This is a genomic window from Sphingomonas sp. BGYR3 (assembly GCF_025153455.1).
Lineage (GTDB): Bacteria > Pseudomonadota > Alphaproteobacteria > Sphingomonadales > Sphingomonadaceae > Sphingomonas.
The window spans coordinates 858,092-973,434 of the sequence record NZ_JANZNT010000001.1 but is presented as its reverse complement, the minus strand read 5'-3'; the positions used below and the strand labels follow the sequence as shown (position 1 = coordinate 973,434).

83 protein-coding genes, 2 tRNA genes and 6 pseudogenes (2 of these 91 running past the window's edge) are annotated in these 115,343 nt (G+C 63.7%); 54 read left to right on the top strand and 37 right to left on the bottom strand.

The window, feature by feature from the left end; all coding sequences use genetic code 11:
• Positions 1 to 517 carry the 5' portion of an aminodeoxychorismate/anthranilate synthase component II gene (locus NYR55_RS04420; RefSeq protein WP_260020008.1) on the bottom strand. Its footprint begins 68 nt before the window's first position, so the window shows 517 of its 585 coding nt (coding positions 1–517); it begins with the start codon at positions 515 to 517; its stop codon lies beyond the left edge, outside the window.
• Between the two features lie 110 nt (positions 518 to 627).
• Here NYR55_RS04420 and NYR55_RS04415 point away from each other — a divergent pair, with 110 nt between their 5' ends.
• The gene (locus NYR55_RS04415; RefSeq protein ID WP_260020007.1) at positions 628 to 1,041 is read left to right on the top strand and encodes a hypothetical protein; all 414 of its coding nucleotides are present in this window, start codon (positions 628 to 630) and stop codon (positions 1,039 to 1,041) included.
• A 15-nt stretch (positions 1,042 to 1,056) separates the two neighbouring features.
• On the opposite strand, the gene NYR55_RS04410 is transcribed toward NYR55_RS04415, so the two are convergent.
• Both NYR55_RS04410 and NYR55_RS04405 read right to left on the bottom strand, forming a co-directional pair.
• Complete coding sequence (locus NYR55_RS04410; RefSeq protein ID WP_260020006.1) at positions 1,057 to 2,565, bottom strand: chorismate-binding protein; 1,509 nt, start codon at positions 2,563 to 2,565, stop codon at positions 1,057 to 1,059.
• On the bottom strand, positions 2,562 to 4,529 hold the full coding sequence (locus NYR55_RS04405; protein WP_260020005.1) for a peptidylprolyl isomerase: 1,968 nt from the start codon (positions 4,527 to 4,529) through the stop codon (positions 2,562 to 2,564). Before NYR55_RS04405 ends, NYR55_RS04410 begins: the two co-directional genes overlap by 4 nt.
• 133 nt (positions 4,530 to 4,662) lie before the next feature.
• Here NYR55_RS04405 and tpiA point away from each other — a divergent pair, with 133 nt between their 5' ends.
• Entirely contained in the window at positions 4,663 to 5,409 is a 747-nt protein-coding gene (gene tpiA, locus NYR55_RS04400) for a triose-phosphate isomerase (RefSeq protein ID WP_260021552.1), read from the top strand.
• A gap of 24 nt (positions 5,410 to 5,433) precedes the next feature.
• Here the strand turns inward: tpiA and NYR55_RS04395 are convergent, their stop codons facing one another.
• The 4 genes from NYR55_RS04395 to rimO form a co-directional block, all read right to left on the bottom strand.
• Positions 5,434 to 6,819 (bottom strand): leucyl aminopeptidase family protein, encoded by a 1,386-nt coding sequence (locus NYR55_RS04395; RefSeq protein WP_260020004.1) that lies wholly within the window; start codon positions 6,817 to 6,819, stop codon positions 5,434 to 5,436.
• Between the two features lie 38 nt (positions 6,820 to 6,857).
• Positions 6,858 to 7,178, bottom strand: coding sequence for an MliC family protein (locus NYR55_RS04390; RefSeq protein ID WP_260020003.1), 321 nt, complete (start codon positions 7,176 to 7,178; stop codon positions 6,858 to 6,860).
• A 30-nt stretch (positions 7,179 to 7,208) separates the two neighbouring features.
• On the bottom strand, positions 7,209 to 7,790 hold the full coding sequence (locus NYR55_RS04385; RefSeq protein ID WP_260020002.1) for a beta/gamma crystallin family protein: 582 nt from the start codon (positions 7,788 to 7,790) through the stop codon (positions 7,209 to 7,211).
• A 104-nt stretch (positions 7,791 to 7,894) separates the two neighbouring features.
• Positions 7,895 to 9,223: a 30S ribosomal protein S12 methylthiotransferase RimO gene (gene rimO / locus NYR55_RS04380; protein ID WP_260020001.1), complete on the bottom strand. Its 1,329-nt coding sequence runs from the start codon at positions 9,221 to 9,223 to the stop codon at positions 7,895 to 7,897.
• A 223-nt stretch (positions 9,224 to 9,446) separates the two neighbouring features.
• Here rimO and katG point away from each other — a divergent pair, with 223 nt between their 5' ends.
• Positions 9,447 to 11,654: a catalase/peroxidase HPI gene (katG, locus tag NYR55_RS04375; protein ID WP_260020000.1), complete on the top strand. Its 2,208-nt coding sequence runs from the start codon at positions 9,447 to 9,449 to the stop codon at positions 11,652 to 11,654.
• Between the two features lie 122 nt (positions 11,655 to 11,776).
• On the opposite strand, the gene NYR55_RS04370 is transcribed toward katG, so the two are convergent.
• From NYR55_RS04370 to yaaA, 4 genes are all read right to left on the bottom strand, one after another.
• Positions 11,777 to 12,073 (bottom strand): DUF952 domain-containing protein, encoded by a 297-nt coding sequence (locus tag NYR55_RS04370; RefSeq protein WP_260021550.1) that lies wholly within the window; start codon positions 12,071 to 12,073, stop codon positions 11,777 to 11,779.
• Positions 12,074 to 12,114: 41 nt separating this feature from the next.
• Positions 12,115 to 14,886, bottom strand: coding sequence for a DNA gyrase subunit A (gyrA, locus tag NYR55_RS04365; RefSeq protein ID WP_260019999.1), 2,772 nt, complete (start codon positions 14,884 to 14,886; stop codon positions 12,115 to 12,117).
• Between the two features lie 142 nt (positions 14,887 to 15,028).
• Positions 15,029 to 15,724 (bottom strand): SDR family NAD(P)-dependent oxidoreductase, encoded by a 696-nt coding sequence (locus NYR55_RS04360; protein ID WP_260019998.1) that lies wholly within the window; start codon positions 15,722 to 15,724, stop codon positions 15,029 to 15,031.
• Positions 15,721 to 16,497, bottom strand: a complete 777-nt coding sequence (gene yaaA / locus NYR55_RS04355; RefSeq protein ID WP_260019997.1) for a peroxide stress protein YaaA — start codon at positions 16,495 to 16,497, stop codon at positions 15,721 to 15,723. Before yaaA ends, NYR55_RS04360 begins: the two co-directional genes overlap by 4 nt.
• A gap of 214 nt (positions 16,498 to 16,711) precedes the next feature.
• On the opposite strand from yaaA, the gene NYR55_RS04350 reads away from it, so the two are divergent.
• The gene (locus tag NYR55_RS04350) at positions 16,712 to 17,992 is read left to right on the top strand and encodes a hypothetical protein (RefSeq protein ID WP_260019996.1); all 1,281 of its coding nucleotides are present in this window, start codon (positions 16,712 to 16,714) and stop codon (positions 17,990 to 17,992) included.
• A gap of 118 nt (positions 17,993 to 18,110) precedes the next feature.
• Here NYR55_RS04350 and NYR55_RS04345 read toward each other — a convergent pair whose 3' ends face one another.
• Positions 18,111 to 18,569: an Lrp/AsnC family transcriptional regulator gene (locus NYR55_RS04345; RefSeq protein WP_260019995.1), complete on the bottom strand. Its 459-nt coding sequence runs from the start codon at positions 18,567 to 18,569 to the stop codon at positions 18,111 to 18,113.
• A gap of 184 nt (positions 18,570 to 18,753) precedes the next feature.
• Between NYR55_RS04345 and NYR55_RS04340 the strand changes: the two genes are divergently transcribed.
• The 5 genes from NYR55_RS04340 to NYR55_RS04320 all read left to right on the top strand — a co-directional run bounded on the left by NYR55_RS04340 (position 18,754) and on the right by NYR55_RS04320 (position 22,206).
• On the top strand, positions 18,754 to 20,625 hold the full coding sequence (locus tag NYR55_RS04340) for a histidine kinase dimerization/phospho-acceptor domain-containing protein (RefSeq protein WP_260019994.1): 1,872 nt from the start codon (positions 18,754 to 18,756) through the stop codon (positions 20,623 to 20,625).
• Between the two features lie 2 nt (positions 20,626 to 20,627).
• The gene (locus tag NYR55_RS04335; RefSeq protein ID WP_260019993.1) at positions 20,628 to 21,659 is read left to right on the top strand and encodes a polysaccharide deacetylase family protein; all 1,032 of its coding nucleotides are present in this window, start codon (positions 20,628 to 20,630) and stop codon (positions 21,657 to 21,659) included.
• Positions 21,660 to 21,713: 54 nt separating this feature from the next.
• Positions 21,714 to 21,789: transfer RNA gene (locus NYR55_RS04330), tRNA-Ile, on the top strand.
• Positions 21,790 to 21,843: 54 nt separating this feature from the next.
• Positions 21,844 to 21,920, top strand: a tRNA-Pro gene (locus tag NYR55_RS04325).
• A gap of 163 nt (positions 21,921 to 22,083) precedes the next feature.
• Positions 22,084 to 22,206, top strand: a complete 123-nt coding sequence (locus tag NYR55_RS04320) for a hypothetical protein (protein WP_260019992.1) — start codon at positions 22,084 to 22,086, stop codon at positions 22,204 to 22,206.
• Between the two features lie 86 nt (positions 22,207 to 22,292).
• On the opposite strand, the gene NYR55_RS04315 is transcribed toward NYR55_RS04320, so the two are convergent.
• The gene (locus NYR55_RS04315; RefSeq protein ID WP_260019991.1) at positions 22,293 to 23,132 is read right to left on the bottom strand and encodes a DUF3883 domain-containing protein; all 840 of its coding nucleotides are present in this window, start codon (positions 23,130 to 23,132) and stop codon (positions 22,293 to 22,295) included.
• 548 nt (positions 23,133 to 23,680) lie between these two features.
• On the opposite strand from NYR55_RS04315, the gene NYR55_RS04310 reads away from it, so the two are divergent.
• The 7 genes from NYR55_RS04310 (at position 23,681) to NYR55_RS04280 (ending at position 38,896) form a co-directional block, all read left to right on the top strand.
• Positions 23,681 to 26,587, top strand: a complete 2,907-nt coding sequence (locus NYR55_RS04310; protein WP_260019990.1) for a DEAD/DEAH box helicase family protein — start codon at positions 23,681 to 23,683, stop codon at positions 26,585 to 26,587.
• Positions 26,581 to 27,597, top strand: a complete 1,017-nt coding sequence (locus tag NYR55_RS04305) for a hypothetical protein (RefSeq protein WP_260019989.1) — start codon at positions 26,581 to 26,583, stop codon at positions 27,595 to 27,597. Before NYR55_RS04310 ends, NYR55_RS04305 begins: the two co-directional genes overlap by 7 nt.
• 176 nt (positions 27,598 to 27,773) lie before the next feature.
• The gene (locus tag NYR55_RS04300) at positions 27,774 to 30,410 is read left to right on the top strand and encodes a site-specific DNA-methyltransferase (protein WP_260019988.1); all 2,637 of its coding nucleotides are present in this window, start codon (positions 27,774 to 27,776) and stop codon (positions 30,408 to 30,410) included.
• Complete coding sequence (locus NYR55_RS04295) at positions 30,410 to 30,937, top strand: hypothetical protein (protein ID WP_260019987.1); 528 nt, start codon at positions 30,410 to 30,412, stop codon at positions 30,935 to 30,937. Before NYR55_RS04300 ends, NYR55_RS04295 begins: the two co-directional genes overlap by 1 nt.
• Positions 30,934 to 33,003, top strand: a complete 2,070-nt coding sequence (locus NYR55_RS04290) for a 3'-5' exonuclease (RefSeq protein WP_260019986.1) — start codon at positions 30,934 to 30,936, stop codon at positions 33,001 to 33,003. Before NYR55_RS04295 ends, NYR55_RS04290 begins: the two co-directional genes overlap by 4 nt.
• 98 nt (positions 33,004 to 33,101) lie before the next feature.
• Complete coding sequence (locus NYR55_RS04285) at positions 33,102 to 37,802, top strand: DUF3320 domain-containing protein (protein WP_260019985.1); 4,701 nt, start codon at positions 33,102 to 33,104, stop codon at positions 37,800 to 37,802.
• 107 nt (positions 37,803 to 37,909) lie between these two features.
• Entirely contained in the window at positions 37,910 to 38,896 is a 987-nt protein-coding gene (locus NYR55_RS04280) for a hypothetical protein (protein ID WP_260019984.1), read from the top strand.
• A 231-nt stretch (positions 38,897 to 39,127) separates the two neighbouring features.
• Here NYR55_RS04280 and NYR55_RS04275 read toward each other — a convergent pair whose 3' ends face one another.
• Positions 39,128 to 39,427: a hypothetical protein gene (locus NYR55_RS04275; RefSeq protein ID WP_260019983.1), complete on the bottom strand. Its 300-nt coding sequence runs from the start codon at positions 39,425 to 39,427 to the stop codon at positions 39,128 to 39,130.
• 1 nt (position 39,428) lies between these two features.
• Positions 39,429 to 39,701, bottom strand: coding sequence for a hypothetical protein (locus NYR55_RS04270; RefSeq protein WP_260019982.1), 273 nt, complete (start codon positions 39,699 to 39,701; stop codon positions 39,429 to 39,431).
• A gap of 89 nt (positions 39,702 to 39,790) precedes the next feature.
• Between NYR55_RS04270 and NYR55_RS04265 the strand changes: the two are divergent.
• The 3 genes and pseudogenes from NYR55_RS04265 to NYR55_RS04255 form a co-directional block, all read left to right on the top strand.
• Positions 39,791 to 39,916: pseudogene (locus tag NYR55_RS04265) on the top strand (IS3 family transposase); the annotation flags it as partial.
• 103 nt (positions 39,917 to 40,019) lie between these two features.
• Positions 40,020 to 40,277 carry a hypothetical protein gene (locus tag NYR55_RS04260; protein ID WP_260019981.1) on the top strand — a complete coding sequence of 86 codons (258 nt, stop codon included), beginning with the start codon at positions 40,020 to 40,022 and terminating at the stop codon, positions 40,275 to 40,277.
• Between the two features lie 59 nt (positions 40,278 to 40,336).
• Positions 40,337 to 40,564: pseudogene (locus tag NYR55_RS04255) on the top strand (transposase); the annotation flags it as partial.
• 959 nt (positions 40,565 to 41,523) lie between these two features.
• Here NYR55_RS04255 and NYR55_RS04250 read toward each other — a convergent pair.
• Positions 41,524 to 43,302, bottom strand: coding sequence for a DUF6538 domain-containing protein (locus tag NYR55_RS04250; RefSeq protein ID WP_260019980.1), 1,779 nt, complete (start codon positions 43,300 to 43,302; stop codon positions 41,524 to 41,526).
• Between the two features lie 453 nt (positions 43,303 to 43,755).
• On the opposite strand from NYR55_RS04250, the gene NYR55_RS04245 reads away from it, so the two are divergent.
• From NYR55_RS04245 to NYR55_RS04235, 3 genes are read left to right on the top strand one after another with little or no spacing between them, the layout of a single operon-like run.
• Positions 43,756 to 45,123, top strand: coding sequence for a B12-binding domain-containing radical SAM protein (locus NYR55_RS04245; RefSeq protein ID WP_260019979.1), 1,368 nt, complete (start codon positions 43,756 to 43,758; stop codon positions 45,121 to 45,123).
• A complete protein-coding gene (locus tag NYR55_RS04240) occupies positions 45,120 to 46,400 on the top strand; it encodes a nitric oxide synthase oxygenase (RefSeq protein ID WP_260019978.1) in 1,281 nt (426 codons plus the stop codon). The genes NYR55_RS04245 and NYR55_RS04240 overlap by 4 nt, the downstream gene beginning before the upstream one ends.
• Positions 46,397 to 47,320, top strand: coding sequence for a glycosyltransferase family 2 protein (locus NYR55_RS04235; RefSeq protein ID WP_260019977.1), 924 nt, complete (start codon positions 46,397 to 46,399; stop codon positions 47,318 to 47,320). The genes NYR55_RS04240 and NYR55_RS04235 overlap by 4 nt, the downstream gene beginning before the upstream one ends.
• Positions 47,321 to 47,447: 127 nt before the next feature.
• Here the strand turns inward: NYR55_RS04235 and NYR55_RS04230 are convergent, their stop codons facing one another.
• From NYR55_RS04230 to NYR55_RS04220, 3 genes are all read right to left on the bottom strand, one after another.
• Positions 47,448 to 49,907 (bottom strand): zinc-dependent metalloprotease, encoded by a 2,460-nt coding sequence (locus NYR55_RS04230; protein ID WP_260019976.1) that lies wholly within the window; start codon positions 49,905 to 49,907, stop codon positions 47,448 to 47,450.
• Between the two features lie 90 nt (positions 49,908 to 49,997).
• A complete protein-coding gene (locus NYR55_RS04225) occupies positions 49,998 to 50,747 on the bottom strand; it encodes a GntR family transcriptional regulator (RefSeq protein WP_260019975.1) in 750 nt (249 codons plus the stop codon).
• Between the two features lie 70 nt (positions 50,748 to 50,817).
• On the bottom strand, positions 50,818 to 53,679 hold the full coding sequence (locus NYR55_RS04220; RefSeq protein WP_260019974.1) for a TonB-dependent receptor: 2,862 nt from the start codon (positions 53,677 to 53,679) through the stop codon (positions 50,818 to 50,820).
• A 207-nt stretch (positions 53,680 to 53,886) separates the two neighbouring features.
• Here NYR55_RS04220 and NYR55_RS04215 point away from each other — a divergent pair, with 207 nt between their 5' ends.
• The gene (locus NYR55_RS04215; RefSeq protein WP_260019973.1) at positions 53,887 to 55,383 is read left to right on the top strand and encodes a serine hydrolase domain-containing protein; all 1,497 of its coding nucleotides are present in this window, start codon (positions 53,887 to 53,889) and stop codon (positions 55,381 to 55,383) included.
• Between the two features lie 148 nt (positions 55,384 to 55,531).
• Here the strand turns inward: NYR55_RS04215 and NYR55_RS04210 are convergent, their stop codons facing one another.
• Both NYR55_RS04210 and NYR55_RS04205 read right to left on the bottom strand, forming a co-directional pair.
• On the bottom strand, positions 55,532 to 56,266 hold the full coding sequence (locus tag NYR55_RS04210; RefSeq protein WP_260019972.1) for a Crp/Fnr family transcriptional regulator: 735 nt from the start codon (positions 56,264 to 56,266) through the stop codon (positions 55,532 to 55,534).
• 123 nt (positions 56,267 to 56,389) lie between these two features.
• A complete protein-coding gene (locus tag NYR55_RS04205; protein WP_260019971.1) occupies positions 56,390 to 56,515 on the bottom strand; it encodes a hypothetical protein in 126 nt (41 codons plus the stop codon).
• On the opposite strand from NYR55_RS04205, the gene NYR55_RS04200 reads away from it, so the two are divergent.
• The 10 genes from NYR55_RS04200 (at position 56,499) to NYR55_RS04155 (ending at position 67,566) form a co-directional block, all read left to right on the top strand.
• Complete coding sequence (locus NYR55_RS04200; RefSeq protein ID WP_260019970.1) at positions 56,499 to 57,623, top strand: glycosyltransferase family 4 protein; 1,125 nt, start codon at positions 56,499 to 56,501, stop codon at positions 57,621 to 57,623. The genes NYR55_RS04205 and NYR55_RS04200 overlap by 17 nt on opposite strands.
• Positions 57,620 to 58,531: a glycosyltransferase family A protein gene (locus tag NYR55_RS04195; protein ID WP_260019969.1), complete on the top strand. Its 912-nt coding sequence runs from the start codon at positions 57,620 to 57,622 to the stop codon at positions 58,529 to 58,531. Before NYR55_RS04200 ends, NYR55_RS04195 begins: the two co-directional genes overlap by 4 nt.
• Positions 58,528 to 59,565, top strand: a complete 1,038-nt coding sequence (locus NYR55_RS04190; protein ID WP_260019968.1) for a glycosyltransferase — start codon at positions 58,528 to 58,530, stop codon at positions 59,563 to 59,565. The genes NYR55_RS04195 and NYR55_RS04190 overlap by 4 nt, the downstream gene beginning before the upstream one ends.
• Positions 59,562 to 60,698, top strand: a complete 1,137-nt coding sequence (locus NYR55_RS04185; protein WP_260019967.1) for an acyl-CoA dehydrogenase family protein — start codon at positions 59,562 to 59,564, stop codon at positions 60,696 to 60,698. Before NYR55_RS04190 ends, NYR55_RS04185 begins: the two co-directional genes overlap by 4 nt.
• Entirely contained in the window at positions 60,695 to 61,378 is a 684-nt protein-coding gene (locus NYR55_RS04180; RefSeq protein ID WP_260019966.1) for a PIG-L family deacetylase, read from the top strand. Before NYR55_RS04185 ends, NYR55_RS04180 begins: the two co-directional genes overlap by 4 nt.
• Positions 61,375 to 61,953, top strand: coding sequence for a nodulation S family protein (locus tag NYR55_RS04175; protein ID WP_260019965.1), 579 nt, complete (start codon positions 61,375 to 61,377; stop codon positions 61,951 to 61,953). The genes NYR55_RS04180 and NYR55_RS04175 overlap by 4 nt, the downstream gene beginning before the upstream one ends.
• Positions 61,950 to 62,801, top strand: coding sequence for a glycosyltransferase (locus tag NYR55_RS04170; RefSeq protein ID WP_260019964.1), 852 nt, complete (start codon positions 61,950 to 61,952; stop codon positions 62,799 to 62,801). The genes NYR55_RS04175 and NYR55_RS04170 overlap by 4 nt, the downstream gene beginning before the upstream one ends.
• A 309-nt stretch (positions 62,802 to 63,110) precedes the next feature.
• Positions 63,111 to 63,299 (top strand): hypothetical protein, encoded by a 189-nt coding sequence (locus NYR55_RS04165; protein ID WP_260019963.1) that lies wholly within the window; start codon positions 63,111 to 63,113, stop codon positions 63,297 to 63,299.
• A gap of 118 nt (positions 63,300 to 63,417) precedes the next feature.
• Positions 63,418 to 64,386 carry a hypothetical protein gene (locus NYR55_RS04160; protein ID WP_260019962.1) on the top strand — a complete coding sequence of 323 codons (969 nt, stop codon included), beginning with the start codon at positions 63,418 to 63,420 and terminating at the stop codon, positions 64,384 to 64,386.
• Positions 64,387 to 64,617: 231 nt separating this feature from the next.
• A complete protein-coding gene (locus NYR55_RS04155) occupies positions 64,618 to 67,566 on the top strand; it encodes a TonB-dependent receptor plug domain-containing protein (protein ID WP_260019961.1) in 2,949 nt (982 codons plus the stop codon).
• 147 nt (positions 67,567 to 67,713) lie between these two features.
• Here the strand turns inward: NYR55_RS04155 and NYR55_RS04150 are convergent, their stop codons facing one another.
• Entirely contained in the window at positions 67,714 to 69,795 is a 2,082-nt protein-coding gene (locus NYR55_RS04150) for a catalase (RefSeq protein ID WP_260019960.1), read from the bottom strand.
• 293 nt (positions 69,796 to 70,088) lie between these two features.
• On the opposite strand from NYR55_RS04150, the gene NYR55_RS04145 reads away from it, so the two are divergent.
• Entirely contained in the window at positions 70,089 to 71,441 is a 1,353-nt protein-coding gene (locus tag NYR55_RS04145; protein ID WP_260019959.1) for an FAD/NAD(P)-binding protein, read from the top strand.
• Positions 71,442 to 71,466: 25 nt separating this feature from the next.
• On the opposite strand, the gene NYR55_RS04140 is transcribed toward NYR55_RS04145, so the two are convergent.
• Complete coding sequence (locus tag NYR55_RS04140) at positions 71,467 to 71,841, bottom strand: redoxin domain-containing protein (RefSeq protein WP_260019958.1); 375 nt, start codon at positions 71,839 to 71,841, stop codon at positions 71,467 to 71,469.
• Between the two features lie 83 nt (positions 71,842 to 71,924).
• On the opposite strand from NYR55_RS04140, the pseudogene NYR55_RS04135 reads away from it, so the two are divergent.
• The 4 genes and pseudogenes from NYR55_RS04135 to NYR55_RS04120 form a co-directional block, all read left to right on the top strand.
• Positions 71,925 to 72,044, top strand: a pseudogene (locus NYR55_RS04135) (transposase); the annotation flags it as partial.
• Between the two features lie 39 nt (positions 72,045 to 72,083).
• Entirely contained in the window at positions 72,084 to 72,380 is a 297-nt protein-coding gene (locus NYR55_RS04130; RefSeq protein WP_260021549.1) for a transposase, read from the top strand.
• 810 nt (positions 72,381 to 73,190) lie between these two features.
• Positions 73,191 to 73,988, top strand: a complete 798-nt coding sequence (locus tag NYR55_RS04125) for a DUF6683 family protein (protein WP_260019957.1) — start codon at positions 73,191 to 73,193, stop codon at positions 73,986 to 73,988.
• Between the two features lie 312 nt (positions 73,989 to 74,300).
• A pseudogene (locus NYR55_RS04120) lies at positions 74,301 to 75,465 on the top strand (IS3 family transposase).
• Positions 75,466 to 75,514: 49 nt separating this feature from the next.
• Here NYR55_RS04120 and NYR55_RS04115 read toward each other — a convergent pair.
• On the bottom strand, positions 75,515 to 76,603 hold the full coding sequence (locus tag NYR55_RS04115) for a LacI family DNA-binding transcriptional regulator (RefSeq protein WP_260019956.1): 1,089 nt from the start codon (positions 76,601 to 76,603) through the stop codon (positions 75,515 to 75,517).
• A gap of 465 nt (positions 76,604 to 77,068) precedes the next feature.
• Between NYR55_RS04115 and NYR55_RS04110 the strand changes: the two genes are divergently transcribed.
• Positions 77,069 to 80,095 (top strand): TonB-dependent receptor, encoded by a 3,027-nt coding sequence (locus NYR55_RS04110; protein WP_260019955.1) that lies wholly within the window; start codon positions 77,069 to 77,071, stop codon positions 80,093 to 80,095.
• 87 nt (positions 80,096 to 80,182) lie between these two features.
• A complete protein-coding gene (locus tag NYR55_RS04105; RefSeq protein ID WP_260019954.1) occupies positions 80,183 to 81,760 on the top strand; it encodes a glycoside hydrolase family 28 protein in 1,578 nt (525 codons plus the stop codon).
• Between the two features lie 175 nt (positions 81,761 to 81,935).
• On the opposite strand, the gene NYR55_RS04100 is transcribed toward NYR55_RS04105, so the two are convergent.
• Positions 81,936 to 84,200 carry a hypothetical protein gene (locus NYR55_RS04100; RefSeq protein ID WP_260019953.1) on the bottom strand — a complete coding sequence of 755 codons (2,265 nt, stop codon included), beginning with the start codon at positions 84,198 to 84,200 and terminating at the stop codon, positions 81,936 to 81,938.
• Entirely contained in the window at positions 84,197 to 85,690 is a 1,494-nt protein-coding gene (locus NYR55_RS04095; RefSeq protein ID WP_260019952.1) for an altronate dehydratase family protein, read from the bottom strand. The genes NYR55_RS04100 and NYR55_RS04095 overlap by 4 nt, the downstream gene beginning before the upstream one ends.
• Before the next feature lie 526 nt (positions 85,691 to 86,216).
• Between NYR55_RS04095 and rhaT the strand changes: the two genes are divergently transcribed.
• From rhaT to NYR55_RS04080, 3 genes and pseudogenes are all read left to right on the top strand, one after another.
• Complete coding sequence (gene rhaT, locus NYR55_RS04090) at positions 86,217 to 87,308, top strand: L-rhamnose/proton symporter RhaT (protein ID WP_260019951.1); 1,092 nt, start codon at positions 86,217 to 86,219, stop codon at positions 87,306 to 87,308.
• Positions 87,305 to 88,903 carry a glycoside hydrolase 43 family protein gene (locus tag NYR55_RS04085; protein WP_260019950.1) on the top strand — a complete coding sequence of 533 codons (1,599 nt, stop codon included), beginning with the start codon at positions 87,305 to 87,307 and terminating at the stop codon, positions 88,901 to 88,903. The genes rhaT and NYR55_RS04085 overlap by 4 nt, the downstream gene beginning before the upstream one ends.
• 121 nt (positions 88,904 to 89,024) lie before the next feature.
• Positions 89,025 to 90,194, top strand: a pseudogene (locus NYR55_RS04080) (IS3 family transposase).
• A gap of 10 nt (positions 90,195 to 90,204) precedes the next feature.
• Here NYR55_RS04080 and NYR55_RS04075 read toward each other — a convergent pair.
• From NYR55_RS04075 to NYR55_RS04060, 4 genes are all read right to left on the bottom strand, one after another.
• Positions 90,205 to 90,438, bottom strand: coding sequence for a hypothetical protein (locus tag NYR55_RS04075; protein WP_260019949.1), 234 nt, complete (start codon positions 90,436 to 90,438; stop codon positions 90,205 to 90,207).
• A gap of 27 nt (positions 90,439 to 90,465) precedes the next feature.
• Positions 90,466 to 91,605 (bottom strand): arabinogalactan endo-1,4-beta-galactosidase, encoded by a 1,140-nt coding sequence (locus tag NYR55_RS04070; protein ID WP_260019948.1) that lies wholly within the window; start codon positions 91,603 to 91,605, stop codon positions 90,466 to 90,468.
• Entirely contained in the window at positions 91,605 to 94,334 is a 2,730-nt protein-coding gene (locus NYR55_RS04065) for a TonB-dependent receptor (RefSeq protein ID WP_260019947.1), read from the bottom strand. Before NYR55_RS04065 ends, NYR55_RS04070 begins: the two co-directional genes overlap by 1 nt.
• Positions 94,335 to 94,481: 147 nt before the next feature.
• Positions 94,482 to 95,564, bottom strand: coding sequence for a LysR family transcriptional regulator (locus tag NYR55_RS04060; protein WP_260019946.1), 1,083 nt, complete (start codon positions 95,562 to 95,564; stop codon positions 94,482 to 94,484).
• Here NYR55_RS04060 and NYR55_RS04055 point away from each other — a divergent pair.
• The 10 genes from NYR55_RS04055 to NYR55_RS04010 all read left to right on the top strand — a co-directional run bounded on the left by NYR55_RS04055 (position 95,563) and on the right by NYR55_RS04010 (position 108,258).
• Complete coding sequence (locus NYR55_RS04055) at positions 95,563 to 96,438, top strand: transporter (RefSeq protein ID WP_260019945.1); 876 nt, start codon at positions 95,563 to 95,565, stop codon at positions 96,436 to 96,438. The genes NYR55_RS04060 and NYR55_RS04055 overlap by 2 nt on opposite strands.
• A gap of 36 nt (positions 96,439 to 96,474) precedes the next feature.
• Complete coding sequence (locus NYR55_RS04050; RefSeq protein ID WP_260019944.1) at positions 96,475 to 98,184, top strand: GMC family oxidoreductase N-terminal domain-containing protein; 1,710 nt, start codon at positions 96,475 to 96,477, stop codon at positions 98,182 to 98,184.
• Between the two features lie 27 nt (positions 98,185 to 98,211).
• Entirely contained in the window at positions 98,212 to 99,660 is a 1,449-nt protein-coding gene (locus tag NYR55_RS04045; protein ID WP_260019943.1) for an aldehyde dehydrogenase family protein, read from the top strand.
• Positions 99,661 to 99,691: 31 nt separating this feature from the next.
• Positions 99,692 to 100,438, top strand: a complete 747-nt coding sequence (locus NYR55_RS04040; RefSeq protein WP_260019942.1) for an SDR family oxidoreductase — start codon at positions 99,692 to 99,694, stop codon at positions 100,436 to 100,438.
• 33 nt (positions 100,439 to 100,471) lie between these two features.
• Positions 100,472 to 101,944, top strand: coding sequence for an aldehyde dehydrogenase family protein (locus NYR55_RS04035; RefSeq protein WP_260019941.1), 1,473 nt, complete (start codon positions 100,472 to 100,474; stop codon positions 101,942 to 101,944).
• A 64-nt stretch (positions 101,945 to 102,008) separates the two neighbouring features.
• Positions 102,009 to 103,151, top strand: coding sequence for a CaiB/BaiF CoA-transferase family protein (locus NYR55_RS04030; protein ID WP_260019940.1), 1,143 nt, complete (start codon positions 102,009 to 102,011; stop codon positions 103,149 to 103,151).
• Positions 103,148 to 103,954 (top strand): CoA ester lyase, encoded by an 807-nt coding sequence (locus tag NYR55_RS04025; RefSeq protein ID WP_260019939.1) that lies wholly within the window; start codon positions 103,148 to 103,150, stop codon positions 103,952 to 103,954. The genes NYR55_RS04030 and NYR55_RS04025 overlap by 4 nt, the downstream gene beginning before the upstream one ends.
• Positions 103,955 to 104,222: 268 nt before the next feature.
• The gene (locus NYR55_RS04020) at positions 104,223 to 106,358 is read left to right on the top strand and encodes a TonB-dependent siderophore receptor (RefSeq protein ID WP_260019938.1); all 2,136 of its coding nucleotides are present in this window, start codon (positions 104,223 to 104,225) and stop codon (positions 106,356 to 106,358) included.
• Positions 106,358 to 106,933 (top strand): hypothetical protein, encoded by a 576-nt coding sequence (locus tag NYR55_RS04015; RefSeq protein ID WP_260019937.1) that lies wholly within the window; start codon positions 106,358 to 106,360, stop codon positions 106,931 to 106,933. Before NYR55_RS04020 ends, NYR55_RS04015 begins: the two co-directional genes overlap by 1 nt.
• A complete protein-coding gene (locus NYR55_RS04010) occupies positions 106,933 to 108,258 on the top strand; it encodes a PepSY-associated TM helix domain-containing protein (protein ID WP_260021548.1) in 1,326 nt (441 codons plus the stop codon). Before NYR55_RS04015 ends, NYR55_RS04010 begins: the two co-directional genes overlap by 1 nt.
• A 56-nt stretch (positions 108,259 to 108,314) precedes the next feature.
• Here the strand turns inward: NYR55_RS04010 and NYR55_RS04005 are convergent.
• Positions 108,315 to 108,464, bottom strand: a pseudogene (locus NYR55_RS04005) (IS5/IS1182 family transposase); the annotation flags it as partial.
• Positions 108,465 to 108,721: 257 nt separating this feature from the next.
• Positions 108,722 to 109,792 carry an aromatic ring-hydroxylating dioxygenase subunit alpha gene (locus NYR55_RS04000; RefSeq protein WP_260019936.1) on the bottom strand — a complete coding sequence of 357 codons (1,071 nt, stop codon included), beginning with the start codon at positions 109,790 to 109,792 and terminating at the stop codon, positions 108,722 to 108,724.
• 102 nt (positions 109,793 to 109,894) lie between these two features.
• On the opposite strand from NYR55_RS04000, the gene NYR55_RS03995 reads away from it, so the two are divergent.
• The gene (locus NYR55_RS03995) at positions 109,895 to 110,479 is read left to right on the top strand and encodes a TetR/AcrR family transcriptional regulator (RefSeq protein ID WP_260019935.1); all 585 of its coding nucleotides are present in this window, start codon (positions 109,895 to 109,897) and stop codon (positions 110,477 to 110,479) included.
• A 41-nt stretch (positions 110,480 to 110,520) separates the two neighbouring features.
• Here the strand turns inward: NYR55_RS03995 and NYR55_RS03990 are convergent, their stop codons facing one another.
• The 5 genes from NYR55_RS03990 to NYR55_RS03970 all read right to left on the bottom strand — a co-directional run.
• Entirely contained in the window at positions 110,521 to 110,910 is a 390-nt protein-coding gene (locus NYR55_RS03990; RefSeq protein WP_260019934.1) for an ester cyclase, read from the bottom strand.
• Between the two features lie 100 nt (positions 110,911 to 111,010).
• Positions 111,011 to 111,790 carry a helix-turn-helix transcriptional regulator gene (locus NYR55_RS03985; RefSeq protein WP_260019933.1) on the bottom strand — a complete coding sequence of 260 codons (780 nt, stop codon included), beginning with the start codon at positions 111,788 to 111,790 and terminating at the stop codon, positions 111,011 to 111,013.
• A 228-nt stretch (positions 111,791 to 112,018) separates the two neighbouring features.
• Positions 112,019 to 112,777: an SDR family oxidoreductase gene (locus NYR55_RS03980; RefSeq protein ID WP_260019932.1), complete on the bottom strand. Its 759-nt coding sequence runs from the start codon at positions 112,775 to 112,777 to the stop codon at positions 112,019 to 112,021.
• A gap of 271 nt (positions 112,778 to 113,048) precedes the next feature.
• On the bottom strand, positions 113,049 to 114,545 hold the full coding sequence (locus NYR55_RS03975) for an aldehyde dehydrogenase family protein (RefSeq protein WP_260019931.1): 1,497 nt from the start codon (positions 114,543 to 114,545) through the stop codon (positions 113,049 to 113,051).
• A gap of 31 nt (positions 114,546 to 114,576) precedes the next feature.
• Positions 114,577 to 115,343, bottom strand: the 3' portion of a protein-coding gene (locus NYR55_RS03970) for a thiolase family protein (protein ID WP_260019930.1). It continues 379 nt past the right edge of the window; only the last 767 of its 1,146 coding nucleotides appear in the window; the start codon falls outside the window, past its right edge — the gene reads right to left on this strand; it ends in the stop codon at positions 114,577 to 114,579.

Genomic DNA, 115,343 nt, shown 5'->3' with positions numbered 1-115,343 from the left:
CGGTCGCGATGCTTTCCGGGTGGAACTGAACGCCGTGGATCGGCAGCGATGCGTGGCGAAAGCCCATCACGGTGCCATCGGTGGCGGTAGCGTTGACGACCAGATCGTCCGGAATATCCTGAACGATCAGCGAGTGATAGCGCGTGGCGGTAAAGGGCGAGGGCAGGCCAGTGAACAGGCCGGTGCCGTCATGCACCACCGGGCTGGTCTTGCCGTGCATCAGTCCGCCGCGCACCACCTGTCCGCCGAAATGCTGGCCAATCGCCTGATGGCCCAGGCACACGCCCAGCAGCGGCTTTCCGGCCGAGGCGCAGGCGGCGACAAGATCCAGGCTGATCCCCGCCTCGTTCGGGGTGCACGGACCGGGCGAGATCAGAAAGGCGCTGGCATTGCTGGCAAGCGCGTCGGCGGCGCTCATCGCGTCGTTGCGCACCACCTGCACCGGGGCGCCAAGTTCCATCAGATAATGGACCAGGTTCCAGGTGAAGCTGTCATAATTGTCGATGACGAGGATCATGGTTCTGCCATAGCGCCGCCATCGTTGCTTGCAATCGTCCCGATGCTGTCCGTTCATCCGGTGGACAGGTGTGGCACCGCAAACCGATGCCGGGCGTGGAGGCGTGTGCGATGATCCTGAGCATGATGGCAATGGTGCTGGCGATGGCGCAGGACGCGCCCCAGCCGGCCGCCGCCGATGGCGAGCCGCCGCGCCGCGTGCGCAGCGTCCTGGTCTATGGCGACGATCCCTGCCCCAAGGCGGAGGCGGACGAGATTGTGGTGTGTCCTCGCATGGACGAAAGCGAACGATACCGCATTCCAAAGGCGTTCCGCGATCCGCCCGACGAAAGCAGCAGCGCCAGCTGGTCCCGCCGGGTCGATCTGGTGAACGAGGTGAACCGGGTGGGGATGCCGGGCAGCTGTTCCGCCGTCGGCACGGGCGGGCAAACGGGATGCAACAGCAGCTTCATCCGCCTGTGGCGCGACGATCAGGAAGCACAGCGCCGTGCGGCGGAACAGGCGGGCGAAAAGCTGGAGGATTGAGGCGCAGGCCGCGGCCTATTGTCCGAACCCGGCCTCTTGCGCGCGGGCGATGGCGTCGCGGGCAGCGGCGAACAGCGCGCCGGATTTCGCCTCGCACTCCCGCTGTTCATAGGCGGGATCGCTGTCCGCCACGATGCCTGCGCCGGCCTGAACGTGCATCACGCCATCCTTGACCAGGGCAGTGCGCAGCACGATGCAGCTGTCCATCGATCCGTCCGGGCTGAAATAGCCGACGCCGCCGGCATAGGGCCCGCGCGTTTCCGGTTCGAGTTCGGCGATGATCTCGCACGCCCGCACCTTTGGCGCACCGGACACGGTGCCCGCCGGAAATCCGGCGAACAGCGCGTCGATCGCGTCATGGTCCGGCGACAGCCGGCCGGTGACGTTGGACACGATGTGCATCACATGGCTGTAGAATTCGACCATGTAGCTGTCGGTAACCTTGACCGTCCCCGCCGCCGCCACCCGGCCGACATCGTTGCGACCAAGGTCCAGCAGCATCAGATGTTCGGCGCGTTCCTTTGGATCGTCGAGCAGGCTCTTGCGATTGGCGGCATCCTCTGCCCCTGTCGCGCCGCGCGGCCGCGTTCCCGCGATGGGCCGGATCGTGACTTCGCCATCGCGCACCCGCACCAGGATCTCGGGGCTGGACCCGATCAGCGCAAAGCCGGGCAGGTCGAGGTGATAGAGAAACGGCGAGGGGTTGATCCGCCGAAGCGACCGATAGAGTTCGATGGGCGGCAGCGGAAAGGGCGCGGTGAACCGCTGCGCCAGCACCACCTGAAAGATGTCGCCCGCGACGATATAGTCCTTCGCCCGCGCCACCATCGCCCGATAGGCGCCATCGGGCAGGACCGGTTGCTGAATCACCGCGTCCAGTTCGGCAGCACGCGGCTCCGGCGCCGGCGGTGCGCTGGCCAGCCGGGCGGCGGTCGCGTCGATCCGTTCCACCGCACGTTCGATGGTCCGGGCCGGATCGGTGTCGCTGTCCGGCCAGACGGGTGCGACCAGGAACAGGCTGTCGGCCAGCCGGTCGAAGATCAGGATGACGGTGGGGCGGACAAAGATCATGTCCGGCACGCCGACCGGGTTGGGCGCGGGCCGGGGCAGTTTTTCCACCAGACCCACCGTTTCATAGGCGAAATAGCCGACAAGGCACGCCAGAGCGCGCGGCAGGGCAGCGGGCACGTCCATCCGGCAAGCGGCGACGAGATCGCGCAGCGCATCGAGCGTGGGCAACGGATGGGGCCGGAATGCCGCGCGGTCGGTGGTCCAATGGGGGTTCACCTCTGCCGCGTTGCCGGACGCGCGGAACACCAGATCGGGGGCCAGCCCGATCAGGCTGTGCCGCCCGCGCACGGCCCCGCCCTCAACCGATTCCAGCAGGAAATCGCCGCGCCCCGGCTCGATCAGCTTGAGCGCCGCGCCAACCGGCGTTTCGGTGTCGGCCACCGCCGTCCGCCACAACAGGGCGGGGCGGCCGGCCGCCAGCGCCGCGCGTGCTTCCGCCTGCCCGTGGATCACTGGGCAGCGGCTCCGGCCGAACCGCCCGAACGCAGCGCATTGGTGACGCGGTCGATCGTCGCCTGATTGCGGGTGACGCCGGCCTTTGCCTGGGCCGCGCGGGCAAATTGCTGAACCAGTTCGCCGCCCGATGTCTGCGCCAGCTCTGCCCGGCGACGTTCGATCAGCTGCTGGTTGCCAGTGGCATCGCCGCGCTGGATCGCGTCCAGATAGACGACGTAATAACCGCGCTTTGCCTCTTCCTGGGTCAGTTTGGCCTTTTTGGGGGCCATGGAGAACATCAGCGACAGGGGCGCAGGCACGCGGCCCTGATTCTGCTGCTGGATGGCGAGCAGCTGCAGGCGCGATGCACTGACCGGTTCCGGCTTGGGCAGGGTGACGCCGGCCGAGGCAAAGGCGTCGGCCAGGGTCGCGCCGCCTTCGACCTTGCGGACGATGGCCGCCGCCGTCTGGCGCGCGCGGGTCAGCGCACGGTCGACGATGAAGTCGCGTCGCACAGCCTCTTGAATCCGGGCCAGCGGCGGGGGCGCGGCTTCCACCACCCGGTCCAGCACGATCAGCGCGAACGACCCGTCCTGACCCAGCGGCACGATCTGCGGCGCATCGCCCTGATTGACCGCAAAAGCGGCCTTGGCGAGTTCCGCCGACAGGGGATCGGGCGCCTCACCCGATTTTTCGGGATCGACGCCATTGCCCAGCAGCGGCGCGGTGCGCTCTGCGGTCAGCTTGGCATCGGCGACGATTTCGTCGAACGTGCCATTGGCGGTGATGCCGTCATTCACCTTGTCCTGAATCTGGTTCAGCCGGTCGGCCAGCCGCTGGTCGGTCAGTTCCTTGACCAGTGCCTCGCGTGCCTGAGCCAGCGTCTGGCCCGGCACGCGGGTTATCTTTTCAACGCGCAGGACGTGCCAGCCAAGCGGCGACTGCACCGGGCCGACCAGCGCCTTGTCCGCCGCGCCAAAGGCGGCAGCGCCGACCGCATCGGCGCTTTGCCCGACCAGCGCGGCGCGATCCAGATCGGTCAGCGTGCTGGCCTCCAGCCCCGCAGCCTGTGCGGCGGCGGCCAGCGTCTGACCGCCCTTGACCGCGGTTGCGATGCGCTGTGCCGTTGCCTGATCGGCGGCGATGACCTGTCCGAAACTGCGCTTTTCGCTGGCGGCGAACCGCTGGCCCGCGCCTGAATAGGCCTTTTGCACATCGGCGTCGCTGATCGTGATCGATTGGCGCAGGGCATCGGCCTGAACCCGCGCATAGCGGACGGCGCGGCGTTCCGGGATGGTGTAGCGCGCCCGGTTGCGGCCGAAAAAGGCCAGCAGTTCCGCATCGGTCGGCGGCGCGCCCATGCCGAACGCCTGGATCGGCACGAAACCGGCCTGGCCCCGGCGCTGTTCCAGCACCTGAGAGGCGTAGGGCAGGGCGACCTTGTTCGGGATCTGCGTTGCGCCGACCGTCGGCCCGGTCAGCCAGTCGCGCATGATGCCGTTGCCGATATCGCGGCGCAGCTCGTCCAGCGTGATGCCCCGGTCGGACAGGAACCGGTCCAGCGCGGCCTGATCGAACTTGCCGTCCAGCCCGCGGAACACCGGCGCGCTGGCGATTTCGCCGTCAATCGCCTTTTCCCCGACATGCATCCCCAGATCCTTGCCAAGCGCGGCCAGCGCGGCATTGGCGATCAGGCCATCGACAATGTCCTTGACCCCGCCCGCCTGGATCAGCCGGTCCATGTCCAGCGTCGGATTGCTCATCCGTGCCTGGGTCAGCGCGTTGCGCACCGCCTTTTGCAGGTCGGTATCCGTGATCCTGGTGCCGTCGATGCTGGCCACCGCATCGCCCGTTGCGGCCCCGCCGGTGCGCACATTGCCGATATCGGCAAGCGCAAAGGCCAGCCCGATGACGACGAGGAAGACAAGCGCGAACAGCTTGCCCCAGACGGAATTGATCAGGCGGCGCAGGCCGGAAAGCATGGAGGCGTACCAATCGTATAGCCAGGGAACCGCCGCAGGCTCTAGGCGCAGTTTCCGCCGCCTTCAAGGTTGCGCGCAACGCGGGGGGCGCTATCGCGGTCGGCAATCACGTGCGTAAGGGGGTTTGGTGACGATGACGCGACGCAAGCTGGTGGCCGGCAACTGGAAGATGTTCGGGATGAAGGGCGACCTGCCCCAGGTGACGGGGATCGCATCGGCTTCGGCGTTGCATACGAATGTGGACGTCGCGCTGTGCCTGCCCTTTACCCTGATCGAGGCGGCTGTGGCCGCCGCGCCGGCACTGACCATCGGTGCGCAGGATTGTCATGAGAATGACAGGGGCGCGCATACCGGCTGCATCTCCGCTGCGATGCTGGCCGAAATCGGGGCGCGCACCGTGATCGTCGGGCATAGCGAACGCCGCGCGGATCAGAACGAGACGAGCCACGATGCCTGGGCAAAGGCGGCGGCGGCGCGTCGCCACGGCCTGTCCGTGATCCTGTGCTGCGGCGAGACTGAGGCGGAGCGGGATGCGGGCCGCGCCGAGCGCGTGGTGCAGGCGCAGATCGAGAAATCGGTGCCGGAGGGCGCGGACGGCAGCTGGTTTACGCTGGCCTATGAGCCGCGCTGGGCGATCGGCACCGGCCGGACGCCGACCACGGATCAGATCGCGAGCATCCACGCCATCGCCCGCGCCAAGCTGCGCCAGATGGTCGGCGATGCGGCCGACACCATCCGCATCCTGTATGGCGGGTCGGTGACGGGCGCCAATGCCGCGAGCCTGCTGGCGGTGGAGAATGTCGACGGCGCACTGGTCGGCGGGGCCAGCCTGACCGCCGAAAAGTTCGTGCCGATCATCGAGGCGGCGGCGGCGCTGTGACCCGCTGATCCCCGACCGGGGCGGTCAGCCGAACCGCCCCTTCAGCATGGTCCATGCGGCCCGCAGGCCCAGTGCCTCCCCGCCCTTTGGCCGGCCGGGGCGGGGGGCGGGGCGCCAGGCAAAGGTGTCGAGATGCGCCCAGGGGATGGTGGCGGGGACAAAGCGCCGCAGGAACAGCGCGGCGGTGACCGCCCCGGCCATGCCGCCTTCCGGCGCATTGACCATGTCGGCAATGTCGGACCGCAGCATCTCGTCATACCCGTCCCATAGCGGCAGTCGCCATAGCGGGTCGTGCGCGGTACCCGCCGCCGCCATCAGATCCGCCGCCAGCGCATCGTCATTGACGAAGGTGGCGGGCAAATCCGGCCCCAGCGCCACGCGCGCCGCGCCGGTCAGCGTCGCAAAATCCAGCATCAGCACCGGTTCGCCCTCCGCCGCCCGGACCAGCGCATCGCCCAGGATCAGCCGACCCTCGGCATCGGTATTGGTGTTTTCGACTGTAATCCCCTTGCGCGTTTTCAGGACGTCGCCTGGGCGGAAGGCATTGCCCGCTATCGCGTTTTCCACCGCCGGGATCAGCAGGTGCAGGCGCACGGGCAGCCGCTGGCTAAGGATCAGCGTGGCCAGCGCCAGCGCATGGGCGGCACCGCCCATATCCTTTTTCATCAGCGCCATCGCGCTGCCCGGTTTGATATTGAGGCCGCCCGAATCGAACACCACGCCCTTGCCGATCACGGCGATGCGCGGATGGGCGGGATTGCCCCATTCCAGCTCAATGAGGCGCGGCTCACGGCCACGCGCCGCCGCCTGACCGACGGCATGGATCATCGGATAACCGCGTTCCAGATCGATCCCCTGCGTCACCGTGACGCTGGCGCCATGCCGGTCGGCCAGCGCGCGCGTCGCCGATTCCAGTTCCGCCGGGCCAAGGTCGGCGGCGGGCGTGTTGACCAGATCGCGGACCATGGCCACCGCCTCGGCCAGCGCAACCGTCTCAGCGATCCGGGCGGGTTCGCCGGTCAACAGGACGCGGGGACCGGCGGGGGCGGGGTCCTTTCGATAGGCGTCGAACCGGTGCTGGGCGAGCGCCCAGCCGAGCATCGCCGCGCCCGGTTCGCCATCGGCCAGGCGATAGCTGCCCTCCGGCAACTGTTCGCCCAGCGACGCGATGCGCCAGGGCGATGTTTCCGCCTCGTCACAGACCAGCAGCATCGACCAGTCCTCTGCTCCCTCGCCGGGCAGGACGGCGCGATTGCCCGGCTTTCCGGCCAGCCGATGCGCGGCGACGGTGGCGCGGATGCGCGGCGGCTGGGCCGACAGCCAGGCGTCCCAGGCCTCCGGTCGGACGACATGGATGGTGCGGGCGGGCTGGCCGCGATCGGGCTGCAGCAGGGCGTTGAAATCGGTCATCCCGCTTTAGCTAGGATGGATGACCGATTTTGGCCAGATCAGCGCGGGACTGCGATTTGCCGACAGGTTTCGGGTGCGGTGCGGGCGGCCGTGTTCCACTGAACACTGCTGCCGTTCCGCTGGAGCCGCTGACCGGCCAGACCTTCATAGCTTTCGCCCTGAAGCGAGGCGGCGGCGCGCATCACGATGGTCTGGCTGTCGTTGACCCGCACGATCGCGCCCCGATCGCGATAATCGACGCGCAGGCGCGTGCCCTGACTGCATTCGTAAAAGCTGCTGCCGCCCGGCGTGCCGATCGGCTGCATACATCCGGCCAGCATCCCCATGCCCGCTAGCGCCGCGATGATCCGCAGTTTCATGGTCACTCCTCCCCCCAAGGATGGTTCAGGTCAGTATCCGGTCCGCGTGCACAGCACGTCCGCCAGCATCACCCGGCGGCTGACGGTTTCCAGCGCCTCACGCGCTGATCCGGTCCAGCCGCGTTGGCGGCAGAATGTGTCGGCCGTAGTCGCTGCGCACTGCGTCGTGGCGCTGCCGCGCGCACAGGCCGGGATGCGTTCGCCGAACCGGCGCGGGGCGGGGAAGAATTCCGATGCCATGCCGCGCAGCGACGGGCCGGGATTGCCGGTGTCGCCGCCGCCGCCACCTCCGCCGCCACCCATGGGCCGCATGGATTGCAGCGCGCTGCGCGGCCCCAGCCGCCCGGCGATGTTCGGTTCGCTGCGGTCAACGGTGATGCAGGTGCCGCGATAGTTGGGTTCTGCGCACAGCTGCCATCGGCCGCGCGTCACGCGGATGCTGGTCACCGGCCAGGACAGGCGCAGATTGGGCTGTGCCTCCTGAACCGCGACAGCCGGTCCGCGATAGCCAAGGTCGCGGTACAGGGTCGCCTCTGGCCCGCCGCTCTGACCCAGCAGCATCGGCGATGCGATGGCGGTCAGCCATGCGGCCCAGCGCAGTTTAACGGTCATATCGCATCCTCCCCCCAACTGTCCGGCCGCGACTCGAACGGGTGCAGCCCCCCTGCACCCGGAACGCTAAGCCATTTCCCGCCGAAAGTAAGGGGGAAGTTGGTTCAGGCAGGCACGCCGTACAGATCGTGATCGTCGGCGTCCTCGATCGTGACGGGCACAATATCGCCGACGGTCAAATGGGCTGCATCGCGCAGGAATACCTCGCCGTCGATTTCCGGCGCGTCCGCCATCGACCGGCCCGTCGCGCCGCCATCTTCGTCCACCGCGTCGATGATGACGTCCAGCGTCCGCCCGACCTTTGCCGCCAGCTTTTCCGACGAAATGCGCGCCGTCAGTTCCATCAGGCGGGCATAGCGTTCTTCCTTGACCGCTTCCGGCACCGGATCGGGCAGGTCGTTCGCCGCCGCACCGGCAACGGGTTCGAACCGGAATGCGCCGACCCGGTCCAGCCGCGCCTCGGCCAGCCATTCCATCAGATATTCGAAATCCGCCTCCGTCTCGCCGGGAAAGCCGACGACGAAGGTGGACCGGATCGCGATGTCCGGGCAGATTTCCCGCCATCCGCGGATGCGCTCCAGCACCTTTGCCTCGTTCGCCGGGCGGCGCATCGCGCGCAGCACCGACGGGCTGGCATGCTGAAACGGAATGTCGAGATAGGGGAGCACCAGCCCCTCGGCCATCAGCGGGATGACCTGATCGACATGGGGATAGGGATAGACATAGTGCAGCCGCACCCATGCCCCCAGCTGGCCCAGTTCGCGGGCCAGATCGGTCATGTGGGGCACCACGTCGCGCCCCTTCCACGCGCGCGGTTCCTTTCGGATATCCACGCCATAGGCAGAGGTATCCTGGCTGATGACCAGCAGTTCGCGCGTCCCGGCCGCGACCAGCTTTTCCGCCTCGCGCAGGATCGCGTCGGGCCGCCGGCTGACCAGATCGCCGCGGAGCGACGGAATGATGCAGAAGGCGCAGCGGTGGTTGCAGCCCTCTGAAATCTTCAGATAGCTGTAGTGCCGCGGCGTAAGCTTCAGCCCCTGTTCGGGCACCAGGTTGACGAAGGGAGAGGGCGGCATCGGTGCGGCCTGATGCACCGCGCCGACCACCTGTTCATATTCGTGCGCGCCCGTGATCGCCAGCACGTTGGGGAACCGGTCGCGGATCACGTCAGCTTCCTTGCCCATGCAACCGGTTACGATGACCCGGCCGTTTTCGGCCAGCGCCTCGCCGATCGCCTCCAGCGATTCTTCCTTCGCGCTGTCCAGAAAGCCGCAGGTGTTGACCAGCACAACGTCCGCGCCCGCGTAATCGGGCGAGAGCTGATAGCCATCGCTGCGCAATTTGGTCAGGATGCGTTCGCTGTCGACAAGGTTCTTGGGACAGCCGAGCGACACCATGCCCACGCGGGGCGGCTCGGGAAGGATGGTTGCCATGATCGGCGCGCAGATAATGCGAATATCGCCATTTTGATAGTCCCTGCCTCAGCCGGACTTGCAGCCGTCATGTTCGAGGCGCAGCCTTGCAACCCAGCGAGACTCGTGCCGCCGGCTGATCGACGATGTTCGATTACTCTGATGCGATTTCCTGATTGGACCTCGTCAGCGGCCCGCACGATCTTGATGACAGGATAAATCAGGCAAGACGACTGGAGGAGCCATGAACGTCGAATCGAAATGCCCCATGCACGGCAATGAAATGGACGGTAACGCCGTCCTGTTTGGCATGACCAACCGGCTGTGGTGGCCGCATCAGGTCGATCTTTCGATCCTCAACAAGAATTCGCCGCTCGTCGATCCGATGGGCGAGGATTTCGATTATGCCGAAGCGTTCAGCAAGCTGGACCTGGAAGCCGTCAAGGCCGACATCTCCGCGCTGATGACCGACAGCCAGCCCTGGTGGCCGGCGGATTTCGGCCATTACGGCCCGCTGTTCATCCGTATGGCCTGGCACGCGGCCGGCACCTATCGCATCGGCGATGGTCGCGGCGGTGCGGGCGCGGGTCAGCAGCGGTTCGCCCCGCTCAACAGCTGGCCGGACAATGCCAACCTGGACAAGGCGCGGATGCTGCTGTGGCCGATCAAGCAGAAATATGGCCGCGCGCTGAGCTGGGCCGATCTGCTCGTCCTGACCGGCAACGTCGCGCTGGAATCGATGGGGTTCAAGACCGCCGGGTTCGGCGGCGGCCGCGCCGATGTGTGGGAACCGGAAGAGGACGTCTATTGGGGCCCCGAGCGCGAATGGCTGGCCGATACCGGTCGTTATTCGGGCGAGCGTGAGCTGGAGAACCCGCTGGGCGCGGTGCAGATGGGCCTGATCTACGTCAATCCGGAAGGGCCGAACGGCAATCCCGATCCGCTGGCGGCGGCGCACGACATCCGCGAAACCTTTGGCCGGATGGCGATGAACGACGAGGAAACCGTCGCGCTGATCGCGGGTGGCCATACCTTTGGCAAGACGCATGGCGCGGCGAACCCGGAGGAATATGTCGGGCCGGAGCCGGAGGGCGCGGCGCTTGAGGCGCAGGCGTTCGGATGGTCGAACAGCTTCGGCAAGGGCCATTCGGAACACACCATCACCAGCGGCCTGGAAGTCACCTGGACGCAGGAGCCGACCAAGTGGACCAACCTCTACTTCAAGAACCTGTTCGAGCATGAGTGGGAGCTGACCAAGAGCCCGGCCGGCGCGCATCAGTGGGTGGCCAAGGACGCGGCAGAGGACGTGCCGGACGCCCACGTGCCCGGCAAGTTCCACCGCCCGACCATGCTGACGACCGACCTGTCGCTGCGGTTCGACCCGGCCTATGAAAAGATTTCGCGCCGGTTCTATGAGAACCCGGACGAATTCGCCAAGGCCTTTGCCGAGGCATGGTACAAGCTGACCCACCGCGACATGGGTCCGGTCGAGCGGCTGCTGGGTCCCGATGCGCCCAAGGAACCGCGCATCTGGCAGGATCCGGTGCCGGCGGTCGATCACCCGCTGATCGACGGTGCGGATATTGCCGCGCTGAAGCAGAAGCTGTTGAACAGCGGCCTGTCCATCTCGCGCCTGGTCAAGACGGCCTGGGCTTCGGCTGCTACCTTCCGCGCATCCGACAAGCGCGGCGGTGCCAATGGTGCGCGCATCCGCCTTGCCCCTCAAAAGGACTGGGCGGTGAACGAGCCGGCCGAGCTGGCCAAGGCGCTGTCGGTGATCGAGGGCATCAAGGCCGAATTCGACGCCAATGCCGTTGGCGGCAAGAAGGTCAGCATCGCCGACCTGATCGTGCTGGGCGGCTGTGCGGCGGTCGAGGCGGCGGCCAAGGCGGCCGGTCACACCATCGACGTGCCGTTCACGCCGGGTCGCACCGACGCGACGGATGAGATGACCGATGCCGACAGCTTCAAGCCGCTGGAGCCGGTGTTCGACGGTTTCCGCAACTATGCCGGGCATCAGCCGGTGCGGACGCTGGAGGAAAACCTGGTCGACCGGGCCAATCTGCTTGGCCTGACCATGCCGGAAATGACGGCGCTGGTTGGCGGTCTGCGCGTGCTGGGTGCCAACACCAATGACAGCCCGCACGGGGTGTTCACGGACCGTGTCGGCACGCTGAGCAACGATTTCTTCGTCAACCTGCTCGGCGCCAGCTTCACGTCGAAGTGGGAGTCGTCGAACGACGATGAAGGCGTGTTCCATGCCAAGGACCGCGTCACGGGCGAGGCCAAGTGGTCGGGCACCCGTGTCGACCTGGTGTTTGGATCCAACTCGGTGCTGCGCGCCCAGGCCGAGGTTTACGGCCAGAGCGATGGCGAGCCGCACTTCGTCAAGGCGTTCGTCAAGGCGTGGGTCAAGGTGATGGAGGCTGACCGCTTCGACCTGCATCGCTGATCCAGCGGACGGCGATTGAAAGCGACCCGGTGCCCACGCGGCACCGGGTCGTTTTTCGTATCAGGCGCCGATGGTTCCCGGATGCGGCGGTCGGCCAGGCGCAGGTCAGGCCGGGCGGGGCATCAGGCGGGCAGGATCACCCGGCCATCCGCACCGCGACGCAGCGGGGCGGCGGCCAGCACCGGGGCGTGGGTCAACCGGCCATAGAGGTGCGGGAACAGCGCGCCGCCGCGCGATTCCTCCCACCGAATTGCGCTGCCGAGCGCGGACAGGTCGACCGCGGCGATCCACAGATGCGTCTGGCCCGCAAAATGCCGGTCCACCGTTTCCGTGACCTGATCGTCGGTCGATAGGTGGATATAGCCGTCGGTAATGTCGATCGGCGCGCCGTCGAACCGGTTTTCGGCCAGCGCCGCCATCTGCGACGCCGTCAGCACCTTGTACGCCGTGGTCGGGTGCGTCACGCGTCGTCCCCGTCCGATGCAGTGCCCGTGCCGTCATCCACCTCGATCGTCTTGTCGGGATCGGCGGCAGGCGGATTGGCCAGTTCCTCGGCAATGATCGCTTCGGCCGGGGTTTCCGGTTCCTCGTCATCGTCGATGCGGGCCGCGCCGACCACGTGCTCGCCCTCGGCCACGTTGAACAGGCGCACGCCCGCCGACCCGCGCCCGATGACGCGCAGCGAGGACAGCGGCATCCGGATCAGCTTGGCCTGATCGGTAACCAGCATCAGCTGCTGGTCGGTGGTGGCCGGGAAGCTGGCGACGACAGGGCCGTTGCGGGCGATGTTGTCGATGTTCGTGATCCCCTGACCCCCGCGTCCGGTGCGGCGATATTCATAGGCGGAGCTCATCTTGCCATAGCCATTGGCGCAGATGGTCAGGATGAACTGTTCCCGTTCGGCCATCGCGGTCATGCGATCGGCGGGCAGGGACGGCTCGCCCTCGCGCTCCGGCTTCCACGGGGCGAAGCGCAGATATTCCTCGCGCTCTTCGGGGCTGGCGCCGGAGCGGTGGAGGATCGACAGCGAAATCACCTCGTCGCCGGGTTTCAGCGTCATGCCGCGCACGCCGGTGGAGGCGCGGCTCTGAAACTCGCGCACATCCTCGCCGGGGAAACGGATCGCCTTGCCGTCGCGGCTGGCGAGCAGCACGTCGTCGCCTTCTTCCAGCAATGCCACGCCGATCAGCTTGTCGTCGGCATCGTCCCCTTCAAACTTCATCGCGATCTTGCCGGCCGTCGGCACGTTGGTGAATGCGTCCATGGAATTGCGACGCACGCTGCCCTTGGCCGTGGCGAACATGACGTGCAGCTTGCCCCATTCCGCCTCGTCCTCGGGCAGGGGCAGGACGGTGCTGATCGTTTCGTCCTTGGCCAGCGGCAACAGGTTGACCATCGGGCGGCCGCGCGTGGCGGGTCCGCCTTCCGGCAGTTTCCACACCTTCATGCGATAGACGCGGCCATGGGTGGAAAAGAACAGGACGGGCGTGTGCGTGCTGGTCACGAACAGATTGGTGACCGCATCCTCGTCCTTGGTCGCCATGCCCGCGCGGCCCTTGCCGCCGCGTGCCTGGGCGCGGAAGGTGGCGAGCGGGGTCCGCTTGATATACCCCTCCATGGTCACGGTGACGACCATGTCCTCGCGCTCGATCAGGTCCTCGTCCTCGATCCCGTCGGCAGCGGCGGTGATTTCGGTGCGGCGCGGCGTTGCGTAAGCATCGCGCACCGCGGTCAGTTCCTCGACCATCACCTCATACAGGCGTGCCCGGTTGCCCAGGATTTCCAGCAGCTCGCCAATCACCTCGGCCAGCTTGGCCAGCTCGTCGCCGATTTCGTCCCGGCCCAGCGCGGTCAGGCGGTGGAGGCGCAGGTCCAGGATCGCCCGCACCTGAATGTCGGACAGGCGATAGACGGTTGCGCCCTCGTCGCTGACCGTCGCTTCGACCAGGCGCAGATAGGGCGCGATGTCGCCGATCGGCCATTCGCGGACCAGCAGCCGTTCGCGCGCGACCACCGGGCTTGGCGATCCGCGGATGATCCGCACCACCTCGTCCAGGTTCGACACTGCGATGACCAGGCCCAGCAAGATGTGCGCCCGGTCCCGCGCCTTGGCCAGTTCGAACTTGGACCGGCGGGTGATCACTTCCTCGCGGAACTTGACGAACGCCTCGATGATGTCGCGCAGGTTCAACAGTTCCGGGCGGCCGCTGCGGATGGCCAGCATATTGGCCGGGAAGCTGCTTTGCGCGGGCGTGTTGCGCCACAGCTGATTAAGGACGACATCGGGCGTCGCATCGCGCTTCAGGTCGATGACGATCCGCACGCCCTCGCGGCTGGATTCGTCGCGGATGTCGGCAATGCCCTCGACCCGCTTTTCCTTGGCCGCCTCTGCGATCTTTTCGACAAGGGCGCTCTTGCCCTGCTGAAACGGGATTTCGGTCAGGACGATCGAGCGGCGTTCGCCGCGCTGTTCGATGGTGTGGCGGCACCGCACGATGATCGAACCGCGCCCGGTGTGATAGGCGTTGCGGCAGCCGGACCGGCCCAGGATCAGCGCGCCGGTGGGGAAATCGGGGCCGGGGACGATTTCGGTCAGTTCCTCGACCGTGATCGCGCCATTGGCGATATAGGCGAGGCAGGCATCGATCACCTCGCCCAGATTGTGCGGCGGGATGTTGGTGGCCATGCCGACCGCGATGCCGCCCGCGCCGTTGACCAGCAGATTGGGAAACCGGGCCGGCAGGACCGTCGGCTCGCTTTCCGAGCCGTCGTAATTGTCCTGAAAATCGACCGTGTCCTTGTCGATATCGTCAAGCAGCGCGCCCGCCACCTTTGCCAGCCGCGCCTCGGTATAGCGCATCGCGGCGGGCATATCGGGGTCCATCGACCCGAAATTGCCCTGACCATCGATCAGCGGGACGCGCATCGACCAGTCCTGCGCCATGCGCGCCATGGCCATGTAGATCGAGCTGTCGCCGTGCGGATGGTATTTGCCCATCACGTCGCCGACCAGACGGGCCGACTTGCGATAGGGCTTGTTGGCCAGATAGCCACCCTCCTGCGCCGCATAAAGGATGCGGCGATGCACGGGTTTCAGGCCATCGCGCACGTCCGGCAGGGCGCGGGCAACGATGACCGACATGGCGTAGTCGAGATAGCTCGACCGCATCTCGTCGACGATGCTGATCGGTGTGATATCGGAAGGGTCGGCGAGGATGGTCTCGTCGGTCAATTTGCGACACTTTCGGGATGTTTCGGTTCAATGACCGTCTTAGACCCCCAACGCGCCCATGCCAAGCGCCGGGACGTAAGGGGGCGGCATCGCCGGACGGGCCGGGGATGCGCGGACGGCGGATGGCGGGCGCCCGCCGCGATCAGAACGGGATTTCGGCCCCGTCCCAGGCAAAGCACTTGCCGCTGTCCTGCGGTTTCAGGCCGTCGATCACGTCCAGCAGCTGAAGCGCCGCGCGTTCGGGATCGAACAGCTTACCCGGCGCGACATTGCCCTGGAACGGCCGTGACAGGCCGGTGTCCACCGTGCCGGGGTGCAGGCCGACCACGACGCTGCGTTCGCTGCGCCGCTTCGCCTCGATCGCGAAATTGCGGATCATCATGTTCAGAGCCGCCTTTGACGCGCGATAGCCGTGCCAGCCGCCCAGCCGGTTATCGCCGATCGATCCGACGCGGGCGGACAGGGCGGCAAAGACCGGGCGCCCTTCGCGGGGCAACAGCGGCAGGAAATGCTTGGCGACCAGCGCCGGGCCGATGGTGTTGATGGCATAAACGCGCGCCAGCCATTCGGCGTTCAGGTCGCGTATCGCCTTTTCCGGGCCGCGCTCCCCCTCGCTCAACATGCCGGTGGCGACGAACACCAGGTCCGGTGCGCCGATCGCCTTTACCCGTTCGGCGGCGGCGGCGATGCTGCCCTCGTCCAGCAGGTCGAGGTGATCCGGCCCGCTGCGCGACCGGGCCAGGCCGATGACATGGGCATGGCTGCCCTCTTCCTTCAGCGCCGCTTCGATCGCGCCGCCGATGCCGCCCGATGCGCCGATGACGACCGCGATGCTCATGCCGCCTCTGCCCGGCGCGTGCGCTGGAACCGCCAAACATCGTCGCTGCTGTCGCCGGCGACGAAGCGATACCCGTCAAGGTCAAAGGATTTCAGCGCATCGGCATCGGTGATGCGATGTTCGCACATCCAGCGGGCCATCAGGCCGCGTGCGACCTTTGCATTGAAGCTGATGAAGCGCGGGCCGTCCGGGCCGTCTTCCCGGAAATCCACGGTGATAACGCGCAGATGGCCGGGCAGGCGCCCCTCGGCCACTTTCCAATATTCCTGGCTGGCGAGGTTGAGCACCACATCGCTGTCCACCGCCGCTGCGTCCGCGGCGATCTGTTCCGCCACGCGGTCGCCCCACAGGGCATAAAGGTCCTTTGACCGGCCCGGCGCCCAGCGGGTGCCCATTTCGAGGCGATAGGGCCGCATCGCATCCAGCGGGCGCAGCAGGCCGTACAGACCGGACAGGATGCGGACATGATCCTGGGCAAAGCCGACCGCCTCCGGCTCCAGCGACTTCGCCTCGAACCCGCGATAGACATCGCCGGCAAAGGCAAACAGCGCGGGACGCTCCGGTGCGTCGGCAAAGTCGCGGAACCGTTCGGCGTTCAGCCGGGCCAGCTTGTCGGAAATGTGCATCAGCGCGCCCAGTTTCGGCGCGCCCAGCCGGGCCGCGCCGCGCGCCGTCACCTCTGCCTGTTCGGCAAAGACCGGGCGGGTCGTGGCGGGGTGGGGCAGGGGGCTGTCGAAATCCAGCGTCTTGGCGGGGGAAATCATGGCAAGCATGGCACAGCGCCTAACGCCAACCCGCCGCCGGGTCAAAGCATCGGAACAATGTGCCCGCGACAGGGAACCGAATGGCCGTTCATTCAATTTTGGTTCAGCCTATCGCCGTCACGGCATGAATGTGATCGCCCGCGCTTGAACCGCGCGAAAGCGGCCGATAGAGCATCCCAGCCCCCGGCACCCCCAGGCCGGAGCGCCATAGGAGATTGACAGGATGAAACTGGTTTCGAAGGCCGCCCTGGCCACGGTTCTGGCGATCGGTGCCTCTGCCGTCATGACCACCGCGCCCGTCGAAGCGCAGCGCAACAAGAAGGAAGAGGCAAAGCCCGCCGCGCCCAAGATTACCGAGGCGTTCCGGGTGCCCGCGCTGGCCGCCGACACCGCCGCCACGGCAAAGGACATTCCGACCGCTGAGGCGCAGTTCGCGCTGGCCAATGCGGCTGTGTCGAACGAGGACGAACGCTTCATCAACGAGCAGATCCGGTTGAAGATCGGCGAGCTGAAGAAGGATCCGGCATGGGTCAGCCAGGCGCTGGACTATCTGATGACCAGCCCCAAGACGACGCCGGAAAACCTGGCGGCGTATAATTTCTCCCGCGGCATGGCGGCTCTGAACCAGAAGAAGCCGGCCGAAGCCCTGCCGTTCCTGCGCAAGGCGCGGGAACTGGGCTATCCCGATCCCAACCTGCCGCTGAAGCTGGGTACGGCGCTGATCGATTCGGGCGATGTCGAGGGCGGCGTTGCCGAAATCGACACGGCGGTTAAGGCGACCAAGGCGTCCGGCCAGCCGGTGCCCGACACGTGGTACCGCTATGCCTATGGCAAGTTGCAGGCAGCGAACAAGCCGCAGGCGGCCAATGCGTGGATCCGCCGCCTGGTTTCCGATTATCCGAAGCCCGAAAACTGGCGCACCATGCTGCTGACCTATCGTCAGACTCAGGCCAGCGGCGACACGCCGGCCGCTCGCAACCAGCGGATCGACCTGTACCGCCTGATGCGCGCCACCAACGCGCTGGCCGGTGAGGCGGATTATATCATCTATGCCGACGAAGCGTCGCGGCTTGGCCTGCGCCATGAAGCGGTCGCGGTGATCGAGGAAGGTCAGCGCACGGGCAAGATCCCGGCGGGCAACGCCGATGCCAAGTCCATCCTGGCGTCGGCCAAGCAGGGCATTGCCACCGACAGCTCGCTGGCGTCTCTGGAAAAGGAAGGGCGCAGCGCCCAGAACGGCCGTCTGGCCGCGCTGGCCGCCAATGGCTTCATGGCCCAGGGTCAGGCGGCAAAGGCCGTCGAGCTGTATCAGCTGGCCCTGCAAAAGGGCGGAGTGGAAGAGCCGCAGACCCGTCTGCGTCTGGGCATCGCCCAGGCCCAGGCCGGCGACATGGCCGCCGCCAAGACCAGCTTTACCGCGCTGAACGGCACGCCGATGGCCGAACTGGCCGCGTTCTGGACGCTGTATCTGGACACCAAGGCAGGGGCGCCAGCCGCCGCCTGATCGACGTCCGGATGAAGAGCAGGGCCGGGCAGCGACACACCGCTGTCCGGCCCTTGCTGTTTCAGAGGGGCTCGTCGCGAAAAGCCGTCCGCCCGGCCATAGGCCGGACGCGGAATGGCTAGACCGGAATGCCGGGCAGATGCTTGGACGTGCGGATGGTCAGCGACGTCTTGACGCTGGTCACATTGGGCGCGGTCGTCAGCCGGGTGGTCAGCAATTCCTGAAACCCCTTCAGGTCCGTCGCCACGATTTTCAGGATGAAGTCGATTTCGCCATTCAGCATATGGCATTCGCGCACTTCGGGAATGGCGGCGATATGCTGTTCGAACGCGGCCAGATCGGATTCGGCCTGGCTGCGCAGGCTGACCAGTGCGAACACGGTGATCGGATGACCAAGTGCCACCGGATCCAGTTCGGCATGATAGCCCCGGATGACGCCCGCTTCCTCCAGCGCGCGCACGCGGCGCAGGCAGGGCGGTGCCGTCAGCCCGACCCGTTCGGCCAGTTCGACATTGGTCATTCGGCCCTGTTCCTGCAGCAACGCCATGATCTGCCGGTCGATCCGGTCGAACGCCATTCGCAATACTCCATTGAAGGGCAGCGATTCTGTCGCACGCCCCATCCGCAGCATAAGATAATTACGCCGCAACGCAATTGTCCCACTATGCGACGTGCCAAAAACACCGCCTTGTGGGGATGGCGGAACCAGTTAAGGAAATCTTGCCGTCGGGATTGGCCGGCGTGACCATTCGGGTGGCATCTTGCGCTTTGACGATACGCTGACGACGGTGCTTGCCGCAGACTGGTCGACGCCCACGGCGCGATCGGCGGCATGGCGTCAGCTCGTTGACCTGATCGGTCGCGGGCGCGCGCCCGCCGATGCGGCCGTGCTGGACCGCCTGTCCACCATCCGGGATCAGGTGCCGCTGGGCGTCCGTGTGGCCAGTGCCAGCGGCCTTTCCCATGCCCGGCCGCCTGCGGGTCTGGTCCGGCTGCTGTGCAGCGACGATCCGGCGGTTGCGCTGCCCGTGCTGCGTGCGGCCCAGTTGACCGATGCGGAATGGACCGATCTGTTGCCGATGCTGGGCGGTTCGGGCCGGGCCGTGCTGCGGCACCGCCGCGACCTGTCCGCCGCTGTCCAGCGTGCGCTTGCCGCCTTTGGCCCGGCCGATTTCGTACTGGATGACCGCCGCCCGGCCGATCTGCGCGAAGCGGCGATGAATGCCGAGCTTGTCGAGACGCCGGTCACACCGCTGACCGAGATCGAAACCGCCCCAACGCCGGTGGAAGCCGAGGCCGAGCCGCCTGCCACACCTGCACCTGTGGCCGGTGCGCCCGCGACGCCGTTCCAGTCGCTGGCCAGCGTCGCGATGGGTATCCCCGTCGTAGCGGAAGCGATGCGGCGCGCCCGGGAACAGGGCGCATCCGCCGATCCGCAGCCGACGCCGATTGCGGACTGGTTCGCGCCGGCCGCCGATCCTGCACCGACCCCGCCCATTGCCGCCCCGGACGGCCCGTTCCGCATTGCCGATGTCGTCGCCCTGATCGACGCGCATCAGCGGCGTCAGGCACCGTCCGAACCGGAACCGGGCATCAGCCATGGCGCGCCCGTGCCATCGGGTTTCCGGTTCGAAACCGATGCCAATGGCGTGATCCGGGTGGTGGAAGGTGTCAATCGCGCGCCGCTGATCGGCCTGTCGCTCAGTCAGGTGGGCGGATCGGGCGATACCGGGTTCGACGCCAGCGCCGCCGGTGCATGGCGCAAACGGTCCAGCTTTCGCAACAGCCGCCTGTTCGTTGCCGGGTCCAGCGATGCCGCCGGGCACTGGCTGGTATCGGCCATGCCGATTTTCGATCCCGTCGCGGGCCGATTCACCGGCTTTGCGGGCGGCGCGCGGCGGCCGCGGGCGGATGAGCGGGCAGAGCCCGCCGATGCCCCGATGTCGCCGGCGGATGTCGAGATGCTGCGCGAACTGGTCCATGAACTGCGCACGCCGGCGGGGGCGATCACCGGCTTTGCCGAATTGATCGAAAGCGAGATGCTTGGCCCCGTGCCGCCCGTCTATCGCGAACGGGCAGGGGAAATCCGGCAACAGGCCCGCGAACTGATCGGCATCATCGACGATCTGGACCTGTCTGCCCGGATCGAGGGACAGGCGCTGCAACTTTATCCCGGCGCGGTCGCGCTTGGTCCGATGTTGCAGGGTATTGCCGCCGATCTGGCCCCGCTGGCCGATTTGCGCGGGACGCGGATCGAGCTGGGCGGGATGGACGGTCTTGTCGATGCTGATCGCCGCGCGGTTGAACGGCTGCTTGCCCGGCTGGCCGCGACGCTGGTCGCGCATGGCGGCCCCGGCGAGGTGATCCGCATCGATCAGATCGCGGTGGCGACGGGCCGCATTGCGCTCCGCTTTACCCGCCCTGCCGCCCTGGCCGTGGAGCCGGAGGCGCTGGCGGCGGCAGAGGCCGATGGCGCGGACGACCTGACCCCGCTGGGCACGCGCTTTACCCTGCGGCTCGTCTCCCGCCTGTCCGGTGAACTGGGCGGCGCGCTGGTTATCGATGCCGACAGCTTGACACTCGGCCTGCCTGCGGCGGATGATCCGGGGATGGAGCGGACGGCGCATCCCTGACGGTGGACGGTCCTCCACCCCCGGTCGATCAACCCGAACCCTATCGCCCGTCCGCGCCGGACCGGGCGGCGCTGTTGCGGCTGCCCCGCGCATTCGGCACGCGCTTTGCCCTGTTCGTCGATACCGAGGAGGAGTTTGATTGGGGCGCGCCGCTGTCCAGTGCCAACCGGTCGGTCGGGGCGATCGCCGGGCTGCCCGATGCGCATCGCCGGTTTGCCGATCGCGGCGTGCCCGTCACCTATCTGATCGACCATCCGGTTGCCGACGATCCCCGCGCGGTCGACATTCTGAGCAGCGTGATTGCCGATGGACGATCCGCGATCGGGGCACAGCTTCACCCCTGGGTTAACCCGCCCTTTGACGAGGCGGTCAGCGCCCGCAACAGCTTTCTGGGCAATCTGCCCCCCGCGCTTCAGGCGGCAAAGATCGCGGCGCTGACCGACCGTATCCATGCCGCATTCGGCCACCGCCCGCACGTGTTCCGGGCCGGGCGCTATGGGCTGGGGTCGGATACGCTGCCGCTGATTGCCGCCGCCGGCTATCGCATCGATAGCTCGATGCGCTCGCGCTATGATTATTCGGGCGAGGGCGGGCCGGATTTTCGTGCCATTTCCAACCATCCGTTCCGCACCGGCGCGCCGGGCCTGATCGAACTGCCGCTGACCACGGTGTTTGTCGGTGGCTTGGGCGCGCGGGGCCGCCGGTTGCAGCGGGTGCTGGCACGGGTGCCGCTGGCGCGCGGCGTGCTGGCGCGGGCGGGGCTACTGCGCCGGATTGCCCTGACGCCGGAAGATATGCCGATTGCCGATGCGCTGGAGGCGGTGCGGGTGGCGGTGGATCACGGCGTGCGGCTGCTCAATTTTTCATTCCACTCGCCATCGCTGGTGCCGGGGCATACCCCCTATGTCCGCGATGCCGCCGACCTTGCCGCCTTTCACGCATGGTGGGCGGCGATGTTCGACCTACTTGAGCGGCTGGGCGTTGCGCCCATCGGCGAGGCGGAGCTGATCGCGACGATGGATGCGATGCGCTGAACGCGGGGCTTGCCCGGCCCGCTGCGTTTCCGCTAGGCCCCCGCCACGTCTGATGGGCCTGTAGCTCAGCGGTTAGAGCTGGCCGCTCATAACGGCTAGGTCGCGGGTTCGAATCCTGCCGGGCCCACCAGACGGGATTGGGGATGGCGCCGCCGCGATTTCGCCGCTATGCCGCCCATCCGGTCGGGGAGTGGCGCAGCCCGGTAGCGCGCCTGCTTTGGGAGCAGGATGTCGCAGGTTCGAATCCTGTCTCCCCGACCAAATTATAAGAATCTAGGGAATTCAGTTACTTGATGCGAAAATCGCACACAAAAATATACAGAAAAATATACAGGAAATAGACAGCGCGTGGCGGTTAGCCTGGCAGCTGCGGCATGCTCATCGTCGAGTATAAGGGCGAAACCGGACCGATAATCGCGACAGCTTGGAGAAGCGCAACATCGATGCGCGTTTGCAGGAGATCGGCAACGGATCGGTCGAGTTTCTGTGGGCTGAAGAGCACCGTTATTTGTTTGCCAACCCTTTGAAATATAGAAACGTTTGGTGAGTGCGGTTCTTGGCCGCCCTGCGACTAGTCCCAACCTCGCTAACTTTCCAGATCGGCTATGCTGACAATATCGTGTTAGTGATGCCTCAAAGCATGCTCGCCACAAAGCTTGTTGGCGTTAGCGCAACGTGCGCACTCAACGGCGGTCGTATCTCGAAGGCTCGCGGTTCGCGCGCGAAATTCCAAATGCGCACGAGGCACCATTCGGAGCGCCTACTCTCTGCTACTGCCAGTTCGTTGCGGCTGACGTAGAAAGGCGTGCGCTCCCAGCCGTTGGTCGTCTTCACTTCGATCAGACGAGCGCGACCATCGATCTCGAAGCTTTCGACATCATAGCCGGCCCCGTCGCCATCTTCATTGGAAACCCAGCGCACACGTTTGGCAAGGTCGGAGCGGTTAGCACTCATTAGGATCAAGCGCTCATGGGCGATTACCCTTTCCTCACCGGCGCGACCAAGCGCACGGTTGCGCGCATCACGGCCTGCGACGTCAAACTTGTTGGCAATCGCGGTCATCTGTTCCAGCTCTACAGGAGGCGGGACGTTGCTGTGAGTTGGTGGTGGACCAATCCAAAGGGGCGCAACACTTCGCACGCGCGATTGAATCGGCATTAGGGCAGGGCGACTTTCGCCGGTAATCCATGACGGGTGGCTTACAAGCCAGCGTGCGACAGCATCCTCTAGTGACTTTTGGAAATTGAAAGCCGGCTTGTATCCTGGAATCCAGCTTTCCCCGAGTCCCTTGAGCACCGCGCTGATGTTTTGGTGCTTGTATTCGATCGAGCCGCGCGGTCGCCCGATCTGCGACTGAAGCCGACGATTATGTTCCGCCTTGGAGTAGGGGCGACCGGCTTCGTCGTCGGCGAGCATTTCGAAATAGTCCGCGACGATCGCGTCGTTTTGATCATCGGTCCAATCGCCGCTCATAACATTGCTTTATGACAAACACATGCCTGTGTCATCTGAGACACAAGCTACGATGCATGGACATAAACCAGTGAAATCATTTTTCGGCCGAATTCGCAAGCTGCCAAGCGGCAGTTACTCCAGATCCGATGAAAGTGCTTGATTTGACAACGGCTCGCCATTCATCTCAATGCGGATTGGAGCAGCGTTGGGCAGTGAAAATCCGGATGTGGATGGGTGATCTTATAAGAAAATTGAACGAAAGATGGCTTGGTAAGCGCAATCATTAAAAACCGCAAAAAGATTGTGCTGAAATGATCAAATATCTAAAATGACACATTGAATTCTCATGATCTCAGGTTGATCTTTGCGGCATTTTCTGGATTTCTGAGATGCGATAGGCCAATAATATTTTGCAAGACACGCACGTTGATCGGTAATTTTTCGGGCGGGAGCATAGTAATTTGAGCGGCGCGTTCTTTCAATCACCGATCCTCAACTCGCCCTATGAAGCCCCGACACGGCACTGGGCTCTGGATTCAAGCGGTCAGCCAAGTGGCGCGGTCGTTGTGGGGCGCCGCCGTAGCGATCTTACTACGCCGATCCCCAAGCCGAAGAAAAAGACCGGCAAGGCTGCGGCGATGGAGGACCTCTACGCTGACGCTGCCGGTGACGTCTACGACCCGACTGAGACGATCAACGGTATACGATCTGCCGTCGAAAGCTGGCGCGCTCTGCCTGAAACGCAATGGCAGGTAACGCCCACCACCGCGCGGCTGCTGCGCCACTGGCGAACGCACGACTTCGCGCACCAGCGTCCGTTTTTCTGCCAGGTTGAAGCGGTGGAAACGGTCATCTGGCTGACCGAGGTGGCGCCGCGATCCTCCGCGCAGGGCCGGCGTTTCTGGGCGCATTTGGAGGCGGCCAATGCCGCTGCCAATCCCGATTTGCTACGCCTTGCGCTCAAGCTGGCGACGGGTTCGGGCAAGACGACCGTCATGGCGATGTTGATCGCCTGGCAGACGCTGAACGCCGTGCGCCACCCCGGCGCCAAAAAGTTTAGCCGCGGCTTCCTAATCGTGGCGCCGGGCATCACGATCAAGGATCGGCTGCGCGTCCTGCAGCCCAACGATCCTGAAAGCTATTACAAGGGTCGCGAAATCGTGCCCGAGGATATGGTCGGCGATCTGGGGCGCGCAAAGATCGTGATCACCAACTATCACGCCTTCAAGAAAAAGGATGAGATCCCGCTCAACAAGGTGCAGCAGGCTGCGCTCGCAACCAATCCGCGGCCCGAGAGCGATGGCGCGATGATCCGCCGCGTTGCGGGGGAGCTGATGGGGATGAAGAACATCGTCGTGCTGAACGACGAGGCGCATCACTGCTATCGCGAGCGGCCGCCGCTGCCTGGCGAGGAACTGAAGGGCGACGAGCTGGCCGCTGCCAAGGAGGCGAACGAGGCCGCGCGGCTGTGGATCAGCGGGCTGGAGGCGGTGAAGCGCGAGCTGGGCGTCAGCATGGTCTATGACCTGTCGGCCACGCCATTCTTCCTGCGCGGATCCGGCTATCGCGAGGGGTCGCTTTTTGGCTGGGTGATGAGCGATTTCAGCCTGATGGATGCGATCGAGTGCGGCATCGTCAAGCTGCCGCGTGTGCCGATCATGGATAACCTGCCCGGCGGCGACACGCCGATGTTCCGCAACCTATGGGACCATGTCGGCAAGCAGCTGCCCAAAAAGGGGCGGGCCAGCTCAAAGGGGCTTGATCCGCAAAAGCTGCCCAACGAGCTGTTGACCGCAATCGACGCCCTTTACGGGCATTACGAAAAGACGCGGCAGCTGTGGGTCGATGCGAATATTGGCGTCGATCCGGTGTTCATCGTGGTGTGCAACAACACCGCCACGTCGAAGCTGGTCCACGATTACATCGCCGGTTACGAAATCGAAGACGCCAACGGCACCATCATGCCGATGAAGGGCAAATGCCCGCTGTTCCGAAATTTCGACCCCGACGGCGTTGCACTGCCCAAGATGCGCACGCTGTTGATCGACAGCATGCAGTTGGAAAGCGGGGAGGCGATCAGCGCCGAGTTCCGCGAAGCAGCCGCCCCGGAGATCGCCCGGTTCAAGGACGAGCTGATCCAGCGCACCGGCGATCGTGCGGCGGCGGAGAAGATCGACGATGCAACGATCCTGCGCGAGGTGATGAATACCGTTGGGCGCAAGGGTGCGCTGGGCGAACATATCCGCTGCGTCGTTTCGGTTTCGATGCTGACCGAGGGGTGGGACGCCAACACCGTCACCCATGTGCTCGGCGTGCGCGCATTCGGCACGCAGTTGTTGTGCGAACAGGTGATCGGCCGCGCGTTGCGTCGGCAGAGTTACCAGCTGCAAGCGGACGGTCACTTTGCCGTCGAATATGCCGATGTGCTGGGCATCCCGTTCGATTTCACCGCCGCACCGGTGGTAGCGCCGCCCAACCCGCCGCAGAACATGGTCCGGGTCCACGCGATCAGCCCGGAGCGCGACGCATCGGAAATCCGCTTCCCCCGCGTCGAGGGTTATCGCACCGAATTGGGGCAGGAGCGGATCACGGCCGAGTTCACGGCCGACAGCACATTGGAGCTGACGCCGGAGATCGTCGGTGCGACCACCACGGTCAACGCGGGCATCATCGGCGAGGAAGCCAATCTGACGCTCGATCACCTTACGGACATGCGCATGGCGTCGATCCAGCTGCGGCTGGCGGAATGGATTGTGCGGCGGCGCATGACCCCGGATGGCGAGCGGCCGAACACCGGCCTGATCCTTCAGATGAAGCCGATCGTGCGCCGCTGGATGGCCGAGCATCTGGTGACCAAGGGCGGCACGCAGCCGGCGCAGTTGCTCTACTACAACATTGCCGATTGGGTGGCTGATCGGATCATGGCGGCGGTCACGCGGGCACAGGGCGACAGTGGCCGCGTGATCGCCATGCTCGATCCCTATAACCGAGAGGGCAGCACGCGCCATGTCGGCTTCAATACCAGCCGCGATGTGTATGAGACGGGCGAGCGCTGCCATGTCAGCCACGCCGTTCTGGACAGCGGGTGGGAGGGCGAGATGTGCCGCGTGCTCGACCGGCACCCGCGCGTCCTCGCCTGGGTCAAGAACCACAATCTGGGGTTCGAAGTGCCGTATAGCTGCGGCGGCGAAGTGCGGCGCTATCGCCCCGATTTCATCGTGCGGGTGGATGACGGGCGCGGGGCGGACGATCCGCTGAACCTGGTAATCGAGACAAAGGGATATCGCGGGGAGGACGCGAAGGACAAGGCCGCGACGATGCAGACCTATTGGGTCCCCGGCGTCAATGCGCTGGGCACGATGGGCCGCTGGGCGTTCGCCGAGTTCACCGATGTGTGGACGATCGAGAGCGAATTTGCAGCGAAGATCACGGCGTGGCTGGATGGGGTTGGGGAAGGATCACTGAAATGCTGATGGCGGCAAAGATTGGGTGGTTCGCGTCCCCCAGTGACAGTAAAATGGGCGGCGCCATGCGATTTCTCGTCGAAAACGATGGCGATGGGGGTGAGCGGTTCAACTTTACGCCGGACCCAAATGACGGGCAATTTTACGGCTACATTAAGGGAAAGCAGGGCAAGGCGGGGGCAATTCATGATCAGCCGCCCTTTCCCGGTGACGGCCCGGAGGATGGCTGGACGATCGCCTTCGTGTCGCGTGATGCGCAGCGCGGGGGGCAGCGGCTGATCGGCTGGTATGAGGATGCCCGTTTCGTTTACGATATGCGCGACGGCTTCCGCGTTCATCGCCGGCACCCGTCAAATGACGGTGGAATTTATTGTGTCGTGGCTGCCCGCGCCTTTTTCGTGCCTCCAGTCGAGCGTGTCCTTGATCTGACCCAGGGTGATCGCTCGCTCAACAGCACTTTCTATTCTTGGCTTGGATCGCTCGACGGGAATGAAGCCGGATTTCAGTTGATCCGTCAGCGCATCGAAAGCGAGATAGCCCGGCTGTCACAAATCCTGAATCCCATCGACGAAGCCGCTATCGAACATCAACCACCCCCGCAGGTTGATACCGATGGCGCCGTCGAGCCGCCAACCGTGCCGGGCGGCGGCGGAGAAGGTGCTGCCCATGCGGCGCTGAGGTTGTGGGTGCTGGACAATCCCCAGCAAGTGATCCCGGACTGTGGCCGGGTGCTTTGGGCGGAAACCGAATTCGTCCTTCCGTCCGCTGACGTCGTGGACGTGGCCGTGGGAACCGACACCATCGACCATGTGATCGAAGTCAAATCCCGAATTTCCAATGACGCGGATTTTCGGCGGGGCGTTTTTCAGTGTGTCAAATATCGTGCAGTCTATGAGGCGCTGTATGGCCGAACGCCCGGCGCTGTTCTGGTCACGCAACGCACGTTGCCGGACAATCTCGCGCAACTTTGCGATACGCTCGATATTCGCTACCGCGTCATTCAACAGGACCCAGCCTAATGGCCAAGAAGCCCCTTACCGTCGACACGCTCACCCATGATGAGGCGACGCGGCGGAATGCGCCGACGGCGGAGCTGGAGGCGTTTGTGCCGCCGGATGTGAAGGCGCCGATCCGTGCCGCATACGAACGGCGCAATCCCGATCTGGACCCGCAACTGGTGTGGCGGGGCAAGGATGTGGCCGATTGGTCCGACCTGATCGTCGAGGCGCCGCCGCTGTATATTCAGGAGAAGATCCACCCCAAGGCGCTGGTCGAGGATCTGAAGCGCGCCACCACGCGCAAGGCGGAACCGGAGGCCGCGCCCGATCTGTTCGCCGATTTCAACGGGATCGAACCGGATCAGCGCACCGAATTCTATGCCCATGACCAGCATTGGTCGAACCGCATGATCCTGGGCGATGGGCTGAAGGTCATGGCGAGCCTCGCCGAGCGCGAGGGACTGAAGGGGCAGGTGCAGTGCATCTATATCGACCCGCCCTATGGCATCAAATTCAATAGCAATTTCCAGTGGAGCACCACCAGCCGCGACGTGAAGGACGGCAAGGCCGATCATTTCAGCCGCGAGCCCGAACAGGTAAAGGCGTTCCGCGACACCTGGGCCGACGGCATCCACAGCTACCTCACCTATCTCCGCGACCGGCTGACCGTCGCGCGCGACCTACTGACCGAGTCAGGCTCCGTGTTCGTGCAGATTGGCGATGAAAATGTGCACCGCGTGCGGGCGCTGATGGATGAGGTGTTTGGGGATGAGAATTTTGTTAGCCAAATCGCTGCAGCGAAGACTTCGGGCCTAGCTGCCTCGTCTGCCCTTGCCTCGGGCCATGATTTTATACTTCATTATGCTAAACATGTCGACCTTGTGAAATTTCGTCCAATCTATGTGGATAAACTTGATGAGACAGAATCCTCATCAGAATATTTCAACGTTCAACTTACCTCCGGCGAGCGTCGGCGAATGTCTCAGGAGGAGCGGACTGGTCAAATCGAAGTGAATGGCCGATCTTATCGGGTTGATAATCTGACGAAGCCGGGTCCAGGCGCAAAATATGAGTTCTCGTTCCGCGGGAAAAATTTCAGCCCAAAGGAGCGATGGTGGGGAACGACATTCGCGGGAATGACGAGAGTTGCCAAGGCTGATCGCTTACATCAAGGCGGTGCCACAATAAGTTTCGTTCGATACCTTGATGACTTTCCTGTTAAACCAGTGAATAACTACTGGCGGGACGTTATTCTATCTAGCCGACTGGAGGATAAACTATACGTCGTTCAAACGTCGATTAAGCTTATTCAGCGCTGCATATTGATGGCGACCGATCCTGGTGATCTCGTCCTTGATCCAACCTGCGGTTCGGGCACCACTGCCTATGCAGCCGAGCAATGGGGCCGCCGCTGGATCACGATCGACACCAGCCGCGTCGCGCTGGCGCTCGCCCGCGCGCGGATCATGGGGGCTCGCTATCCCTGGTATCTGCTCGCGGACTCACGGGAAGGGCAGGTGAAGGAGGGCGAGGTGACGCGGCAAGTCCCCGCCGACACGCCCACCTATGGCCGGCTGCGCCAGGGCTTTGTCTACAAGCGCGTGCCGCACATCACGCTCAAATCCATCGCCAACAATGCCGAGATCGACACGATCTGGGAAAACTATCAGACCAGGCTGGAGCCGCTGCGGGAGGCGCTGAACGCCGCGCTGGGGACTGCGTGGGAGGAATGGGAGATTCCGCGGGAGGCGAAGGGCGACTGGCCCGAAGCCGCGCGGACTGCGCATGGTCAGTGGTGGGAGGCGCGCATCGCCCGCCAGCGCGAGATCGACGCATCGATCGCGGCCAAGGCGGATACCGAATATCTCTATGACCAGCCCTATGAGGACAAGAGCCGCGTGCGCGTCGCCGGGCCGTTCACGGTCGAAAGCCTTTCGCCGCACCGTGTTCCCGTGGTCGATACCGACGACAGCCTGTTCGACGAGCTGGAGGCCGCCGAGGGGCGCCGTCAGCCGGGGCCGGTCAATGAAACCGCCGACTTTGCGCAGATGGTGCTCGACAACCTCAAGCGATCGGGCGTGCAGCAGGCGCACAAAGCCGACAAGCTCGTTTTCTCCAGCATCTCGCCCTGGCCGGGCAAGTTCGTCTGTGCCGCCGGCGTGGTGCGGCAGGCGAGCGAGGGGGAGGGCGACACGCTGGCCGACAGCCCGGAACGGCGCGCAGCCATTCTGGTCGGGCCGGAATATGGCACCGTCGCCCGCGCCGACCTGACTGCCGCCGCGCGCGAGGCGATGGAGGCGGGCTTTGACCTGCTGATCGCCGCCGCGTTCAACTTTGACGCGCATGCCAGCGAGTTCACCAACATGGGCGCGCTCACCGTGCTTCAGGCGCGGATCAACCCCGACCTGCACATGCCGGACCTGGCCAATACCGGCGCCGGCAACCTGTTCACCGTCTTCGGCGAACCCGACATCGCGGTGCATGACGAGGGGGATGGCCCCGATGGCACGAAGATGATCTCGATCGAGGTCGCCGGGGTCGACATGTATAAGGGCGGGCAGATCGAAAGCTCGGATGCCGACGACATCGCCGTGTGGTTTGTCGATACGGACTATAACTACGAAAGCTTCTTCGTCCGCCACGCATACTTCCCCGGCGCCAACGACCCCTACAAGGCGCTGAAAACGACGCTGAAGGCGGAAATCGATGCCGAGGCATGGGAGTCGCTGAAACGCACCCGCTCACGCCCGTTCCCGCGCCCCGCGGGCGGCAAGGTGGCGGTGAAGGTGATCAATCACCTGGGGGATGAGGTGATGAAGGTAGTGGGGGTTTGATGGGCAAGGGAGGCTATCGCGGCGGATCGACAATCGTTGGTCCATGGAGTGCCGGCTGGTTCTCCGGGCCGAAACCCAAGGCGGGCCCAACCAAGGAGGCGTCCGCTCACGCCGCCGGTAAGGCGTCGAAATCTCCCGCAAAGGCGAAGGGGGCCAAGCGCAAGCCTGTAAAAATGTCGGATGCGCGTATTACCGCAGATGCTGAGGAGAAGCGGTTGCGAAAAACGGTTCAGCAATCCGCGCCCGTAAATATGACCGGTGTCGCAAAAAGATCGAAAAAGCAGAAAAATCCCGCTGCTATAACTGTTCCGAAAAGTGCTGCTGAGGCCCAACGTGCCGGGATGACGCGTGATCAATGGCAGGCAATGGCAACCGCCGAAGTCAGAAGCGTTGAAAAAAGACTGTTGGCAGCCCGCCAGGCAGTAAGTGATTTGCTTGATCAATTGCGAGCGGCTGAGGCAATTAGGCAGGTTGCTTATCAAACGGATGTTAGGAACGGTTCCGTTGTGCAAACTGTGCAGCCGTGACTCTCCTCTACGCCTCGACCTTTACTAAGGCGCTCACTCGCCTCACCGCCGCTGAACAGAAGCAGGTGAAGATCACCGCCTTCGATCTGGCGCAGGACGAGGCGGGTAATGGCTTGCGACTGCACCGGGTGGAGGCCGCACCGGGCTTCTGGACCGCGCGGGTCACTCAGGACCTGCGCCTCGTGCTGCACAAGGATGGCGAGCACACGCTCCTCGCTTATGTCGATCACCACGACGCTGCCTATCGGTGGGCGGAGCGGCGGCGGCTTGTGCCGCATGAGCGGACCGGGGCGATGCAGTTCGTGGTAGTCGCCGAGCGTGAGCAAGACGCAGCAATTCTCCCGGCGGTGCAGACCATCGGTGCGGTGTCCGGGGCAGATGCGGTTGCGCACGCCCATGAGGACCACGCGACGCTTTCGGCCCGCCCCTTTGCCAGCTTGTCCGACGACCAGTTGCTCGATGTCGGGGTGCCGCGTGACTGGCTCGACGCCGTGCGCGCTGCCGACCAGACGAGTGTCGAGGAACTGTTCGAGCTGTTGCCCGACGAAGCCGCGGAGGCTCTGCTTGATGTCGCGACTGGCGGGCGGATCGAGGATCATGTCGCCGCCACTGCGGTGGCCGGCGCCGATCCGTTCGCACACCCCGATGCCCAGCGGCGGTTCCGCGCGGTGGCGGGGGTCGAGGAGCTCAAGGCCGCGCTCGACGCGCCCTTCGCACAATGGGCGGTGTTCCTCCATCCGGCGCAGCGTGGGCCGGTGACGCGCGACTGGCAGGGACCGGTGCGCGTGTCGGGATCCGCCGGGACGGGCAAGACGATCGTTGCACTGCATCGCGCGGTGCATCTGGCGGGGGCGGAGGGGGCGCGTGTGTTGCTTACCACCTTCTCCAAACCGCTGGCGACGGCGCTGGCCGACAAGGCGACGCTGATGACCGAAGCACTGCCGGAGCGGCGCGAGCGCCTGACCGTCCGTGCGCTCGATCAGGCGGCTTATGATCTTTATGCCGCCGCCTTCGGCCAACCCAGCCTCGCCACAGCGTCGCAGGTGCGGACAGCAATCGAGGCGGCGATGAAGGAAGGGCGCGGCGCCGGGCACGACGCGGCATTCCTGTTTGAGGAATGGGACGAGGTGATCGACGCCTGGGGCATCACTGACGTGGAGAGCTACACCGCTGTGCCACGACTGGGGCGCAAAACGCGGTTGGGGCCGAAGCAGCGCGAGAGTGCGTGGCAGGTCTTTGCCTTTGTGCGCGATCGGCTGGCGGCGCGCGGGTTGACGACTTGGGCAGACGTCTATGCGCGGCTGGGACAGTGGGTCGCGGCGGGGAAAGGTATCGGCTTTACCCATGTCGTGGTCGATGAGGCACAGGACCTGTCGGTCGCGCAGGCGCGGTTTCTGGCGGCGTTCGGGCGCGCGGGTGGGCCCAATGCGCTGTTCTTTACCGGCGATCTGGGGCAGCGCATCTTTCGGCTACCATTTTCTTGGGCGAAGCTTGGCATCGATGTGCGCGGCCGCGCCACTGTGCTCAAGGTCTGTTACCGCACTTCCCACCAGATCAGGTCGATCGCTGATCGGCTGCTGGGGCGCGAGATCACTGATCAGGACGGCTTGATTGAAGCGCGCACCGGCACTGTATCCGTGTTTGACGGGCCTGAACCGGTCCTCGCACTCGTGAAGGACGAGACCTCCGAGTGCGATACCGTCTCGGCATGGCTCAGCGCGGCACTGGCGGAAGGTTTCGCATCGAAAGAGCTGGCCGTGCTGGTGAGGGGGACGGCGCAACTCGAGCGCGGTCGCGCTGCGGCAAAGGCAGCTTGCGCCGATTTGCCGGTGCTAACCATGCACGACGCCAAGGGCCTCGAGTTTCGCGGTGTTGCAGTGATGGCGCTGGATGAGGATGTGTTGCCCGACGCCGATCGGTTGGCGGGTGTGGGGGACATCGCTGACCTCGAGGCGGTGCAGGATACCGAACGGCACCTGCTCTACGTTGCCGCAACCCGCGCACGCGACCGGCTAATGCTGGCAGGCGTGGCGCCTGGGTCTGAGTTTCTGGACGATTTGAAGTGAATTGTCGGGGTTTGGCATAGTTCAGTCGGTATTGGGGGTGGGTTAAGCAAGATGACGATTAGCAGGGGCCTGAATTTCTTATTTGAAGCGACTGACGTATGACAAATCAGCATCGCGCAACGCCAGGGCAGCAGTCCCGCTCCATTCAGAAGCTGTTTGACGAGACGCGCAAGCGGTTGGTCGAGACTGGGACGCGCAACCGGCTGGTCCATGTCAATCGCGCCAATGCTCGCGGCAACGTCATCAACATCGTCAACGAACGGTCAGACGACGTCCACGCTATCCTGTCTTCTGGCCGCGCGATGCGATTTCTCGGCCTGGGGCATGAAAAGGCCGAGGCCGGGGAGATCACGTTAGCCGAAGAGCATGTTGAAGAGACCGTTGGCGAGGACCGTTTCAGCGACAACCAGCTCGAAACACGGCTCGGGCCGGATGCACTCGCGAAGCGGCTGCTGAAGATCGCGCGGGAAGCCCAGACTGCGGAGGAAGAGCAGGGCGTCAACATCCTCTATCTCGCGCTCGGCTTCGTGAAATGGTTCGAGGACAAGAATTCCGACGTGCCGCGTGAAGCGCCACTCGTGCTGCTGCCAGTCCAGCTCGTCCGTAACCAGCGCACTTCAACCTATGATCTGAAACTTCGCGACGATGATCTGATGACCAATCTGCCGCTGCAGCAGCGATGGCAGGAGGATTTCGGGATTGTTCTGCCGGAAATTGATGACGATGTGGATGGCTGGCGGCCAAGCGTTTATCATGACGCTGTCGAAGCGATCATCGCGGAACGGCCCAAGTGGAGCATTGACCGAGATGCCATGCAGCTCGGCTTTTTCTCGTTTTCCAAGCTTTTGATGTATCGCGACCTGGCACTTGAAGCTTGGCCCGAAGACGCACTCCAAGCGCATGAACTGACGCGCGGCCTGCTCTTCGAAGGATTTGCGCATGAGGCGCCGCTGTTCGGCGGCAATGATCGTCTTGATGATCTGCTGCCGCCCGAAAATCTGTTTCACGTCGTCGATGCCGATGCCAGCCAGGCCAAAGTCATCGAGGAAGTGCGGGTCGGGCGCAATTTGGTCGTGCAGGGCCCACCGGGAACTGGAAAAAGCCAGACGATTACCAACATCATCGCGGCCGCAGTGAGGGAGGGCAAAACCGTCCTGTTTGTCGCGGAAAAGATGGCAGCACTGTCGGTGGTGCATGACCGACTGGTGAAGGTGGGGCTTCGTGATCTGATCCTTGAGCTGCACTCCAAGACTGCCAACAAGAAGGCCGTGCTGGGCGAACTGGCGCGGACACTTGCCGCAGGTCAGGCCGTCCCCGCGGTTCCACCGCCTCCAGGCGAGTTACGAGGTGTGCGTGACCGCTTGAATGCGTTGGCGGACGCGCTGCACATGCCGATCGGTGACAGCGGAGAAACGCCCTATAGCGTCCTTGGACGACAGGCGCGCTATATAGGTATTGGAGCGCCCATGCCGACACTGGACGCATCTGCGACCACGGCCGTGAGCCGCGCCGACGAGGCTGCCGCTTGCGACAAGATCAGTCATTATGCTGCGCTGGTCGAAAAAGCGGGGCCGGTCGAACAACATCCATTTGCCGGTGTGGGCAGGCTCGATTTCCAGCCAGTCGCGTTGTCGAGGCTGAAGCCGGAACTCGAGAGCACGTGCCAAGCAGCGACAATGTTACGGGACGCGCTCGATCTGCCCATGCGCGCTGCGGGGCTCACAGGGCCACGGTCGCAGGCGATTGCGCAACCGATCATCGATCTGCTTCATCGTTTGATCGGACTGGACAGCGGTGACGCTGCGCTCGCGCTGCGTATCATTGCCTCGAACGATCTCGCTCGACTGCTTGGAGCGATGGAAGTCGCCGCGCGTTGGCAGGCGGCACAAGCCGAAGCAACGAACTGGTTTGTCGATGCCGCGTTCGGGCAGGATGTAGTTCCGCTGCGCGCGCCTGTCGTGGCGGCGACGAGTTCGTTCTTTGCCCGCTGGGGTGGCGCGTATCGCGCTGCGTCGCGAGCGCTGGCCGGATTGTTGCGCGATGCGCTGCCGAAGGCACCTGTCGAGCGGCTGGCCTTGATCGATCAACTGGGCGATGTTCAGGCGATGCGCCGCACCTGGCGCGACGACGAAGCCTTCATGACTGAGTGTCTGGGCGATTTCTGGCGCGGTGAACGCACCGATTTCGCTCGAGCGTCGAAGGTGGCGAGGTGGGCAAGCAACGCTCTGACGACTCCACTCCCCGTATCGCCCGATCGCCTGGTTGCGATGGGTTGCGATCCTGCAAGCGTTACGTCCCTGAGCGATATTACGGCGGCGGCGAGAGCTGCACGCGATGCGATTGCCGTCATGACCGTCAAGCTGGACATGGATCCGCGACGTTTTGGCCCCGGTCCTGAGGACGGAGACCTTGCCGTTGTGGCCGATATATTTGCCACAATGGCGGGCACAATTGATCGCTATGGCGAATGGGCTGCGCTATCCAAAGCTCGCGAACAATTAGGCGCCCTCGGGCTGTCAGCATTGGCAACGCGCATCGCTGATGGCGAGCTCGATGCCAGCGGCGCGACCATTGAGTTGAAGTTTGCTCGGGCCGAGAAACTTTGGGAGGCGGCGCTCAGCTCAAATCCAGCCTTGCAAGAGATTGCCCGACTCGACCGCCATACACTGGTCGATGAATTCTCTAAGCTCGAGCGCATGCGCCTCAAGGAAAATGTCACGACGATCCTGGCAGGACATCTCTCCCAGCTCCCGCAGGGCGCGCAAGGTGAGATGAAGATCGTGCGTGGCGAGATTGGTAAGCGGCGGTCGCATATGGCGCTCCGCAGACTTTTCCTGTCGGCTTCGCGGGCAATCCAGCGGATCAAGCCAGTGCTGCTGATGAGTCCCATCTCGGTTGCCCAGTATTTGACACCAGGTAAGGTCGAATTTGATCTTCTGGTGATTGACGAAGCCAGTCAGGTGCGCCCGGAAGATGCGCTTGGCGCGATTGCGCGGGCGCGGCAGATCGTAGTGGTGGGTGACGAAAAGCAACTTCCTCCGTCATCATTCTTTGATCGATTGCTGGCGGACGGCGGCGATTCCGATGGCGATCTGGACGGTGACGAAGATGGTATAGCTGAGGAATTGCTGGGCGGCGCGGCGTCGCTTGGCGAGTCTGAAAGCATCCTTACGCTATGCGAAGCGCGCGGGCTGCCAGCAAGAATGCTTCAATGGCATTATCGATCGCGTGATCCATCGCTGATGCGCGTCTCGAACGCGGAGTTTTATAAATCAGAACTGGTTTTGCCGCCCTCACCGCTGGAAAAAGATCCTGCCTATGGGCTGATTTTTACGAAGGTCGACGGGGCCTACGACAAGGGTGGGCGGCGCGACAATCGTCGAGAGGGCGAAGCGATCATAAGACGAGTTGCAGAGCATGCGCGGAGCACGCCCAACCTGTCGCTTGGTATTGTAACCTTCAGCCATGCGCAGAAAAACACGATCAACGAGCTGCTCGAACTGGCACGGCGTAGCGACAGTGCTCTTGATGCCTTCCTCCGCGAAGGCCGTGCCGAGGATCTGTTCGTCAAGAATATCGAGAACGTCCAAGGGGACGAGCGGGACGTCATATTGGTAAGCGTTGGCTACGGCCCTACTGAACCCGGCGGACGTATGATCGGCGCGAGCTTCGGCCCTGTGAACGGGGATGGCGGCGAGCGACGTTTGAACGTGCTCTTCACCCGCGCGCGCCTTCGCTGCGAGGTATTTGCCTCGTTCGATCCTGGCGATCTTGACGTGAGCCGCGCAGCGCGTGACGGGCCGCGCATTTTGAAGCGCTTCCTGGACTATGCCAAGTCAGGGGCGATCGACCAGCCAACGATTACTGGTGAAGTGCCTGATTCACCTTTTGAAGAAGATGTTGCTGAAGTAGTGCGTAGTTTAGGCTACCTCGCCGATCCTCAGGTCGGTTCGGCGGGCTTTAAGATTGATATTGGCGTGCGTCACCCCGAAAAGCCGGGTAACTACCTGCTCGCAATAGAGTGCGATGGCGCGACCTATCATTCGGCATTGTGGGCGCGTGAGCGCGATCGGTTGCGCCAAGACGTGCTGGAGCATCTCGGCTGGCGCTTCCATCGCATATGGAGCACCGATTGGTTCTACAATCGACGCGCGCAGATTGAGCGGTTGGGGGAGGCGCTTGAGGCTGCCCGATCGGCGAGTGGCGCGCCTGCTGAAATCCATGGCGCCAACCTAGAGAAAGCGCAGCCTGTGGTGGCTGACGGCAATGAACCCGTCTTTGAGCTGCCCGAAGCGATCGTTCGCGAGATGCCCGCCTATGTTCGCGCCCGTCCATGGGCGGCAAGCACGCTGGAACCGCATGAGGCACCGATGACGGTTTTGATCCCGCTCGTGATCGAAATTGTCGGGGTCGAAGGGCCTGTTCATATTGATGAAGTTGCGAGGCGCATCGCCGCTGCGTTCGGAAAAAGAAAAGCTGGGAAGCGCGTGCTGGCTGCAACGCGCGACGCACTGATGGCGGCGAAACGTCAATTGCCGGAACTGCGGACCGACGAGGAGTTCTGGTTCACCAGCGAACAGGCTGCAGAACCGCCTGTCCGCGACAGATCGGCGGAGGATCCTGCGACCTGTAAGGCGGATGTGTTGCCTATGCTTGAGATAAGAGCCGCGCTTCGCCTGGCGCGGGACGACAATCCGGGTGGGTCCAGTGAGGATCTGGTTCGAGCTGCTGCGCGACTAATGGGATTTCGCCGGGTCGGTGCGGATCTCCAGGCGCGATTCACAGCTGGCCTGGATTGAACTGTAGGAGCCATTAAAGTGGATGGCACTTGCCCGGAAACACCGCCTGATCGGCACCATCCGGGTGAGAGTGCGATCGCTTCCCTAGGACTTCTTATCATTCCACTGTGCTGAAGCACATGGGTTCGCGCGGCCTTGTGCTGCTCACGCGGACGCAGGAGGTCGCAGCGAAGCGCTTCGGTGTTCATGACGGCGCGCGCGGTGTAATCGTCACGCGCACCGGCAGGCGCTTCTTTAACGATGACGAACTCGAAGCGGCTGCACTGCACCGGATCGATCAGTCGATGGAAGCTTCGGGCCTGTGGTCCGAGCTTGCCAGCGACTGGGTGCTCTGGGACTGCGAGATCCTGCCATGGAGCATGAAGGCGGGCTCGCTGGTGCGCGGGCAATATGCTGCGGTCGGTTCCGCCGCCGTGGCGGGCCTGAGTGCCTTGTCGGGCGTCCTCGCCGCTGCCCAGGCACGCGGCGTGCCGATCTACGAACTTGCCGCCTCGACCAAGGCGAGCCTTGACGACGCTGCCCGCTACCGTTCGGCCTATAACCGCTATGTCGCGCCCTTCGCCGGGATCGAGGATTTGCGCATCGCACCGGGCCACCTGCTCGCCAGCGAGGGCGCGGTTAATGACGACAAGGATCACCTCTGGCACATGGCTGCGGCGCATCGGCTGGCCGAGACCGACCCTGCGCTGCTGCTGGCGACACAGTATCGGCGGATCGATCTTGACGACCCGGCACAGGTCGCCGACGCGATTGCATGGTGGGAAGCGATGACCGCTGCGGGCGGCGAGGGCATGGTGGTCAAGCCGCTCGACTTCGTGGCGCGTGGCGGGAAAGGGCTGCTCCAGCCTGCGATCAAGTGCCGTGGCCGGGAATATCTTCGGATCATCTACGGGCCGCATTACGATTGCCCTGCGAACCTCGAGCGGCTCAAGAAGCGCGGCCTGGGGCACAAGCGCTCCATGGCCCTCCGAGAGTTTGCACTTGGGCTGGAAGCGCTGCACCGCTTCGTCGAGCACGCGCCGCTGACCCGCGTGCATCAGGCTGTGTTTGGTGTGCTTGCGATGGAGGCCGAGCCAGTTGACCCGCGGCTGTGATGGTTGTTTGAGAGGTTCGCAAATCAGCGAAATACGCCAACAAAATACCAACTATTTTACAACCAGCTCACTTCCAGCAGGTAGAGAGCCTCTGGTTGGATGATCCAACCAGAGGCTCTCCCATTGCACCGCAGGATTGCGCGGTTTTTTTACCCGCCGGTGTAGGGCAAAAAATTTCAGGTTTGGAAATTCACTGCCCAGAGCAGTTTGCCGCCTGCGTGCTCGCCACTGCTAACGCCTTGGGTCTGGAGGCGCTATGCCAAGACCATCGTAATCAAGCGGCAAAATGGTCCATCCCTGCCGTGGATTGTAAATACCGATCCCTTCAGCGCATCGTGCGCAAGCTTCACGTTCATGGCGAACGCGGCCAAGCACCAGCCATGTGTCGAGCTCGGAGCCCAGCCATCCCTCCGGCATCAGCCAGAAGCGTTCGCCGATTGCTTCCCATATCTGGGCTGCGCGCCATTCGTTGGAGGCAAAGATTGCCGCTTGGTAATCGTCATTATCCCGGAAGAAATTGAGGACGTGCATGTTACCGGCTCCCGCTAGATGCAGATGCGATCGTCCAGCCGATTGCGGGATCATAGCTCCCAACCCCAGACTGATTTCGGGCAAGTGCTTCGGCAAGGTGCTGATTGTTCAGTCCAGGCCATCGTGGGTTGCGCTGCCGGACCTCGAAGTCGGGGACTTGTGTTCCCTGCATGGAGACGTGCCAGCCGGTGAACAAGGTCGCCGCTTCGTCGAATGCCGCGGCAAACACCGGGATCGTGGAGCCGTCGGCAGTGGTAATTTCAAACAAGTGCATTTCGTAACCTCGTCGTTGTTGTTGACGAGATCATCTTCGACCATCGAGCGGTGGGTGTCGGGTGGCTTCTTGCATGAGTGTTAGGGTCGTTCGATGCCAACTTCCGTGTCCATGGCGTTCGCAAGATCAGGCGGCAGTTGCAGCGCGAAGGTCTTTATGTCGCTCGCTGCACGGTTGCCCGATTGATACAGACGATGGGGCTGGCTAACGTGGTGGGGGCAATCTAGGTCGTGAACCCATAAAGCGAGGCCGCGAGAGGTGCGCTGGTCCGCTGCAACGTCATTGTCGCTAGCGCCGGCGGTGGGTTAGATGGGCGCTATGACGGTCGTTTATGATCTTTGGTTCGAGCGCGAGTATCCGGATCGTGAGGATACAGAGCTGCATATCGGTATCTATGCGACCGAAGCAGACGCGACCGAGGCGATCGGCCGTTTGCGGGATCAGCCAGGATTTCGAGACTTTCCAGAGGGGTTCAACATCTATCCCGTCACGCTCGGAGTGACCGGGTGGCAGGAAGGATTCGTGACAGAGTTGGTGCCGGCAAAGGAACGCGATGCGACTGATAGGCCAGCGTAAGCACTGAAGCTGGCGAATGGCGGCTTTCCTTACCTGTCGTGTTCTGATTCAGGCCGGGCATGAGCCGATATGACCTGACCGACTTCGAGTGGCGCGTGATCGAGCCGCTCCTGCCGAACAAGCCGAGAGGCGTGCCGCGCGTCGATGATCGCCGCACGCAGAACGGCATCTTCTGGGTGCTGCGCTCCGGTGCGCCCTGGCGCGACCTGCCGGAGCGCTACGGGCCGCGCACCACCTGCTACAACCGCTTCGTGCGATGGCGAAAGGCGGGCGTATGGGACCGGCTGGCCTGTCGTTTCGAATTGGCGACAACCGCGATGTTTTATGCCGGGCGAGTGAGAAACCGACAAACAAGCGCCATGACGTTAGTGAGCATTTTCCCATGCCGTCAGAGCCAGCAGAACGCCGCGACAGAAATGTCATCACATTCCAGAGCCTTAACAATCTCGGCGTGCACGGAGGAGCTAGGGTTGGATGACACAAGCCCGCCGGTCCCGCTGGGCACGCTTGGCTGAACATCCCCGAGAGAGCGGAAAAAGCCTTCGCTTCCGCGACGCCAAGAGGCGATCGACGCGGCAAGGGTAGGCTTGGACGTGGCGCGGGAAACGGACAAGAAAACACCGGAGTTGCGTAGGGGGCGGGGCGCTGCACCACCGAGGTGGTGGAAAGCGGTTCGCCGTTAGCGTCCGGCTTGGACGGCCCATGTCTTGGGCATGCCCTCGATGGGCAGGTCGATTTTGCCTTGCTGCGCTACGCGCCGGGTGGCTCAATGGTTTCCGTTGTGGAGATTGCCGGTTGCCGTCAGGCCGTGGCTAAGGATTTATCAAAGCGCACCGTCAAGGTCATGGCCGCAACCTTCTCAGTTAACCTCAGGAGGAGGATCGAACGCCAACAGCGCTGATGTTGTGGATTGTAGCATGGTTTTTCGAAAACACAAAATGAAAAGCTACTTACACTCCGAGAGGGTTGGCGTTGCCTGTTCCCATTTTTGATTTTTGTAAAAAACGAGACGCAGTCCGTTCTTCGAAGAAGAACACTTGAATGGAAGATTCAAGAATCTGATTCTGAATCAGAATCTAAGAATCTTATATATTATTTGTTTTATAGACGCAGGGGCGGGCGCAGGCGTGCGCGCGTAAACAGGTTAGGTTGAGAACGTCAACCCCCTTCGGCGTGTCTAAAAATACTGCCGAAATGATGCGCTCGGCGAGCAGAAAAACTGCTCGCCGACTGTCGTATCGCGCACCTATGCGGCGAGCTTCCGCGCATCCTCTGCGGCGATCAGATGATCGAACATCACGCCATCGAACCGCACCGCGTCCATATAGCCCTTGAGCATATTCACGGTGCCTTGGGGAATACTGCCATACCCGCCAGTCGTGGTCTTTTCGCTATGCCCCAGGCACACGGCAATCTGGGGGTCCAGCAGCTCAGCTTCGACGCGCAAACGGTCGGTGAGGGTATGCCGGAAGCTATGGGCACCGAAGCCATCGCCACCTTGAGCGTCGCCATCCTTAACCCCGATCGCGGCGAGATATTCGCGCCACCAGCGCGACGCCATACCGCTGATCTGTCCGCGCGCATTCGGCTCCAGCTCCGGGAACATCGGCGCGTCAAGATCGCTGCCCACGGCCTCAAGCCGGCGCTGGTGGAATGCGAGGAAGCCGATGCGCTCAAGCATCGGATGCACCGCCGCGAACCGGCTCTTGCCGCTCTTGGTCGTGAGGCCGTCCTTTTCCTCATGGCGGATATGGATGAACCACACCCCGAACTGCGTGTTCACGTCGCCAACGCGAAGCTGCGCAATCTCGCCGATGCGCGCGCCGCTGAACATGGCGGCAAGCGGCAGCCAGTAGCGCCAGTCGTCGGCGCGCATGGTTCCCGGCACATGCTCGCGATCGGTTGCGAGAAACCCGTTGAACAGCGGCGAGCCTAGTATTTTGTTGAGCGCGGCGGTGTTGAATGAAGGACGCCGGTTCTTCCCCTTCACCTTGGCATGGAACAGGCCGTCGCAAGGATTGCGCATGCCCGCCCACTTCGGCTGTCTCGCCAACCACTTGTATAGCGGCGAGATCGTCGAGAGGTGCTTGTTGATGGTCGTGTATTTGGTCTGCGGCATACCTAGGGCGCGTGCCGTCGCGGCAGCTGTGCGCATATCCAGGTCGCGCAGATCGCGCTTGCTCAACCACTTCGGCGGCAGGTGGCGCATGGTGTCGCGGTAGTCCGCCACGTCTGCCGGCGTGATCGAACGCACGTCGCGGTCGGCACCGACGAACGCCGCGAACTGCGCAAGCACCTTGCGGTCCTGATTGACCGTATCGGTGCGCTTCTCGCCCTTGGCTAGCATTTCTGCACCCCATGACTCGAATAGCTCAAGAAGCGTTTCGCCCTTTTTTGCTTTGGCTGATTCTCGCTCCCGGACGCGCTGCACGAGTGGGCTGTCTGTGACAGCTTCCACGTTGCCGAGGTTGCGCTGGTGCTGCTCTTGGAGGTCGGCAAGTCTGGCCTTGTTGAGCAAGTCACACAGCTTAGCATACCCCTCGCTATCCGGCGTTAGATCGACGCCCAAAACTTCTACTGCCGCGTCGGCCAAGTCACGCACCGGCTCATGGTCACCGGTGTTTGTAGCGCAAATCTGATCCTCAAGAGCTGCCTGTGTCCAAGCGACATGCGCACGATACATGTTTGGACCGCGAAGGGTGCGGCGACTCGCTTCCGCATCCTCTCTAGGCAGCTCGTAGCCAAGCACGACCGCGGCGTGCTCAAGCTCGGCTTCGGTCGGTAGGCGGCGAAATGGCACCGGTAGTTGTGACGAGGGAGCCGGCATCAGCCCCCAAGCTTCGAACAGTTCGGCGCGCTTCTTGCCAGCAAGCACGACGGCTTCGCGTGGGTCACAAGTGCCCAGGGTGCAGGTGTAGAGCTTCTTCCCTACTCGGTCTTGAGCCTCTTTAGGCACGGCCATGCGGAACCAGATGTTGCGGGATTCGGGACGGAGCCACAGGTAGCGGTCGGTGGGTTTCTTCATGGCAAAATAGTAGCCGAACCGGCTAAGAATATACAGTAAAATATACAGTTCAAAAGTCGATAATTCTCGCAAAATCGCGACTCACGGACTGCCCTATGTAAAGCGAGTTCGCAGGTTCGAATCCTGTCTCCCCGACCAATATCCCCCTTTTGTTGACGTTTTATCGCTGCGCGGATTCCGGTTATCGGGCAATGACGGTGGCGTCCTCTCCCGGCCCTTGGCTGGTCGCGTAATGCATTCCAAAATTGCGGCAAATCAGATAGCTGCTTCATATTGCATCTGCACAATTAAGCGGAGACGGACCTGTTGGACGCAGTGACCAGACGCGGAGCGAAGCGCCTTTCCGCGAGTGATGGAAAGCGCGTTCTGCTTGTTGATCTCAATAACTTTGCCTCGTTTCCGACGCTTGCCGTCGGACTGCTGGTCGCTGCGTTGCGTAATGCGGGGCACCGTGTGGACCTGCTTGTACCCCTCGCCTATGACGTCCCGGCCGCGGCGCGGGAAAAGCCCGATCGCCTGCATCACAAATGGATGCGCGCGCTGCACCTTTCGACTACGCCGGGCCTGATTGCCTTTCGCAACGCCATGCGGTCACTGTTTTACTGGTATCACCGGCGGCCCCACGCAACGGTCATTCGGGAAGTCGGGCGCGCGCTTGATCAGGGGCCCGACATCCTGTTGCTGTCCGCCTATCTTCAGCATCACGCCACCGTCGTTCGGCTTTGTCGCCTGGCGAAGGCGCGCAACATTCCGGTGCTTCTGGGCGGGCCGGCCTTCAACCTGAAGGGCACGACGCAAGCCTGGCGAACCATACCCGGATTGACCGCGATCTATGGCGGTGAGGCCGATCTGGCTGCGCCAGATCTCGTTTCCGCCGTGCTTGGCGGGGAAGACATGAGCACGATACCCGGCATCACCTTGAGCGACGGTCGCGGCACGCCCGCCGCGCCGCCCTTGCGCGAACTGGATCGCTCTCCGGTTCCGGATTTCACCGATTTTCCGTGGGACCGCTATCCCGTTCGGATCGTCCCGATCATGACCGGCCGCGGATGCCAGTGGGGCCGGTGCCTGTTCTGTTCGGATGTCGTGTCCGCGAACGGCCGGACGTTCCGCACGCGCAGCGTCGAATCGGTCCTGAACGAAATGCGGGAACAATCGCGGCGCTGCGCGACGACCAATTTCCTGTTTCTGGACCTCAAGCTCAATTCGAACCCCCATCTGCTCCGCGGCCTGGTGGAAGAGGTCCAGACGGCGGTGCCCGGCGCGCAATGGATCGGCACCGTCCATGTCGATCGGCGGCAGGACAACGGCCTGACCAGAAATGAGTTGCGCAGTGCAGCCCGGGCCGGAATGCGGCGGGTCAGTTTTGGCCTGGAATCAGGCAGCCAGCATATGCTCGACCTGATGGACAAGGGCTCCACCGTCGAGGGCAATGAACAGTTCGTCCGTCATGCGAGCGAGGCCGGCATCTCCGTCCGCTGCACGATGTTTCAGGGATTTCCCGGGGAAACTGCCGAAGATCTTGGGCGGACGGCAGATTTCCTGATCCGGAATGCGCGGTACATTGATCGCGTCCGGTTCAACGATTTTTCGATCCTTGAGGATACGCCGATCTGGCACAAGCTGATGGCCGATGGCGACCCCTATCCGGGATTGTCTGTTGACGGCGTCGATCAGCGCCATGCAAAGGCGTCCTACAGCTACAAGCCGTCACGCCATCCCGATTATCGCCGGGCGCGACTACGCGTGCTTGAGGCTGTGTACGCGATCAACCGCAGACCGCTTCGCGACGAGGCGCGCATGTTCGACGGGCTGATGTGACCAGCAGGGCCGACCGGTACGTCTCATCCGATCCGGTGCGCAGGCGATTACGGCGCCTGACCCGTTCCGAGGTGATGGAAGAGGCAGTTGCATTCATCCGGCAGTTTGCGTCCGAAACCGGCCAGAGCGAGCAGGCGGCCAAACAGCGGCTGCGCGACGTTCGTCGCAGCATTCGTCGGACGGGAACCTATTGGCACAGTCCGGAGGAACTTGCCTTTGGTGCGCGGGTCGCCTGGCGCAATCACGCCCGGTGCGCGGGCCGGCTTACCTGGAAGTCTCTGCTCGTCAACGACCGCCGGACGATCACTGATTGCGACGCCGTTGTCGATCAGACGCTGGCGACGCTGCGTCAGTCCTGTTCCGGCGGCGAACTGCGCTCTGCAATAACAATTTTCGCCCCGGCGACTGAATCATCGATGCCGCCAACCTTCGAAAGTGCACAGCTCTTTCGATATGCCGGATACATGCAGGAGCACGGCGTCGTGATCGGCGACCGGGCGAATATCGAACTGACACAGGTTGCCCGGCGGCTGGGATGGGAAGCCCCCCAGCAAATCACCGGATTCGATCTGCTGCCGATTGTCATGCGGACGGCCGATGGAATCCGCCATGCCTATGACATTCCGGCGGATGTCCGGCACGAGGTTTCCATCCGGCACAGCAGCTTTCCGGGGCTCTGCGACCTGGGGCTGAAATGGTATGCGGTGCCGGTGGTCACCAACATGGTGCTGACCATCGGCGGTATCGATTATCCCTGTGCGCCATTCAGCGGACATTATGTCGCCACGGAAATCGCCTCGCGCAATTTCATCGACCCGACCCGTTATAACCTGCTGGAAACTGTTTCACGGGCCCTTGGCTACAATCCCGACGAAACGGACGGTTCATTATGGAAGGATCGCGCGCTGACGGAACTGAATGAGGCGGTTCTTCAGAGTTTCCGACAGGCTGGCGTCACCATTGCCGATCACCACAGTGTCAGCGATCATTACATCACCTTCGCTCAGCTTGAGCATCGGGCAGGCCGCACGCCATCGGGCGAATGGTCGTGGATCGTGCCGCCGCAAGCTGCTGCTGCGTGCCCGACATATCATTTGCCGATGGTGAATGTGAATGCGGTCCCTAATTTCTATGTTAGCAGGCATACCGATGGTGCCAGCCTTGCGATTGACCGGACCAGCCTTCGCGACGGCAAGTGGCGTGCGCGGTATGAGCAGGCGAAACGGCGGTGGCGCCGGTGGCGCAAACGCCGGGATCGCATCTGGCAGCGAGCATGACCTTGCCCCGGTTCAGTATCGTCATTCCCCACCGTGATGACCGGACGGGGCTGTGCCGAACATTGGAGGCGCTGACCCGTCTTAACCCCACGCCATCGTTTGAAGTGATCGTCGCCGACAACCGATCGACCGGCGGAGTTGACGACGTCAGGGCTATTGCACGCCGCTTCGATGGGTTGAAAGTGACCGTTGTCGACGCGCCGGTTGTTGGAGCAGGGCCAGCACGCAATGCGGGCGCGCGGGTCGCGCAGGGTGACCTGCTTGCGTTTCTGGACTGCGACTGTCTGCCCGAATCCGACTGGCTGGCCAAGGCTGAGCGACTGCTTGCCCAGCCCGGGTCGATTGTCGGCGGCCCCGTGCTGGTGTCGGTTGCACCGGGGGCGGGCGACCGAATCAACCCGGCACAGCTGTTCGACCTGCTGTTCGGCTTTGACGTCGAACGCAGCTTTCGCCTTGATGGCCTGCTGGTCACGGCCAATCTACTGACATCGAAGGAGACTTTTCGCCATGTCGGGGATTTTCACACAGGGGTGTCCGAGGATCGCGACTGGTGCATTCGCGCACAGCGGATGGGATATGCGCCGGCTTTCTCGTCCGACCTGTCGATCAGGCACATTGCGCTGGACGACACGAGGCGCTTGCGCGCCCGCTGGCTGCGCATTGCGCGGGAGACCCATGTTTTTCATCGGTTGCATGGCGCAGGCCGGTCAAGCGGACTGCGCTATTGCCTGACTGTCACGGTTTCACCCCTTGCTCATGGCTGGCGTCTGTTGGGGCCAAAGGCTGCCGGCGTCCCCGCCTTGGTGCGTTGGCGCACGTTGCAGTTGCTGATCGGGATCAGAGCGGAGCGAGGTGCAATCGGCGTCGGACTGCTGCTGAACGACTGGCTGAGGGCGAAGAAGGTCCGCGGCGGGAGATAATAAGCACGATCGGGGATGGCTGAGTGGCGGCAGTCGACGTGGTCGCTCTGGCTCATCGGCTCCATGTCAGGCCACGCCACCCTTGCGATGTGGCATCATCACTGCGTAGCGGCGGGGATGCCGGGCGTCATTCCCCGCCGTCCCCGATCGGCATGCCGGGCGGGATGGGCAGCGAGCCGGCAGGGCTGGCCAGCATGGCATCAAGCGCCGCGCGATCCTCGATCAGCCGTGCCGTCGACAGTGCCCAGGCCCGATCGGCCGGGTCCTTGAACCGCGCCCGCTTTTGCATTGATGCCCAGTCGGCAAGCGCCTGGTCGATCTGTGCCGACGCCTCGCCGCCCGATGCGCGATCGGCGGCAGCGCTGGCCAGCGACAGGATGATGCGCGTGCCCAGTGCCCGGCGGATGGCAGACAGCCGGGGTGCGCCATCATCGGCATTGGTCAGCGCCAGCAGGCGGTTGGCAATGGCGCCGGCATCCGGCACCGCCGCGTCCTGCCGATGCTGATCGGTCAGCCGGGCAAGGCGTTGCGGCGCCAGTAGGGCGTTCAGCGTCTGCTGAGCTGCGACCTGTGCCGCGGCCAGCGGATCGAAGACGGCGTTGCCCGAACGGGGCATCAGTTCGATTTCGGTTTGACGATCCTCGTCGCCCGAAAAGCCCGCGGACAGATGCGGCACCAGCGTTGCAGGCACCTCAAGAAAGGCGGGGTCGAGCGTGGCAAGCAGCGCAGCGAGTGCCCGTTGCTGATCGCCGGCGGCCACCGGATTGCCCTGTGTCTGCGACGCAGCGCCCACCGCATAGGTGGAATGGACGCCGCCGATCAGCTTTGCCGCTGCCTCGACCTGATAGCGATGGACGAGCCAGATCGGCACGAACTTGCGGCGCAGATTGGCCACCGGTTCGTCCCGGGCAAGCGCTGACAGGCCGAACCGGGCCACCGCCGCCGATCGCACGGCCCGCATCCGGTCAAGCTCGGCCACCGGGTCCGGGCCATCATCCCACAGGCTGCCCCAGGGCTGGCTGGATGCGGCAGTACGCGCATTCTCGTCGGCCACGAAGCGAAGGCCGTCGCGTTCGGCCCGTTCCGCCTTGGCCAGCGCGGCCGCATCGGCATCGCCCGACGCCGGATCGCCATAGAGCCAGTCGATCGCATGAACGTCCCACCGGCCAAGGCCCACCCCATAGGCATCGGACAGGTCGGGCACGCCGTCCTTCAACCCGATGCGGGGCGCGGGATAATCCATCACCGATGCCCGGTCCTGCGTGCTGCCAGCAAAATTGTGGAGCAGACCGAGGGCATGGCCAACCTCATGCGCGGCCAACTGGCGGATCCGGGCGAGCGCGACCTGTTCGGGGTCGTTCGGCCCGCCCCGGCCCGTGCGGTCGGCGCCGACCAGCCCTTCGAAAATCAGCATGTCCTGTCGCACGCGAAGCGATCCGAGCAGAACCGAGCCCTTGAGGATCTCTCCGGTGCGCGGGTCAGTGACGGCATAGCCATAGGACCAGCCGCGTGTCGCCCGATTGACCCAGTTGACGACATTGTAGCGGATATCCAGCGGATCGACCCCGTCGGGCAGGATTTCGACTTGATAGGCGTCGATGAAGCCCGCCGCCTCGAACGCCTGTTTCCACCACGACGCCCCTTCGAGCAGGGCGGTGCGAATGGGCTCTGGTGCGGCATTGTCGATGTAAAAGACGATGGGCTTGCGCACGCGCGACCGCGGTGCGGCCGGGTCCAGCTTTTCGAGGCGAAAGCGGTTGGCGATGTTCTGCACGATGTCGCCATCGAGCGGGGCGGAGAAATCCAGGATCTGCGAGGAGAAGCTGCCGCCGCGCGGATCGAACCGGCGCGCGGTATAGCCCTGTTCGGGCAGGGCGATCAGGCTGTGGCGCACCACCAGCGTCACCTGACGCGGATCGGGCGCGATGTTGCGCACCTCCGCCCCCGGCGTCTCGCTGGCATAGGTCTGGCGCGCCTCGAACTCGAGGTTCAGCGGAAAGGCACGCACGGCGTTCGGATCGGCCGTGCTGAGGCCGTCGACCAGCCGCCATCCCTTTTCGCCGCTGCTGTTCAATTGCGCCGTGATGTTGCGCGTGTCTCGCGCCAGGAACGGTGCGATGTCGACCAGCAGGCGGCCGTCCGGCGCGTCAATCGCATCGCCCATCCAGAGCGTGGAGGTCGCAAAGGCATCGGCGGCTGCCGCCTGCTCCGCCGGCGATCCGGCAGCGGCCCGAAAGCGCGGGTTTTCCAGCTCGAATGCGACCTTCTTGCCCATCCGGCGGATGCGCAGCATCTGCGCCGGGCCGGGCTGGGCGCGGTCAAGGCCGATGGGCGCGGAGCCAAGGCCGGTACGCAGCGCGGTTGCATAGAGCATCCGGGCCACGACGCCGTCCCGCCCGGCGGCGGGCAGGGACAGGAGGATCCGGCCGCCCTTGCGATCGACATGAACGGGATAAAGCCCGTCCAGTCGTTCCGTGCCGGCAAGCAGGCCGGCCGCTGTGTTCGCATCGACCGCGGGTTCAGCATGAACAGGCGCGATTGCGCAGATCGCGGCAACCGACAGGGAAAGGGCGAAAAAGCGATTCATCGGCATGAGCCCCTGATGATCGATGAGATGGAATTGCGCCCCGATTGCCGGTGTACGCTGGCTAGTCCGGCGGCCTGTTCCGCTGTTCCGTCACGCCGGATCGCCGGGCAACAGGGGAAGCAGCGTCTGGGCACAATCGCGAAGATCCGCCCGAATGGCATTGCTTGCCCCCATGGCATCGCGGCGTTCCAGCGCGCTCAACACCGTCCAGTGATTGGGCATGGAATCGATCAGGCTTTGCTGATCCGGCATCATGTGCCGGACATAGGGACCGATCCGCAGCCACCGCATTTCAATGAAGCTCATCAACGTGTTGAGCCGGCTTGCGGCATAAAGCGTGCGGTGAAACGTCCAGTTGGCCGTCACATACCCCTCAAGATCGCCATTGTCGGCGGCGTGTTGCATCGCCGTACAGGCGGCCTGCATCACTGCTATCTCGTCCTGCGTGATCCGGGTGCAGGCATGTTCGGCCGCCATCCCTTCAAGCAGCACGCCGATCTCGACCATTTCCTGATATTCGGCCTGAGTCATTTCCGGGATGACGAGCGTGCGCTTGCCTCCGCGAGCGACCAGCGCGCCCTCGATTTCCAGCCGTTGCAGGGCCGAACGTGCCGGCATGGGACTGACGCCCAGTGCATCGGCAACCGCGCGGATGGTGATCGGCGTTCCGGGCTTGAACAGACCGCCCATGACCGCGCGGCGCAGCTGCTGATACACCTGATGCTGCAGCGTCGATCGGTCGACCGGTTCGAACTGCATCGCAGCCATGTCCGCCTCCGCGGGCAGTCGCTCGGCGATGGAGGACAGCATCTCTGTGCCTAGCGGATCGTCACGGGACATGGGCAATCGCTATCCGAAGAAAGCGCCGTTCTGGCCAAGGGAGTAACGATTGCCCATGCATCGCCAACTATCAGAAACGATGCGTCAGGACAGCCAAAAATGTCGTGCCGAGATTGGGATAGATCGACGCCTCGTTGATCCCCTGGTGGATGTTGAACGGTCCCTGTGGCGGTTTCACGTCGAAGATGTTGTTGATGTTCAGTCGCACAGAGCTGGTGTCTAGGACATCGATGTTGAACGACAGATCGTTGAACATGTAGTCGCCCGTCTTTGCCTCGTCGAACAGATCCACGGGCCGCCCGGCAAACAGATTGATCGACCCGTTGATGTCGGTGCTCTGGATGAACCGCGCGCGCCAGGTTGCCGAAAAACCGTCGATCGAATAGGTGGCGGTGCCGAGCAATTCCAGCTCTGGATCGCCCAGAAACCCTTCGCGCTTGTTCTCGGTGCGCGGATCGGTTGCGTTGGTCAGCTGGCGCAGCTGAAGCAGCCGGTTGCCTTGCAGGCTCAGCTGCATCCGGCCGGGCAGGGACTGGCTGAGCGTTGACAGCGCAAAGTCGTAGCTCAGCGCAAAGTCGATGCCGCGGGTCGACAGCTGGCCGACATTGACCTGCGTCGCGACGACGCGCGTGACGGCAAGCGTGGCCGGATCGCGGGTGATCAGCGCGCACAGCGGATTGGATTCCGGCGGTCCGTCCAGATCGACACAGTTGTTAAGGATCGTGCCGATTGGGATGGTGCCGATCGCACCGTCGATGCGGATGTCGTAGTAATCGACCGTCAGCGACAGGCCGGGGATGGACGGCGGCGCAATCACACCGCCGAACGTCCAGGTCCAGGCGGTTTCGACATCGAGGTTGGGGTTCCCGCCGACGCGTGCCGGCGTCGTGCGGCCATTGGTGGGCGCGTTGAAGTTTGCCGGAATGCCCAGGGCAGAACAATTCTGCTGCCGATTGGCGGTCTGGCTCACGACCGAAGCGTCGCACGGATCCTGAACGAAGACGAAGGTTTCGTTCGCCGGAGAAAACAGCTCGGTAATGTTGGGCGCGCGCACCGATTTCGATCGCATGGCGCGCAGACGCAGGCCGTCGAACGGCTCATAGGCGCCGCCTGCGTTCCACGATGTCTGCGTGCCGTTGATGTTGTAATCCGAGATGCGGGCCGCCGCCTGAAGCGTCAATTCCTTGCCAAGAGCGGAATCGCGCAGCACCGGAACCCGCAATTCGCCAAAGGCTTCCTTGACGCGGATGCTGCCGGACACCGGCGCTTCCTGCGGATAATAAGTGCGACCCGACTGGAGGGCGGCAGATGGCTGGGTCTTGGCGCGGGCATCGCGGGCCTCGACGCCAAGCGCCAGGGAGACGGGGCCGGCGGGCAGATCGAACAGCGTACCGTTGGCGCTGGCCCCCACCATCGCCAGCGACGCCGTGGAGCGATAGAAATCGTCGAAGCGGCTATATTCGATCCCGGCCGGCGTCGATGACGGATTGAACGGATTGAACGGCGCACAGCCATTGGCCCGCGCGGTCGCGCTGGCGCAGGCGGGCTGACCGTTGATCAGGATGACGTCGACCGATTCCAGAAACCGGTCCTGCTGCCGTCCATTGAGCAGGATCGTGCTCGACCGCGTATGGCCGTATCCGCCAAAGGCCTCATATCGCCAGTCGCCGAACAGCGTCCCTTCGGCCCCGGCGGTATATTGCTGCATCAGCCGGTCGGCATCGCTGCCGCGGCGACCGAAATCGTCATAGACGCGGAATACCGGAAACCGGCTGATGCCCGCGGCGGTTGCGGCCTTCCGGAAATCGGCGGGAACGAACGGGTTGTTCACGCTGATCTGCGGGGCGGCATAGACGAAATCGTCGGCCACCGGCTGCCAGAAGGACAGCACCTTGCTGCTCAGGACCCGCGCTTCCAGGAACAGCCGGGTATCGTCGGTGACGTCGAATCCGACATTGAACGATCCGCCCAGCCGTTCGATCGGCAGCGACAGATTGTCATATTGTTCGAAAAAGCCGCCATCGCCGCCGATCAGCCGACCGGCGCGATTGCCGATCTGACCGAAGTCATAGGGGCGGCTGGACAGGCCGTCGGGCGTGAACACGGTGTTGCCCAGCGTCGTGAAGGTGCTGGCGATCTGGGTCGGCCCGGCAAAACGGATGCCGGGACGGGTGATGAAATTGGGCGCGCCATCGGCATTCCCGGTATTGGCCGGATTGGCGATGGTGTTGATGCCGTTCACTGCATAGTCGCGCTGCGTCGACTGAACCCCCGCGACATTGTCGTAAAAGACATTGGCCGTCACATTGCCCCGGCCCCCGCCGAAATTGATGCCGCCCGTCAGGCTGAGGCCATAGGATTCGCCGTCCCCGCGCGAGGTGACCCCGCCAAAGGCGCGGGCCTGAAGCCCCTCGAAATCCCGCTTCAGGATGATGTTGACCACCCCGCTGACCGCATCCGCACCATAGACCGCCGACGTCCCGCCGGTGACGATTTCGGCCCGTTCGACCAGCGCGGCGGGAATGGCGTTGAGGTCGATCGCCGCAGTGAAGGGCTGACCGGCGACCTGACGGCGGCCATTGACCAGCACCAGCGTGCGCTGTGCGCCGAGGCGGCGCAGATCGACCTGGTTGAGGCCGACCGCCGTTGCCTGTCGCTGGGTGTTGGAATCATTCAGGCCGACGCCGATCTGGGGCATGTCGGTCAGGACATCGGCGATGTTCTGAAGGCCGGACTGTTCCACCGCCTCTGTCGTCACGGCGGCGACCGGCGCCACCGATGTCAGCACCGTGCTGGGCAGGCGCGAGCCAGTGACGATGATGTCCTCGGACGCGGCTGTCGGATCATCCGACGGGGCGGTTTGGGCCCAGGCGGGCGCGGCGCATGCGATGGTCAGTGCAACCAAAGAAACGGTACGCGAAAAGATGCTCATCTTGGCCTCCCTTTGACGGGCCCCGGCCGACCGGCCACATCGACCGGTACCGCGCTCCCGCAGCTTTCGCGTTCCCCTGCTTTCGTGATGCCGCTGCGCTATTTTGTCGTCGCTGCGGCGTTGCGCGACATTTTGATTTATGCTTTGTGATCACAAAGAACAAAACATCCGCAGGACTGTCAAGCATCATCTTGGGGGAGACTGCCCATGTCCCGGTTGCGCATGTCCATCGCACTGTCGCTCACGCTCCATCTGGCCGCACCGGCCAACGGCGCGCCGCCGGTGGAACCCGCTGCACCCGCCGTCCTGCAAGCGGCGACGGGGGAAAAGCCGGACACAGGCCGGGAAGAGGCGCTGCGGCTGATTTCGGCGTGGCTGAAGGGGATGATCGCCTTTCGCAAAGTGCCCGGCATGTCGGCCGGTATCGTGAAGGGGCAGCAGACGATCTGGTCGAAAGGGTTCGGGCACAGCGACGCGCAGCGCCGGGTCGCGGCAAGCCCGGACACGCGATATTCGATCTGTTCCATCTCGAAGCTGTTCACGGCCGTCGCGGTCATGCAGCAGGTGGAGCAGGATCGACTGGCGCTCGACAAGCCGCTGACCGATTATCTGCCCTGGGCCAAGTTTGCGGAAGTCGATCGGGCCAGCGGTCCTGTGACGCTGCGCGGCCTGTTGACCCATGCAGCGGGGGTCCCGCGGGAAGGCGGGTTCCAATATTGGGGCGCGCCGGATTTCACCTTTCCAACACGCGAAGCGTTCCGGCAAAGCTTTGCCGACCAGACGCGCCTGTATGGCGGTTTCACGCGATATCAGTACAGCAATATGGGCCTGACGCTGGCCGGGGAGGCGGTGATCGCCGCATCGGGCCAGCCCTATGCCGATTATGTCACGACCAATATCCTGCGCCCGCTGAAGCTGGATCACACGACGCCCTATCTGCCGATGAAGGAATATGGGCGGGGTCTTGCGGTGGGTCATGGCTATCTCGACCGGGATGGCGAGCGGATGGTGCTAAAGCCGTTCGATGCCAGCGCGGTAACGCCGGCCGCCGGATTTGCGTCTTCGGTGGTCGACCTTGCGCGGTTCGCCCAATGGCAGTTCCGATTGCTGCAGACCGGCAAGACCGAGGTGCTGCAATCATCGACCTTGCGCGATATGCAGCGTGTCCAGTTCATGGACCCCGATTGGCGGATTACACGCGGCCTGGGTTTTGGCGTCTATCGCCGGGGGGACAAGACCTATGTCGGGCATAGCGGCGAATGTCCCGGCTATTTCACCCGGCTGATGCTGCACCTGCCCAGCGAGACCGCGGTCATCGTGATGATGAATGCCGCCGAACCGAGCGCCCCCTATGTCGACGGCATCTTTGACATCCTGAACAAGCGGCAATCCGCGAAGAACCAGAATGATGCCGCGTCGCCGGTTGACCTGGAGCCCTATTCCGGGCGCTATTCCACCCAGCCATGGGGTGCGGAGGTGATGGTGCTGCCCTGGGCCGGAGGTCTGGTGACGCTCGGCCTGCCGTCCATGAGCCCCGGCGATGACATGACAATCCTGAAACCGGTCGGAGAGGACCGGTTTCGCCGCATCCGCCCGGACGGAAGCGAGGCCGAGATCGTCCGGTTCGAGCGCGGCAAGGATGGGCGGATCAGCCAGATGACCTGGCACGACACGCCATCCCCCCGACTTGGCGATGCAGATTAGACGCTAGTGCAGTTAATCTGCTGATGTCCTGCGCATTGGCCATGGCTCGATCGTTGAGCGCCTCATCGGCAGTGGTGTCAGCACCGAGGCTCTTGTTCTCGGGCAACGCAAACGTGACCAGCGATGCCAGCGTGGCCTGATACCCCGATCAATCGGGCCAGCGGGCCGTCGGCATCGTCTTGAGATACAGATAGTGCGGATCGAAATGGCCCCGCCGTGCAAGCGCCGCTGGGTTGATCAGCGTGACGCTGCCCGATCTGAACTGGCATAGCCCCCCCTCTCGCAACTGGCGCAGCACGCGGTTGACGTGCACCGCGGTCAGCCCGCAGATTTCGGCAATGTCCGCCTGGGTCAGCGGCAGTTCGAATGCGTTGCCGTCGCTCAACCCGGCGCTTTCCAGCCGGGCGTTCATCTCGCAGAACAGATGGGCGACCCGGCCAAGTGCGTCGAGCCGGCCAACCCGGAACAGCCAGGCCCGATGCAGCGCAGCATCGAGCAGCGTGGAAAACCACAATTTGCGCGACAGGGATTCGTGCCCATCCAGCACCCGTTTCAGCGCATCATGTGGGATGATCGCGACCTCGCACTGGGTCAGCGTGCCAACGCTGTGGTCCAGTTCCCGCATCGGATAGGCATGAAGGTCGACAAACTCGCCGGAGACATGAACCGCAACCAGTTGCCGCAGCCCGGCCGGATCGTCGATGTAACGGGACATGAACCCGCGGACCAGCATGGTGCTGCTCGTCACGCGCTCCCCGGCCTTGATCATGGTCGTGCGGGCATCGACGATGCGCCGCGTGCTGACCGCCCCGTCGAGCAGACGCATTTCTTCGGCCGTCAGCTCGAACTCGCGTCGATTGGTCAGAAATCGCTCGAATACCATGCATCGCTCCGGTCAGTGCATCGAACCGGATAACGACCGACGGGCGACGATGGGCCATAATCGGATTGATAATAATCAAGTTCCGGTTCGGTAGCGCAACTTTCGGGTCTGCGCGGGATTGAATCAGTCCGGTCGTCCCTGCGCCGTGCAGCGCCCGACCCCCTCTGCAGAAAGGACGCGGATGCCCGTCCCCTCCCACCGATCCGGGGCCAGCTTGCCGTCCGCTGCGCCGATGAAGATCGCCGTCATCGCCCATCTGAAGTACCCGATCGCCGAACCGTTCGCCGGCGGGCTGGAAATGCATACCAACCTGCTGGTGCGGCAGCTTCGGGCAAATGGTCATGCGGTGACCCTGTTCGCGGCCGACGGCTCCGATTATCGGCTGAATGTCGAGCCCATCTGCCGCCGCACCGCGATTGACGGCGTCGGCACGGCAGAGGCCAATGACATCGCCTTTTTCCGGGAACATCACGCCTATCTTCAGCTGATGACGAGGTTGCGCGGACGCGATTTCGACGTGGTTCACAACAATGCGCTCCACTATCTGCCCGTCGCGATGGCCGACACGCTGCCGATGCCAATGGTCAGCGTCCTGCACACGCCGCCCTTTTGCTGGCTGGAAAGCGGAATTCGATCGTCGCGCACCGAAAACCTCAGTTTCGTTGGCGTGTCCCGAGCCGTTGCGCAGATGTGGGGCCATGTCGTCGCGGTCGACCGGGTCATCCACAATGGCATCGATCTGGACAGCTTCCGCTTTGCTCCTGACGCCGACCCGGACCCCTATCTGATCTGGTACGGCCGGATCGTTCCCGAAAAGGGCACTCATCTGGCGATCCGGGCGGCGCGGGCCACGCCCTATCGCCTTCGCATCTGTGGCCCGATCTCGGATCAGGCCTATTTCGATGCAGAGGTCGCCCCGCTCCTTGGGGATGGTGTGGTGTATGAAGGGCATCTGAGCCATGATCGGCTGGCGGGGTTGATCGGCGGGGCGCGCGCGGCATTGGTGACGCCGCGATGGGACGAACCCTATGGCCTTGTCGTTGCGGAGGCACTTGCCTGCGGCGTGCCCATCGCCGCATTCGACCGGGGTGCGATTTCGGAGATTATCACGGGCCAGACCGGGGTGCTGGCTCGGCCGGACGATCCGGATGCGCTTGCCGGGGCAGCGATGCAGGCGGTGACGCTCGATCGGGCGGCCTGCCGGATGCGCGCCGAACGCTTTTGCGACGCGACCGTCATGACGGCGGCTTATGAGGCGCTGTACCGCGACCGGATCGACGCGGCGGCGCAATCCGCGCAGCTGGCGGACCATGGGCCAGCGCTTCAACCGGAACCGGCCAATCGGGCATGGGCATGACGCGCCCGGTCTGTGTCTGTATCCCCGCCCGGAACGAGGCGCAGCGGCTGCCGACCCTGATCGAGGCGCTGGCCGATCAGACGGTGCAGGTGCCGTTTTTCGTCAGCATCGCGCTCAACAATTGCGATGACGGATCGGCGGCGCTGCTGGAGCGGCTGGCCCGCCGCAATGCCGACCGGCTGACGATCCGGGCAATCGACGTCCGCATCGACGACCCGAAGCCGAATGCTGGCGCCGCGCGGGCGCTGGCCATGGATGCCGGGGCAATGTTGTTGAACGATCATCCCGACGCGATCCTGATTTCGACCGATGCCGATTCCAGGCCGCCGCCCGGCTGGGTTGCCGCCAATTGCGCGGCGATCCATGGCGGGCTTGATCTGGTCGGCGGCCGGTTGGTGATCGACGATCGCGAACCCATGCTGCCGCTTCTGATCGAGCGTCGGCGGCACTGGGATGCCTATTGGGCCGATGTGCGCGCGATCGAGGATGCAATCGATCCCGTCGCCTGGGATGTGCCGCCGCGTCATGGCGATCACAGCGGTGCCAGCCTGGCGATGACGATCGACTGGTATCGGCGTTGCGGCGGCGTGCCGCAGATCCGCACGGGCGAAGATCGCGCGCTGGTTGCACGCGCGCTCAGCCTTGGCGCGCGCCTTGGCCATCCGCCGACGGTATGGACGCGGGTGTCGCCGCGATCCGTGGGCCGTGCAGAGGCGGGGATGGCAGCGGCGATGCAGATGCTTGGCACCGAAGCGGGACTTGCCGCACCGGCGCTCGACCATTGGCGCGATCGCGCAAGGTGGCGGCGCGCGCTGCGCGACAATGGCCGAGCGTCGGCCATTCCCGCACTGGAAGCCGCGCTGCCGCCCATGCCGCACGACCTGCTGTTGGCACCGGTTGCGGCATGACACGGCCCATCGGCTATTATGTCCATCAGCACGGGGCCGGACATGCCAGCCGCGCCAAGGCAATTGCGGCGGCGATGCAGCGTCCGGTGACGCTGATCGGTACGGGGCTGGCGTCCATTGGCGGGGTCGATACGATCGACCTGCCCGACGACCGGTTGTCGAACGGTTCAGCCTTTGACGGACAGGATGCTGCCGACACCCGGCCCGAGGCGCTGCATTACGCGCCCATCGATCATTGCGGCATCCGGGCGCGCGTTGCCGCAATCGCGGCGTGGGTCCGCGATGCCCGGCCCGCGCTGATCGTGGTCGATGTGTCGGTTGAAGTCGCGATGCTTGCCCGGCTCTGTTCTGTGCCAACCATCTATGTCCGGTTGAGCGGCAACCGCAGCGATCCCGCGCATCTGGACGCGTTTCGGGGTGCCACCGCGCTGCTGGCGCCATTTGATCGCAGGCTCGACCATCCGTTCGTGCCGGACTGGGTGGTGGCCAAGACGCAGTATTTTTCCGGGCTGGGTCAGGACGCTCCCGTCACCTCGCCGGACCGAAAGGGACTGTTGTTCGTCCTGGGTCGTGGGGGCGGCGCTGTGGACGGCAGCCGCTTTGTCGCCATCGCCCGCGCCAACCCCGATCTGGAGATTGCTGTCGCCGGCGACCTGACCGATCGGCCTGCCTGTCCCCCAAACCTGAGGCTGCTTGGCTGGACCGATCAGGTGGCGGACGTGATCGCCAGCGCGCGCTGTGTCGTCGGCGCGGCGGGCGACGGACTGGTCGGACAGGTGTTCGCCGCCGGATCGCCGTTCATCTGCATCCCCGAACCACGGCCCTATGGCGAACAGGAAGCCAAGGCATCGGCGCTCCGCCGCCTTGATGCGGCCGTGGTCCTGAACGCGTGGCCGCAGCCAGAGCGGTGGAGTGCCCTTGTCGAGGAAGCGGTGGAGCAAGCTGCCCGCCGCCCCGCTGACCTCCATGATCCCAGGGGGTCGGCCAAGGCAGCGGCATGGATTGAAACCCTGGCCGATCGCAGCGCGGCATGACCTTGCCCATGCCCCACCCGTTAAAGCCATGCGATCCGTTGGCCGCGCTGATCGCCCGCACCGATGCGATGCTGCCTGCGCTGACCGATCTGGGGATGCGATATGATGCGGCGCCGGCCTATCCGGCGGACAGCATGGCGATGCTTCACCGGGCGGGTCTGCTGACCGCCTTTGCGCCTGCTGAATCGGGTGGACATCAATGGGCGGGAGAGGGGCCGCGTCACCGCGCGATGTTCGAAATCCTGCGCCGGATCGGCCGAGCCGACCTCAGCATCGGCCGCCTGTATGAAGGGCACGTCAACGCCGTGCTGCTTTACGACTGGTTCGGCGATGCAGGGCAGCGCGCATGGCTGGGGCAGCGATTGTTGGAGGGCTGCGTCTTCGGCGTCTGGGCAAGTGAGCAAAGCCCCGGTGTCCGCCTGATCGGCGATCCGCAGGCGCCGATGCTTGCCGGGTCAAAGCATTTCGCCAGCGGCGCGGGCGGCAATGCCTATGCCATCGTCACCGCGCAATGTGCCGGTGCATCCCGCCGCCTGGTCACGGTGCGCGCCGATGACGTCGCCCGCACGGACAACAGCCGGTGGCGCGTCCGGGGGATGCGCGCGACGATGAGCGGCAGCTATGCCCTTGACGATATCGTGCCCGGGGCGGGGGCGATGCTTGGGCAACCGGGCGACTATGACCTGGAACCGCGCTTTACCGCCGGTGCATGGCGGTTCTGTGCCGTTCAGCTGGGCGGGATCGAGGCGCTGGTCCAGACCCTGAAGGCCGACCTGTCCGAAGCCGCAATCGACAGCGCGGTCGCGCGCGCGTCATTCGCCAATGCCGTCGTTGCCGCGCGCACGGCGTATCTGTGGGTCCGCGAGGTGATGCTGCGTGCTGCCCAACAGGATGACGACGCCGTCCCCTTTGCCCTGATGACGCGCGGCGTCGTTGAGCGGGCGGCGCTTGACGGGATGGAGATTGCCAGCCGCCTGCTGGGTACGCGCAGCGCCATGGACGGCAACCGGGCCGACAAGATCATCCGCGACTTGAGCCTGTACCTGCGGCAGGCCGGGCCGGATTACGCACGGGATCGTGCCGCCGCCGCCTGGCTCGATCACGACGCATGGGGCGAGGATCCGTGGTGGTGACGCGCGCCGCACGCCTGATGACGCCGCCCGCCGGGCGGTGCAGGCGGCTGCTCGTCCTTGCGCCGCATCCCGATGACGAGACGCTGGGGGCAGGCGCGCTGATCCGTCAGGCCGTGGCTGAACGATGGTATGGCGCGACCGTCTATCTGACCGATGGCGGGGCATCGCATCCCGCCGCTGACCCGGCGGCGCGGGCGCGGCTGGTGCGGGCGCGGCGGCGGGAGGCGCGGGTTGCGCTGCGCCGGCTTGGCGACCCGGCGGCGCGATTGCCGGCAACGCTCAACTGGCCGGATGCAACGCCCCTCGCTGTCGATTCCACGGGGTACCGGGGCGCGGTCCGCCGCCTTTCCGCCTATTGCCGGCGGCAGGGGATCGGCATGATCGCAGTCACATCGCCGCGTGATCCACATTGCGACCATGTCGCCGCCGCCGCATTGGCCCATGCCGTTGGCGCGGCAACGCGATCGGCGATCCGTATCGTCGAATATGGCGTCTGGTCCGATGGCGGCGGCGTCGCTGGTCGCCTCTGGCGCACCCGGCCGCTTGCGACCGGTATCCGCCGATCTGCGCTTGCGGCGCATCGCAGCCAGCGTTCCGCCGCCTATGGCCCCGGCTTTCGCCTGCCGCTGCAAGCGGGCTGGTCGCCATCCTGCGACATTCTGTACGAGCGCCGCCGATGACCCGCAACAGCCTTGGCCCCGATTATTTCGAAGGCATCTTTCAAGGCGACGCCGATCCCTGGGGGCTGGATTCCAGCGAGTATGAGCGCGCAAAGTTCGACGCGACGATCGCCGCGCTGAACGGGCGACGGTATCGGTCGGCGCTTGAGATCGGGTGTGCCAATGGCGCGCTGACCGAGCGGCTGGCGCCATGCTGCGATCGTCTGCTGGCGATTGATATCAGCGGCACCGCAGTGGCGGACGCACGTCGGCGGCTGGCGCCCGTCCCGACGGTCAGCATTTGCCGGATGCGCTTTCCGGAGGATCAGCCGGACGCGCGCTTTGACCTGATCCTGTTGTCAGAGGTTGCCTATTACTGGAGCGATGCGGACCTTGCGGCCGCAGGCGGCTTTATCGGTCGCGCGCTCGATCGGGGCGGGGATATCCTGCTGGTCCATTATACCGGTCAGACCGATTATCCGCAGACCGCCGATGACGCCGTTCAAAAGCTGCGGTCCGCAATCGCGCGCGAATTGACGGTCGGCGTTCATCATCGCGCCGATCGATACCGGATCGACCTGTGGCGCGCCGGATGAGCACCGTCAGCGTCCTGACCCTAGTCAAGAACCGGGCGGCGCATCTGAAGCGGCTGGTCGAGGGGCTGGCGCGCAGCACGTGCCTGCCGGCCGAACTGATCGTCGTGGACATGGCCAGCGATCGGCCAGTCGTGATCCCGCCGCAGTGCTTTCCGGTCACGACCGTGCTGCTGGATCGGCCGGGCCTGCCGCTGGCCGAGGCGCGAAACCTTGCTGCCAGTACGGCCAGGTCGCCGATCCTGCTGTTTCTTGACGTGGATTGCATCCCGGCTGCCGGACTGGTCGGCGCGATTGCGGCGGCGTGCGGCGCGAATGATGCGCTGTTGAGTGCAGAGGTGCGCTATCTTCCGCCCGGTGCGGTCGCCGATGACTGGTCGAAGCGGCAATTGCTCGCCCGCGCCATTCGACATCCTGCACGGCTCTTTCCCGGTGCGGGCCAATCCGTTGCTGCGGACCATGCGCTGTTCTGGTCACTTGCCTTCGGGGTTTCTGCCGAACGCTTTGCCGCGGTTGGCGGGTTCGATCCCGCCTTTACCGGCTATGGCGCCGAAGACACCGATTTCGCCTTTCGCCTGCGCGATGCAGGTGTCCCGCATCGGTTGATCGGCGGGGCGGGGGCGTTTCATCAGCATCACGCGGCCCATGATCCGCCGCTGCAACATTTCGCCGATATCGTCGCCAATGCCCGCAGATTCCATGATCGCTGGCAGCGATGGCCGATGGAAGGGTGGCTCGACGCGTTTCAGGGCCTGGGTCTGATCGCCCGTAAGGGGCACGCGATCCAGGTTTTGCGCCATCCCAGCGCGGACGAGGTGAGCGCCAGCAAGGTGGACCGGGCATTTGCCTGACCGAACAACATCACCATCGCAGGATATCGGTCGCAGCGACGAACCGGAACAATGGATACACTGATTTAATGCGAGGAATGGTGTGCGGATCGCAGAAATATGATGAAAAGATTACCGACGACCAAAATATTATTTAAAAGAGCAGCTTGCTTACATGGTGATCGGTGCGATCGATCGACGGGTGGTACGGCAAGGCGGTATGTATCCGCGATCAACGGATCATGGGTGTTGATTTGCATCAATTGTTTGCCGGTTGATCCAGGTCTAATTTTGTTTCGAAGACGCAATCGGGCGCACGGAGACCATCATATGCGGTCCGATGACAAGATCTATTTCCTTAAACGGGCGAAGGAGGAGCGCGAACGCGCTGCTTCCTGCGAGGATAATTGCGTTGCCCTGGCGCATCAGAAAATGGCCGACGCTTATGAAAAGCGGCTGTCGGGCGCTCCTGTGGCCAAGCCTGCGGGCACGGCCGCGCAGATTGTAAAATCGGTCTGAACCGCGCGCCGATGATGCGCAGTTCGCCTGTGCCGGGCGCATTTTGATCGCCGCAGATTGCAATCGGAGTCCCCGCCGTTTCGCTTGACCGAGGCGTCCCACTTTGGGACAAATGGTCATGGGCGTAATGATCTCGGCCGCCTTTGCGATGAGCGTTGCAGCGCCGCTTGGATCTGCGCCCGCCGTCGACGCCGATCCCGCCGGAATTCGTACGGACAGCGATGGACGTACCGTCGAAGCAGTGCCGCCGCCCGCCTATCGGATCGTCGACATTCCGGCGTTCAATCGGGAGCCGTCGCAGCGCCCGTTGGCCGACCGTTCGATGGACGCGTTTCATCTTGAGGACACCCTGCCTGAGCCGCGTGCCGCTTCGCCTGTGCTGGAGGATGCCGTGGCCATCGCACCCTCGGACAGGAACGGGGCAGTCAGCGATCACGACACGTTCAACGCTGCGGTCGTGCAGGCGCATGACGATCGGATTGCGCTGATCGAACGCCGGATCGGCCAGCTGCGGGCCAAGCAGATTGCCCCGTCCGACGCGGTGCTGGTTGATCTGGCAAACCGGTTGCAGCGGGCCAGGGACGCGCGCACCGTTGCGGCCAGCCGGGCCGGATCACCGGTCATGGCGGAGCCGGTGCTCCCTTCCGCTGCGACGGAGGAGCATGGGGATGCAGGGCAGGGCGACAATCTGCCCGCGCCGATCTTCGCTGAGCCGGTGGTTCCGGTGGTGGTTCGCAAGGAAAAGCAGCCCGCCAAACGCATGGCGCGGCAAACGCCGGTCCCCCCGGTGCGGAGCGATGCCGAACCATCGATCCCGACGCCGATCCCCGTTCTGGCGAGTTTTATTCCAGCCGAACAGCAAGCCGGTCGGGATGATCCGGCCGCCACATTGCGCCGTGCCCGCGAAAAGCTGACCGAGGCGCGCCAGATGCTGGACGACGGCGCGCCGGTCCCGGCTGGGGATGCCGATCCACTGGACCTAAGCTGGTCTTCGCCGGCCGGACAGCTTGCATTGGCGCTTAGCGCGCTGCTGCTGGTATGCGCGGTCGCCCAGAACAGACGGAACCCGCTGCCCGTCTCTGCCTGATGCGCACCCGCGCGGTTCGCCGCCGCGCGCGCCCACGCTTGATCGATTGTCGCGGGTAGCCGGGCCAGCCAGCCTCGAAATTACAACTTTTGCGGTTCGATCGGCGGATGGTTGCGCGAAACGAACATGACAGATGCGTTTCTATCAATTGACATTGGTGTGATGGGGCCGCCTCCTCACCCCCAGGAGGGAAAAACGGCGCCGGCATTTTGCCGGACAAGGGGGCATTGCATGGTCAATCAAAATCGGTCGAAGACATTCGCAGTCTGTTCGCTGGCGGCACTTGCCGCTGCATTGGCCGCAGCGCCCGCCGCTGCCGAGCATCAGGACCCCAAACCCGCTGATCCTGTGGCCCTGTCCGACGAACAGGCCGCCGTCGATGCGGCCGCGCAGGAACAGGCGGTCAGCGAGGCCGAACAGGAAAAGGCGGCCGCTGAGGAAATCGTCGTCACGGGTTCGCGCATCGTGCGCAACGGCAATGATGCCCCCGTGCCGACCACGGTCGTGACGTCGGAGGAAATTGCGCAGCGCAATCCCATCAACATCGCCGATTACGTCAATCAGTTGCCGGCGATCGGACAGGGTCAGTCGCCGCGTGCCACCACCCTGTTCGTCAACGCCAATGGCGGTGCCAATCAGATCAACGCCCGCGGCCTTGGCATCAACCGCACCCTTGTGCTGCTCGATGGTCGCCGCGTCGTCGGTTCCGGCCTGCAGCCGGCGGTCGATATCAATCTGCTGCCCCAGAATCTGGTCAAGCGGGTAGATGTGGTGACGGGCGGCGCATCGGCCGCCTATGGTTCCGATGCGGTGGCGGGTGTCGTCAATTTCATCCTCGACACCCAGTTCACCGGCCTGAAAGGCCAGATCAACTATGGCCAGACCGATCGCAACGATGGCCGCGTGATCAGCGGCGATCTGGCCTATGGAACGTCGTTCAATCAAGGGCGGGGCAGCCTGTTGCTGAGCGGCAATTATGCCAAAAGCGACAGCATCCAGATGTCCGATTCCCCGCGGGACTGGTTCCAGCCGGGCCTGGGCATCCTGCAAAATCCGAACTGGACGGCCACCAATGGCGAACCGGGCCGGATCGTGCGCACCGATATCGGTTTTACCAGCACCCCCGGCGGCGTGATCGTCGGCGGGCCGCTGGCCGGCATCAACTTCCAGCCGGGCGGCGGCATCGGCCAGTTCGTCTTTGGCCCGCCGGCGCTGACTCAGGGTTCGATCCAGGGCGGCGGCACTGTTCAGGGCCAGAATATCCGGGGCGCGCTGCTGCCCGACCTTGAATATTGGAGCGTCTATGGCCGGTTGAGCTACGAGATTACCGACACGGTTTCCGCGATCGTTGAGGCCACCTATGCCGGCAATGACACGGTCAATTGGTCGGCGATCTATAACCGCCAGGGGACAGGCGCGACGGGCGCGCTGCTGATCCAGCGCGACAATCCGTTCATTCCGGTGACCGTGCGGCAGGCGATGGATACCGCCGGGATCACCAGTTTCCGCATGAACCGGCTGTTCTACGACATGGTCAACCGGCCGGATGAGGAAATCGGCCTGGCCGGATACAGCCGTCGTCAGAGCCGCATCCTGCTGGCCCTGGAGGGCAGTTTTGCCGACAGCGGCAAATGGCGTGCCTATTATCAGCGCGGCCGCAGCCAGGTGACCTATACCCGCGACAACAATGTCATCATCGACCGGTTCAACCAGGCGGTCGATGTGACGGGCAATCCGGCGGTGGGCGGGATTGCGGGGATCGCGGTCGGCGCGCCTGTCTGCCGTTCGACGCTGGCCAACCCGTCCAATGGCTGCATTCCGATGAACGTGTTCGGCGAAGGGTCGTTGGGGGCCGCTTCGATCGCATGGGTCACCGGGGAAAGCGACGGGCTGCGCACGCGGCAGGATCTCGATATCGCGCTCGACGTCTATGCAATCGATGCGCAGTACAGCCCGTTTTCCACCTGGGCCGGTCCGGTATCGTTTGCGGCCGGGTTCGAATATCGCGAGGAAAGCTTTGTCGCGGTATCCGATCCCACATCGATCGCGCGTCGATGGAATGTCGGCAATTTCCAGCCGGGCGGCGCCGGGTACAATGTGTCGGAATTTTTCGGCGAGGCGCTGGTCCCGCTGCTCAAGGATTCGGCGATCGGCGATTTCGAGCTGAACGGCGCGGTCCGGCGCACCGATTATTCGACCAGCGGCACCGTCACGACGTGGAAGGTCGGGGGCACGTACAGCCTTGGCGACCTGCGGTTGCGGGCCACCCGTTCGCGTGACATTCGCGCGCCCAACCTGAACGATCTGTTCGCCCCGCAAAGCCAGTTCGTCAATCAGTTCCTCGACCGCAGCCTGCCCAACAGCCCGCAGGTGCAGTTCATCACGCTGCAGGGCGGCAACCCGCTGCTGACCCCGGAAATCGCCGATACCTGGACGGCCGGCGGCGTCTATCAACCCGGCTGGGCACCGGGCCTCAGCCTGACGGTTGACTGGTACAAGATCGGGATCAAGGACGCGATCTTTGGCGTTGGCGGGCAGTTGCTGCTGGATCTGTGCTATGGCTTCAACCGGCCGGCCAGCCCGTCGGCGTGCCAGTCCATCATCCCGGTGTCGGGCAGCACCGGCCTTACCGGTGCGACGCTGCTGACCGGCGGGATCAATGCCCAGAATGTCGAGGTGGAGGGGATCGATTACGAACTGGGCTACCGCACCAGCCTCAGCGCGATTTCGGACAGCCTGCCGGGCACCTTCAGTCTGCGTCTGCTCGCCTCTCAGCGGCTGAAGGACCAGACCCGGCTGCCGGGGGACACAACACCGCCCGATCTGGGCACGCCGGGCAGCCTGAAATGGCGCGGCCTTGGCTCTGCAACCTATGCCGTCGGCCCCAGCCGGACCACGGTGACCGCGCGCTACCTTGGCCCCGGCGTTGTCAGCAATCTGGGGCCAACCCAGCGCAACGGGCTGTCAGCGGCGGACAATCGCATCCCGGCGGTCTGGTACTGGGAATTGTCGCAAAGCGTCGATGTGAAGGTCGCTGGGCAGACGACCACGCTGTTTGCCGTGGTCGAAAATCTGTTCGACCGCGATCCGCCGCCCGTGCCGGGGGTCGGGTTCGGCAGCTCGCCGGTCTATGACCTGCTTGGCCGCAGCTATCGCCTGGGCCTGCGCTTCAAGCTGTAAGGGCGGGCTGGCCGGACCGCGCTGTTGGTCCGGCCAGCCTGCCTTTCGTTCCCGTGCCGCGCCGCCCATCCTATGAACGACGGCCCGTGCATCGCAGCGGATGCACGGGCCTCGTTCAACACCGTAAGCGGCGCCGGCTTCCTTTGATCAAGCCAAAGTGCGCACCGATGGCTCGCGGGCATAGAACCGCTTGGCCGCCGCCTTGACGAAATCCGAACCCAGGCCGGTGATGCCATCCTCCGGGGCAACGCCCGCCTTGTCCAGCAGCGGCTTGGCCGCATCACTGGCGCCGATCGCTTTCAGATGGCCATAGGCGTTCATCACATATTCGGTCGCCGCGCTTTCGGTCATCAGCGCCGCACAGCCTTCTTCGGACAGGATGACCGCGACCGCGTCGAACAACTGGTTGGGCGTTCCGGCCAGCTGACCGTCCGCCTTTGCCTGCGATCCGTCGGACAGCCTGGCCCCCTGAATCTTCGGTGCGACCAGCACGGGCTTGCCCTTCGCCTTCTTGATCGCGTCGACCAGCGCGCCGAGTGCGTCGGCATCGGTTCCGTCCGCGATCAGGATGCCGACCGCGCGCCCTTCCAGCGTGGCCTTCATGTTCTTCTGAATGGAAAGCGCGTCCGACGGCGGCATGTCGAACGGCGGTCTCGCCGGCTCTGCCTTTTCCGGCAGTGCGATGCCAAGTCCGTCGGCGACCCGCTGCGCCAGCGTCTCGTCGACATTGCGCAGATTGGCGACCATGCGGCCGGGCACTTCGTCTAGCAGCCCGACCTTGGACAGTTCGAACACGAACGACGATGCGATGTGCGCCTGTTCGTTTTCGGTCTGCGACCGATAGAACAGCCGTGCCTGGCTGTAGTGATCGGCAAAGCTGTCCGACCGCACGCGCTGCTTTTCGCCGCTTTCATCCGGGCCGGTCGCCGCGTCGACCGTTACGAAACCGCGTTCCATGCTCTCGCGCGGACCGCCATCCTCGCCATGGGCGGCAAGACTGTTCGGTTCGTAATTCGCCCGCCCCTTGGGCACGGCGGTCTGCATCTTGCCGTCCCGCTGGAAATTGCCGAACGGACAGCGCGGCGCGTTGACCGGGATCTGATGAAAATTGGTCGTGCCCAGCCGCGAATTCTGCGTGTCGAGATAGGAGAACAGCCGCCCCTGCAGCAGCGGGTCGTTCGAAAAATCGATGCCGGGCGGGATGTTCGACGGCAGGAACGCGACCTGTTCCGTCTCGGCAAAGAAATTGTCGACGTTTCGATTGAGCGTCAGCGTGCCGATGATCCGGACGGGTACATCCTCCTCCGGGATCAGCTTGGTCGAATCCAGCACGTCATAGGGCTGTGCATCGGCAAATGCCTGATCGAACACCTGGATGCCCAGATCCCATTGCGGGAAATCGCCGGCATCGATCGCTTCGAACAGGTCGCGGCGCTGATAATCATTGTCTGCGGCCTGAAGCTTCAGCGCCTCGTCCCACACGGTCGATTGCAGGCCCAGCCGCGGCTTCCAGTGAAATTTGACGAAACTCGCCTTGCCCGCGGCATTGACCAGTTTGAAGGTATGGACGCCGAACCCTTCCATCATCCGGAACGATCGCGGCAGCGTCCGATCGGACATCGCCCATAACAGCATATGCGTCGTTTCCGGCATCAGCGATGCCCAGTCCCAAAAGGTGTCATGCGCACTGCCCGCCTGCGGATAACCGCGATCCGCCTCCATCTTTACGGCATGGGCCAGGTCGGGGAACTTGAGGGCGTCCTGGATGAAGAACACCGGGATGTTGTTGCCCACCAGATCCCAGTTCCCCTCGCTCGTGTAGAATTTCACCGCAAATCCGCGCACGTCGCGCGGCGTGTCGACTGATCCGGCGCCGCCCGCGACGGTCGAAAAGCGGACGAACACTTCGGTCTGTTCGCCCTTGGTGAACACCGCGGCCCTGGACAGGTCGGAGATATCGGCCGTCGCCTCGAACATCCCGTGCGCGCCCGATCCGCGGGCATGCACGATCCGTTCGGGAATCCGTTCGTGATCGAAGTGGAAGATTTTTTCGCGCAGTACGAAATCTTCCAGCAGGGTGGGGCCGCGCGAGCCACTTTTCAGCGAATTCTGATTGTCGGATACCGGAACGCCGTGATTGGTGGTCAATACGGGCGTGTCCAGTGCCTCTGCGCTCTGATGGGTTTCGCCGCCGGATTGCGGGTTGCCGGATGTCGATTTGCTGGCCACGTGCCCTCTCCCTGTATCTGTTCGTTCGCAGGAGCCCAGGGCGCGAGAATGGCCGTACCCGGAATGGCGCACCGGCCACGGGTATCCTGTTTCCCGGCAATGGTTCGCGGACGGGGGCCAGCCTGTCCGGCCCGTGGTACTTGAACGACGCAGATGCGATTTGGTTACCGGCCGATGCGCCGTTATTCCCGTAATTCTTCAACTTTTCCGGCGCTGCACGGATGGCCTCGATCCCCGTTGCTGCGGACAGGCAATCCTTGCGCACAGGTTCGCCCGGTGACATTCGAAGGGGCATGACAAACCGTGTTGCGATTATCGGGGGCGGGTTTTCCGGCACTCTGGCCGCCATCAACCTGGTGCGGCACGATGGGCCGCGGGCGCTGTTGATCGAACGGGCCGACAGCATCGGGCAGGGGCTGGCCTATGGCGCGGCGGCGCCCGGCCACGTGCTGAACGTCCGTGCATCGAACATGAGCGCCCTGCCGGACGAGCCGGATCATTTCATCCGCTGGCTGGCGGATCAGGGGATTGCCGATCCTGCCGCACAGTTCGCGCCCCGTCGCCTGTACGGACGATACCTGGCCGACCTGCTGCACGGGACCGCAGCCAGTGCCAGCGACCGTATCGAGCGCCGCATGGGCGAGGTTGTGGCGGTGGAGCGCGAACGGGATGGCGCGCTGGTGCGGCTGGCGGATGGCAGCGTGGAACGGGTGTGCAAGGTGATCCTGGCGGTCGGCAACCTGCCGCCGCATGATCCGCCGGGGTTCGATGCCCGCGTCCTGCCCGCCGATCTGTATGCCGCCAATCCCTGGGCCGACGGGGTGGCAGACGGCCTGTCGGACAGCGACGATGTGCTGTTGCTGGGCACCGGGCTGACCATGATCGACATGGCGTTGCTGCTCGACGCGAGCGGCTATCGCGGGCGGATCGTCGCCCTGTCGCGGCGCGGGCTGTTGCCGCACGCGCATGCGTCCGCCACGCCGTTCGAGCGGATCCGCGACAAGCCGGTGCCGCTGGGATCCCCGCTGGTCCGCGCGGTACGGACCCGTTCGGCGGCGATCGGCTGGCGCAACGCCGTGGACGAGCTGCGGCCCTTTACCCAGGCGATCTGGGCCGGGGCGGATCTTGCCGCGCGCCGCCGCTTTATCCGGCATCTGCGGCCATGGTGGGACGTGCATCGCCACCGCCTGGCCCCGCAGGTGGCGGAACGGATCGCCGCGATGCAGGCCGAAGGGCGATTGATCGTCCGGTCCGGCTATAGCCGCAGCGCGCGGGCGGAGGCGGGGCGGCTGGTCGTGCGCTGGCGACCGCGCGGCGATGCGCAGGTGCAAGAGGCGGGGTTCAGGCGGGTGGTCAACTGCACCGGCCCGGCGGGCGACCTTTCCCGCTGCACCGAACCGCTGCTGCGCCAGTTGTTGCAGGCCGGATGGATCCGGCCCGATCCGCTGCACCTGGGCGTCGATGTCGATCAGGGGGCGCGGACGCTGGACGCTCAGGGCCACCCCAATAACTGGCTGCTCGCCATCGGCCCGATGACGCGCGGCGCGCATTGGGAAATCGTCGCCGTGCCCGATATCCGGGTTCAGGCATGGACCATCGCCCGCCGCCTGGCCAATGCGCATTGGGTGGGCGGGGAGGGGCTGTGACAACCGCAGCCGGACGGCTCGGAGGTCATGCCTCCTCCGGCTGGGGCACCTGGCGCAGATAGGGCTTTTCGGTCAGCCATCCCTCCGGGAACAGCCCCTTGGCCGCATCATTGTCGACGGGCGGCAGGATGATCACGTCATTCCCCTGTCGCCAGTCCGCTGGGGTGGCCACCTTGTGCCGATCCGTCAGTTGCAGGCTGTCGACCGGATCGACCGACAGGCCGACCACCTTGACCCCGCGTTCAGCGAATTCCGATTTCAGCCGTGCGACGGAACCCAGTTCGGTCGTGCAGACCGGCGTGAAATCCTTTGGATGCGAAAACAGGACCATCCAGCTATCACCAGCCCAGCCATAGAAATTGATCGATCCAACCGTCGAATCCTGCTGAAAATTGGGCACGGTATCAAAGATTTTGAGGGTGGACGTGCTTCCCTGAAACGTGACCGCTTTTTGGTAGAGTCTGCCCCCAGGAGTCGGACGATATAGCGCGAAGAAAGTTCAACGAAGAGCAGATCATTGCGATCTAAAAGAAACAGGAAGCCAGGATGGCGACGGCGGAACTCTGCCGCCGTCACGGGATCAGCTGGGCGACGTTCTATGAGTCTGGACAATGCCGTGCTGAAGGATCCGGCATCAAAAAAATGGTAACGCCCGGCGCCAAGCAGGACGCCGTCGCCCATGCCCTGTTCGTGCTGGCAGCTTGGCGCCACGACTACAACACGGTCAGGCCGCACTCGAAACTGGGCGGGAAGACCCCCACCGAGATCGCCGGCCACATGTCTGGCGGCACGCCACCAGCCACGTTGGCATCCCATCAAACAATCATCATCCAGGAGCGAGACCCACCTCTCACTGGTAACAATCAGGGAAGCACGTCACGCTCTTTATCGATCGCGTCCATTAGCCCGCCGAAAGCATCCCACGGTGGACCCATTTGATAGGTCCAGCTGGACGCGCTTCTGCAAGGCATCGCCCCCTAGGTCTTTGTTCTGCGCCATAAAGAAGGTGGTGCGCCTACAGGACTCCCAACACCTTAGTAAGTAATTGAGATAAATGGGATTATAATCTGCTCGGAAAGTCGTGGCCCATGCGTGGTCCACCCTTAAAATCATGCCGAAACACGGCATCGAACCCGTGCCGGAATAGCCATATAGGTTCGTTTTTTCCCTGCGATTCGCGGCGAAAAGCGCCTCTATTTTTGAGTGCTGATCATCGTGTTTGAACGCGAAGGTGGCTGCAGCATCCAGCGCAAGTGACTGCGCACAAAATGATGTCCGGCTGGCGCCGTTGGCGATAGGGTCTGGAAAGCGGGTGCGCCAATCCGACGTAAGCAAGCACGGCCGTTGCTGTGATAGGTCAGGTTCGCTGATGATATCGCCAACGCCGATGCGTATCCCGCAACTACGGGGCGCTAACCCGCCGCCTACATTTGGCATGACCGTCTTGATCGGCGGCGATCGCTTCGCTGGTTCCCTCAGGCCATCTGGCCGTCCTCTGGGGTGTCAAAAACGGCAGGAATGTTGTTCGGCGAGGTAACGCGCCTCAACCCAGCCAGTGTCGTGGCCAGAGACGGGGTAATTGGTTTGCCTGATCAGTCTAGCCGAGCCCCTTGAAGGGCGGCTTGAAGGGCTCGGCTGTTGCATTGATTAGCGCAACAATGAGATGTTGGTCAGGTGCCGTGCGTCAAGTGACGGTAACGATGAAACAGCAAGGGCGTGAAACGAGCTCGCATCAGAAAGGTGATCACGATGGCCAGCAGATTCCTGTCGATGAATAGAGCGATCACGCAATTCTGGGCCGCCCTTTGTTCGGCATTGTTTGTCGTCTTTGGCGGTTCGGCTTCAGTTGCGCAGTCGATGCCTTGGATCAATCCGCAGGTTCTGGCGACAACAACCGGAACGGACGTCATGAGCACTGTGCTGCAAGATAAGGCAGTATCGGTATACAAGTCCGACGAGGAAGCAGCTTCAGGCTCCACCAATGGGCTGACAGCCAAGGGCAGGCACAACGTTGCACAAGCTGCGGCCGTCAATTTCCGTTATCGCTACAACCCGGCCCGGACCGCGCAGAATATGCGCAGCTTTCTGGCTCGCGCACCGAGCAGAGCCGCCCGCGCCGAATTTGAGCAAATGCTCGCTGCGCAGCCGACACTGATGGGTGATATCGCCGCAGGCGTGCGCGCCTACGGCTTCGATCCGCACAATGTCGCCGATGCTTATGCGGTGTGGTGGGTCAATGTCTGGGGCGCCTCGGAAAAGCGCAATGTCGAGCCCGATGCCAAGACTGTCGCGGCAGTCAAGCAGCAGGTCTATGCCGCCTTCGCAGCAACGCCAGGGTTCGCCGCAACCAGCGATGCCGAGCGGCAAGAATATGCCGAGGCGCTTTTGCTGCAAGCCACCATGCTGGGTTCGGCCTTTGAGCAATGGAAGAATGATCCCAAGATGCTCGACCAGCTTGCCGCGGCCGCCCACGACGGGGCAAAGGCTAGCGGCATTGACCTGTCGCTGATGACCCTCACGCAAAACGGCTTTGTGCCGCGCAGCTGAACGCGGTCGAATGACGGAAGTGTCGGGTATGGAGCGGACCTGCCGTGCCAGCCACGACGGATATCGCATTTGCGCCCAGATCGTGCAGCATCTCAGTGGCGCAATCTGGTGCTGTTGCAGGGCGACCGGGCGGCCGGGCATGGCCTGATCGATCTTGCTGCCGTCGAGCGGGTGTGGCGCCGTGGGTTAGCCATATAGCTTGAGCACGCCTGCCCGCTCGAGCGGTTCACCTCGGAAGCATGGCTTGTGACTTGACCCCCGCTTTTTCCTCCAGTTGAAGCTAGAGTCCGCCCCCGAAGAAGGGACTGACCGATGAAGCGGAAGCAGTTTTCGGAAGAGCAGATCATCGGCATCCTGAAGGAGGCCGAGGCGGGTGCGGTTGTGACGGATCTGTGCCGACGGCACGGGATGTCGAGCGGGACCAATTACGCGTGGAAAGCTAACTTCGGTGGCTTGGAGGTATCCGATGCGAAGCGGCTGCGGTCGCTCGAGGAGGAGAACGCCCGGCTCAAGCGGCTGCTGGCGGACACGATGCTCAACAACGCAGGTCTGAAGGACCTGCTGTCAAAAAATGGTGACGCATGCCGCGAAGCGGGAAGCGGTCGCACATCTCCAGACGGCGCTGGGGATGAGCGAGCGGCGGGCGTGTCCTGTCGTCGGGGCGGATCGCACAAGTATGCGGTATCGTTCGTGCCGGGGAGATGATGGCGACCTGCGGTTGCGTTTGCGCGAGCCGGCGCAGCAGCGCCAGCGGTTCGGCTATCGGCGGCTGCACATCCTGCTGCGCCGGGACGGCATCACGATCAACCGCAAGAAGACCCAGCAGCTCTAACGCGAGGAGGGTCTGACGGTGCGTCGCCGGAACGGACGCAAGCGCGCCGTCGGCGCATGGGTGCCGGCCCCGGTGCTGGCGCTGTCCAACCAGCTCTGGAGCCTGGACTTTGTGCATGATCAGATGGCCACGGGCCGGCGGTTCCGCATCCTCAATATTGTCGACGATGTGACGCGCGAGTGCTTGCGGGCGGTACTCGACATATCGATTTCAGGCCGGCGGGTCCTGCGCGAGCTGGCCGATCTGACCGTCGAACGCTGCGCGCCGAAAATAATCGTCAGCGACAACGGGACCGAGCTCACCTCGAACGCGGTGCTCGCCTGGTCCGGCGACGCCAGCGTCGAGTGGCATTACATCGCGCCTGGCAAGCCGACGCAGAACGGGTTCGTCGAGAGCTTCAACGGTCGCATGCGCGACGAACTGCTCAACGAGACGCTGTTTTTCACGGTCCGCCAGGCGCGCTCGATCCTCGCGCGCTGGGTCGAAGACTCCAACACCGAGGTGCCGCATTCGTCGCTCGGCTACGCCACACCGGCGGCCTTCGCCGCCGAACTCGAAAAGCAACGGGTGGGTTTAAATCCGCCCGTTGCTTCCCCCGCGCTCCTGCGCGACAACAACGGTCGGTCGCTGGTTGCTGCTGGATGAAAAACGGGGGTCACGTCAGGGCGGCCTCGAGGGCTTCGTCGGCGGCCTTTCAAATCTGATAGGAAGGCCGTGCGTTGCAGTCCGTTGCGATCTCGATCGCAAGCGGCTTTGACCGGGCATTTGGCATTTCATCCCGTACGGCAATGGCGAGCCGCATTGCTTCACGGCCCAATGCGAGTGCAGGCTGAACCAGACAAACGCATGGTTGCGGCATCAATCGCAATTGCTCGTGCAGGCCAAAAAACAAGATGAGGACACGCCCCAAAGCTTCGGGAGCATGCAGCCGCATCGCATCGATGACACCAAGCGCAATAGGATAGGAAGCGCAAAGTATCGCGTCCGGCTTTTGGGTGCCGGACCACAAGGCAAGGAACCCATCATAGCCGGAACGCTCGTCAAACCTTCGTTCGACGATCCATCCGTCCGCAATCTCCAGCTGGTGTTGCGCCATCCCTTCACAATATCCGCGCAATCGCTCAGTGCCGATATTGGTGGCGCGAGGACCGCCGATCAGCGAAATCCGCCGATAGCCGCGTGCAACTGCCGCGTCGATCGCAGCGCGAGCGCCTCCCGCATCGTCCATCGTCACGGTCGGCCATCCCGGTTCAAGGGTAGTGGGCAAGCGGTCGAAAAAGATCAGCGGCGTTCCGCGCGTGCGTGCATCCTGGTAAAATTGCTGCTGCTCGGGTGGATTATGTTCCGTCGCGGACACCAGTAACGCGTCGGCACGCATCGACAGAAACGTCTCGATATGGCGCCGCTCGACAACCGGATCCTCATTCGACACGCCGAGGAGCAACTCAATCCGCTGTTCTGCGGCAGCTTCTTCGACGCCCGCGACCAGTTCAGCGAAAAAGGCGTGCCGGATTTTCGGGACGACGAGGCCGACGAGATTTGACCGGCTCGATCGCAATGATCGCGCCAGCCTGTTGGGCAAATAACCCATCTCCATTGCCGTTTTTTTGATCAGTGCGCTGGTTGCAGGCGCCATGTCAGGATGATCGCGCAGACCCTTCGACACGCTGACCTTGGTCAGGTTCAGCCGGTTCGCAATATCGATCAGCCGCGGTGACTTGGCGGATTTGCGCGCGTCTTCAGTCATTTGAGGAAACTTCGCCGAAAAGCCAATCGCGGTCAATCGCCGATGGTTGGGACAACTGCCGGCGGCAAGGGCTCAACCGATTGATCTCTTGTGCCTTTTTCTGAATCTACGGTCAGCACATTGCCCCGCCTTCACTGGGGTGGAAGTGTGCATTTGCTGCTGGTCAACTTCGCATGGACGGGGAAACGCCGTTGTCCGTCCTGGCAGTTCCCGTCCATCGGTTGGCGTAGGACCGGTCCCACCCAATGTCTTCGATAATAGCGCGGCGAGCAGAAACATGGTCGGGATTTCCATGCAGCCCAAGCGAGCAGTCTTGACAATAAACATCTCGCAAGTTAACGGTAACTTCCACATGTTGGGAATAATGGCCAAAAATGGTCAGAGCCCACATACGGCCCGGGATGCCCTCATCCCGACATGAAAGGGGAGGACCGTTCGATGTTCTGTTTTGCAGCTCTTCGTCGTAGCCAGTTGGCTGGTGGCACTGCCGTTCTTGCGATCATGCTGGCATGCGGGGGCGCCGCTCAGGCGCAGGATGTTCCGCCAGCTGCGCCCGTCGTCGAAGAAGATGGGGCGGACCAGTCACCCGACATCGTCGTCACCGGCTCGCGCATCGCACGGACGGGGTTTGAAGCGTCAACCCCGGTCAGCATCGTAGGCCAGGAAGACATTAAGCTGACCGGCAATGTGAACATCGAAAAGACACTGGCCCAGCTTCCTCAGGCGGTTGGGTCCCAGTTCGGCAGCGCCACATCAAACACCGTGCCGGGCGGCTTTGCCGACGTAAATCTGCGCGGGTTTGGCTCCACCCGCAATCTCGTGCTGGTCAATGGACGTCGCTTTGCGATCTTTGGTCCTGAACAGGTGACCGATCTGAATACGATCCCGTCCTCCCTGGTTGAACGGGTGGAAATTGTGACCGGTGGATCGTCGGCCGTTTACGGGTCGGATGCCATTACCGGCGTCGTCAATTTCATCATGCGCGAGGATTTCGAGGGCGTTGAGGCCCGCGCGCAGCTCAATCTCGACCGTCCGACAGGAACGCCAGTCTACAATGTCGATCTGACGATGGGGACCAATTTCGCAGATGGCCGTGGCAACCTCGTCGTCGCAGCAAACTACCTCAATCGCGGAGCGATCACTCGCGGCGAGCGTGGCAGCTTTGCTTTTCTCTCCCTAAACGACGGGTGTGTTCGGCCCGGTACCGGCGGTCCCAATACGGCCGGCGAGCCGTTCCCTGCCGGCGGCGGCCAAGCCTGTTTGAACGCGGGCGGCGAACTTGGCTTTGTCGCTGGCGGATCAGGCGATATCCCCAATGGCCGCTTCTCCGGCATCCCGGCCTTTGGCGGCGCGAACGCTGCGCTGAACGCTGCCTATACTGCAGCAGGTCTCGGCGCGCTTGGATCGCGCGGGTTCACATTCGATGATGCCGGGCGTGCCGCACGGCCCCAGATCACGCCTCAGGACGATTTCAACCTTGGTCCGGACAATTACCTGATCCAGCCGCAGGAGCGCTGGATGATCAACACCTTTGGACATTATGATTTCACGGACAGCATCACCGGTTACATGGAGCTGCACTTTTCCAACAATCAGGTGAATGCCCGGCTGGCCCCGACCAATGTCGGTGCACCGACGCTGTTCAACGTCAACAATCCCTATCTGACACCCCAGCTCCAGGAAGTGTTCCGTCAGCTCGACCTTGCCGAAACCGGCACGACAACCGTGGTCAGCGGCACTTCATCGCGCACCAATACGCCGGGTGATGGCCTGGCTCTTGTCACCGCCGGCAAGCGCTATTCCCAGGTCGGCCCGCGCCTTGCCAGCGAGCGGCGCAACACCTTCCGTGGAACCTGGGGCCTGCGCGGCGATATCGGAAGCCTGTCAGACACGGCTTTCACGAACCTGAAATTCGACGCATATTATACCTATGCGCGCAGCGAGAACACGCTGCTGCTTCAAAACGCCATCTCGCGCAGCCGGTTACAGGCGGCGGTGTTGTCCAACGGTACGGCGGCACCGGTCTGCAATATCTTCGGTCAGAACATCACGGACGCCTGTGCCAGTGCGATCCGGATCAGTGCGACCAACTCGACGGTTGCCGAACTTCAGGTGGCGCAGGCGAGCGTCACTGGCACGGCATTCGAGCTGCCAGCCGGGCCGCTCGGCTTTTCCACCGGTTATGAATGGCGATCGACCAATGCGCGGTTCCAGCCGGACAGCTTCCTTGCCTCCGGCGATGTCGCCGGATTTAACCCCGGCTTGCCCACATCCGGCTCAGTTTCGGTGAACGAGGTGTTCGGTGAAGTGCGCGTGCCGCTGATCCACAACACACCATTCATCGATAACCTGACTGCGAATGCTGCCTTCCGCTATTCGGATTACAGCCTTGAAGGCATCGGCGGCGTCTGGACGTATCTGGGCGGCCTTGATTGGCGTGTGGACCGCAACATCACGTTCCGCGCGCAATATCAGCGAGCAATCCGCGCGCCCAATGTCGGCGAATTGTTCGGCGGTCTGACGCGTTCCGTTCAGGTTGCGACCGATCCTTGTTCCAGCCGGGCACCGACGGCCCAGCAAACCGATGCCGTGCGCCAGCTTTGCATCGCAACCGGTGTTCCCGCCGGCCAGGTCTTTGGCGCAGGCGTACAGCCAAACAACATCTTTGGCGCCGATTTCGGGGGCAATCCGAATCTGGGAGCCGAAAAGTCGGATACCTATACGGTCGGCGTGGTGCTGACCCCGCAATTTGCCCCCGGCCTGCTGGTCAGCGTCGATTATTTCGACATTGCCCTCGAAGGCGCGGTTGCTGCGCTGGGCGGCGGTCTGCAGAACACGCTGAACCTGTGCTATAATGTCATTCAGGATGTGAATTCCGAATTTTGCCAAGCGGTTAACCGCAACCCCGCGACGGGCGAAATCAACGATCCGTTCGTGGTCCAGGTGCTGAACGCCAATACCGGTCTTCTGCGCACCTCGGGCATTGATTTTGCGGTGCGGTACCGGTTCGATCTGGGCTTTGGCCTGCCCGGCATTGGCGAGACAAGCCGGGTGGACATCGCCACCAACTGGACGTGGCTGAATGACTTCACCTCGACGCCGGTTGCTGCATTTCCGGAAATCCAGAATTTCTGCGCCGGCTCGTTTGGGCCGACTTGTGGTCAGCCGCTTCCCGTATGGCGGGGGCAGACGAGGGTGACGTGGACGATTGAGGACCTTGGCCTGTCACTGCGTCATCGGTATCTGGGGCCGGTCACAACGGACCGCTACATCGTTCCGCTGCGCCGCGAAGGGGCTACGCCGCCGGCACTGAACACCATTCCCTATCCGCGGCTTGGTGCGGAAAATTATATCGACCTGTCTTTCACATACGACATCACGGATGGCGTGCAGGTGTTTGGCGGTGCAAATAATGTGTTCAACAACAATCCGCCGATCACCACCCAGGGGCCGAACGCCAACACCTGGTCTGCGACCTATGACGTTCTTGGAACGGAGTTCTTTATGGGCGCCAGCTTCCGCTTCTGATCCAACCCCCCTCCGGGGGTCGCGGCTATGGTCGCGGCCCCCGTTTTTTTGCAGGGTTGGGCACGAGCCAAAATAAGGATGAACGCGATGCTGATCGATCGGCGTACCGTAATTCTGGGCAGCCTCGGGCTGCTGGGTGCCGGGATGGTCGGTTTCCACCCCGCTCGTGCAATGGCGCGGCCGGGGCCAACGGGACCGGTCGCCAATATCCGCGATTTTGGGGCCATGGGGGATGGCAAAACGATCGATACTCCCGCAGTTCAACGGGCGATCGATTATGCGGCGGCGCGTGGCGGCGGTACCGTCTATTTTCCCGCAGGCATCTATGCCTGCTACACGATCCGTCTGCGCAGCCGGATTACGCTCTGGCTGGATCAGGGTGCGACGATCCTGGCAGCGGATCCGGTAGGCGCGACCGGCTATGACCTGGCGGAACCCAATCCGTGGGACAAATACCAGGATTTCGGTCACAGCCACTGGAAGAACAGCCTGATCTGGGGCGAGAATCTGAACGATATCTCGATTGAGGGTCAGGGGCTTATCTGGGGCAAGGGGCTGGGTCGGGGGGATGGCAAGGATGACTGGCTGAAGGATCCGAACGGGCCGGGGACCGGCAACAAGGCGATTGCCCTTAAAAATTGCCGCGGCGTCCTGTTGCGCGACTTCAAGATGCTGGAGGGTGGCTGGTTTGCCTTGCTGGCGACCGGCGTCGACAATCTCACGATCGACAATGTGCTGTGCGACACCAACCGTGACGGGTTCGACATTGATTGTTGCCGCAATGTCCGGGTCACCAACTGTACAGTCAATTCGCCCTATGACGATGCGATCTGCCCCAAGAGCAGCTACGCGCTTGGAGAGCCGCGAATTACCGAAAACGTCACGATTTCAAACTGTCTCGTGGCCGGCAATTACAAGATCGGCACCGTGCTTGGCGGCACATGGGAACGAATGCCCGCCGATTTCGCCCCGCTGATCCATGGCCGGATCAAATTCGGAACGGAAACCAATGGCGGGTTCCGCAACATCACTATCACGAACTGCCTGTTCGATGACAGCCGGGGACTGGCGTTCCAGACGGTCGATGGCGGCATGGTGGAGGATATCACGGTCAACAATATCACCATGCGCGGCACCATCAATGCGCCGATCTTCATGCGGTTAGGGCGTCGCATGCGTGGGCCGGAAGGGCGCTCCATCGGCACGATGAAGCGCATCCTGATCCAGAATGTGACTAGTTCGAACGCCAACCCGCTGCCTTCGGTCATTGCCGGACTTGCCGGGCATCCGATCGAGGATCTGAAGATCAGCGATTGCTACCTGCATCATGTCGGCGGCGCCCCGGCTGCATGGACCGATCTGAACCCGGCTGAAAATGAACTCGGTTATCCCGAAGCGCCGATGTTCGGTGACTTGCCGGCGACGGGTTTCTATGTCCGTCACGCGCGCAACGTCGAAATCAGCAATGTCGAGGTCGCGGTCGCTAAGCCGGACCCCCGTGCAGCCATCTGGCTGGACGATGTGGCGGGGGCCGATCTGTTCCGGTTGCGCGTGCCCGCCGGGTCGGCAGGCCTTGTGACCCGCAAGGTGACAAACCTGTCCAGTCTTGCCAACCGATTCATGGCTGACGGCAGGTTGCCGGGACCACTGAACCGCAGCTTCTGATCCTTCTGCAGGGTACATTCACTGTCGTCCATCGGAATGCCGGTGGATCGCCATGCCATTGCAGCCCAAGCCCGCCCCGGGGTCGGTGACCGTGAAGGCGGCATCGGGCCGTCATCCATGACCGCCGCGTCACGTGGCAATACCGGCCGGCGGGCGTGCGCAACCGGCATGCAATTCAGGGTAGGGGGGTAAGCCCCTCAGTACGCACCCGCCAACCCTCGCTTGGAAAGCCGGGTGCCTGGCCTTCGCTGCCTTCCCAGCCGGCCGCCATCATGCCCACTGCCAGCAACAACGTGCCGTTGGACGGAAAATAGGTCTCGGCCGCACGGCGATAGCCCGGGCCGTCCGGGCCAGCCTTTGCCTGCGCTGCAGCCGGTCCGATCAGCTGTGTCTCTCCCTCCAGATGAACGCGCGGTGTCATGCCGTTGACTTGCCACTGGTTGTTCTTCTGATCGAGGAACAGCCAGTCAATCGCTGCTTCCGGCCGACCCAGCCGGGCGGCGGTCATTGCGATGATCGGAAAGTCCCAGCCCCAGAGCTGGCGAAGGTCCCAATGGCGTTCCACTGCATCCAATGTCCGCCCCATGACAAGCGGGTCGACGCGGCCGGGAATGGGTCCCAACGACATCAGGAAGCTTGCATGATCGCGGTTAAGGCATTTTGGCGGATGGGCATCGCGGCTGCATTCTGCCGACCGGGTGATATCCCAGAAGTCTTCGGCACCCGGTGCGACTGGGACGTACAGTCCGTCGCCCATCGGCGGCGACGGCAGGTCGGCAATCACCTTGTCCCAATCGGCGCGGCGAGGCTGTCCAAGCCGTTCCCGCCATTGCTGGGCAAGGATCAGACCGAACCGGAACTGTTCCAGCTCGAAGCCCGGATTGGTCGTCGTCAGTGGCGGATGGTTTTCCTGAGCCGGCACGACAGGCGGACCAAGCATCAGATTGCCGCCAGCATCGCGATGGGGCAGGCTCGCCAGCAGTTTAGCTGTTTCCTCGACAAGGTCGGCATATCGCAGGAGGATCGCGCGGTCCGGACGTGCCCGATAAGCAAGCTCGGCCATCCAGATCGGATGCGGTTGCTGCCACAGGATGAACGGGTTGATCGTCGATGGGCTGTTCCAGCCATTCGGCCCCGACATCTTGGTCCACCACGCCCCCTCCACCCCGCGCAGCCGAGCGCTCGCCTTCGCCTCGTCAAGGGTATCGAGATACCAGCCAAGCGTTCGCTCAAGCCGATCCGGTCGACCCCATGTCGCCCAATGCGCAGTGTGAAGCGGCGTTACCTCCAGGTGAAATTTGCCGTTCCAGCTGTTCGAGAACAAGCCTTCCTCCTGCGGAGGATAGGCGCCGCTGGCATTAATGCGCGCCAGATACTGGGAGAGCACGATCCGCCGTTCCAGTTCACTGGCCCGGGGATCGGTACTGCCCGAAAAGTCGATGGCCCCGCCTGATTGCCAGAAGGAGCGCCAACCTCGGTCGGCCATATCCGCCGCCTGGTCAAACTTCGCAATGTCGATGGCCGCTCGTTCCGGGGCAAAACCCATCTGCACCTTGACGGTATCGCCGCTGCCGCTGACGATAAAGCGGTGCGCGCCGCCATCATCGATGCGGCCGCCCTCCGCAGAAATGCCGGCCCAGATCGAGGTGCCATCCAGTCGCCGTTCCGCGATGATGTGGCCGGCGCTGCGTTCGACCGCCATCGTGCGATGGGCATCATTGTTGTCCCAGTCCTGGGGGTCCGGGTTGATGCGGGGGTGAACGCCGGGATACCGGACCGAGATCCTGACACGTCCGGTCGCCACCAACGGCGAGCTGACTTTGAGAAGAACCGTGTCCGCATCGGCGCGGACCCGTGTTTCCACCCTGACAAGAACACCCTCAAGGCGGAAGCTGGAGTGCAGCACGCCGGTCCAAAGGTCGAGCTTCTGCCGTGTCTCGGTCAGATCATTCAGCGTTGCATCAGTGCCATCGCTGCGCTTCATGACCAGCGACAAACGGCCCATTCCGAACCGGTGTGGATTTTCTCGAAGCCATTTGAGCGCGGGGCGGGTTTCCAGTTCCTTCCAGTCGCGGATCCACGGAAACGGTGCGGTCCGTCCCCCGGGCATGGGGACATCGACCCAGCCGTCGCGCTCTGCATATCCAGCAGGATTTGGAAAGCTATGCCAGCTCCATTGGGCCATGGTCAGCATCGGGACCAAGGGCGAATACGCGTCGGCAAACGTCTGTGTGCCGGTAATGTCTGCGGTGAAGCCCAGATTGTCATTGCCGACCATCATCGGCGCATGAGGATCGATGCGGGTCAGTTCGACGGCATGGCGGCTGACCAGCGCCTTGCGATCAATCCGGGCGGGCTGGATTGTCGTCCGGGCAGTTGTTGTCTGGACGATAACCGGCTGAACCAAAATGGCCAGCACCAGCGCGATCAACCGGATCACAGGGTGACGCCCCGCTTCCAGATCGCTATTTCGCGTTCATCGTTGCGTTCTGCCGCTGTCTGTTCGCCGCTTGCGATGGCAACGATCTTGTCCAGGAAATCGTTGGCTACCGTCTCCATCCCGCAGTCAAGCACACGCCCGGCATCAAAGTCGATCCAGCCGGGTTTGCGTTCCGCCAGAGCAGTGTTGGATGCCACCTTGACGGTCGGTGCCGGAAAACCAAGCGGCGTGCCGCGGCCGGTGGTGAACAGGATGATCGTCGCGCCCGACGCTGTCAGCGCGGTGGACGAAACCGCATCGTTGCCCGGGGCCTCCAGCAAGGTCAGTCCGGGCCGCGTCACCCGTGCACCATAAGGGATCACGTCGGTAACGATGGCACGGCCGGCCTTTTGCACTGCGCCCAGCGACTTTTCCTCCAAGGTGGTAATGCCGCCTGCCACATTGCCGGGCGACGGATTTTCGGAAACCGGCTCGCCATGCGCGGTGAAATAGGCTTTGAACCCGTTCACGACATCGACGATTCCATCGAAAACCGCTTCATTGTCCGCGCGTTGCATCAAAAGATGCTCGGCGCCGAAAATCTCCGGGATTTCAGTCAGGATGACACGGCCTCCCGCAATGGTGACCCGGTCGCTCATTCGCCCGACGAGCGGATTGGCGGTCAGGCCGGACAACCCATCGGATCCGCCGCATTTGACGCCAATGGACAGCGCAGAAAGCGGCTGAGGGGATCTGTGTGCTTTTGCAGCGATCGCGGCGAGGTCGTCGATCAGCGCGTCTCCCTCGGCAAGTTCATCGCCCGCGCTTTGTGCGCGCAGCGTCCGGATGCGCGGATGGGCGGACGGGTCGATGCGGCCCATCAGCGCATCGAGCTGATTATTCTCACAGCCAAGCCCGATCAGCAGCACGCCGCCCGCGTTCGGATGCTGGGCAAGCGCGGCAAGAATGGCGGCCGTACCGTCAAGATCGTCGCCAAGCTGGGAGCAGCCAAAGGGGTGGGTCAGGGCATGAACACCGTCCACGCCTTTTCCGCGATGCCTCGCATCGCCACGCTCGGCGATCTTGCTCGCAGTACGCGCGACACAGCCGACGGTTGGTATGACCCAGATTTCGTTCCGCGTTCCGGCGAGACCCCCGGTCCAGCCATCACCCCGGGCATAGCCCATAAAGGTCCGTTCATCCCCTCTGGCCTGGGCGGTTTCGGCCTTCCGGTCATAGGCGTAATCACCGGACCCTGTCAGCGCCGTCGACAGATTGTGGGTGTGGACATGATCGCCGGCCGCAATGTCGCTGATCGCCGTGCCGATCGGAAATCCGTATTTCAGCACCGGGGATCCGGCCGATACAGGGCGCACCGCCACCTTGTGCCCCCGAGCCACCGGCTGCCTTACCAGAAGGGTATCGATCACGTCGCCCGGCGCCAGATCGTGCAACGCAGTTCCGACATCGTCGCGCGGATCGACATGGAACAGGGCGGGCATCTGCGTCATGATCTCACCAATGAATGCGGTCTGATCGGTTCACGTCCAAAGCGGCTGGTAGGCTGGATTGCAACCCGCGCTGCTCGTCAAAAAGCTACCCACCCATGGCATGGCCGTCCGCAGCGATCACAGCCGGATTGCCCCATGGCAAGCGCACGTTCGCGAGCCTGAAATCACCAGCGGACCTGCAGGATCAAGGAAACAACATTTGACGCCGGTCTTTCCATAAAATAACATTCTGTCTCATCATGTGAAAAGTCAATACCGGAAGCGGTCCTGACCGTGAACATCCGGATGCAGGTGATCAGTCCGACGGGGAGGGCGGTGGCAGCATGCAGCAAGAGCAGAGATGACTTGTCCGCTCGCCCGGCATCGCCGGGTCTTTGAGGTCTTGATCCGTAGGACGGGTGCCCTGGACAAAGCGGTTTGCCGCCTGGCCAGCGGTGCAATCCTCTTCGATTTCGAATGGCGGCGTCTGGCCATTTCGGCAGGTGTCGTTGGTGGCATGCGCACCAAGTGGATGGAGGTTGAATAGATGGGCAATCCGGTGATGGGTGTCCTGTTCCACTGGCTTGGTGGATTGGCCTCTGCCAGCTTCTATGTCCCCTATCGCGGGGTCAAACGCTGGTCGTGGGAGATTTACTGGCTGACCGGCGGGATCTTTTCCTGGGCGATTGCGCCCTGGCTGTTCGCTTCGCTTCAGACCGAAGATCTGCTTGCCGTGCTGAGCGAGGCACCGTTGCCCGTGCTGCTCTGGCCGGTTTTTTTCGGCATCTTGTGGGGGTTTGGCGGACTGACCTACGGCCTGACCATGCGGTACCTGGGCCTGTCGCTCGGCATGGCCGTGGTGCTGGGCTTGTGCACCGTATTCGGCACCTTGATCCCGCCCATCTTCAACGGAGAGTTCGTCCCACGCCTGCTGGGCACGCCGGCTGGCCAGTTTACCCTGCTTGGTCTGGCGGTAACGGCGGTCGGTATTGCCGTGGTTGCGCGCGCTGGCTCGGCAAAGGACAGGGCGCAGTCCGAAGCAGAGCGGGTTGCATCGATCGCTGAGTTCGATTTTCGAAAAGGGCTGATGGTCGCGGTGTTTTCCGGCATCATGTCGGCCTGTTTCGCCTTTGGTCTGGCCGCTGGCGAGCCAATCAAGGCGATCAGTGCGGCGCACGGTACAGGGCCGCTCTGGACCGGACTGCCGGTCCTTTGCCTTGTCATGCTGGGCGGCCTCATTACCAACGGGGTCTGGTGTGCGATCCTGATCGTCCGTAACCGGTCCGCCGGGCAATGGGCCGGACTGCCCGCACCACTCCCAGCCAATGCACCGGCATCCGGTCCCGATCGCCCGCCATTGCTGCTGAATTTCCTGCTTTGCGCGATCGCGGGTATGGCCTGGTATTTTCAGTTCTTCTTCTACACCATGGGTGAAAGCCAGATGGGCGAATATGGCTATTCGTCCTGGACGCTGCACATGGCATCGATCATCATTTTCGGCACGCTATGGGGTTTTGCGCTGAAGGAATGGCGGGGGGCGGCACCTAAGGTCCGCGCTACCGTCTGGGCGGGCGTCGGGCTGCTGGTCTTTGCCACGATCATCATCGGATATGGCAACAGCCTGGGCGGCGGCGCATGAACCGGATGATCCAAGCCGCGGCGCTGATCATGCTTGCCGTCAGCGGTTATCCGGTTGCCGGTCAGTCGACCGATTACACCAACCCGATCATCCATGCCGATTATTCCGATCCGGACGTGATCCGGGTCGGGCGGGACTATTACATGGTGTCGTCGAGTTTCCATCTGTCGCCGGGCATTCCCGTGCTGCATTCCCAGGATCTGGTGACATGGCGCATTATCGGCCATGTTCTGCCGCGCCTGCCGTTCGGTCCCCTGTATGACATGCCGGGACCGCATCTGATCGACGACACCCGGTCCAAGCCCATTGGCGGCACCAAATATGCCAGCGGCGTATGGGCGCCTTCGATCCGGCATCACGATGGCAAGTTCTTCGTTTATTGGGCCACGCCTGACGAAGGCGTCTTCATGGCGACGGCAGCCGATCCCGCAGGCCCGTGGTCCGCGCCTGTCCATGTGATCGTTGCTGCGGGGCTCGAAGACCCGTGTCCGTTCTGGGACGAGGACGGTTCCGCGTGGCTGGTGCATGGCAAGGTCGGGGCAGGGCCGCTCGTGCTGCGCCGGATGACTGCAGACGGCACCGCTGTCCTGGATGACGGGATCGTTATTGCCGAGGACCGCGAAGCCCTGCCGATCCTGGAGGGCCCCAAGCTCTACAAGCGAAAAGGCTGGTACTATATCTGGGCGCCCATCGGCGGCGTGGGCACAGGTCCGCAAGCCGTGCTCCGATCGCGGAACATCCGTGGGCCATATGAACATCGGGAGGTGCTTAAGCCCGGTGGCCCGCTGGATCTGGCCGGCCCCCACCAGGGCGGCTGGGTGGAAACGCCAACCGGGCAGGGATGGTTCGCGCATTTCAATTCGACCGGGGCCTTTGGTCGGATCGTTCATCTGCAACCCGTCACATGGGGGGCGGATGACTGGCCCGTCGTGGGGCGAGCCGCACCCGGGGGGACGGCCGGGCTGCCGGTGGATCGTCACGCGCGTCCCGACGTCGGCGGGCGCCCGCAGGCAATGACGATGCAGGCATCGGATGAATTCAACGGACCATTGGGTCTGCAATGGCAGTGGAACCATAATCCCGATGCGGAACGCTGGAGTCTCAGCGCCCGTCCCGGTTATCTGCGCCTTTTTGCTGGCTCGGCGCAGCATCTGACGACTGCACGCAATACGCTGACACAGATGCTGCAAGGTCCGCGTATGATCATCACCACGCGGATTGATGTCGGTGGCATGGTCGATGGGCAGCGTGCGGGGCTTTCCCTGTTCGGCGTTCGGCCCAGCTGGATCGGCATACGGCAGGAAGGGGGCAAGCGGCGCATCACTCTATCGGATGCAGGCGTTGAAACGCCCGGTCCGGTGTTGACGGACACGGCGATTATCTTACGGGCGGAGGTCCGCCCCGATCAGACGGTGGCATACAGCTATCGGCTTGACAGCGCCGAGACCTATGTCGGCATGCAGCAATCCATTGCCCTGTCCCGCTTCAGCTGGTGGCGCGGTTCACGCCCTGCATTGTTCACCTATTCCGATCGCAGGGGCGGCAGTGGTGCGATCGACATTGACTGGTTCCGGGTCGAAACGAAACAGCCATGACGGATATTGCTTATTCAGAATATCCGTCACGCATTGCTGAACTACCGGTTCTGACGTTGACGTGCTCCCCTGAAATGTGACCGATTTTAAGTAGTGTCCGGCTCGAAGGAGTCGGACGAAGATGAAGCGCAGCAGGTTTACCGAAGAGCAGATCATCGCAATTTTGAAGGAGCAGGAAGCCGGGATGGCGACGGCGGACGTGTGCCGCCGCCACGGGATCAGCTCAGCGACGTTCTACAAGTACAAAGCCAAGTTTGGCGGCTTGGAGGTGTCGGAAGCGCGGCGGTTACGCGCGCTCGAGGACGAGAATGCGAAGCTGAAAAAGCTTCTGGCCGAACCGATGCTCGACAATGTGGTGCTGACCCGAAGGGCGGCGTAGCCAACGATCTGGCATAAAAAAATGGTAACGCCCGGCGCCAAGCGGGAAGCCGTCGCCCATGCCCGTGAAGATCACGGGATGAGCGAGCGTCGGGCGTGCGAGTTGGTCGGCGTGAGCCGCAGGGTGATCCGTTACGAGCCGACAAGGGTTGATGATGCGCCCTTGCGGGCGCGTCTGCGTGAGCTGGCGGCGGAGCGTTGCCGGTTCGGCTATCGGCGCCTCGGTTATCTGCTGGCGCGCGAGGGCATGACGCCCAACCATAAGAAGCTGCTGCGGATATGTCGCAAGGAGAACCTGCGGGTCCGGCGCCGCGGCGGCCGCAAGCGGGCGCTGGGCACCAGGTCGCCGATGGTGCTGCCGGATGGACCCAACCAGCGCTGGTCGCTGGACTTCGTCTCTGACAGCCTGATCTGCGGTCGGCGGTTCCGCATCCTATGCGTGGTCGATGACTACACGCGGGAGTGCCTGGCACTGGTCGCCGATACGTCACTGTCGGGCGTGCGGGTCGCGCGCGAACTGACGCGGCTGATCGGGCTGCGCGGCAAGCCGCATACGGTGGTCAGCGACAATGGTACCGAACTGACCTCCTCGGCCATCCTGCGCTGGTCGCAGGAACGGCGGGTCGAGTGGCACTACATCGCGCCGGGCAAGCCGATGCAGAACGGCTTTGTCGAGAGCTTCAACGGTCGCTTGCGCGACGAATGCCTCAACGAGACGCTGTTCACATCACTGGCGCATGCCCGGTTCGGGCTCGATGCCTGGCGGCACGATTACAATACGGTCAGGCCACACTCTAAACTGGGCGGGAAGACCCCCGCCGAGATCGCCGGCCAACGTGTCTGGGGGCATGCCCCCAGACACGTTGCCATCCCATCAAACACCCATCATGAAGGAGCCACACTCTACCTCTGAATGGTAACAATCAGGGGAGCACGTCAGTGCCTGAATGCGTTGCATCGCAGTTCCGAAGAGGACACGCTTCCTTGATGGCGCCTTTTGCAGAACCATCTACAGCGTCACGCCACTCGGTGCCCGCGTCCTCAATGCCCAATCTGGTGAACTGGGCAATCTTGTAGGGCGTAAAGCCGGGCTTGCGAGGCAGGGCAATTGCCATGCTGTTCGGGAGGTCAAAGTGCAGAAACAGCAGCTTCGCCACGCCAGGGTGGCCGGCGCCTGCCGAACGTCACTGACCCCCGGCGGGTTGCCTTGCCGGGCGCGGAACGTAGCGGCGAGACAGGAATTCGAACGCCGGCAGCGCCTCATGCCGCTTATAGTCAAACCACGCCGCGTTTTCCCAGTTCGACCCCTTGCCCCAGCGCGTGCCGCAGCGGGTCGATACCCAGTTCGGCTCCCAATAGACGACCCCGACGCCGCCAGCATCGACCGTCGTCTGGGTCAGGTCGATCAGATAGTCGCGCTGCCCCTTTGGCGTCGCGGGATAGCCCTGCACCAGCGTGTCGGGGCCCAGCAGGTTGGGGGAGGTGTCGGCATTGTCGTTGGTGAACGGATACGCCGTTTCGACGACGATCACGTCGGCCTTGTACCGTGCCTTCACCCGCGCGATCGTTTCGCCCAGTTGCGGCATCGAGCGCGTTGACCATTTCTTGTAGTAGCTGATGCCGATCACGTCATAATCGAGCACGCCCGCCGCGGTCGCATCATCGAACCAGGGCTCGACATTCTCGGGCTGGGCGATGTGGAGCATGACGCGGGGGGCGATCTTCGACGCCCGGCCGGCGTCGCGCACAGCCTTGATCCCGGCGTTGAACAGCACGGCATTGCGCGCCCAGTCGATCTTGGGCTTCTTGACCCCGCCCATCAGTTCCGGATTGGTCTCGTTACCGACCTGAACCATCTCGGGCATTAGCCCTTCGGCATCGAGTTTGCCGAGCACGTCGCGAGTATAATCGTACAGCGCCTTGGCCTGCGCAGCGGTGTCGAGCTTTGCCCATGCCTCAGGCGCGATCTGCTTGTCGCCATCGGCCCAATCGTCCGAATAGTGAAAATCGAGCAGCACCTGCATTCCCGCGGCCCGTGCGCGACGGATCGTCTTGGTCACGTCGGCAAGGTCGCTGTATTTCGTCCATTTGGCATCGTTCCAGATGCGCACGCGCACGATGTTGCCGCCCTTGCGCGCCAGCAGCGCGAACGGATCGACCGGCTTGCCGCCGCTGCGATAGACGGCGCCGCAATCCTCCATTTCGTTGACGTAGGAAAGGTCCGCGCCAAGATAGAGTCCGCCCGGCGGCGGTGCGACCTTGTCACCCGCGCTCGCCGCCGATGCCATCGCAGCGAGCGCGACCCCGACCATCCATTGCCGCATCAGAACTGGTATCCCACGCCAAAGAGGATGCGCCGCCCGAATTTTTCGTAGCGCCCCTGAAGGCGGCGGTCGCCATAATAGGTTTCGAATGGCTCGTCGGTCAGGTTGTTGGCCTGAAGCAGCAGCCGCACGCCGTTGAGCGCCGAGCCCTTGCCGAAATCATAGCTGGTCTGGAAATCCAGCACCTCTTCCGGTGCCGTGAACAGGATGCGGTCGGTATCGCCCAGTTCGGTCGCATAGGCCGACCGGTAGCGATAGGCGATGCGCGCCTCGAACCCGGCCTTGCTGTAGTACAGCGTTGCGTTGGCGACATGCTTGGACAGGCCAGGCAGCTGGATCGCGCCCAGCGCGTTGTCATTCTCCGTCACGGTGATGTTGCTGTCGGTGTAGCTGTAATTGAGGTACACGCCGAGGCCGTCCAGCGGCTGGGGCAGGAAGGTGAACGCCTTCTGGAACATCACCTCCACGCCCTTGATGGTGCCGCCCGATCCGTTGACCGGCTGCACGAACGTCCCCTCGACCGGGTTGCCATTGGCGTCGGGCACGAAGATCGGCGTCACCTGCTGAACGATGAAGGTCGACAGGTCCTTGTAAAAACCGGACACGGTCAGCGCGCTGTCGCGGTCGAAATACCATTCCACCGTCGCGTCGAGCTGCTTGGCGCGGAATGGTTCGAGCAGCGGATTGCCGCCGAACGCCGCCGGCGGTCCGCCGAACGTGAACTGCCCGAAACCGGCGTTCAGATCGTCGAGCGGCGGACGCGAGATCGCCTCGCTCGCGCCCAGGCGGACCTGCAGACGGTCCGTCGGCTTGAAGGTGAGGTTGAGGTTGGGCAGCCAGTCGGTGAATTCGTTCCGGACCGCCAGCGGGGTCAGTACGACCGGGGCGCTGCCGTCCGGCAGCTGCGTCTGGGTGACCTGCGTGCTGCGCGAGAGCGTTTCGGTGCGGACCACGCGAAGGCCCAGATTGCCGGTGAACGCCAGGCCGAACAGATTGCCGTCCAGATCGATCTGCGAATAGCCGGCATAGGTTTTCTCGCCCACCTCCCAGCTCGACTGGCGATCAAAGTCGGAGGTCGTCGGGTTGATCGGGCCGAACAGCTGCTCGACCGCGGGAATGATGTCGATCGACTGAACGCTGGGCAGGCCGGCATAGGCGCCCTGAAAGGCATAGGGGCTGTTCAGCAGCGATGCCGGCGTGGGCTGACGCGCCGCCGGGTCGATAAAGCCGAACTGGGTACGCTGGGTATAATCCTTGGTGCGGTCGGTATAGCGCGCGCCGAACCGGATGCCCGCCAGCGGACCCCGGCCGATCTCACGCTGCACATCGAAGCTGGCCGTCAGCAGCTCGTCGTTGATGATCGGCGCGCCGCCGCCATTGGCGGGGATCTGGAAATCCGCGATCCGGAACAGCGCCGGATTGGTCAAATCCGCATTGATCGTCATCGTCGGGACGCTGTTGCGCCCGGACGCGAAGGTGGTGGTCGGGGCGATGCCGACCGGTTCGGTCCGCAGCGTCAGGAACTGCTGGTCGCGGCGCGTGGTCGAATAGCCGATATCGGCCGCGATGTCCCATCCCTCCGGCTGCCAGCGGGCATTGAGGCCGCCTGCGTACAGATCGTCCTTGAAAAAGAACGTCTCGTTCACGCCGCGCACGACCTGACCAAAGGATTCGTTGCCGGGGAACACGGTGGTGGTCAGGCCGGTGACGTAATCGGTCGCGCCGTTGCCGAAATCGATCGTGCTGGCGGTGGCGCCGCTCTGGACGTTGCCGAACGGCAGCCCTTCGACGCGGAACCCGCGCTGCGTTTCGTCAAATTTGACATGGCTGTAGAAGAAGTCGCCATTGACCTCGAAATTGCTGCTCGGCCGCCATTGCAGCGCGGCGAGCGCACCGTGGCGGATGTCGTCGCCGCCGCGCGCCAGCCCTTCGAATCCGAAGGGGATGTTGTCGTTCGACTGGCCGTTGCCGTTCAGGTCGCCAAAGCTGTTGGTGTAGCGAAAGATGTTGGTGCGCACCGTCGCCACCGACTGGCGCCGGCCGGAATAGCCGATGGCAAGGCCCAGCGTGTTGTCGATCAGCTGCGTCACCAGCGAGGCGCTGGCGATATAGCCCCAGGGGCTGGAATCCTGAACGTCCTCGGCCAGATCGCTGTAGATCGCACGGGCATTCAGAACGACCCGCGTCTCGTTGAAATCCAGCGGCTTCAGCGTTTGCAGGTCGACCTGACCGGCGATCGCGCCCTCGACCTGCGATGCGGTGGGCGATTTGAACACCGAAGCGCCGTTGATCAGCTCGGCGGGATATTGCTCGTAACGGACGTTCCGGCTTGCCTCGGCGGACACTATCTCGCGGCCGTTCAGCAGGGTGTTGACCAGATTGGGGCCAAGGCCGCGGATCGAGATCTGCGTGCCGTTGCCACGGTCGCGGTTGGTGGCAAGGCCGGGCAGCCGCGCGAGCGATTCGGCGATGCTCGCCTCGGGCAGCTTACCGATATCCTCGGCTGCCAGCACTTCCTGAACGCGGTCGGCGTTGCGCTTTTCATTGATCGCGGTGCGCAGCGATTGGCGATAGCCGGTGACCACGATGTCGCCGTCATCAGCGGCGGGCGCAGGGGTGGCGGTGCCGTCCTGGCTGGCCCCGGCGGACGTCGGCGTCCCCGTCTGGCTGACATCCTGTGCCGCGGCCTGGCTCGACAATGCCGCAAGACCAGCTGCTGCGAGCAGCATTCCCTTAGAAATCACCCGATCCTCCCAACTGTGGCGTCCCCTCTGCAGGAGGCTGCGCGCATTCATATGATAAATGAATTTCGGATATGCAAGCGCAATTCGCACCGCCGGGCGCGGACGCCACGGGCCGGTCGGATGCGAGGTCGATCAGGCTGAGGCTGGATCCGATGCGCCGGACGCGTTTCCGGCCCTGGCACAATTGCCGAGCGCGTTGAACAGCTGAGTGATTGCCGGCTGCTGCGCGTTCGCCGGCAGCGCGCAGATCTTCATCCGCCGATGTGCCCATGGGTCATCGATGGCCAGCACGTCGATTTGCATGGATCCCGCAAGGCTTTGAGCTGCAACCAGCGGCAACACGCCATATCCGAACCCGGCCTCGACCATCCTGCACATCCCGTCAAAACTGCGAACCTGCATGCGAAGGCGGAAGCTGTAATCGGCGCGCGCGGCCTCGCGCATCAATGTGCGGGTCAGTGCCGTGTCGTTGACCAGGCCCACGAAATCGTGCGGCGGTACGTCGGCGAACGCGATGGAGGTGCGGTACCCAAACTCCCCCTTGGGCACGACCAGCGCCAGCTGATCGCTACGATAATCGACGGTCGACAACAGGTCGATGGGGCCGTCCGCCACAACCACGCCGACATCCGCTTCGCCCGCCGTCACCGCGGCCACGATCTCGCTGCTCAATCGCTCTTCGAGTTCGATGCGAAGGTCGGGCCATGCCGAACTGAACCGGGCAAGGTCCGCCGGAAGAAACTGTGCGATTGCCGAAAGATTGGCCTGAAGCCGGATGGCACCGCGCATACCCCCGGCAAAGTCGGACATGGTGCTTTCGATCGACCGGGCGTCATCGAGGAGATTGCGGGCGCGGTCGAGCAGGGCGCTGCCCGCCGCGGTCAGAACCAGTCCCTGGCGACTCCGCCGGAACAGGCGCACGCCCATTCTGTCCTCCAGTTGCTTGATGCGCCGCGATGCGGCGGCAATCGCGATGTTGAGATGGTCGGCAGCGGCCCCCAGAGTGCCCAGCTCAGCCGCTCTGACAAAGAGCCGCAGCGTAAACAGATCATCGATGATCATCGCTGATTTCCACTTTTGCGAAATAACACTTGCTGAAACGGCGATAGACATGCCGTCGGCGGTGCGGGATGTCGATAGCCAAGGCGGCAAGGATCGCTGTTGGAAAGCAATGGTGGAGAGGTCTGTGAAAAGGTCTTGGTTACGCAAATCCATGCGCTCTTCCGTGATGATCGGCGCGATGCTGATCGGGGCTGCGATGGGCCATGGTGTCGCCTCGGCGCAGGCGATCGATGCCGGCGATTATGTGCCGGCACCGGACGGAACGCAGCTCGGTTTGCTCTATCTGCAATATGCGAACGCAAAGGGCATCTATGCCGACGGGCGTAACGTCGACCCCGATGCCGAATTGGAAAGTGCCGTGGCCATTGCCCGCTATGTCGGGTTCACCAAGGTCGGCGGCATGACGCTTGATTATCAGGTGCTGCAGCCCGTCGGCTATTTGCGCGGTCATGGGTCAGCCGCCGCGCTTGGCGAAACGACGGGGTTTGGTGACACCATCCTCGTCAGCACGCTGTGGCTGCATGAGGATGCGGAGAGCGGGACCTATTTCGGGGTTACGCCCTATGTGTTCGTGCCCACCGGCGACTACCGCGCCGACCGTCCGCTCAATCTGGGCGAGAACCGATGGAAGGGGTCCATCCAGGCCGTCGTGTCGAAAAAGGTTGCGCCCAAGACGATCCTCGAACTGTCCGGCGATGCCATGGTCTTTGGCGTGAACGACGACCTTGGCGCTGCATCGCAGCGGCTGACGCAAAAGCCGATGTACCGCGTGCAGGGTTTTGCGCGTTACCTTCTGGACGACAAGAATGAGCTGAACGCCCGCCTGATGTATGTTGGCGGGGGCGAGCAGCGGATCGACGGGATCGAACAGAATAATCCGATCGCAACGACATCGATCCTCGGCACCTGGCGCCATACGATTTCGCCGAAATGGCAGCTGATGACGCAACTGGGGACCGACCTCGACGTGCAGAACGGGTTCAAGGAAGGTGCGCGGGTCCAGCTTCGCATACTTCGGGTGTTTTAGGCCGTTGTTCCAACAACCAATTCGATGAGGCAGAGGATGACAGGCGATTTCGACAAGGACGGCGTGAACGCCGCGGCACATGATCTTTCGACTGGCGCGATCGACCGGCGCGCGTTCATTGCCCGTGCGACGATGGCGGGCATGGGACTTGCTGCGGCAAACGCGCTCTCGCTGGCTGCCGGTCCGGCGTTTGCCCAGTCCACGCGGACCGTTCCCGTGCCGCGCAGTGCAGATTACATCGTGATCGGGGCGGGCACTGCGGGCGGCACCTTGGCCGGTGAGCTTGCGCGGCGAACCGGCGCCAACGTCCTGGTCCTGGAGGCGGGGCCGAGCGACGAGGTGCCGCAGATCACCGATCCGGCGCGCTGGCCGGAGGCGCTGGCGCTGCCATTCACCAAGGGATATGAGACGGCCCCGCAGCGCCATGCCGACAATCGCAAGATCGCCTATCCGCGCGGCGAGGGGCTGGGCGGCTGCGGCAGCGTCAACTGCATGATCTATGCGCGCGGCGTGCCGGGCGATTTCGATTCATGGGCACAGGATGGCGCCACCGCCTGGGACTGGGCATCGGTGCTGCCCGATTACAAGGCGCTGGAGGATTGGCAGGGCGGGGCAAGCGACCTGCGCGGGGCGGGCGGTCCGCTCCACATCACCCGTCCCGATCCGGCCAAAGGGCATGAGGGCGCGCAGGCATTCATCGCTGGTGCGAAGTCGCTCGGCTATGAGGAGAATTACGACATCAACGGTCCCAAGATCGAGGGGCCGGCCTGGGTCAATTTCAACATCTATATGGGCAAGCGGCAGAACAGTGCCGCCGCGTTCCTGCGCCCCGCGCTGGAACAGGGCGCGAAGCTGAGCGTCCTGACCGACGCGCCGGTGCTGCGGCTGCTGATCGAAAAGGGGCGCTGTGTCGGCGTCGAATATCTCCACGGCGGCAAGCCGGTGAAGGTCCGCGCGACCCGGGAAGTCATCCTGTCGGCGGGCGCGATCATGACGCCAAAGATCCTGACGCTGTCGGGCATCGGCGATCCGGCGCAGCTTCGCAAGCTGGGGATTGCGCCGGTCGCGGGGCTGCGCGGCGTCGGTGCGAACCTGTCCGACCACGTTCTTGGCGCGGGCGTCAATTTCGAGGCGCAGCGACCGCTGCCGCCGACCGCGTACAACCATTCCGAAGTCTATATGTGGTGGCGCTCGCAGCCAGGGCTTGCCCGGCCCGATATCACTGCGCTTTATGTCAGCCTGCCATTCGCGACGCCGGAACTGGGGCTGAAGCGGCCCAATTGCTATGCCATCCTGTCGGGCGTCATGCGGCCCGAGGCGCGCGGTTCGGTGACCATCACCTCGGCCGATCCGCGTGCGGTGCCGGTGATCGATCCCAACTTTCTGGGCACGGAGCAGGATATCGCGGCGTTCAAGGCTGCGACCGAGCTGGCCCGCGCGATCGGCAATTCGTCCGCCTATGGCCGCATCCGCAAGGAAGAGGTGCTGCCGGGCGCTCAGGCGGCCGACCCGGCGTCGTATCGGGCCTTCCTGAAAAAGGCGGCAGCGACCTTCTACCACCCGGTTGGAACCGCCAAAATGGGCAGCGGGCCCGATGCGGTCGTCGATCCGCAGCTGCGCGTTCACGGGATCGCCGGGCTGCGTGTCGCGGACGCCTCGGTCATGCCGAGCATTACGACGAGCAACACCAACGCCCCATCGTTTTTGATCGGTTATCGCGGCGCTCGATTGATCGCCGGGGGTTGAGGGTAGAATAAACAGCAGGCGGATCAGATGACCGAAGCGAGTATGCGTAACTTCATCGGCGGCGATTGGCACGAAGCGAAGACGGCCGATAGCCTGCCGATGATCGATCCCTCGACGGGCGAAGCCTATGGCGAGATCGCCGATAGCGGCGAGCGCGATATCGACCGGGCGGTCGCCGCCGCGCGTCAGGCGTTCGACGAAGGGGCGTGGGGCCGGCTGACCGCGACCGAGCGGGGGCGCCTGCTCACCCGCTTTGCGGATGCGGTCGCGGCCAATGCCGATGAAATCGCCGGGATCGAAGCGCGGGATACCGGCAAGCCGATGCGCGTCGCCCGCGCCGATGCCGCCGCGCTGGCCCGCTATTTCGAATTCTATGGCGGGGCGGCGGACAAGTTCCACGGGGAGACGATCCCGTATCTGGATGGGCACCATGTCGCCGTGATCAACGAGCCGCATGGCGTCACCGGGCACATCCTTCCCTGGAACTACCCTGCCCAGATGTTCGGGCGAACGCTGGCGCCCGCACTCGCCGCCGGGAACGCGACGGTGCTGAAGCCGGCGGAAGATGCCTCGGCAAGCGCCCTTCGGCTTGCGGCGCTCGCGGCCGAGGTCGGTTTTCCTGCAGGGGCGATCAACGTAGTGACCGGGCGCGGGGCGACCGCAGGCGCTGCGCTGGCATCGCATCCCGGTGTCGATTTCGTCTCCTTCACCGGATCGCCGGAGGTCGGCCAGATCATCCAGAAGCTGTGCGCCGACCATTATATCACCTGCACGCTCGAACTGGGCGGCAAGTCGCCGCAGATCGTGTTCGCCGACGCCGATCTCAACCGCGCGGTGCCGGTGATCGTCAATGCGATTGTCCAGAACAGCGGTCAGACCTGTTCTGCGGGCAGCCGCCTGCTGGTCGAACGATCGATCCACGACGCGCTCGTCGAGCGGCTAGCGGACGCCTTTGCCCGGGTGCGGGTCGGCACTCCGGCAATGGACGCCGATTGCGGCCCGATCATCACCGCCAAGCAGCAGGCCCGCGTTCAATCCTTCATCGATCGCGCACGCAGCGACGGCATCCCTGTGCTTGCGCAGGGCAGGCTGGACCCCGCACTGCCGGCAGGCGGGTTCTTCGTTGCACCGACACTGTTCGGCGCGGTGCCCCGCGACCATGCGATCGCGCGCGAGGAGGTTTTCGGCCCGGTGCTGAGCATCCTGCCGTTCGATGACGAGGCGGATGCCGTCGCCCTGGCCAATGCGACCGACTATGCGCTGGTCGCGGCAGTCTGGACCCGCGACGGCGGGCGGCAGATGCGGCTGGCCAAGCGCGTGCGTGCAGGGCAGCTGTTCGTGAACTGCTATGGCGCTGGCGCGGGCATCGAGCTTCCCTTTGGCGGGTCGGGAAAGAGCGGGCACGGGCGCGAGAAGGGCTTCGCTGCGCTGCACGACTTCAGCAAGACCAAGACGATCGTGATCGACCATCGATAGGCGGCGGCGCGATCGGCAACAGGAGCAGGACATGGATTTGAAGAACAAGGTCGCGCTGGTGACCGGCGCGGCAAGCGGGTTCGGAGAGGCGATCGCGCATCGGTTCGCGGGCCTTGGCGCACGCGTGGCGGTGGTCGACCTGAACCTGGACGGGGCCGAGCGGGTCGCTGCGGCGATCGGCCCCGATCGCGCGATTGCGCTGCGTGCCGATGTCAGCAAGCGTGCCGATATCGATGCCGCGATCGCAGCGATACAGGCCCGTTTCGGCACCCCGGACATCGTCGTCAACAATGCCGGATACACCCACCGCAACCAGCCCGCGCTGGAGGTGGATGAGGAGACGTTCGACCGCGTCTATGCCGTCAACGTCAAAAGCATTTACCACATGGTCCAGGCCGTCGTGCCCGCGATGCGCGACAATGGCGGCGGGGTGATGCTGAACGTAGGGTCGGTATCGGGCATCCGGCCGCGCCCCGGCCTTAGCTGGTATGCCGGGTCGAAGGGTGCAGCGAACACCCTGTCAAAGGCGCTGGCCGTCGAGTTCGCGCCCTACAAGATCCGGGTGAATGCCATCGCCCCGGTGATGGGCGCGACCGGCATGCTGGAGGATTTCATGGGCATGCCCGACACGCCGGAAAACCGCGCGCGCTTCCTCGGCTCGATCCCGCTCGGGCGGCTGTGCGAGGCGGGCGATGTCGCGGATGCCGCGGTTTACCTTGCGACCGCCGACTTCATCACCGGTGTTGAACTGCCGGTCGATGGCGGCCGGTCGGTCTGAACGATTTCGGGGGTAGTGCAAAAGGAGCAGATGATGAGCGAAGCAGCTGAACTGGATGCCCCGGCCGACCGGAGCGCGGTCCGTGTCGATTTCAACGGCCCCTATGCCCTCAGCATTGGCGGTCGCCTGATCGAAACCAACACGACCTTCGATGTGTTCAATCCTGCGACCAACGAGGTGCTTGCCCGCGCGCCCGATGGGAGTGCGGAGCATCTGGACGCGGCGGTCGCGGGGGCCAAGGCGGCTTTCCCCGCCTGGTCGGCGATGAGCTGGGACGAGCGTGGTGCGCTGATCGGTGAGTATGCCGACGCGCTTGAGGCGCACAAGGACGACCTGATCCGCCTTTTGACCCTTGAACAGGGTAAGCCGCGGCACTCGATGGCGAAAAGCGAGGTGGAAGCCGCAATCTACTGGGTGCGGGAAGTCGCCAAGCGCCGGCTGCCGCCCCAGGTGGTCGAGGATACCGACGAGCATGTGGTCGAGATCCGCCACACCCCGCTCGGCGTTGTCGGCGCCATCACGCCGTGGAACTTCCCGGTGCTGCTTGGCCTGTGGAAAATCGCGCCCTGCCTGGTCACGGGCAACACGATGGTCATGAAGCCGTCGCCCTACACGCCGCTCTGCACGCTGCGCTTTGGCGAGATTGCGCAGCAGGTGTTTCCGGCCGGCGTGCTCAACATTGTCTCTGGCGGCAACGAACTTGGCCAGCAGCTGACCGAGCACCCGGATGTTGCCAAAATCAGCTTCACCGGCTCCACCGCTACCGGCAAGAAGGTGATGGCGTCGAGCGCAGGCACGCTGAAGCGCGTGACGCTTGAACTGGGCGGCAAGGACCCGGCGATCGTGCTTGCCGATGCCGACTGGCAGTCGATCGTGCCGACCCTGTTCTGGGCCGCGTTCGGCAATTCGGGCCAGTGGTGCATCGCATCGAAGCGAATCTACGTGCATCGTTCGATCCATGCTGACTTCGTGGCGGCCTTTACCGACTATGCGCGCGGCATCCGGGTCGGTGACGGCATGGACCCGGACACCGACCTGGGTCCGATCCAGAACCGGATGCAGTATGACAAACTGCGCAGCCTGTTCGCCGATGTCGCTGAACAGGGTCACAAGGTGACGATCGGCGGGACCATCGATGAGAGCCTGCCCGGCAACTTCGTTCCGGTCACCGTCGTCGACAATCCGCCCGATGACAGCCGCATCGTGCGTGAGGAGCCGTTCGGCCCGATTGTCCCCATCCTGGCGTTCGATGAGATCGATGAGGTCGTAGCGCGGGCCAACGACACCCCCTTCGGCCTTGCCGCATCGGTTTGGGGCAAGGATCGCGAGGCGGCGATTGCCGTTGCCGAGCGGATCGAGGCGGGCACCGTGTGGGTGAACGAAATCCACATCCACGGCATCGACATCCCGTTCGGCGGCCACAAACAGTCGGGCCTGGGCGTCGAAAACGGGGCCGAGGGCTTGGCCGAATTCACCAACACCAAGACGTACATGTTCCGAAAGTGACGGTTGCGGGCGGCCCCGCGCCGCCCGCTTCCCTTGTCCTTCGAAGCCGAAACGGAGCCTCATCATGCGCCCGCTTGAAGGGATCACGGTTGTCAGTCTTGAACATGCCATCGCGGCCCCGTTTGCGACGCGCCAGCTCGCCGATCTGGGCGCGCGGGTGATCAAGGTCGAGCGGCCCGGTGGCGGCGATTTCGCCCGCGACTATGACGACAGGGTCAATGGTCTCGCCTCCCACTTCGTCTGGTGCAACCGGTCGAAGGAAAGCATCACCCTCGACCTCAAGTCGCCGCTCGGCCGCGAGGCGCTGTCACGGCTCGTCGCCCGCGCCGACGTTCTGGTCCAGAACCTTGCCCCCGGCGCCACCGCGCGGATGGGCTTTGACTATGCGTCGCTGGCATCCGAACACCCCGCGCTGATCGTCTGCGACATTTCGGGATATGGGCAGGACGGCCCCTATCGTGATCGCAAGGCCTATGACCTGCTGATCCAGAGCGAGTCCGGGTTTCTGTCGGTTACCGGCACGCCTGAACAGGTGGCCAAATCGGGCTGTTCGATCGCCGATATCGCGGCGGGCATGTATGCCTATACCAACATCCTCGCTGCACTGATCGAACGGGGCAGGACGGGCAGGGGGCGGCATATCGACGTCTCGATGCTTGAGGCGATGGCCGAATGGATGGGCTTTCCCATGTACTATGCATTCGACGGCGCGGCCCAGCCGCCGCGCACCGGCGCGCGCCATGCCACCATCTACCCATATGGACCGTTCCGCACGGCCGATGGCGAGGTGCTGTTCGGTATCCAGAACGAGCGCGAATGGCGGAGTTTCTGTGCGGAGGTCATGGGCGATCTCGCTCTTGCCGAGGATCCGCGCTTTGCCGGCAACAGCCAGCGTTCGGCCAATCGCGAGACGCTGGAACCGATCCTCGACGCGGTGCTGGGCAAGCTGAGCAGCGCCGCCTTGATCGAGCGGCTCGACAAGGCTCAGATCGCCAATGCACAGGTCAACGATATGGCTGCCCTCTGGTCGCATCCGCAGCTTGCAGCGCGCAGGCGCTGGCGCAAGGTGGCGACGCCGCAGGGTCCGGTTTCGGCGTTGCTCCCGCCGGGGCAGGCCGATGCGCGAATGGATGCCATTCCCGCGCCGGGCGCGGATACGCAAGCGATCCTCGCCGAACTGGGGCTGATCGAGGCAAAGGTTGCATGAACGCCGACGCTTCGGCGATCGCATCTGCGCGCAGCCTGTTGTTCGTGCCCGGCGATCGGCCCGACCGTTTTGACCGGGCGCTTTCGTCCGGCGCCGATCTGGTGATCGTCGATCTGGAAGATGCGGTCGCGCCAGCGGCAAGGACGGCGGCGCGCGATCATGTGCGCGGGCTTGTCGAAACCGGGGCGCGCGTCATCGTGCGGATCAATGGCGCGGGGACATCGGACGAGGCGGCAGACCGGGCGCTTGTCGATCGCGGCGGCATCTTTGGCGTAATGCTGCCCAAGGCGGAGCCGGGGCCGATGCTCGACTGGATTGTCACCCGTGTCCCCTTGATCGCGTTGATCGAAAGCGCACGGGGCGTTGCCGCCGTTCACCAGATCGCGGCCACGCCGGGTGTTGCAAGGCTGGCGCTGGGCACCATCGACCTCGCGAACGATCTTGGCATGGCAAGCGATACAGGGCTGCTCGATCCGATCCGCCTGTCGTTGACCATTGCCTCCAGAGCTGCCGGGCTGCCCCCGCCGATCGATGGGGTGTGTGCGGCGTTTCGCGATACAGCCGCTATGTTGGGTGAGGTCAGGCGCGCCGCAGACCTTGGCTTTAGTGGCAAGCTGTGTATTCATCCGATGCAGGTTGAACTGGTTCATTCGGCCCTTGCGCCTGATGACGAAGCGGTCGCGCGTGCCCGCCGGATCTTGGCGGCGGCCAATGCGGCGGATGGCAAGGCCTGCGCATTGGATGGCGAAATGATCGATGCGCCCGTTGTCGAGCGTGCCCGACTGATCCTGTCCAGACTTTGACCGACGATCGGTTGGGTTAGCAGAAAATGTAAGCAGTCGTCGTGCCGGTCTCCTGCGTGGGCATGTCAGGTTGCGGATGCTGCTGCGCCCAAGGCGACTTTGCCTTGAAGCACCCGTACCACGTCCTCCCGAAACTGCTACCTGGCGCATGGCCCCGATCGGCATGCGCCCCGACATGCGTCATTCACACCAATCCCTCATGTCCAGAAAACTTCTTGCTATTGATAACAAGTCGCATTAGCCGATCGCCAATCATAAGGGGATGCATATGCGTTTTGTTCGGTTCGCGGTGGGTTCAGCGGCGGCGTTGATGTCGTCGGCCGCCTTTTGCCAAGAGGGTCGTTCCGACACTGACATCGTCGTAACCGGCGAAAACCAGTCGGCAGGTGGCGCGACCAAGACCGACACCCCGGCAAGCCAGGTGCCGCAGCCGGTGACGATCATTACCGACGAATTGTTCGAGGCGCAGGGGGCGGTCTCGATCTCGGACACGCTGAACTACGTCGCGGGCGTGCAAGCCAATCCCTATGGCCCTGACAGCCGCGTCGATGGCGCATTTATCCGCGGCCTGGATGCGCTTCAGTTCCGCGACGGGATGCGGGATATCTTCAGCTTTTATGCCAGCGTCCGCGCTGATCCCTATAATTTTGACAGCGTCCAAGTGCTGCGGGGCCCCTCGTCAATGTTGTTCGGCCAGGGCGCCCTCGGTGGCCTGATCAACCTCAACTCCAAGCTTCCCTCGTCCGTCTCCGCTGGCGAGCTTGCCGTCCGTTACGGCTCGTTCGATCGCAAGGAAGTGCTTGGCGACTTCACCGGTGCGATCACCTCCGGCCTGAATGGCCGCATCGTCGCGCGCATCCGCGATGCGGGCAGCCAGACCGATTTCGTGCCCGACGACCGCGTGATGCTCTCGCCCTCGCTCACCTGGTCGCCCAGTGCCGCGACGGACATCACGCTGCTTGGACTGTATCAGGAGGACGACGGCGGCTCGACGTCGCAGTTCCTGCCGCTTGTCGGCACCATCCTGCCCAATCCCAATGGTCAGCTGCCCAACAGCCGCTTCATCGGCAAGCCCGGCTGGGACCGGTATGATGGCCGCCTGCTGCAGGGGACGGCGCTGGTGACCCACCGGTTCAGCGATGCGGCGAAGGTCAGCCTGAAGGCACGCTATATCGACAGCGACCTGACCTATCTGACCCATTATCCCGACAGCTATTCCAATCCGGCCAACCCCTATGTTCTGCTTGATCCGGTGACGGGCGCGCCGGTCACTGATCCGGCGACGGGCGCGGTGCTGCGCGACCCCGCCCAGCGGACCATCGGCCTTTACGCCGATGGCAGCAAGGCACGGATGGAGATCTTCTCCACCGACAATAATCTCCAACTCAATTTCAACACCGGGTCCGCGGTCGAGCACGTTCTGCTGGTCGGCGTGGATTATAGCTGGAACCATGTCCGCAAGGTCGGCGGGTTCGGTTATGAGTATATCGACATTTACGACATCAATTATGATGCGCTGTCCGATTTTGGCGGCGGCCTGCCCGCTGCCGATCCGCTCGAGGATGTCGAGCAGACCCAGCTTGGCTTCTATGTGCAGGATCAGTTGCGGTTCTTCGACCGGGTGTCGGTCGTGGTCGGCGCCCGGCGCGACCGGGTGACGAGCCGGACGTTCGGCGGCGAACGCGTGGCCCAGAGTGCCACCACCTTCCGCGCCGGGATCATCGGCGACATCACCCCCGGCCTGTCGCCCTTTTTCAGCTATACCGAGAGCTTCGAGCCGATCGCGGGCACGGCCAGCAACGGCAATCCGTTCGTGCCCAAACAAGGCAACCAATATGAGCTGGGCATCAAATATCAGCTGAACGCCGCCAGCATGATCACCCTGACCGGATACCGGATCAAGGAGAATAACCGGCCGGTCGATGATCCCACCACGCCCGATCCCTTCGATCAGCGCCAGGCCGGATCGCTGACCTCCCAAGGGGTGGAGTTCGAGGCGCGCACGATCCTGCCCGGCCAGGTGCAGCTGATCGCCAATTACAGCTATAACGAGGCCGAGATCGACGGCACCAACCAGCAGATCGACAATGTGCCGAAGCACAATGCGTCGATCTGGGCGGGCAAGGGCTGGACGCTGGCGAACGACATCGGGTTCAGGCTGGGCGGCGGCGTTCGCTATGCGGGCGACAACATCTCCTATGGCCCCGCCTTTCCGAACGGCATCGTGACGCCGGACTATACCCTGGTCGATGGCTTTGCCGAACTGAGCTGGCAGCGCTGGCGGCTGTCGGTCAACGCCACCAACCTGCTGGGCGAGGAATATTATTCCGCCTGCCTGGCGCGCGGCGACTGTTTCGTCGGGGCCGAGCGCAATGTGTTCGCAACGCTTGGCTATCGCTTCTGATGCGTGAGCCGATGGCCCTGGTCTGGCTCGCGGCGCTGCTGGGCGCAACGGGCGTGGGCGGACTGCGGCTCGCCTGGTCGTACGCGCAGCGCAGCGCTGGCTGGGTGGGTGCCGGTTGGGGGCTGATCGCCGCATCCGCCGTTGTCGCTTGGCACGGGGCCGGGGCCTGGGGCGTTGCCGTGGCTGCTTTGGTTGCCATGGCGACGGCCCTTGTCGCGCTTGGTGTGGCTGCGCTGCGCTCTCCGCCCGGCCGTAAGACGGCATTCGATCGCCGAACCGTGGTTCAATCCTCGTCCTGCGACCCGATGCGGATCGGGCGGAGGCTGGCGACGTTCTTGATTACCGTGCCCGGCGGCTTTTTGTCGGCACTGGCCCTGGGGCTGGCACTGCGCGGGGCGGGGCTGATACTGGGCTGGGGCGAGGCCAATGCCACCGTCGCCGCCCTGTTTGCCGTGCCCATCAGCTGGGCTGTGCTGGCTACGATTTTATTGATGCAGCCACGGCGGCGGGGTCAGGCGCTGACCCTGCTCGGCTGCGCTGTGCTAGGCGCACCTTTCATGCTGGGGATCGCATGATGACGGATGCTGCCAATGCGACTTTGGTCAAGCGGGGGCTTTCCGCGCATGCCGCCATTGGCCTGCTGGCCGGCGCGCTGCTCTATCTGGTCTGTCTCAGCGGCACGGTGCTGGTCTTTTACGAGGAATGGCAGCGCGCCGAGCAAGGTGCCGCACCGGAGATGACCACCATCGACCCGGTCGCAGTGCAGCGCGGCGTGCAGGCGGTGCTGGAGAGCGAACGCGGCAAGCCGGCGACCACGCATCTCTATGTCCATCTGCCCGTACCGGAGCTGCCCCGCACCACGATCACCACCGACAGCCAGGCGGTGCATCTGGATGCCCAGGGCCGCATTGCTGTCCCTGAGGAAAATGGCTGGTCCGAATTTCTCTACGCGCTGCATTACACGCTGCACCTGCCCAGCCTCGTTGGCATGACGATTGTCGGAATCCTGGGCGTGTTGATGCTGGCGCTCAGCATATCGGGCGTAATCGCGCATCCCCGGATCTTTCGGGACGCCTTCCGGCTGCGGATGCGGCATGGCGGCGGCCTTGCCCTCGCGGACTGGCATAATCGGCTGAGCGTGTGGACGTTGCCCTTCGGCATCGCCATTGCCATTACCGGCGCTGCGATCGGGTTGGCCAGCGTCACTGCCTATGCGGTCGCTGCCCGCTATTATGATGGCGATATCGAGGCGGTCTACGCGCCCATCTTCGGCGAAGAGGCCAAACCTGATCCACGCCCCGCGCCGGTGCCCGACGTCGCCGTAGCGTTGCGGACGATGAGCGATCGCTTCCCCGACGTCGCGGTCACCTATGCCATTCTGCATGATCCGATGACTGCTGGGCAGCATGTCCAGATCGTCGCGAGTCCGGCACGTCGGCTGATCTTCGGCGAATATTACGCGTTTGACGCTGCCGGGCGGTTCATGGGAACGGCCGGGCTGGCCGACGGCGATATCGGGAAGCAGGCAGCGGCGTCGAACTATAACCTGCATTTCGGCAATTTCGGCGGATTGCCGGTGAAGGTTGCATATTGCTTGTTCGGCCTTGCCCTTACCATAGTCAGTGCCACCGGCGTCTATATCTGGCTGGGCAAGCGCCAGCGCCGGGGCATTCGCGAGCCAGGTTTGTTGGGGGCTTGGCATGGTGTCGTCTGGGGAGCGCCGGCCGCGCTCATCCTGACGCTGGCCGCACGGTTCGCAATTGGCAATGCAGCACCGTTCATCGCCATTTTCTGGACAGTGCTTATCGTCACTATCGTCGCATGTGCCGTGAGATGGGTCAGCATGGACCGGTCCAACATGAAGCTGCGTCAGGAACCCTCTCGGCTCACAGCCGCCTGACGAAGAGGTTTGAACCTTCATCGACGCGATTTCGCTGTGAAGTCAGGACTCGTTGATCACAGCCAGAAGATGATGGTGGCAGCGAGGGCGACGGCAGATAAGAAGGCGGTCCGGCAGCGGTCGTAGGGGGTTGCAGCGCGGCGCCAGTCCTTGAGACGGCCGAACATGATCTCGATGTGGCTGCAGCCGCGATAGCGGCGCTTGTTCGTGCCGATCGAGGCCGCGGCGAGCGTGCTTGCTAGATTGGCATCGTCAGCATAGATCGCTGCCAAATAGCATCGATTGGTAAATGCGATGCCATATGCAGATTTGCCATGCTGGCTCTGCAACCCGTTGATACCGCCGTTACCGCCTTCCGTCCCGGGCCGATTACCGAGGACGAGGCGGCAGCCATGTTCCGGGCAGGCCTCAATCTTTTCGGCAAATGGGAGGAGCAGCGCAGCATCCCCTCGGCACAATCCCCTCAAGCAATACTCATGATCGGCCCGCAACTGTTCGACCGCCGCGCCGTATCGCGCCGGCGCGCCATCGCGCGTTCGAACAGCGTGATTGCCTTGTCTCCCCCCGTCGGCATGATGGCCCGATCCGCTGGCGCCGAAGCGATGATGGCGTGCTGTGCCTCGATGATCGCCTTGTCTTCGGCAAAGGCCTGCTGCGCCATCGCGAGCCTTTGATGGATCAGCGTTTCTGCATCGGGCATAGTGCGCGGGACGCCCCAGGTGAAGAAATAGCGTGATGTCGTAGCAGACAGCGCCGTGACAGCTTGCCCATGCACTTCCGACACCAGCGGCCCGCACGGCGGCTTGCCCGAGGCAGAGAGCTGCGCCACGGTCCCCAGCGGATAGGGTTCGGTACGCATGATAAGATAGCCCGGCACGAGATATTCGTAGGACGTGTGCAAATCGACCAGCATCGGGTTGTCTTTATCCGTGCCGGGCATCGCCTGGGTTTCGACCCACCATTCAACCGCAACGCCGTTTGCGATGGGCTGGATCGTCGGCTTGACCTGCGCCCAGCTTTCATCCGCCCCGAAGCTGGCTGGGTGGACGAATGTGAGATGCGTGAAGTCGAGCAGGTTGGCGTTGATCAGGTCGTTCGATGCAGCATAATCCAGCCGCCCCTTCACGAAGAAATAGTCCGGGGAATCGATCGCAACGAAGGGCGGGAGCAGGCTTTCATCGGCCGCCTCGGGCGCTCCGCCCCAGACGAAGACCCAGCCGCCCTGCTCGACAATGGCAAAGCGGCGGATTGCAGCGCGCGGCGGAATCTTGTCCTGCCCCGGAATCTCGATGCAGCGGCCGTCAGGCGCGAACAGCAGCCCATGATACATGCAACGGATATTCACCCCTTCGCATCGCCCCTTGGAGAGCGGCGCGAAGCGATGCGAGCAACGATCCTCGAGCGCAACCAGCCCGACATCGCTGCGGGTCACCACCAAAGGGTGTCCCAGCAATTGAAGCGGGACAAGTTCACCAGCTGCAAAGTCTTCGGAATATCCGATCGCATGCCAAGCGTTCTCGACAATGTCGGCCATGCCTCACTCCCCTTTTTTGCGCCCTCATTCTTGCGAGGTGTCACCAATGTAAACGGCGCTTACTTATTGCGTCGATATGGGCATTGTGTCAAGCCCGTCAGCATGTCCCAGCGCCAATTCCACCACGGCAACCTGCGTGCCGAACTGATCGAGCTTGCATCCCGGCGGATCGAGGAAACCGGGATCGAGGGGCTTTCGCTGCGCGAACTGGCGGCGGCCATCGGCGTTTCACCGGGCGCGCCCTATCGCCATTTTTCCAGCAAGGAGGATCTGCTGCACGAACTGGCCGAGCGAGAGATCGAGAGGCTGGGAGAAGCCTATCGCAAAGCCCAGGCGGCAGACCTGCCGCCGCGCGAACGGTTCAAGATGGCGTGCCGCAGCTACCTGGAGCAGGCGCTTCAGCGCCCGCAATCCTTCCGCATGGTGTTCATGACCGACCGCTATCTGAACCCGACCACATCGGCGGATTCAATCCCGTCCTATGCGCTGTTCGTTGACCTTGCGGTCGCGGCATCGGGTCATGCCGACCGGCGCCGTGGCGAGATCCTGGCGCTGACCAGCTGGGCCATGTTGCATGGCTTTGCCATCATTCGCATGGACTCGCGCATGCCTTCAACCGCGTCACGCGATGATGCGATAGAGGCTGTGCTCGACCGGGCGTGCAGGGTGGAGGAGTGCAATCCGTAATGCGCAATGGCCGGGATCGCGAAATCCCGGCCACCCGCAGATCAGAACATTCCATTCGTGTGCGGCAGTGTTGCCGGAATTTCCTGAATCACGTCCCAGTGTTCAGCAACCTTGCCATTTTCCACGCGGAAAATGTCGATGGCGGCAAGGCCTGGATCGCCGGGCCAGCGTTCAAGGTGAGTGTGGACCACCACCATGTCACCTTCGCAGATCGTGCGGTGCCAGGTGGGCTTGCGGTCAGGCCATTCCTTGGCGACCCATTCCACCATGGTCTTCAGGCCCTCAAAGCCATCACCCGCCATGGTGCTGTGCTGCTTGTAATCGGGCGTCATCAGCTCATCGCGCAGGCTGAGATCACCGCCATCGACGAGGTCGCGATAAAATCGCAGCACCAGCTCGCGGTTGGCTTCAAGATCGTGTGTTTCGCTCATGTCGGCTTCTCCGTCTGGTTGTCAGCGGGTTATTGCCTTTGGGGTCGCGCCTGTCTGTCACTACATCGGGGGACACCACGGCTCCATTCAAGCTGGTCGATCAGACCAGTTCGACCAGCAGCGCGCTGGCACTGCTGACCCCCAGCCGTTCATAGGCGCGGCGGCGATATGTCAGTACAGTGTTGCGGGTGATGGCGAGCTGGCTGGCGATGGTGGAGGAATCCTTGCCCATCACTGTCATCGCGCAGACATGGCGTTCACGCTGGGTCAGCGACGGGAAGCGCCTGCCCAGCAGGCTGACGAGATGTTCGGCGGTATTCTTTCCAGGGATGGCATCGACCGAGCGGTTCTGCCAGCCGCTGTGCCGCCGGATAAGCGGGATCGCCAGCGAGGCAAGGCTAGCCAGATGCAGAAGCTGCGCTTCGGTTGCGTCACTTTCTGCGAGGTAGATGTTGAAAATGGCCCAGCCCTTGTCCTGTGCCGTCGCTACCGAAATGCGCATCCGGAAGTCCGGTTGGTCGAAGCAGAGCCAGCGGTGATCCTGATCCTTCAGGGCGCCCACCCGCAAGGTGCCCACCAGCCGGTGGTTCGGATCGCCCTGTGCGGGCAGCGCGCAGAGCAGGGGATCTCGCCCAGAAAAGCGCTGCGCCAGCGCCTGCGCGCGCAGGCCAGCGTCGGCACGCCGCCCGGCCCAGCCGACCGCCTCGGCGCGCGCTCCGCAGACCATGCCGATCCCGCACACCTCGCCCACGGATACATCCGACTGACTGAGAAAGTCGAGCAGCGCGGTATCAAAGCTGCCATGGTCGACATGATCGACCAGCATCTCCAGTGAACGGCCATCGACGACTGCCGTGGTTGGCAGCTGGGTCCAGTTCATGCCTCTCCTCCGTGCAGCTTGACATGCGGCACTTGTCGTCCGGCGGCACCCGTCAATGCTCCGGGTATCCGGCCTGATTAGAATTCTACCGAACGGTCAGAAAGTCAACCGTTAGCAGATTGAGGGGCAGAAGCCGAACAGGATGAACCAGCGGGCCATTGCGGAGCAGCATCGGCCGGAAGCATGTTCGCAGTCATGCCGCCGGTCGATGCCATCATGCAAGGCGCCTTAACCGCAGCCGACGATGCCGCCGTCGACGATGATTTCCTGCGCGGTGATGTAGCCGGCTTCCTCCGAAGCCAAAAACAAGGCTGCGGCGGCGCATTCGTCTGCCGTGCCGAAGCGCTTCATCGGTGAGGCCTGGCGCATGATTTCCTTGACCTGCTCGACCGCTTCGGCGGGAACCCCGCCGGTCCGGCCGGGCAGGGGGGTGTCGATCGGGCCAGGAACAACCGTGTTCACCCGGATGCCCTGTTCCACCAGTTCCCCGGCCAGACTGCGCGACAGAAAGGAAAGCGCTGCCTTGCTGGCGCCATAGACGCCCGCCAGCGGCTTCACGCGGATGCCGCCGATCGAGGCGCAGAACACGATGCTGCTGCCCTTGCCGAGCAGCGGTAGCAGGGCCTGAGCGAGAAAGAAGCTGGCCTTGAGATTGATGTCCATCAGCTCGTCCCAGACCTCCTCGGTGACATGGGCGAGCGGGCCGAAGTTGGAGATGCCGGCATTGATGAATGCGGCGTCGAGACGGTCGGTGATTGCCGAAATCTCGCGCGCAACGTCATCGGCGGCGGCTTTCGACTTGAGGTCGGCGCGAAGAGCTACGGCACCGGTACCAATTGCGATGCGCGCAGCCTCAAGCGTCTCCGGATTGCGACCGACGATGATCACCTTGGCACCTTCGGCTGCGAACTGGCGTGCCGCGGCCAAACCGATACCGCTATTCCCGCCCGTAACCAGGACTGTCTTGCCTTCAAAGCGTTGCTTCATGTCCATTCTCTCCGTTTGGCCCCATGGAAGCTGGGTCGTTCATGCCGATCTGCCCGTTCTGGGCATTGATGTCTGTCACTAGACATCGGGACAGGTGATCCGGACCGCTGATCCGTTCGCCGGGCCATGCCTCGCTTACCCAGCCATGGCCGGGTTGCCGGAGCGGCGCCGACGAACGGCGTTGCCAGCAGCAAGATGCGTAGCGGCAGGCGGGCGGCTCAGGGGCGGGGGAGTGGGGGGACGGCTGGCACAGCGCCATCCCCCCGCTGGATCAGGCGCCGAGCAACGCTGCAACCGACTTTGTCTCGGTGTAGGCCAAAATACCCTCTGCCCCGTATTCGCGCCCGAAGCCGGATTGCTTGGCCCCGCCAAATGGCAGGGCGACATCCAGCAGCCCATGCGAATTAATTCCCACCGTACCGCTGCGCACGCGCCGGGCCATGCGGTGAGCGGTCGCAAGATCGCGCGTCCAGATGCTCGCCGCAAGGCCATAGGGCGTGGCATTGGCCTGTGCGACCAGCGACGACAGGTCGGTATCGTCGTCGAACGGAATGGCAGCCACGACTGGTCCAAATATCTCCTCGCGGATGATCGACATGTCGGGTGTGGTGTCGGTGAACAGGGTCGGCTTCACGAAGAAGCCAGCATCGCCCACCGCGGTGCCGCCGGCGGCGACGGCCGCGCCTGCGGCCTTGCCCTGTTCGACATAGCCGAGCACCCGGTCGCGCTGGGCCTGCGAGATCAGCGGGCCGATCACGCTGCCTTCGTCGAGCCCGTGGCCGATGGGCAGGCCAGTAGCGATGGCAGCGACGCCTTCCACCACCTGATCATAAACCTTGCGATGCACGAACAGGCGTGATCCTGCCACGCAGACCTGCCCGGTGTTCATGAACACCGCATTGGCAACACCGGGGATCGCCAGTTCGAGATCGGCATCGGCAAAGACGATCGACGGCGACTTGCCGCCAAGTTCGAGGCTGAGCCGCTTCATGCCATCGGCAGCCGAGCGCATGATTGACTTGCCGACGGGCGTGGATCCGGTGAAGCTGATCTTGTCGACCAGCGGATGCTCGACCAGCGCAGCGCCCGCATCGCCCTCGCCCGTGACAATGTTGAACACGCCTTCGGGAATGCCAGCCTGCAGCGCCAGTTCGCCCAGCCGCAAGGCGGTCAGCGGGGTCAGTTCGGCAGGCTTGAGCACGATGGTGCAGCCCGCTGCCAGCGCTGGCGCGGCCTTCTGCATGGTCAGCACCAGCGGCGCGTTCCATGCCACGATCTGCCCGACCACGCCAACCGGTTCGCGCAAAGTATAGGCGTGCCAATCACCGGGTGCGGAGACCTGGATAGTCTCCCCATTCAGTCGCGTGGGCCAGCCGGCATAGTAGCGGATGGTGGAAGCGACGAGCGGCAGGAAGAAGTTGCGCGTCAGCAGCAGCGGCGCGCCATTATCTACGGTTTCAAGCTCTGCCAAAAACGCCATGTCCTGTTCGACCAGGTCGGCCAAACGGTGCAGCAAACGGCTGCGCTCCACCGGCTTCATGTCACGCCATGCCGAGCTTTCGAACGCGGCATGGGCGGCGCGAACCGCCTTGTCGATGTCGCTCGCCCGGCCCTTCGCCACGCTGGTGATGACCTGACCCGTGCCCGGATCGACCACCGCGAGCCGCTCGCCCGCCTCGGCCGGAACGCTTGCTCCGCCGATGAGCAGGTCGTGCTGACGCAGAATGAAATCAAGTACGGGCTTTGTGATGCGCTGGTGAAGGGTCATGGTTCTCTCCTCGGATCGTTGTTGTTATGGATCATCGCGACAGGATGTGGATCGCGCAGGCCCCGGTCTCGAGACCGGTGGCATTGCCGCCGAGCATCTGTGCGAGGCCCAGCTTGGCCCCCGGCACCTGCCGCTCGCCCGCCTCGCCGCGCAGGTGCAGCGCGATCTCGCCGATATTGCGCACACCCGATGACGAAAGCGGATGGCCGAGCGAAAGTAGCCCGCCCGAGGGGTTCACTGGAACGCGCCCGCCAAGCGATGTCGCGCCCGACCGCAGCAGGCCCACCGCATCCCCGCGCGCGCACAGTTGAAGGTCCTCGTAATGGACCAGTTCCTCGGCAGTGAAAGCATCGTGGATTTCGACAAGGTCGATATCGCGCGGATCGACTCCGGCCATTTCATAGGCCTTGGCCGCAGTGCGCGCGCCGACTTCGAACGAAGTGAGATCGGCCTTGCGGTGGAAGTAGTCCCCCGATTGCAGCACCGATGCCATGATGCGGATCGGCTGGCGGGTGTAGCGCCGTGCATAGCTCTCCGAACACAGGATCACTGCCGCTGCGCCATCGGTGTTGGGGCAGCATTGCAGCAGGGTGATGGGGTCCACCACCGGGCGCGAGGCCAGAACCTCCTCTACCGTGAAGCGCTTGCGGTACTGCGCCTTGGGATTGAGCGCTCCGAAATCATGGGATTTGACCGAAACCTGCGCAAAATCCTCCGGCGTTGCGCCGTGCGTTTCCATCAGGCGGTTTGCCATCAGCGCGAACGTGACCGGCATGGCCGAGCCGAGCTGGCCTTCCA

Coding starts and splice junctions, on each gene's coding strand:
- NYR55_RS04350 (WP_260019996.1), top strand. CDS start 16,712: ATGAAACTGGTTTCGAAGGCCGCCCTGGCCACGGTTCTGGCGATCGGT.
- NYR55_RS04195 (WP_260019969.1), top strand. CDS start 57,620: ATGACGCGCCCGGTCTGTGTCTGTATCCCCGCCCGGAACGAGGCGCAG.
- NYR55_RS04145 (WP_260019959.1), top strand. CDS start 70,089: ATGACAAACCGTGTTGCGATTATCGGGGGCGGGTTTTCCGGCACTCTG.
- NYR55_RS04190 (WP_260019968.1), top strand. CDS start 58,528: ATGACACGGCCCATCGGCTATTATGTCCATCAGCACGGGGCCGGACAT.
- NYR55_RS04055 (WP_260019945.1), top strand. CDS start 95,563: ATGCGCTCTTCCGTGATGATCGGCGCGATGCTGATCGGGGCTGCGATG.
- NYR55_RS04065 (WP_260019947.1), bottom strand. CDS start 94,334: ATGCTGCTCGCAGCAGCTGGTCTTGCGGCATTGTCGAGCCAGGCCGCG.
- tpiA (WP_260021552.1), top strand. CDS start 4,663: ATGACGCGACGCAAGCTGGTGGCCGGCAACTGGAAGATGTTCGGGATG.
- NYR55_RS04295 (WP_260019987.1), top strand. CDS start 30,410: ATGGGCAAGGGAGGCTATCGCGGCGGATCGACAATCGTTGGTCCATGG.
- NYR55_RS04345 (WP_260019995.1), bottom strand. CDS start 18,569: ATGGCGTTCGACCGGATCGACCGGCAGATCATGGCGTTGCTGCAGGAA.
- NYR55_RS04125 (WP_260019957.1), top strand. CDS start 73,191: ATGGCCAGCAGATTCCTGTCGATGAATAGAGCGATCACGCAATTCTGG.
- NYR55_RS03990 (WP_260019934.1), bottom strand. CDS start 110,910: ATGAGCGAAACACACGATCTTGAAGCCAACCGCGAGCTGGTGCTGCGA.
- NYR55_RS04010 (WP_260021548.1), top strand. CDS start 106,933: ATGACGGATGCTGCCAATGCGACTTTGGTCAAGCGGGGGCTTTCCGCG.
- NYR55_RS04015 (WP_260019937.1), top strand. CDS start 106,358: ATGCGTGAGCCGATGGCCCTGGTCTGGCTCGCGGCGCTGCTGGGCGCA.
- NYR55_RS04270 (WP_260019982.1), bottom strand. CDS start 39,701: ATGCACTTGTTTGAAATTACCACTGCCGACGGCTCCACGATCCCGGTG.
- NYR55_RS04215 (WP_260019973.1), top strand. CDS start 53,887: ATGTCCCGGTTGCGCATGTCCATCGCACTGTCGCTCACGCTCCATCTG.
- NYR55_RS03995 (WP_260019935.1), top strand. CDS start 109,895: ATGTCCCAGCGCCAATTCCACCACGGCAACCTGCGTGCCGAACTGATC.
- NYR55_RS03985 (WP_260019933.1), bottom strand. CDS start 111,790: ATGAACTGGACCCAGCTGCCAACCACGGCAGTCGTCGATGGCCGTTCA.
- NYR55_RS04160 (WP_260019962.1), top strand. CDS start 63,418: ATGGGCGTAATGATCTCGGCCGCCTTTGCGATGAGCGTTGCAGCGCCG.
- NYR55_RS04205 (WP_260019971.1), bottom strand. CDS start 56,515: ATGACGGCGATCTTCATCGGCGCAGCGGACGGCAAGCTGGCCCCGGAT.
- NYR55_RS04105 (WP_260019954.1), top strand. CDS start 80,183: ATGCTGATCGATCGGCGTACCGTAATTCTGGGCAGCCTCGGGCTGCTG.
- NYR55_RS04085 (WP_260019950.1), top strand. CDS start 87,305: ATGAACCGGATGATCCAAGCCGCGGCGCTGATCATGCTTGCCGTCAGC.
- NYR55_RS04045 (WP_260019943.1), top strand. CDS start 98,212: ATGACCGAAGCGAGTATGCGTAACTTCATCGGCGGCGATTGGCACGAA.
- NYR55_RS04035 (WP_260019941.1), top strand. CDS start 100,472: ATGAGCGAAGCAGCTGAACTGGATGCCCCGGCCGACCGGAGCGCGGTC.
- NYR55_RS04385 (WP_260020002.1), bottom strand. CDS start 7,790: ATGACCGTTAAACTGCGCTGGGCCGCATGGCTGACCGCCATCGCATCG.
- NYR55_RS04040 (WP_260019942.1), top strand. CDS start 99,692: ATGGATTTGAAGAACAAGGTCGCGCTGGTGACCGGCGCGGCAAGCGGG.
- NYR55_RS04070 (WP_260019948.1), bottom strand. CDS start 91,605: ATGCGGCAATGGATGGTCGGGGTCGCGCTCGCTGCGATGGCATCGGCG.
- NYR55_RS04360 (WP_260019998.1), bottom strand. CDS start 15,724: ATGAGCATCGCGGTCGTCATCGGCGCATCGGGCGGCATCGGCGGCGCG.
- NYR55_RS04020 (WP_260019938.1), top strand. CDS start 104,223: ATGCGTTTTGTTCGGTTCGCGGTGGGTTCAGCGGCGGCGTTGATGTCG.
- NYR55_RS04175 (WP_260019965.1), top strand. CDS start 61,375: ATGACCCGCAACAGCCTTGGCCCCGATTATTTCGAAGGCATCTTTCAA.
- NYR55_RS04220 (WP_260019974.1), bottom strand. CDS start 53,679: ATGAGCATCTTTTCGCGTACCGTTTCTTTGGTTGCACTGACCATCGCA.
- NYR55_RS03975 (WP_260019931.1), bottom strand. CDS start 114,545: ATGACCCTTCACCAGCGCATCACAAAGCCCGTACTTGATTTCATTCTG.
- NYR55_RS04130 (WP_260021549.1), top strand. CDS start 72,084: ATGGTAACGCCCGGCGCCAAGCAGGACGCCGTCGCCCATGCCCTGTTC.
- NYR55_RS04225 (WP_260019975.1), bottom strand. CDS start 50,747: ATGTCCCGTGACGATCCGCTAGGCACAGAGATGCTGTCCTCCATCGCC.
- katG (WP_260020000.1), top strand. CDS start 9,447: ATGAACGTCGAATCGAAATGCCCCATGCACGGCAATGAAATGGACGGT.
- NYR55_RS04415 (WP_260020007.1), top strand. CDS start 628: ATGATCCTGAGCATGATGGCAATGGTGCTGGCGATGGCGCAGGACGCG.
- NYR55_RS04305 (WP_260019989.1), top strand. CDS start 26,581: ATGCTGATGGCGGCAAAGATTGGGTGGTTCGCGTCCCCCAGTGACAGT.
- NYR55_RS04390 (WP_260020003.1), bottom strand. CDS start 7,178: ATGAAACTGCGGATCATCGCGGCGCTAGCGGGCATGGGGATGCTGGCC.
- NYR55_RS04315 (WP_260019991.1), bottom strand. CDS start 23,132: ATGAGCGGCGATTGGACCGATGATCAAAACGACGCGATCGTCGCGGAC.
- NYR55_RS04155 (WP_260019961.1), top strand. CDS start 64,618: ATGGTCAATCAAAATCGGTCGAAGACATTCGCAGTCTGTTCGCTGGCG.
- NYR55_RS04395 (WP_260020004.1), bottom strand. CDS start 6,819: ATGACCGATTTCAACGCCCTGCTGCAGCCCGATCGCGGCCAGCCCGCC.
- NYR55_RS04050 (WP_260019944.1), top strand. CDS start 96,475: ATGACAGGCGATTTCGACAAGGACGGCGTGAACGCCGCGGCACATGAT.
- NYR55_RS04370 (WP_260021550.1), bottom strand. CDS start 12,073: ATGGCGGCGCTGGCCGAAAACCGGTTCGACGGCGCGCCGATCGACATT.
- NYR55_RS04095 (WP_260019952.1), bottom strand. CDS start 85,690: ATGACGCAGATGCCCGCCCTGTTCCATGTCGATCCGCGCGACGATGTC.
- NYR55_RS04170 (WP_260019964.1), top strand. CDS start 61,950: ATGAGCACCGTCAGCGTCCTGACCCTAGTCAAGAACCGGGCGGCGCAT.
- NYR55_RS04030 (WP_260019940.1), top strand. CDS start 102,009: ATGCGCCCGCTTGAAGGGATCACGGTTGTCAGTCTTGAACATGCCATC.
- rimO (WP_260020001.1), bottom strand. CDS start 9,223: ATGGCAACCATCCTTCCCGAGCCGCCCCGCGTGGGCATGGTGTCGCTC.
- rhaT (WP_260019951.1), top strand. CDS start 86,217: ATGGGCAATCCGGTGATGGGTGTCCTGTTCCACTGGCTTGGTGGATTG.
- NYR55_RS04000 (WP_260019936.1), bottom strand. CDS start 109,792: ATGGCCGACATTGTCGAGAACGCTTGGCATGCGATCGGATATTCCGAA.
- NYR55_RS04060 (WP_260019946.1), bottom strand. CDS start 95,564: ATGGATTTGCGTAACCAAGACCTTTTCACAGACCTCTCCACCATTGCT.
- NYR55_RS04260 (WP_260019981.1), top strand. CDS start 40,020: ATGACGGTCGTTTATGATCTTTGGTTCGAGCGCGAGTATCCGGATCGT.
- NYR55_RS04275 (WP_260019983.1), bottom strand. CDS start 39,427: ATGCACGTCCTCAATTTCTTCCGGGATAATGACGATTACCAAGCGGCA.
- yaaA (WP_260019997.1), bottom strand. CDS start 16,497: ATGCTTGCCATGATTTCCCCCGCCAAGACGCTGGATTTCGACAGCCCC.
- NYR55_RS04110 (WP_260019955.1), top strand. CDS start 77,069: ATGCTGGCATGCGGGGGCGCCGCTCAGGCGCAGGATGTTCCGCCAGCT.
- NYR55_RS04165 (WP_260019963.1), top strand. CDS start 63,111: ATGCGGTCCGATGACAAGATCTATTTCCTTAAACGGGCGAAGGAGGAG.
- NYR55_RS04230 (WP_260019976.1), bottom strand. CDS start 49,907: ATGAATCGCTTTTTCGCCCTTTCCCTGTCGGTTGCCGCGATCTGCGCA.
- NYR55_RS04250 (WP_260019980.1), bottom strand. CDS start 43,302: ATGAAGAAACCCACCGACCGCTACCTGTGGCTCCGTCCCGAATCCCGC.
- NYR55_RS04235 (WP_260019977.1), top strand. CDS start 46,397: ATGACCTTGCCCCGGTTCAGTATCGTCATTCCCCACCGTGATGACCGG.
- NYR55_RS04210 (WP_260019972.1), bottom strand. CDS start 56,266: ATGGTATTCGAGCGATTTCTGACCAATCGACGCGAGTTCGAGCTGACG.
- NYR55_RS03980 (WP_260019932.1), bottom strand. CDS start 112,777: ATGAAGCAACGCTTTGAAGGCAAGACAGTCCTGGTTACGGGCGGGAAT.
- NYR55_RS04025 (WP_260019939.1), top strand. CDS start 103,148: ATGAACGCCGACGCTTCGGCGATCGCATCTGCGCGCAGCCTGTTGTTC.
- NYR55_RS04200 (WP_260019970.1), top strand. CDS start 56,499: ATGAAGATCGCCGTCATCGCCCATCTGAAGTACCCGATCGCCGAACCG.
- NYR55_RS04185 (WP_260019967.1), top strand. CDS start 59,562: ATGACCTTGCCCATGCCCCACCCGTTAAAGCCATGCGATCCGTTGGCC.
- NYR55_RS04285 (WP_260019985.1), top strand. CDS start 33,102: ATGACAAATCAGCATCGCGCAACGCCAGGGCAGCAGTCCCGCTCCATT.
- NYR55_RS04405 (WP_260020005.1), bottom strand. CDS start 4,529: ATGCTTTCCGGCCTGCGCCGCCTGATCAATTCCGTCTGGGGCAAGCTG.